Here is a 111,762-nt window from a genome sequence, read left to right as displayed (position 1 = left end):
TCAGCGGCTGTGGCAGCGCGAACGCGGAGGACTCCCCCGCCGAGCACAAGTCGTTCGCCTTCAGCGGGAAGGCGCTCACCATCGAGGCCGGCAACTCGACCCTGGATCTGGTGCCCGCCGACGTGGAGCAGATCGAGGTGACCCGCCGGGTGGACGGGTGGGTCGTGCTGGGCAGTGGGCCCGACCCGGCGTGGAGGCTCGAGGGGGACACGCTGACGCTCGAGGTGAAGTGCAAGGCGATGATCAGCAACTGTGAAGCGCACCACGAGGTGAAGGTGCCTCGCGGGCTCTCGCTCGCCGTGGAGGGGGACAACGGAGAGGTCACCGCGACCGGTTTCACCACTCCGCTCAAGATCTCCGCCGACAACGGGGGCGTCGCCGTGCGTGACGTCTCCGGGCCGCTGGAGCTTCACGCCGACAACGGCTCGATCGAGGCCGAGCGGATCTCGGGGAGGTCCGTGATCGCCCGCTCGGACAACGGGTCGGTCCAGCTCGGGTTCACCCGGGTCCCTGACCTGGTGGACACCGTCAGTGACAACGGGAGCATCTCCGTCGACCTGCCTGCCGGGAAGAACACGTACGCGGTGTCCGCGGAGGCCGACAACGGTGACGTGTCCGTCGACGTCCCCCGCAGCGACAGCAGCGAACACGTGGTGAAGGCGCGCAGCGACAACGGCGAAGTCACCGTCCGAAGTGCGAACTAACCGGCCCGTGCGTTCGTCCTAACTGGTGCGAGAATGAACCGGGCAGGTCGAATCGGCACGGGAGAGGGATGTGACGGCGACACACACGCGGCCGCAGGCGAAAGCGAGTGTCGGTTCCGCCGTCAGGGATGTCCTGGTGCTGATGCTGCTGCCGGTCCCCTTGGCCGTGGCGGCGCTGCCCGGCGCCTTCGCCGGTGGCGGCACGCGGCGCTGGTTCGGGGGGCGCGGGGAGAATCAGCGTGCCGACGCGCAGGCGGCGAAGGACGCTGCGGCCGAGGCCTTCTACGAGCTGGACACCGCTCAGCGGGATCTGCGGATCTCGATCGAGACGATCACCGCCGTGGACAGTTCTCCCCGCGCGCGCAAGGCGGCGGAGGACTTCACGGCGCTGGGCCGGCGGATCGACGAGGTCAGCCACGAATACATCACGGCGGTCGACGCCCACGACCTCGACCGTGACGACCTGGAGCCCTCGGCGGCGGCCGGAGCGCGGACCCAGCTGACCCGGGCCAAGGACGAGCTCGTACGGGTGAAGGGCGAGCTCGACCGGTTCGCCCAGGGGCTGGGGACGCTGCTCAGCGGCGCGGAGACCCAGCTCGCCCGGCTCGCCCCCGCGGTGGAGCGGGCCCGCCAGACGCTGCTCGCCGCGAGCAACGCCCTCGACGCGGTGCGGGCCTCCGGGCTTCGGGCGGATGACCTCGCTGCCCGCCTCGCGGCTCTCGCCCCCGAGCTGACCAAGCTCAACCAGGGCGCGGGGCGTCACGGCGTGGCAGAGACGCTGCAGCGCGCGGACCAGGTGCTGCGGGACGCCGAGGCGGTGCGGGCGGAGGCGGTCCGGCTTCCCGAGCGGGCGGCCGAGATCGATCGCAGGCTGGTCTCCCTGCGTACCCGGGCGCAGGCGCTCACGACACGCGCCGGACAGGTCGAGCCGGTCCTGAGCGAGCTCCGGCGGCGGTTCTCGGCTGCCTGCTGGCAGGACCTGCAGCCGGTACCCGAGCAGGCGGCGGTGAACGTCCGGCAGGCCGAGGCGAAGCTGGCCGAGGCCGCCGGGGCACGGTCCGAGCAGCGCTGGGCCGATGCGACCTCCCGGCTGAGTACGGTCCGGGCGCTGCTCAACGCGACCGACGAAGCGGTGTCCGCCGCCGGGGACCGACTGCAGAAGCTCGACGCGGTGGCGAAGAGTCCACAGGCGGAGACGGACCGCACCCGGTTCGCGATTCGGGACGCCCAGCGCCTCGCCATGGCCGGCCGCAACACACCCGACCCGCGCCACGCCCGCCCGCTGGACGACGCCGTGGCCCGCCTGGACCGTGCGATCGCCGGGCTCGACGGGCGCCATCCCGACTACTGGCACTTCCTCACCGAGACGGAAGCGGTGCGGCAGACGGCGAACCGCGTGGTCTCCGCGATCCGCGAGGAGCTCGGCACCGGCGGCGCCTGAGCGCACCCCCTGGCCAGTGGATCGGGTCAGTGGATCGGGTCAGTGGATCGGGTCAGTGGATCGGGTCAGTGGATCGGGTCAGTGGATCGGGTCAGTGGATCAGGCCGGTGGATCAGGCCGGTGGATCGGGCCCCGAGGGGGTCCCGCCCGTGGACCCGGCCCGTGGACCCGGCCGGTGGGTTCAAGCCCGAGGGGACCAGGCCCGTGGATCCGACCCGCCCGTGGATCCGGCCCGCCCGTGGATCCACGGAGTGCCCCGGTCATAAGTGACGCACTGGGCCGAGTGCCCGGCGGTGATCGGAACTGTCTGATTTGTCCCTAGCGGCCGACGGGCCGATCCTGGTAGTACCCAGCGGCTTCCGCTGAGGCGTTCCTGGCCGCACGCCGCCGAAGGAGGCCGTCATGGCCACACACGTCCTGCGCCCCACTGGCCGCCGCGGCGGGCCCTCCCGCCGCAAGGCCACGCCCCTCGACGAGCATCTGCCCGTCGACCACCGCCTCAGCCAGGTCTACCGGGTGGGGGCCGGCCTGATGGGCCTGCTGCTCGTCGCTTTCGGCATCCTCGGGCTCATCGACCGTATCGGCTTCTTCGACACCGGCGGTGACACGGTGGCGGGTCTCAACACCAACGGCGCGCTGAGCATCCTGTCCATCTGTGCCGGGCTGCTGCTCTTCGTCGGAATGGTCGTCGGAGGCAACTTCGCCTCGACCCTGAACATGGTCCTGGGCATCCTCTTCATCCTCAGCGGATTCGTGAATCTGGCCCTGCTGGACACCGGCATGAACTTCCTGGCGTTCCAGATGCAGAACGTGCTGTTCAGCTTCGTGGCCGGGCTGTTGCTGATGATGTTCGGCATGTACGGGCGGGTCAGCGGAGGTCTGCCCCACGACAATCCGTACTGGCGGGCCCGCCATCCCGAGCAGGTGTCGCGCGAGGAGCGCCGCGCACTCGCCCCGATGCCCGAGGTCGCGAGGCCGAAGAGGCTCTAATCTTGGGCCATGCCTCGTTACGAGTACCGCTGCCGCCCCTGCGGCGAGACGTTCGAGCTCAGCCGTCCCATGGCCGAGTCGTCGGATCCCGCCTCCTGCCCCGCCGGGCACGAGGACACCGTGAAACTGCTCTCCACCGTGGCCGTGGGCGGATCCGGCTCGTCGGCCTCCGCCGCTCCCGCCCCGTCGACGGCCGGGGGCGGAGGCGGCGGGTGCTGCGGGGGCGGCTGCTGCGGCTGACGGCCGCCGCGCCGGGCCGGCGGGACTTCCGCTCCGCCCGGCGTCGGGCGGGCCCGTCACGTCCGGCGTGAGAGCGTCAGCCCGTCCGCCACCGTCAGCAGCACGCTGTCCATCCGGGAGTCGGCGCGCACGTGGTCGTTGAACCCCCTGATGGCCGCCGTGGCCCCGGTGGCCAGCGGATCCGTGACGCCCCCGTGGAAGAGGACGTTGTCGGTGACGATCAGCCCGCCGGGGCGCATCCGTGGGACCAGCTCCTCCCAGTACGCGATGTAGTTGTCCTTGTCCGCGTCCAGGTAGGCCAGGTCGATGTGCGGTTCGGCCGGCATCGCGCGCAGGGTGTCCAGCGCGGGCGCGATCCGCAGGTCGACGCGGTCGGCCACTCCCGCCTTCTTCCATGCCTCCTGGCCGTACGCCGTCCACTCCTCGGAGATGTCGCAGGCGATCAGCACGCCGTCCGCGGGCAGCGCCTGGGCCATCGACAGCGCCGAGAAGCCGGTGAAGGTGCCGACCTCGACGATGTGCCGGGCGCCCGTCAGCCGTACGAGGAAGGCGAGCAGCGGCCCCTGCTCCTGCGCGGACTGCATGCCCGCATGGTGAGGCAGCTCGGCGTACGTGGTCTCCACGAGCTCGCGCTGCACCTCGTCCAGCGGCGGGTTGTGGGCCAGGGCGTAGGCGTACAGCTCATCGGTGATCTTGGTCTGGTTGCCTTGTGTCATACGGATCCCCTTGGTCTCGGTGACCCGTACAGCTTGCCGAAGATCGCTCGCTCCCGCTCGGCTGTTACGCCGGAGCGAAACGCTCAGCCGCTCCGAAGCCGAACGCTCAGCCGCTCCGGAGCGGAACGCTCAGCCCACGGTCCGCCGGGAGCCCGCGGCGCGCAGGAAGCGGCGCAGGATCTCCTCGCCCGCGGCTCCGCCCCGTTCCCTGAGCACCTCGGTGTTGGGCGCGCCCCAGCCGCAGTCGGCGAGCTCGCCGTGGCCCGGGCGCCAGGCCCTGTCGGCGGCGAGCAACAGGTCGGCGTCGAGGAGGGAGTCACCGGCGGCGAGCGTCAGTGTGGCACCGCAGCGTTGGGCCACCTCGCGCATCGCGGCGCTCTTGGTCAGCGGCTTGGGAACGGCGTAGATCTTGCGGCCCTGGAGCGAGACGGTCCAGCCCCGGGGGTCGGCCCAGGCGGACAGCTCCTTCACCCAGCCCTCGGGAAGGGCGGCACGGTCGACGACGAGGTAGGCGAAGAGGTCCTCGGCGACCCGTTCCTTGAGCAGCCAGGAGGGGTCGCCCGCGGCCCGGAGGTGGGCGCGGACCTCGGCGAGGGACGCGCACTCGTCGGCGATCCGGCCCGCCACCTGTGCCTGCCAGTCCGGGTCGGAGACGCCGTCGACGAGGATGTGCCCGCCGTTGGCGCAGATCGCGTACTGGGGAGCGGGGCCGGGCAGGTGGATGCGGCCGTACTGCTCCCGGGTCCGGGTGGTGGTCGGGACGAACACCGTGGTGCGGGCCAGCTCGTCGAGCAGTGAGGCGGCGGTCTCCGTCATGTAGCAGAGGGGCGCCCGGCCGTAGACCTCCACGCAGAGCAGGCGCGGGGCCTGCTCGTCCGGCATGGTCAGCTGCAGGGACGCCGCCGAGTAGATGAGGGTGCGGTCGAGGTCACTGGCGACCAGGGTCACGCGGTCACCCTGTGAGGGGGCCGCCGGAGGGTCCACGGTGGCGGTGCTCGGGGACCCGGCCGCAGGGCCGTCCAGGGGTGCGTCCACAGGCGTGTTCACGGTGTCGCTCACTTCGCCGTCACCGCCGTGCCGTCCGCGCCGGTGGCGCCGCGGGTGTATTTGGGGTGGATCAGCCCGACGCAGGTGTACGGGAGTTCCCCGACCTCCTCGACCGGTACGCCGCGCTGCTCGGCGAGCAGCCGCACATGGTCGAGGTCGGCGCCCGCGCCCCGCTTGGCCAGGATCTTCCAGGGAACGCGGCGGAGCAGCACCCGGGTCGTCTCACCGACGCCGGGCTTGACCAGGTTCACGTCGTGGATGCCGTACTCCTCGCTGATGCGCTCGACGGCCGCCCAGCCCTCCCAGGTCGGTGCGCGGTCCGCGGCGAGGAGTTCCTTCGCCTCGGCGTCCACGGCGCCGACGACCTCGTCGAAGCGCGCGGCGACCGTGTCGAGGAACAGGCCGGAGACGTCGGAGCCGGCGAGCTCACGGTAGAACTTCGCGCCGTGGAAGTCGTGCGGGCCGACCAGGTCGGAGCGCAGCACCGTACGGGAGATAAGCCCGGACACGGTGGAGTTGAGGCAGGCGGACGGGATGAGGAAGTCCTCGCGGGTCCCGTAGGTCCGTACGCAGCCGCCCGGATCCGCCAGTACGGCGATCTCCGGGTTGAACCCCTCGAACTCCTCCAGGGCGGCGGCGAGTTCGCGGGTGATGGCACCCTTCCCGGTCCATCCGTCGACGAAGACGACGTCCGCCGGGTCGTGGTGGGCGGCCAGCCAGCGCAGGGCGTTGGCGTCGATGCCGCGGCCCCGGACGATGGACACGGCGTAGTGCGGCAGGTCGAGGCCGTGCCGGTGCTGGGCCCATCGGCGCATCAGGACGCCGACCGGGGTCCCGGCGCGGGCGAGGGAGACCAGGACGGGGCGCGGACCCCGTTCGGCGAGCACGGTCTCGGTGACGGTGCCCACGGCACGGGCGATCCGGGCCGCCGAGGCGTCCAGGGCCGCCTTGAACAGCTCCTGGTACTGCGGGCTCGGCTGGTATTCGACGGGCAGCGACTCGGCGTAGTGCGCGCCGCCGCTCTGGATCGCCTCCTCGCGCTCCTCGGTGGGCGCCTCGAGGGGCGTGTCCGAGAGGTCCTGGAGCAGCCAGCCGACGTCGTCCGCCGCGTAGGAGGAGAAGGCGGGGCCCCGGAGGGGTTCGGGCAGCATGGCGGCTTCCTGCCTGTCGGAGGCCCTGCGGGAGGCCTTGTCGGGTGCCTGTCCGGAAGCCCGGTCGCAGGCCAGGTCGGAGGCCAGGTCGGACGCCCGTCCGGAGGACAGGTCGGACGCCCGTCCGGAGGACAGGTCGGAGGCCTTCTCGGACGCCCGTCCGGACGTCTGCCCGGAGGCCGGTGACGGGACGTACGAGGGCACGACCGCGAGCAGGACCTGGCCGGTGTGTGCGGCGAGCCGGGCCAGCAGCCCGTCGGGGGCGTGGAGGGCGGGGGTGTCCGCGGCGGAGTCGACGACGGCGAGGACGGCGTCGAATCCGGCTCCCGCGACGTTGTAGGCGTACCGGTCGCCCGGCCCGTCCGCGGGATCGTCGTGGGCGGGGAAGACGAGGCGGCTGCGTATCGCGTAGCCGGGGTCGTCGACGGCGAGCACGGGCGAGCGGGTGGTGGTGGAGTAGCGCACCTCGGCCGTGGTGGCGTCCTCCAGGGCGGTGGCGAGGCGCAGGGGTGCGTACATCAGCTCCTCGAAGCCGAGGACGAGCACCCTGCGGGCGTCGCCGAGGGCATCTGCGATACGGCCGGCCATGGCGGGGAGGGCTGCTTCCAGAGCGGCGCGGTGGGCGGGCGTGAATCCGTGCCGACCGCCGTCGGGCACACCGGCCGGCCAGTCGAGGGCGATGCGGGCGGGGAGGGACCGGGGCGCGGGAGCCTCCTCCGCTCCACTCGCCGTGTGCGCCGCGTCGTGCTCGGCCACCAGGCTCAGGCCCTTCTCCAGGACCCCGTCGGGCAGACGCACGGTGCCGCGGGCCCGGGCCACCAGGTCGACGCGGGCGCCGATCTCCTCGGCGAATTCCGCGAGCCGCCCCTGATCGGCCTCGGACCGCATGTCCACCAGCGCGACGATGACGTACCGGTCCCGGGGGTAGCGCGCGTGGAGGGCGCGGATGGTGTTGAGCACCGTGTTGCCGGTGGAGAACTCGTCGTCGACCAGGACCAGCGGGGAACCCTGAGCGCCGGCGCTCAGCAGGTCCGGGTCCTCGGGCAGCAGCAGGTGGGAGGTGGCGTGCGAGTGCGCCTCCTCGAAACCGCCCGCCTGGGCGACGCCGTCCACGGGGCGGCGGGTCGAGTGGAGGTAGGGGGCCACACCCAGCCCGTCCGCGACGGCGTGACCGAGGCCGGTCGCCGTCTCGGCGTACCCGAGGACGACGGCCCGGCGGGCCTCCCTCTCGCCCAGCAGGTCCCGTACCCGCTCGCCGAGCTCGAAGCCCGCGCCGTGGACGACCGACGGCCGCTGCGGCACGTGCTTGCCCAGGACGTTCGACACGAGCAGATGGGCGCGCTTCGGGTTGCGTCGCAGGGCGAGGCCCAGCAGCTCCCGGATCTCCCCGTCGCCGACGAGCTCCACCCCGAGCCGCCCGGCGACCCAGTTACCCGACCACTCCACGTCCACTGCCTCTTCTTCCCGTATGTGCTCGTGTGCCCGCCGGTGCTCGCCCATGTCCGCGCTCAGTCCGTCACGCCGGCGGCCAGGAGCTCGACGAAGCCGACGTCCTCGCGTGCCACACCGAAGACCTCCGCCCGCTGCAGGGTCCGCTCCGCCCAGGCGCGGTGCGGCTTCACTTCGTTCATCTTGTTCGTGTACGCGGAGCGCAGCACCCCGCCGCCGCCCCGCTCGGGCCGCAGGATGTCCTGCGCGTCGCTGTACTCCTCGTGGCTGACGACCGACAGGGCGTGCACGGGCATGACGTGGGACGGGTGGATGCAGGTCTTGCCGAGGAGCCCGTTGGCCCGGTCGAGGGCGATCTCGCGCAGCAGCCCGTCCAGGTCGTGCTCGATGAGCGCGGTGCGCAGCTCCTCGGCCTGCCCCGCGAAGGGGCTGCGGCGCAGCTGGGGCTTGAACATCCGCTCCTGGAGACGGAAGTACTCCCACACGGGTCCGGTGATGGTGAAGCCGGTGCCGTCCGCCCTGCCCAGCACGTTCACGACGTCGCCGATGACCGCGCCGACGATCTGGACGTCGTACGCCGTCATGTCCGGCGCCCGGCGCAGGCCGTAGGCGGAGCAGAAGTCGGTGACGCCGAGCCGCAGCGCCAGGATCCGCTCGCGGTACTTGTCGACGGTGCGGGCGATTCCCGAGAGGGTGTCGCTCCGGCTCTCCAGATGCAGCAGCTCGGGCGATTCGAGGACGGGCATGGCGAACAGCCGGTGTCCGCTGTCCGCTTCCGCGGCGGTGAGTGCCTCCAGGAAGAGCTCGCCCCGCTCCTCGGTGAATTTCGGAAGTACGAATCCGGACAACAATCGGACGGAGCTTCCGAGTCGCCGCGCCAGGTCGGAGATCTGTTCCGGTTCACGGACCCTGACGAAGAGCAGCGGCACTTCGGCGCCCCGCGTCTCGAGGTCGGCGAACTGCCGGACCAGGTTGGCCTCGGCACCGACCACCTCGGCGTCGTCGATGGAATCCTCCAGGCAGAGCACCATGGAGACGACTCCCCCACGGGCCTGCTTGATCACGTCGTCGGCCAGCCGGGGCCGGGTCGCGGGGCTGTAGAGCGTGGCCCCCAGCGCCGCGGCCAGCACGTGCGGGGAGGAACCCGCGTCGAATTCGCACGGCTCCCTGAAGAAGAGACTCTCCCGGACAGCGGACGAGATATGCCCGAAATGACGCATGTGTTTCCCCCGTACTGCCTTAGAGACCGGATAAACGTATGGCCGGTAATAGTACGTTCGGGTGGGTGTCTCCGGTTCCCCAGCCGTATGAACTTCGGATGTCCCCGGCGTATCCCACTCCCGCGCGGCGCGCCTCCGTGCCCCCCGCGAAGGGGCCCTGGCCTACTAGTCCGTACCCCCGCGTTGTCCGGACGCTCCCCGAGCAGGCAGGATGACCGCCATGACGCACGCGATGCTGAAGGGCTCGAACGTCCCTCTCGACGCCATGGCCGTACGGGCCGTGCTGCGCTGGACCCCGGGCGCCGGCGTCCCGGACGTGGACGCCTCCGCCCTGCTGATCGGCGCCGACGGGCGGGTGCGTTCCGACGAGGACTTCGTCTTCTACAACCAGCCGCGGCACCCCTCCGGCCTCGTGCGGCGCCTGCCCAAGCGCAGCGCGCCCGAGGGACTCACGGACACGATCGAGGCGGACCTGTCCGCGCTGGACCCCTCCGTGGACCAGGTGGTCATCGCCGCGTCCTGCGACGAGGCGGCGTTCGAGCGTGTGACGGACCTGCGGATATCGCTGTACGACGCGGCATCCGCCGAGAGCGAGCCGCTCGCCGTCTTCGACGTGCGCGCGGAGACCGGCGAGGAGACCGCCGTCATCTGCGGGGAGCTGTACCGGCGCGGTGACGGCTGGAAGTTCCGCGCGGTGGCTCAGGGCTACCCGACGGGCCTCGTCGGGCTGGCCACCGCCTTCGGGATCTCCGTGGACGAGGCCGAGGCGGCCTCCGAGCCCGGCCCGGCGGCCGTGCCCGACTCCCAGGCCACCGTCCAGCACCAGCAGCCCGTGCCCGACTCCCAGGCCACCGTCCAGCACCAGCAGCCCGCGCCGGACTCCCAGGCGACGGTCCAGCACCAGCAGCCCGCCTACGGCTACCCGCAGCCGTCTGCGGCCCCCCAGCCGGCCTACGGCTACCCGCAGCCCACCGCCGCGCCGCAGCCCGCGTACGGCTACCCCCAGCCCGCCGCGGCCCAGCCCGCCTACGGTTACCCGCAGCCCGCCGCCGCGGCGGCGCACGCCGCCGACCCGAACTTCGTGCTTCCCCCGCAAGGCCCGCAGTTCCTCCGGTCGTGAACCGGCGGCGCGGTCGCCCTTGACGGCACGCACTCAGGCCCGCGTCTTGTAGCCGCGTCCCCACTGCATGCCGTAGCCGTACATCCGGTCCAGCTCCGACTGGAAGCCGTACACGAATTTCACCTCGCGCCGCACGATCAGCTCGCCCTTGACGTTCTCCACCGTGAACACCGCGCACGAGCGGGCCTGCGGGGCCCGTTCGTCCAGCTCGATCTCGATGCGCGGGCCGTTGCCCGGGTAGAGCGTCACCTTGGCGTGCGTGCGGTCGAAGGCCGGGGTCTGGTCGTAGATGTAGACGAAGAACAGCAGGCGCTTGATCTCGTCACGCTTGTCGAGGTTCACGTAAACGGTCTCACCCGACGGGGCCCCGAACCGGTCGTCCCCGCTGAGCCTGACGTACGGCGCCGCGTTCAGGTCACCGATGAGGTTGCCCAGCGGCTGGACCACCCCCCTGGTCCCGTCCGCCAGCTCGTACATGCAGCCCAGGTCCAGGTCGACGTTGACCATCCCCTGCGTGTGGGCCTGGACCACGTCGGGCTGGAAGAGCTTCAGCGGGCGCAGCAGCCGACCGCTCTGCCGTGATCTGCCGCCGATGTCCGACGTGCGCATGCGCCACGACAGGTTGACGCGCAGATTGCCCGAGAGCGCGCCCTGCTTGTTCAGCGAGACCGTGGCATTGCGCTTGGAGAGCACGATCGAGTTCGTCGCGGAGTTACCCGACTCGAACTGCGACGCCCGCCGCGGAAACAGGCCGTCCCAGAAGGCCATCCCAACCCCCACACATATCGGTAGTACCGCCGGCCCCGCACATACGGCCCCACACGCCCCGCACGTCACTGCGGGGCGGCCACCGGGCCGGGTCCGGGTGTTTCCCGAGAACGCCGACGTGGGCCGCCCCGCAGAGAGAGCGTTCCTCAATCCCTACCGGGTCACACCCCGGAGGAGACTTCCGCCTTGGAATCCGAGCCGCCGTCGCCGTCGCCGCCGGCCGCCTCGATCGCCTTGTTGCGCCGCACCGAGGACCAGAAGGACCACCCGATCAGCACGACGCCGACGAGACCGGTGATGATCTCGTTGATCTCGTACTGGATGGTGACGAGCAGGATGACCGACAGGGCGCCGATCGCGTAGTGCGCGCCGTGCTCCAGGTAGACGTAGTCGTCCAGGGTGCCCTGGCGGACCAGGTACACGGTGAGCGAACGGACGTACATGGCGCCGATACCGAGGCCGAGGGCCATCAGCACGATCTCGTTGGTGATGGCGAAGGCGCCGATGACACCGTCGAACGAGAAGGACGCGTCGAGGACCTCGAGGTAGAGGAACATGAAGAACGCGGCCTTGCCCGCGAGGAGGACACCGGAGACGGGCTTGCCGGCCTTCCTGGCCTCTTCCTCCGCCTCCTGCTCGCGTTCCTCCTCCTCTTCGAGCTTGCCCTCGAAGAACCCGGAGAGTCCGCCGACCACGAGGTAGGTGATCAGACCGGCGATGCCGGAGAGCATGACGGTGGACGCCTTGTCCGCGTGCCCGCCGCCGTGCTGGTGCGCCTGGGTGGCGACCGTCATGGCCGCGACCAGCAGGACGATCAGCGCGACGCAGACCGACAGCATGTCGACCTTGCCGAGCTTGGCGAGCGGACGCTCGATCCAGCGCAGCCACTGGATGTCACGGTCCTCGAAGATGAAGTCGAGGAAGATCATGAGCAGGAACATGCCACCGAAGGCGGCGATGGACGGATGGGCGTCCGTCACCAGTTCCTTGTACCGGTCGGGGTCGTTGAACGAGAGGTCGATGGCCTCGATCGGCCCCAGCTGAGCGCTGATGGCCACGATCACGACGGGGAACACCAGCCGCATGCCGAAGACCGCGATGAGCACGCCGACGGTGAGGAAGATCTTCTGCCAGAAGGCATTCATCTTCTTCAGGATCCCGGCGTTGATCACCGCGTTGTCGAAGGACAGCGAGATCTCGAGGACCGACAGGATCGCTACGATGCCGAATGCCTGCCACCCCCCGTAGAACACCGCTGCGACCAGGCCGAGCGCGGTAACCGCGAACGACCAGCCGAAGGTTTTCAGAAGCACTGGCTACCCCATCGTGTAAGTAACGGGTCTCCCCCGGTTGAGTACGGGGCTCCCCCGCGCCGTGCGCGGCTTTACGAAACGTTGACCCCGAAGTCTAGAGCGATGCCCCGGAGCCCTGACGCGTACCCCTGTCCCACTGCACGGAATTTCCACTCCCCGCCGTAGCGGTAGAGCTCGCCGAAGATCATCGCCGTCTCCGTCGACGCGTCCTCGGTGAGGTCGTACCGTGCCAGTTCCTGACCGTCCGCCTGGTTCACCACGCGGATGAAGGCATTGCTGACCTGGCCGAAAGTCTGCCCACGATTGTCGGCATCATGAATCGAGACCGGGAAGAGAATCTTGTCGCAGTGCGCCGGGACCTGCGTGAGGTTCACGATGACGGACTCGTCGTCGCCGTCACCCTCACCCGTGAGGTTGTCCCCGGTGTGCTCGACGGAGCCGTCGGGGCTGGTGAGGTTGTTGTAGAACACGAACCACTCGTCGCCGAGGACCCGGCCCGACTGGCACAGCAGTGCGCTGGCGTCGAGGTCGAAGTCGGCTCCCGTCGTGGATCGTGCGTCCCAGCCGAGCCCGACCAGCACCTGAGTGAGATTGGGTGCGGCCTTGGAGAGGGAGACGTTGCCTCCCTTGGCGAGCGTGACGCCCATGGTGTGTCCTCCCCGATTCTTATGGACGGTCGTTCCGGCCAAGCACGGGCGCCTGACGGGCGCGGGGCGCTCTGCCGAGCGCGTCCGGCGCCGCACGAGGTGCGGCGCCGGACGCGATGGAGCTTGAGGTGTCCGGAGACCTCCCCGGACCGGCTCAGACGTTGACGCCGAAGTCCTGCGCGATGCCGCGCAGACCCGAGGCATACCCCTGGCCGATGGCACGGAACTTCCATTCGGCGCCGTTGCGGTAGAGCTCGCCGAAGACCATGGCGGTCTCCGTCGACGCGTCCTCGCTCAGGTCGTAGCGCGCGAGCTCGCTGTTGTCCGCCTGGTTCACCACGCGGATGTACGCGTTGCGCACCTGGCCGAAGCTCTGCTGCCGGCTCTCGGCCTCGTAGATCGAGACCGGGAAGACGATCTTGTCGACGTCGGCCGGGACTCCGGCCAGGTTGACCTTGATGACCTCGTCGTCGCCCTCGCCCTCACCGGTGAGGTTGTCACCGGTGTGCTCGACCGAGCCGTCGGGGCTCTTGAGGTTGTTGAAGAAGACGAAATTCCCGTCGCTGCCGACCTTGCCCTCGGCGTTCGTCAGCAGAGCGCTGGCGTCGAGGTCGAAGTCACCGCCGGTGGTCGTACGGGCATCCCAGCCCAGACCGACGATGACCGCGGTCAGGTTCGGCGCGGCCTTGGTCAGCGAGACGTTTCCGCCCTTGCTGAGGCTGACTCCCACGAGTCCTCCAAAAGTTTTGAGAGGGCCGGCAGACGCCAGCGCCCCCGTCGTGCTCTGGCATCGGATCAACGATTGGATCCTAGTGACCGGTTCCCGGCCAAAACAGGCTTTTGACCGGGCGCCGCCAGGAGATCCCCGGACACACCACGTCACAGACCCCGGGATCCCGCCCGTCGCGGGCCCGGGAACCGGTACGGCGGCCCCGGAAAGCCCCGGACGGGTCCGGATCAGATCGAGTCGAGCGCCTTGATGTAGTCGTTCAGGTCACGCGCGTCCGGCAGCCCGTTGACGACGGTCCAGCGGACCACGCCCTCCTTGTCGATGACGAACGTGCCGCGCACCGCGCAGCCCTTGTCCTCGTCGAAGACGCCGTACGCCCGGGAGGTCGCGCCGTGCGGCCAGAAGTCCGACAGCAGCGGGTACTCGAGGCCCTCCTGCTCGGCGAAGACACGCAGGGTGTGGATCGAGTCGTTGGAGACGGCGAGCAGCTGGGTGTCGTCGTTCTCGAACTTCGGGAGCTCGTCGCGCAGCGCGCACAGCTCACCCGTGCAGACACCGGTGAAGGCGAACGGGTAGAAGAGCAGGACCACGTTCTTCTCGCCGCGGAAGTCCGACAGCTTCACGGTCCGCCCGTGGTTGTCCTTCAGCTCGAAATCCGGAGCCTGCGTGCCGACCTCGATCGCCATGTGAAACTCGTCCCTTCGCAGATGTCGCGCGTCCCGGCCTGGGCCGTCCGGGTGACACCCACCCTACGCAGCGTCTCCCGCCGGCGCCGGGCAGGCCCGCGGGCGCGCGTAAGAAGGCCCCCGGCGGCGTGATGCCGTCGGGGGCCCCTCGGGTGGTGAAGGAACTCTCAGCGCTTGGCCTTGGCCCCCTTGGGAGTGACCAGACGGCTGCCCGTCCAGTCCTTGCCCGCGCTGATGCTCTTGGTCTGGGCAAGACCCGCTGTCTGGGCAGCCTCGTTGATGTCGCTCGGCTCGACGTATCCGTCTCGGCCGGTTTTGGGCGTCAGCAGCCAGACCGCCCCACCGTCCTCGATCAGACCAATGGCATCCACCAGCGCGTCCGTAAGGTCGCCGTCCTCGTCGCGGAACCAGAGCAGGACGACGTCAGCGACGTCGTCGTAGTCCTCGTCGACGAGTTCCTGGCCGATTGTGGCCTCAATGCCCTCACGGAGCTCCTGCTCGACGTCGTCGTCGTAGCCGATCTCCTGGACCACCTGTCCGGGTTCGAACCCAAGCCTTGCGGCCGTGTTGGTCCGTTCCTCCGCGTGGTCCGCGGTCGCGCTCACGGGTTGCCTCCTGATCATGTTTCGGAAAATGCTTCAGCCACGCGCGTGCGCGGGGCGTTGGCCGTAGTCCACACGGGCTCGGCGAATCGCGCAAGTACCCGGCGTCCGAGACCGCCTAAACGGTGACGTTCCCTGCCACGTCGCCGCAACGTCCGGCATGTCTCCTGCGGGGCCGGAAATGGTGTCCGGACCCTTTACGTCCTTCCTCAGCTTATGCCGTTTCGCTCCGCCATTCGGATTCGAACGGGCTTTGGGAACGCTTGGCCGGGTTGGGCGTATGGTTGCGGTTTGGGCGGGACCGCCCTCGCGCTGCTGGTACTCGTGCCCGGACACGGCGCCCGGGAACCTTGTGTTACCCCACAGTAGAGATGACGTTTGAGACTCTCGCGGTACACGATGGAGGCGGCGTAGAGCAGCCACCCGGGGGGTACGTTGCCCGCAACCAGGCCCCGAAGAGCACCACCGAACAGCGAAGGAACAGTGTGGCTTCCGGATCCGATCGCAACCCGATCATCATTGGCGGCCTTCCGAGCCAGGTCCCGGACTTCGATCCTGAAGAGACCCAGGAATGGCTCGACTCCCTCGACGCCGCCGTCGACGAGCGCGGCCGTGAGCGGGCCCGCTACCTGATGCTCCGGCTCATCGAGCGCGCGCGCGAGAAGCGCGTGGCCGTGCCCGAGATGCGCAGCACCGACTACATCAACACGATCGCCACGAAGGACGAGCCGTTCTTCCCCGGCGACGAGGAGATCGAGCGCAAGGTCCTCAACGCGACCCGGTGGAACGCCGCGGTGATGGTCTCCCGCGCCCAGCGTCCCGGGATCGGCGTCGGCGGCCACATCGCCACCTTCGCCTCCTCCGCCTCGCTGTACGACGTGGGCTTCAACCACTTCTTCCGCGGCAAGGACGACGGCCTGGGAGGCGACCAGATCTTCTTCCAGGGACACGCGTCCCCCGGCATCTACGCCCGCGCGTTCCTGCTCGACCGGCTGAGCGAGGCGCAGCTCGACGGCTTCCGCCAGGAGAAGTCGAAGGCCGGTCACGCGCTGTCCAGCTACCCGCACCCGCGGTCGATGCCGGACTTCTGGGAGTTCCCCACCGTCTCCATGGGCCTCGGCCCGCTCGGTGCCATCTACCAGGCGCGGATGAACCGCTACATGGAGGCGCGCGGCATCGCCGACACCTCCAAGTCGCACGTCTGGGCCTATCTCGGCGACGGCGAGATGGACGAGCCCGAGTCGCTCGGCCAGCTCTCCATCGCCGCCCGCGAGGGTCTGGACAACCTCACCTTCGTGGTCAACTGCAACCTGCAGCGCCTGGACGGCCCGGTGCGCGGCAACGGCAAGATCATCCAGGAGCTGGAGTCCCAGTTCCGCGGCGCCGGCTGGAACGTCATCAAGCTGGTCTGGGACCGCACCTGGGACCCGCTGCTCGCGCAGGACCGCACCGGCATCCTGGTCAACAAGCTGAACACCACGCCGGACGGCCAGTTCCAGACGTACGCCACCGAGACCGGGTCGTACATCCGTGACCACTTCTTCGGTGACGACCCGCGGCTGCGCGACATGGTCAAGGACATGTCCGACGAACAGATCCTGCACCTGGGCCGCGGTGGTCACGACCACCGCAAGGTCTACGCGGCCTACGCGGCGGCCAAGGCGCACAAGGGCCAGCCGACGGTGATCCTGGCGCAGACGGTCAAGGGCTGGACGCTCGGGCCGAACTTCGAGGGCCGCAACGCGACCCACCAGATGAAGAAGCTCACGGCGGACGACCTCAAGCGCTTCCGTGACCGGCTCCACATCCCGATCGCGGACAAGCAGCTGGAGGACGGCAACCCGCCGTACTACCACCCGGGCCGCGACTCGGAGGAGATCCAGTACATGCACGACCGGCGCCAGGGCCTGGGCGGCTACGTCCCGACCCGTGTGGTGCGGGCGAAGCCGCTGCCCCTGCCGGACGAGAAGGCGTACGCGACCGCGAAGAAGGGTTCGGGTCAGCAGTCGATCGCCACGACCATGGCGTTCGTCCGCGTCCTGAAGGACCTCATGCGGGACAAGGAGATCGGCAAGCGTTTCGTGCTGATCGCCCCCGATGAGTACCGCACCTTCGGCATGGACGCGTTCTTCCCGAGTGCGAAGATCTACAACCCCCTGGGTCAGCAGTACGAGTCCGTGGACCGTGAGCTGCTCCTCGCGTACAAGGAGTCGCCGACCGGCCAGATGCTGCACGACGGCATCTCCGAGGCCGGCTGCACGGCGTCGCTGATCGCCGCGGGTTCGGCGTACGCCACGCACGGCGAGCCGCTGATCCCGGTGTACGTCTTCTACTCGATGTTCGGTTTCCAGCGCACCGGTGACCAGTTCTGGCAGATGGCCGACCAGCTCTCGCGCGGTTTCGTGCTGGGCGCCACCGCCGGGCGTACGACGCTGACCGGTGAGGGTCTCCAGCACGCGGACGGCCACTCGCAGCTCCTCGCCTCGACGAACCCGGCCTGCGTCTCCTACGACCCGGCGTTCGGTTACGAGATCGCGCACATCGTCAAGGACGGTCTGCGGCGGATGTACGGCGAGGAGAGCGAGGACGTCTTCTACTACCTCACCGTCTACAACGAGCCGATCCAGCACCCGGCGGAGCCCGCCGACGTGGACGTCGAGGGCATCCTCAAGGGTGTGCACCGCTACCGCGCAGGCGAGAAGGGCCGGATCCCGGCCCAGATCATGGCGTCCGGCGTGGCGGTCCCGTGGGCGGTGGAGGCCCAGCGGATCCTCGCCGACGAGTGGGACGTGAAGGCGGACGTCTGGTCGGCGACCTCCTGGAACGAACTGCGCCGTGAGGCGGTCGAGGTGGAGCGCCACAACCTGCTCCACCCGGAGGAGGAGCAGCAGGTCCCGTACGTCACGCGGAAGCTCTCCGGCTCCGAGGGCCCGTTCGTGGCGGTCTCGGACTGGATGCGTTCCGTGCCCGACCAGATCGCGCGCTGGGTTCCCGGCGCGTACCAGTCGCTGGGTGCGGACGGCTTCGGCTTCGCCGACACCCGGGGTGCGGCCCGCCGCTACTTCCACATCGACGCGCAGTCGATCGTGCTGGCGGTGCTGACCGAGCTCGCGAAGGAAGGCCGGATCGACCGTTCGGCGCTGAAGACGGCGCTCGACCGTTACGAGCTGCTGGACGTGGCCGCCGCGGGCCCCGGCCCGGCCGGTGGTGACGCGTAGGGAACACGAGTTCCGGACGAAGGGCGGCGGGCCCCGGGCCCGCCGCCCTTCGGCGTTCGCCCGCCGGTCAGGTCTCGGAGCGTCGTGCGGTCATGACGGTGTTGCTTCCAGCCGGTCCTGCGGAGGACGGACAGCGACAGGGGCCGGATCAGCGCCTTTCCCGCGCGGCACGCTCACCTCGACGAGGAGTGGCCCTCGTGGACGGCATGATCACCGCCGCACGCCGGCGGCCCCGCCGCCGCCCTCCCTTCCGGACGCCGTCGGCTCAGTTCTCCCAGATCTTGAAGGCCCTGACCGTGTACGGCGACCGGGGCACCCAGGTGCCGCCGCCCGGGTAGGTCTCGAACTCCCCGGTCTCGGCGCACTCGGCCGACTGGTAGGTGGTGACGGGCCGTCCCGTGCGGTTCACCAGGGCCTGGGCGGAGCTGCCCGACGGCAGCGGGACACAGCTCTCGATGTCGACGGTGGACAGCTCGTGGACCTGTGCGGCCCCGGTGAAGTCGGGCTTCGCCCAGAGGCAGAGCTGCCCCGCCCCGCAGGGCGCCAGCCCCTTCGGGGCGGCCTGCGGGGCGGGCCGTGAGCGCTCTTGTCCGGCGGGCCCGTGGTGGGCGGCGGGCGCGGCGCCCGAGGACAGGGCCGTGGCCGGGACGAGCGCGGTGGCCGCCAGGGTGGCGGCGAGAACGGTCGTACGCATGGTGGATCAACCCCCGTGGTCGAGCGAGCCGGGCGGCTCGCCATGTCCGCACTCTGACCTGCGGGGGCGCGGGCGGGGAAGGGGTCGGGCGGCGGACCACCCTGATAGGCGACAGCCCCGCCGGAACCGTCCGGCGGGGCTGTCGGGTGCGCTGTGTTGACGCCCGGGTCCCGGCATCCGCCGGGGCGGGTGCCGGGGGCGGCGGAGGGTCAGATGTGGCCGGCGCCCATGCCCGCCTCGGCGTTGGCGCCGCGCTTGGTGAGCGTGGCGACCAGGGCGGCGACCACCGCGACGATGCCCGCGACCATGAAGGCGGAGCTCATGCCCGACACGAACGTGTCATGGGCGACGTCCGTGATCTTCGCCGCGATCTCCGGCGGGGTGCCGGGGGCGACCGGCGGCATCCCGACCTTGATGGCGGACGACGCCTGCTCCAGCTGCGCGGAGTCGACCGGCGGGAGCCCCGCGCCCTTCCAGTTGTCGCCCAGCTTGGCGTCGACCTGGGCGGCCATGACGGCGCCGAGCACGGCTGTGCCGAGGCTGCCACCGACCTGCATGGCGGCCTGCTGAAGTCCTCCGGCGACTCCGGAGAGCTCCATGGGGGCGTTGCCGACGATGACCTCGGTCGCGCCGACCATCACCGGGGCGAGGCCGAGACCGAGGAGACCGAACCAGATGGACATGGTCAGCGTGCTGGTGCCGATGCTCAGCTGCGACATGCCGAACATGGCGACCGCGGTGAACACCATGCCGCCGACCAGCGGGACCCGCGGGCCGAGCTTGGTGATGGCCAGTCCCGCGAGCGGCGAGCCGACGATCATCATTCCGGTCAGCGGAAGCAGGTGCAGACCGCTGTCGACCGGGCTCATACCGTGCACGTTCTGCAGGTAGAAGGTCACGAAGAACAGGCCGCCCATGAAGGCGAAGGCCATCATCACCATCAGCACCACGCCTGCCGAGAGGGGCACGGAGCGGAACATGGCCAGCGGGATCAGCGGCTCCCTGACCTTCGTCTGGGTGAACGCGAACGCGGCGAACAGGACGACGGCGCCGACGAGGAAACCGATCGTCTTCGGGTCGCCCCAGCCCCACTCGGAGCCCTTGATCAGCGACCAGATCAGGCAGAACATCGCCAGCGACAGCAGCACGATGCCGCCGATGTCGAAGGACCTGGGCGCGTTCGCGGCACGGTGGTCCTTGAGGATCACCAGGCCGAAGACGAGCGCGAGTACACCGACCGGCACGTTGATGAAGAAGACGGACTGCCAGTTGACGTGCTCCACGAGCACACCGCCGAGGATGGGGCCGCCCGCGGTCGAGGCGCCGATCACCATGCCCCAGATACCGATGGCCATGTTCAGCTTCTCGGCCGGGAAGGTGGCGCGCAGCAGGCCGAGCGCGGCCGGCATCAGCAGGGCGCCGAAGAGGCCCTGGAGCACCCGGAAGACGATCACCAGGGTCACGCCCTGGGAGAAGCCGATCGCGGCCGAGGCGGCGGCGAACCCCGCGATGCCTATCAGGAACGTCTGCCGGTGGCCGAAGCGGTCACCGAGCTTGCCCGCGGTGATCAGGGAGACCGCGAGGGCGAGCATGTAGCCGTTGGTGATCCACTGGACGTCGGCGAGCGAGGCGCCGAGGTCCTGCTGGATGGCCGGGTTGGCGATCGCGACGATCGTGCCGTCGAGCGCCACCATCATCACGCCGATGGCCACGGCGAAGAGCGTCAGCCAGGGGTGGCCGCGCAGCCCTTTCGCCGGTGCGGGAACAAGGGTGTCTTCAGGCTCCCGCGGCGCCTTTTCGACAGTGGTCTGACTAGTCATACGCAGGACGCTATGTCAGCCTCTGACAGTTGACAAAGCAATTCACAAGACAGTAACTGTCACGTAGCTCACAGGTAGGCTGAGCAGGGCGAAGCAGCGAAAAGAGGTCCGGCTCGTGACACGCAGGCAGACACCCGGGGCTCTCGTGCCAGGGGCTCCGGCGGGGCTGCGCGAGCGCAAGAAGCGGCGCACCCGCGAAGCCCTGCTGCACGCCGCCCTCAGACTCTTCACCACGCAGGGGTACGACCGGACCACCGTCGACGAGATCGTCGACGCCGTGGAGGTCTCCCAGCGCACCTTCTTCCGCTACTTCGCCAACAAGGAGGCCGTCGCCTTCGCCGTCCAGGAGGCGGTCGACGCCCGCTTCCTCGCGGAACTGCGTCAACGCCCTCCCGCGGAGGCCCCTTTCGAGGCATTGCGCCGGGCCGCACTGAACGCGTGGAACTCCCTCGCGGAGGCCGACGACGAGGACGTCACGGCCGAACTCCAGATGCGCGCCTACCGGATGATCGAATCGACGCCGGCGCTCCACGCAGCCCACATGCGGCGCCACATCGGCCTGGAGCAGCAGACCGCCCTGGTGATCGCGGAGCGTGAGGGGCTCGACCTCGACGCGGATCCGCGACCACGGGTGGCCGTCGCCGCCTTCTCCGGCGTGATGCGGCTGACCGGACAGCTGTGGGGATGCCGGAGGGACGCCGGGGTGGAGGCACTCCGGGAGCTGACCGAACTCCACCTGGACCAGCTCGGACCTGCGCTCTCCGGGAACTGGCGCGCCGCGTAGGCACACCCTTACGTGAACCGCACACGTGTGCCGTACTCCTCATCTCCCTCGCATGGCCGAACTCACAAAGCCCCTGCCCCTCAGTGCATTTCGGGCATCCGGCGACCACCCGGCGCACCGGAGGGTGGACCCGGCGCGCACGGAGCGTGAGGAAAGGGCGTGTAATTCCTCGCGGTCGGGTGATCCGTGTCACCCCTGCGTCGGCGCCGCGCACGCGTCTCCTAGGGTGGGGCGCAGTGACTTCCTTCGACTCCTCCCCCACTCTCACCGCATGGCGCGCGCTGCTCGCCGTCGCGGTGGTGTTCGTGATGCTGGCGACCACCGGGTGGACCGCCGTGCGCCACCAGCACTCCACCGCACCGCGCGACACCGCGCTCGCCTCCTGGGCGAAGGACCGCATAGCGGGACACGCCCTCCCCGACGTGGGCGCCCCGGCGTACCGGCTGGCGCACTTCTTCGCGACGCTCACGGCGGGGCAGCAGGTCGCGCTGGCCGACAAGTACCCGCTGGTCGTGGGGAACCTGAACGGCGCGCCGGTCACCTTGCGCTACCGGGCCAACCGGCACGCGCTGGCACAGGCGGAGACGGCGGAGGAGCAGCGGACGCGGGACACCCGGCTCTCCCCGGACGGCCGTCATCAGGCCACGGCCAGACTGGACCGCTTCCGCTCCCTGCTCTCCCGTGACCGGCAGATCCTCGCGTTCGACCCGTCGGGCCGCGGCCGGGCGGCCGAGGTCTTCGGCGACCTCGACCGTGCCGAGCGGGTCTCGGTCGTCGTGCCCGGGGTCGACACGAACCTCCTGACGCTGGAGCGCACCGGCGTGAAGACGAACGCGGCGCCCGTCGGCATGGCGCAGTCGCTGTACGGCGCCGAGCGTTCGGCGCGCCCCGGGTCGCGTACGGCGGTCATCGCGTGGGCCGACTACACGGCGCCCGCCGGGATCGGTATGGACGCCGCGCTGGGCGGGCTCGCGCGAGAGGGTGCGGTGCGGCTGAACTCCCTCGTGGAGTCGCTGCCCGGAGCGGCGGGCGTCTCGCTGTTCTGCCACAGCTACGGCTCCGTGGTGTGCGGTGTGGCCGCTCGTGACCTGCCGTCCAGGGTCTCCGACATCGCGGTCGCGGGCAGCCCCGGTATGCGGGCGGACAGCGCCGGGGCGCTGCACACCCGGGCCAGGGTGTGGGCGATGCGGGACAGCGACGACTGGATCGAGGACGTACCGAACATGGCGGTCGGGGGTCTCGGCCACGGCGCCGACCCGGTCGACCCGGCCTTCGGGGCGCGGATCGTGTCGGCGAACGGCGCGGTCGGGCACAGCGGCTATTTCGAGCCTGGCACAGAGAGCCTGAGCAACTTCGCCGCGATCGGCGTGGGCGCCTATGACACGGTCAGTTGCGCGCGCGCCGATTCCGCGTGTCACCGCGAGATCTCCGGTGGACAAGAGGCCTGACGCGCGTAGAAGGATGTCTGACGCGCGTAGAGAGCGGCGAACTGCCTGCCTACCTGGTCGCGATTCTGCCGGTACCGAGGGGGGACGTGCGGGCCTGTGCCACATACGATGAGGCACATGGGTGATGTGCTGGCCGGAATTCAAGCCACCTGGGAGTTCGACACGGACTCCGTGCTCATCCGCTTCGAACGGGGAATCCGCACGCCGAGGCTCTTCCAGAGCCTGCGTGAGCGCCGCATTCCGTACGCGGCCTTGTCGTCGGTGACGCTGACCCCGGGCAAGCGGGGCACGGTGGTCCTGCACGCCGTGCCGAGACCCGGTGCCGATCCACTGCTCGCCGCCGCGGCCGGGCAGCTCAAGGAGGGCATCGATCCCTACCGCCTGGTCCTGCCCGCCGAGCGCGAGACACTCGCCGAGTACTACGCCGACGAGCTGCGCGCCCTGCTCGGTCCGGAGGCGGACCTGCCCGCAGAGCACTTCATGGTGACGGCCCCCGAGGCACCGAGGCACTTCAAGGCGTACGACGGCCGGGCGGACTTCGACGGGGCCCTGGTCTCCTTCCGCTGGTTCTGGACGGGGGCGTCGAGCGCCAAGTGGAAGGCCGGTGACCAGACGTTCCCCGTGGCGGAGCTGGGCGGGATCGAGTGGCGCTCACCCGAGGCCTTCGAGGGATACCTCCGGCTGGTGCGGCGCGGCACGGCGGCGGACTCCGAGGCCTGCGTCTCCGGGACGGATCCGGTCTCCGGGGCGGGCCCCGTGGCGGTGGAGCGCGTCCAGCCGGACCAGGATCCGGCCGCCGTCGTGTTCGGTCTGGGCTACGGCCCGGTGCACGAATCGCTGCCCTTCGCCGCGGCGGTCCTGGAGTCGGTACGCCGGACCCAGTCGGTGCCCGTGGCGACCGCGCCCGTCCCGGTGGGCGGCGCGCGGCGCGACCCGGCGGACATCGCCGAGCGGATACGCCACCTCGGCGATCTCCATCAGGCGGGTCTGGTGACCGACGCGGAGTACAGCGCGAAGAAGACGGAGCTGCTCGCCGAGCTGTAGTGCGGGCCCGGCGGCCGGCTCCGGACGGCTCGCGCCCGGCGGGGCGCCCGGGCGCCGACGGCGCGCCACCGTCCCACGCGACGGGCAGGGGCTGAGGTCGCCGTCCGGGGCGGCCCCGGGCGGCGACCGGACCCCCTACCCGGGTACGGACGAGAGGTCCGGCGGTCCACCCCTGGGTATGACGCCGGCCGGCGTGCTCCGCGCCTACGCTGACCGGATCATGCCCACCTCTCCCACCGGGCCTCCGCCCGCCGACGGTCTGCTGAGCGCCGCCCGCCGCAATCTGCGCGAGCTCGCCCACGGGCTGTCCCACGCGTCCCACCCGCCGGCCCCTCCGTTCGCCGGGTCCCCGAGCTTCTGGCTGCGGCTCCTGCCGTACGCGGTCGTGCTGGCGCTCACCGCCGTCTTCGTGCCCGTCACGATCCAGGTACTGGCCAACGACTACGGAGTGCCCGGCGGAATCGCCGCCGCCCTGGCCGTCGGGCAGGCCGCGCCTCTGCTGATGCTGGCGCACCGCCCGCTGCAGGCCTGGTGGATCGTCTTCGCCGCCGATATCGCGGGGGCGCTGGTCCTGCTCGGGAATGCCGAGCAGCCGCAGGGCACCGTCTGGCCGTGGACTCCGACGGTCGTCGTGGGCTATCTCTTCGTGCTGCTCGCCCTGGGACTGCGCGAGAACCGGCGGACCGTGGTCGGCGTCTGGCTGGCGACGGGCGCGGCCGGGCTGCTGCTGCACCTCGCGGCTCCCTCGCGCAGCGACGGCAGTGCCCTCCTGCTGCCCGTCCTCGGCGCACTGGTGCTGGTGATCGGGCAGGCGGTACGGGAGCGCGGCGAGGCTCAGCGCCGGCTCGTGGAGCAGGAGACGATCAGCGAGACGGAGCGGGCGCGGCGGACGCTGCTGGAGGAGCGCACCCGCATCGCCCGGGAGCTCCACGACGTGGTGGCGCACCACATGTCGGTGATCACCGTGCAGGCCGATTCCGCTCCGTACCGGATCGACGGGCTCTCCGACGAGGTGCGGGAGGAGTTCGCGTCGATCGCGGCAGGGGCCCGGGAGTCGCTGGCCGAGATGCGCCGGCTGCTGTCGGTGCTGCGCAGTGACGGCAGCCGGGGCGAGCTGGCCCCGCAGCCGGGGCTCGACCGCTTGCAGCAGCTGGTGGAGGCGACGGTGCGGGCCGGGCTCCCGGTCGAGCTGTCGCTGGCCGGACAGGTGCGGGAGACGGTGGAGCGGGGGGCCGTACCGCCGGCGGTGGATCTGTCGGCGTACCGCATCGTGCAGGAGGCACTGGCCAACGTGGTCCGGCACGCGCCGGGGGCCCCGACGCGGGTGTCGGTCACGGTGTCCGACGGACATCTGACGATGCTGGTCGTCAACGGCCCTACCCAGCAGACTGGTTCGCCACTGGAGGTGTCGGGCACGGGGCACGGGCTGGTCGGCATGCGGGAGCGCGTACGGTTGACCGGCGGCACGCTCGACACCGGCCCGCTGCCGGACGGGGGCTTCCGGGTCTCCGCGAGGCTCCCGCTGCGGCCGCCCTCGGCGTCCCTGAATCCGGAGGATCTGTGACCATCCGCGTGATCATCGTCGACGACCAGGCCATGGTGCGGGCCGGGTTCGCCGCGCTGCTGTCGGCGCAGAGCGACATCGACGTGGTGGGCGAGGCCCCGGACGGGCGCCGGGGCATCGAGGTCAGCAGGACGACGCATCCGGATGTCGTCCTGATGGACGTGCGGATGCCGGAGATGGACGGACTGGCCGCCGCCCGCGAGCTGTTGAGCCCGCCGGCCGGGGTGGTCCACCGGCCGAAGGTCCTGATGCTCACCACGTTCGACGTGGACGACTACGTCTACGAGGCGCTGCGCGCCGGGGCGTCCGGGTTCCTGCTGAAGGACGCCCCGCCCGCGGACCTGATCTCCGCGGTGCGGATCGTGGCGGCGGGGGACGCTCTGCTGGCGCCCTCCGTGACGCGGCGGCTCATCGCGGACTTCGCGCGCCGGCGGCCCGCGGCGCCGTCCGGCGGGGCCGCGCTGCGGCTGAACGGTCTGACGCCGCGTGAGACGGAGGTCCTGGAGCTGATCGCCCGGGGCCTGTCGAACCAGGAGATCGCGGCACGCCTGGTGGTGGCCGAGCAGACGGTGAAGACGCACATCGGCAAGGTGCTGGCCAAACTCGGTCTGCGGGACCGGGCGCAGGCAGTGATCTTCGCGTACGAGTCGGGGCTGGTGACTCCGGGCGGAGCGTGAGGCCGAGACGGCACGGGCCGGCCGGGACAGCGGCCCGGAACCGGACACCGCGTGCTCAGAACGGACCCAGCGGGCCCGGAAGCCTCAGGCAGCGGGCCCGAAGCGGGAGGCAGCGGGCCCGAAGCGGGAGGCAGCGGGCACAAAGCCGTAGGCAGCGGGCCCGGACCCGGACACAGCCGGCCCGCAGCGGGCACACGGCCCGGCGTGAAGGCCCGGGGGCGGGCGGTGCGGCATGGCTCGGTGGGCGGCATGGTCCGGTCACGTTCGCGCGTTCGTGGTGGTCCTTCCCGGCGCCCCGGGCGCCGACGGCCCGGCCCAGCGGTAGAGCTGTCCCCCCTCCACCACTCCGGCTGTCCCCCCGTACACCCCGTACCCCGGTATCGCACGACAGTTGGCTCCGGGGGTTGACGCCCTGCCGTCCGACGTCTTCCTACCTTCCTCCCCGGCACACCGACCGGTGTGCCGGGGTCACAGGGAGGGCACGATGCGCCGATTCACGAGGACGCTGGCCGCGGTCGCACTGACGGCCGCGATGGTGGCGGGGACCGCCGGTTGGGCCTCGGGGAACACCCAGCGGGCGGTGACGGGGCCGCCGCCCGGCAGCGCGTCGTGGCGCGCCGACGGGACGCTGGGCCGGGAGCTCCCCGACCCCGGCCGCGCGACCCCGGCGGAGGTCGGGGAGTTCTTCCGCGGGTTGAACGCCGCCGAGCGGCAGGAGCTGCTGGAGCGGCATCCGTCGGTGGTCGGCAATCTGGACGGGGTGCCGCTGGAGCTCCGCTACCGCGCCAACGCCCGTGCGCTACGGGCCTCGCACGACCCTCGCTACGCCTCCCTCGCCGCGCCCGGCCGGCAGATCATCGCGTTCGACCCGCGCGGGCGCGGCCAGGCCGCCGAGGTGTTCGGGGACCTGCGCACCGCGCGTCATGTGTCGGTCGTCGTACCCGGGTCGGACATCGACGCGGGGACCTTCGACCGGCGCGGTGACGTGTACGGCACTCCGGCGGGCATGGCGAGGTCGCTGTACGCGGAGACGGGGGCGGGCAGCGCGGTGATCGCCTGGGCCGGGTACACGACTCCGGTCGGTCTCGGCCTGGACGCGGCGACCGGAGCCCTCGCCGAGGCGGGGGCGAAGCGACTGGCCCGGTTCACCGCGGGGCTGGCCGCCGACGGGCTGCCCGCGCCCTCGGTGTTCTGCCACAGCTACGGCTCGGTGGTGTGCGGTATCGCGGCCTCCGGGCTCGGCGCCACGGACCTGGTCGTGCTCGGCTCTCCCGGGATGCGCGCCGACGACGTGGCGGGGCTGCGCACCAGGGCGCGGGTGTGGGCGGCCAAGGACGACACCGACTGGATCGACGACGTACCCCACGTCCGGTTGGCGGGGCTCGGACACGGCGCCGACCCCGCGGACGAGGCCTTCGGGGCGCGGCGGGTGCCGGCCGAGGACGCCGAGGGCCACACCGGGTACTTCGCCCCCGGCACGGACTCGCTCCGCGCGTTCGCCGCCATCGCCGAGGGGGCCTCCCGATGAGCGTGCGACGGCTGGTCTCCCGGATCGAGGCGAGCACCCCCGCCCACCGCGACCGCGCGGTCGACGGGCTGCGTGCCCTGGCGCTGCTGGCCGTCCCCGCCGGCCACTGGCTGCTGGGCGGTTTCACCCTGGACGGCGACGGCGCCCTGCACAACGCCAGCCCGCTGTCGGCGTTCGCCGTGTTCTCCCCGGTGAGCTGGGTGCTCCAGATGCTGGGCGTGTTCTTCCTGGTCGGGGGCTACGCCTCCGTCCTCTCCCACCGCCGCAGGCCGTCCACCACCCGGGCCTGGCTGCGCGGGCGGATGGTCAGGCTCGGCAGGCCCGTGCTCGGCGTGACCGCCGTGTGGGCGCTGATGATCCCGGTGCTGTACGCCGCCGGGGTGCCCGGGGACACCCTGCGTACGGGAGCGAAGCTGGTGATCCAGCCGCTCTGGTTCGTCGGGGTCTACGCCGTGGTCACGGCCCTCACCCCGTACTGCGCACGGGCGGCCGGGTGGCTCGGTGGCTGGGCGGCGGCCCCGCTGCTCGGCTCGGTGGCCGCCGTCGACTTCCTGCGGTACGGGCCGTACGCCGATGCCGTGCCGTCCTGGCTGAGCGTGCTGAACATCCTGCCCGGCTGGCTGTTCGCCTACCAGCTCGGTGTCTCCTGGGCGCTGGGCCGCCTCTCCCGGCGGGGTGCCGGACTCCTGCTCGTGGGCGGCGGGGCCCTGTTCGCCGTGCTCCTGCTCGCGTTCCACTACCCGGCGTCGATGGTCGGCGTACCCGGCGAGGCGCGGACCAACTCGCACCCGCCGTCGCTGCTGGTCCTGGCTCTGGCCTCGGCGCAGAGCGGTGCGGCGGTCCTGCTGCACGGCCGGATCGGCAGGGCGTTGCGCCGTCCGGCGCTGTGGGCGCCCGTCGTGGTGATCAACCTGTCGGCGATGACCATCCTCTGCTGGCACCAGACGGCGATGCTGACCGCGGCCGTGCCCGCCTCCTTCGCCGGTGCGGTGCCCGGGCTGACGGGTGCGGTGCCGGGCCTGACGACATCGCCGGACTCCGTCGGCTGGATCCTGGCCAGGCTCGCCTGGATGCCCGTGTTCGCGGCGCTGCTGGTGCTGATCTCCCTCTACGCCCGCCGGTTCGAGGCGCCCTGGGAGGCGGGCGGCCGGACCGCGAACGCCCGCCGGGCAGCGGCGGGGCTGCTCGCGGCGGGCTTCGCGGTGTTCGCGCTGCGGCTGGCGTGAGGGCGTGGCCCGCCCGCTGCCGGGCCCGCTACTCGCGCGCGGTGGCCGTGCTGCTCATGTCCGGGTACCTGTCGCCCGCGACCTGCCCGGCGATCGGTTCCAGCTGCTCCAACTCGGCGTCGCTCAGGACCAGCCGGGTCGCGCCGACGTTCTCCAGCAGACGGCTGCGCTTACGCGTCCCGGGGATCGGCACCACGGTGAGGCCGTGCACCTGCGCCCGCTGCTGCACCCAGGCCAGGGCGACCTGCGCGGCCGTCGCACCGTGGGCGGCGGCGATCTTGTGCACGGGCTCCAGCAGGGCGGAGTTGGTCTTCGCGTTCTCGCCGGTGAAGCGCGGCTGGTGCTTGCGGAAGTCGTTCTGCCCCAGGTCCTTGCTCGCGTCCGCGAACGCCCCCGTCAGGAACCCGCGCCCGAGCGGCGAGTACGGCACGAAGGTGACCCCGAGCTCGACGGCCGCGGGCACGGCACTGCGCTCCACGTCCCGGCTGAAGAGCGACCACTCGGACTGAAGGGCCGCGATCGGGTGGACGGCGTGCGCCTCGCGGAGCTCGTCGCCGGTCACCTCGCTCAGACCGAGCTGCTTCACCTTGCCCTGCTGGACCAGCTCCGCCATCGCGCCGACCGACTCGGCGAACGGGACGAGCGGGTCGCGGCGGTGCATGTAGTACAGGTCGATGACGTCGGTGCCCAGCCTGCGGAGGCTGGCCTCGACCGCCTCGCGGATGTACGCGGCGTCGTTGCGCACACCCCGGTAGTGCGGGTCGTCGGTCCGCTCTATCGCGAACTTCGTGGCGAGGGTCATCTCGTCCCGGTGCGCGCCCACGAACGGCGCGAGGAACGTCTCGTTGGCGCCCCGGCCGTAGATGTCGGCGGTGTCGAAGAGGGTGACACCGGCTTCGAGGGCCGCTTCCAGCGTGTCGCGGGCGGCCGCCTCGTCGGTGTCCCCGTAGAACTCGCTGATCCCCATGCAGCCGAGGCCCTGCACGCCGACCTGCGGGCCTCCGGTGCCGAGCTGCGCTGTCGCGATCTTGGTGATGTCGCTCATGTGCGTCAGACCCCTTCCGGCGCCGTGCGGGCGCCGCTGTAAAAGTCGATCTTGAAGTCGAGTACGGCGAGGGTGCCCTGGAGCTCCGCGATCCGCGTCCTCACGTCGCGCCGGGTCGCCTCCAGCAGTTCCTGCCGTTCGGCGAAGGTGTGGTCGCCCTCGCGGAGCAGTTCGGCGTACCGGACCATGTCGGCGACCGGCATCCCGGTCAGCCTCAGCTTGCCGACGAAGGCCAGCCAGTCCAGGTCGCGGTTGCTGAACCGCCGCTGGCCCGTGTGGGATCGGTCGACGTGCGGCATCAGCCCGATCCGCTCGTACCAGCGCAGCGTGTGGGCGGTGAGTCCGCTGAAGGCGACGACCTCGCTGATGGTGTAGCGGTCCTGCCCCTCGGGGCGCGGGTGCGCCTTCGGAGCCGACGCGCAGGTGTCCGTCCGTGCGGTAACGCTCTCCGTGCTCTCCATCACCGTCATGCCTCCACGCTAGATCCTTGGAGTGCACTCCAAGCAAGCGTATCCGGGTGGCGATCTCGGTTCCGGGCTCCTGCCGGGCCCGCAGGGGCTCCCGTTAGGCTCGTACGCATGCAGAGCCTGGCGATGATCGAGAACTGGCCCGTCCCCACCGCGGCAGCCGCCGTCGTCACCTCGGACGGCACGCTCCTGGCTACCCATGGTCCCACCGCGCACCGCTTCCCGCTGGCATCCGTGACGAAACCGCTCGCGGCCTACGCGGCGCTGGTCGCCTACGAGGAAGGGGCGGTGGAACTGGACGAACCGGCTGGCCCCGAAGGCTCCACGGTCCGCCACCTCCTCGCGCACACCAGCGGTCTCGCCTTCGACGAGCACCGGGTCACGGCCCCTCCCGGCACCCGCAGGCTGTATTCCAACGCGGGCTTCGAAGTGCTCGGCGACCACATCGCGAAGGCCACCGAGATCCCCTTCGCCGAGTACGCGCGCCAGGCGGTCCTGGAGCCGCTCGGCATGACGTCGACGACCCTGGAAGGCTCACCGGCCAAGGACGGCGTCTCGACCGTGCACGACCTGGTGCGGTTCGCGGCGGAGGTGCAGGCACCGAGGCTCCTCGACCCGAGGACGGTCCTGGAGGCCCAGAGCGTCGTCCACCCCGGCCTCAAGGGCGTACTCCCCGGATACGGTCATCAGAACCCCAACGACTGGGGGCTCGGCTTCGAGATCCGCGACTCCAAGTCACCGCACTGGACCGGGAATTCCTCCTCCCCCGCCACGTTCGGCCACTTCGGCCAGTCCGGCACCTTCCTGTGGATCGATCCGGCGGCCGGCGCGGCCTGCGTCGCCCTCACGGACCGCGCCTTCGGACCGTGGGCGGCCGAGGTCTGGACGCCGTTCACCGACGCGGTGCTGGCGGAGCTCGGCTCCTCCCGCTGAGCACACTCGAACCAGACCGTCTTGCCCCTGTCGCCGTGCGCCTCGACGCCCCAGCTGTCGGTGACGGCGTCCACCAGCAGCAGCCCCCGCCCGCCCTCGTCCAGCGCGTCGCCCGCGACCGCTCGGGGCAGGTGGGGTGACGCGTCGGCGACCTCGACCCGCACGCGCCCGGCGGGCAGCAGGTAGATCAGGGTCTGGCAGCGGCGCCCGGGAACATGGCGCACGACATTGGCGACCAGCTCGCCGAGGGCGAGTTCCGCCGGGTCCGCCAGATCGAGCAGGCCCCAGCCGGTGAGGTAGAGCCGCAGGATGCGGCGCAGATGCCGGGCGGAGTGCTCACCCACCGCGAAGTCGGCACGGTAGACCGCTTCCGTGTCACCGGTGCGGGTGTCGGTTACGTGATTCATGTCACCAGAGTGCGGCAGGCTGACTACTCTCGGCTACGACCTGAAACGAACGCCGCGAGGCGTTGAAGCCGGAGGTCCCACCGTGGCCAACGTGCAGTCCCTCGACCCCAGCGCGTCACCCCTCGACTACTACGGCTGGGAGTTGCGCCGCCAACGCGAGGCGCACGGCCTGCGGCAGGGCCAGCTCGGCGAGATCATCTTCTGTACGGGATCGCTGATCGGCCAGATCGAGACGACGAAGAAGGTCCCGACCCGCGACTTCTCGGAACGCCTGGACGCGGCACTCGGCACGGACGGGGTGTTCTCCCGCCTGGTCGGACTGGTCCTGCGGAGCCAACTCCCCACCTGGTTCCAGCCGTACGCGGAGATGGAGGCGCGGGCGACGTACATCTCCACGTACCAGGCGCAGTTGGTGTACGGGCTGCTGCAGACGGAGGAGTACGCGCGGGCCTTGTTCTCCGTCGATCATCCATGCAGGGCCGACGAGATGGTGGCAGCGCGCCTTGAACGCCAGCGAATCCTGCGAGGCGAGCAGCCACCCGCCCTGTGGGTCGTTCTGAGCGAAGCCGCCCTACTGCAAGAGGTCGGCGGATGTGACGTCATGCGAAAGCAACTCGCGCGGTTGTTGGACTTCCGCGACAGCCCATGGGTGCAGATCCAGGTACTTCCGTTCCGCGTAGGCCAACACACCGGAATGATGGGCTCATTCAACCTGCTTCGGTTCGACGATGATCCCGACCTGTTCTACGTCGACAGCTACGACCAAGGCCACATGACCGCCAATCCACAGGTGATCAAGGAACGTTCGGTCGGCTACGCTCGATTGCAAGCCACAGCCCTCTCCCCCGAGGACTCGGCGACACTGATCGCTCGTGTGATGGAGGAACGGTATGGAAAGCAGCCATGACCTGGCCGGAGCACCGTGGCGGAAGTCGTCGTACAGCGGCACGAACGGCGGCGACTGCGTCGAGTGCACCGTCACCGGCGGCGCTGCCTGGCGGAAGTCCTCGTACAGCGGAAGCACCGGCGGCGAATGCGTCGAGGTCGCCGACGGCTGCGCCGCCTCCGTCCCCGTCCGCGACAGCAAGAACCCTGACGGCCCCGTGCTCGTCCTGGGCGCCGACGCCTGGCAGGCCTTCGTGGACGGGCTGCGCTGACGGACTGCCCGGCCCCTCGGTCACCCTGACGTGCGGCGCAGGTCGTCGAGCAGCGGGGCGGCGTCCGTGACCATGCGGTGCATGACCGGGACGGGAATGGCGGGATTACGCACGGCGGACATCGTGCTGTCCAGATCGAGCAGGAGATCCACCAACGTGTCCGGCGGCATGACCGGATTCGCCCGGGCACGCAGATGCACGCCCTGGTCGGAATCGGCGGCAAGGGCGACCGCGGCCTCGGTTGTGAGCCGGGGGTCCTCGGCGGCGGCACTGCGCACGATCGGGTCGGGGTCACGGCTGAACTGCTCGACGAGCGAGGCGGTGGAGGCCGGGTCGTCGAGCGCGAGAGCCCGCAGGCGAGGGTTCGGGTCTGCCGCGAGGCGCAGCAGCCCGTCGCGCGGGAAGTTGGGGTGGCGGCGGGGCCGGTCGGGGAACGAGAGGCTCGGACTCCACCATCCCGCTACCTCAAGGAGCATCTCCGGCGGGGCGTCGTCGCAGGACTCGGCCAGGAAGAGACGCACCACCCGGTCCTCGTCGCGGGCGAGGACCGCGACGACGTCCGCGGGCAGCCGGGGCGCCCTCGCGACGCTGCGGCGGACCAGCAGCTTGGGGGATCTCGCGAGCTGACGCATGGCGTCGGCGTTCGCGTGCAGCGCGCCGATCCACCACAGCGCCATCGTCAGGCCCTCAGGCTCGATGTCGGGCACCTCGGCGGCCATCGCGGCGATCTCGGCCGCCGTCGTCGGGGGCGCGGCGTCGGGGTGCGGTGCGGAGGCGACGCCCCGGCCACCGCACGACAGTCGCGCGGACATCAGCTGGTCCTCCGCGTCTCTCGTCAGCACCTCACGCAGATCCGGCTCCGGCGAGGCGGCGATGAGCCTGTCCCACTGGTCCGGGACGAGCCGGCGGATCTCCGCGACGCTGCTGCGGACACGGCGTGACGGATGGACGAGCGCGGCGTCGACGACCGCTTCCGGCAGGTCGTCACGGTGCAGGAAGCCGGTCACGTCGAGGTCGAGAAGTCCGACGAGGAGGTCGTCGGGGGCCGCACGGTTGAAGCCGATCCATTCGAGCCACGTGATGACGACTCGTCGGTCGATCCCGGTGGCCGGACTCAGCCTGGCCCAGGCGGTGCCGTGCGCGGCGGGCTTCGGTTCCGTCATCAGCGGTTCTGTCACCGGCCGAATCGTAGTCGCCCGTCCGGATCTCAGGCCCCTTGCTGACGCGCCGCCTCCGGTCGGCCGGTCGGCGAGGCGCACCGTCGCCGCCCTCACCGACAACGACCCGGACCGCCCGAACTCCCGTGCGTACGCGACCTCTGGCGGCGGATACCCTCTGCCCATGTCGAAACAAGCCGTGGCGGCGGGGGTCGGTCTCGCCGGTGTGATGGCGCACTGTGGCGGAAGCCCGGTGGGCGCCGTGAAGCTTCTGGTGGGGGCCATGGCCTCGGCGCCGGCGGCTCCGGAACCCTACGCGAGCCTCGCCGAGTTGTGGCAGGACCGACGCCTGGAACTCCGGAGGCTCCTCGAAGAGGACGGCTCGCTGAGTTCCGCGCTCGCGCAGGCGTACTTCTTCTTCCTTCAGGGGGACATGGACGACGCGGTGATGACCCTCGGTTCGGTCACGGGCCTGCGTCCTGACGTGGCATGGTGCGCCGCACCCTGGTTCGGCGATGCGCGCTTCCTCGACGCGGTGGGTTCCGAGGCGCTGGCCGAGGCGTGTCTGCGGACGTTGGACTACGACCACGACCTGGACACCGACGAGATGCGGGAGCGGTTCGCGCCCTGGTTCCATGCCCTCGACGTGGTGTCCGCGCGCAATCCCGTGCCGGAGTCGCTGGCCGCCATGGCCCGGCTGCCCCGGGCCTGCGGACGTCACGAACTCTCCCTCGACCTGTGCGACCGCGCCGATGCGGTCGAGCCGGTCATGTGGACCGCCGTCGCACGAGCGGCGACATGGCGGGTGATGGGCGACCTGGACCAGGCCGCGGCCGCCTTCGAACGCGCCTTGGCCCTGGACCCCGCCAACTGGTCCCTCAACCTTGACCTGGCGGACGTGCGGGCCGAGCAGGGCGACTTCGCCGCAGCGACGGGCCTCGCCGAACGGGGGCTGGCGATCGAACCCCACGACGTCACCCTGCGCGCGGCGGTCGCCGCGTACCGCACACGCCTTTCCGGCTCGCCCGAAGACCTGAGGACCTTGATCGGCCTGGCGCCGGAACTCGCGAACCCCGTCTACCGGAACCTGCTGATCGACTACGCCTGTGCGGGGCCGGAGCTGCCTCGCGGACTCGTCACCGAGGCCCACCGCATCCGTACGGACTGAAGCCCCGCCTGCCGGCCGGGTGGGCCTTCCGCCTCCCGGTCACGGGTCCACCGGACCGGCAGCCGCTCCGCTTGCGGCTGCTCACGGCTGCGACAGCGTCGGCAGCGTGAGGATCTCCGATCCTTCCTCGGTGATGGCGATCGTGTGCTCGGTATGTGCCGTCCGGCATCCCGTCGCGCTGCGCAGGGTCCACCCGTCGGCGTCGGTGACCAGTTGGGCGGTGTCCGCCATGACCCACGGCTCCAGCGCCAGCAGCAGCCCGGGGCGCAGCTTGTATCCACGGCCGGGGCGTCCGGTGTTCGCGACATGCGGGTCCTGGTGCATCGTCGAGCCGATGCCGTGCCCCCCGAACTCGGTGTTGATCTTGTATCCGGCCTGACCGAGGACCGTGCCGATGGCGTGGGAGATGTCGCCGACGCGCGCTCCGGGTCCGGCGGCGGCGATCCCCGCGGCCAGGGCGCGTTCGGTCGCCTCGATCATCGCGACGCTCTCCGAGGGCCGCGCCTTGCCCACGACGAAGCTGATGGCGGCGTCCGCGGCGACTCCGCGCCGGGAGACGGCGAGGTCGAGCGTGAGCAGATCCCCGTCGGCGAGCGTGTAGTCATGGGGCAGCCCGTGGAGTACGGCATCGTTGACGGCCGTGCAGATGTAGTGGCCGAACGGGCCCCGCCCGAAGGACGGCGCGTAGTCGACGTAGCAGGACTGCGCCCCCGCCTCGGTGATCATGTCCTTGGTCCACCGGTCGATGTCCAGGAGGTTCGTACCGACGGCGACCCGGCCCTTCAGCGTCTGCAGGATGTCCGCGACCAGGGCGCCTGCGTCTTTCGCCCGGACCAGCAGAGCGGGGTTGAGGATCTCGATCATGTGCCACTTTCCCTTACGGAACCAACAACTATACCGGTCTAACTATACCGGTATAAGAATAGGGGTCATGGTCGGACAGCGCCACGAACGCCGATCAGTCAGCACGTACGGCTGACCGCATGGGCGCATGCGGCTGACCGCATGAGCCGTCCCCGGGGCCCCGGACACGCGCCGGAGCATATGCGGTGCGCCGGAGGCCGGACGTCGTTACCGTCCAGGCGTGACCGGTTCCGCACTGCCCCTCCTCTTCCTCGATGTCGACGGCCCCCTCCTCCCCTTCGGAGCGACCCGTCGGCAGCTCCCGGACGGGTACCCGGCCTACGGGACGGGGCACGCGCCCCGGGAAGCCGGGGCGAATCCACTGACCGCCAGGATCGACCCGGCACACGGCCCCCGCCTGATGGCCCTGCCGTGCGAGCTGGTGTGGGCCACGACGTGGATGTCCGACGCCAACGACTGCATCGCACCTTGGCTCGGCCTGCCGCGACTGCCCCTGGTGGACTGGCCGGATCCGGCTCCCCAGACACCGCCTGGTCTGCACTGGAAGACCCCGGGGCTCGTGGAGTGGGCCGCCGGGCACCCGTTCGCCTGGGTCGACGACGAGATCACCGACACCGACCGCGCCTGGGTGAAGGACCACCACCCGGGGCCCGCGCTCCTGCACCGCGTCGAGGCGTGGCGGGGTCTGACGCACGCCGACTACGCCACCCTGGACGCCTGGCTGCGGCGTACGGCGCCCTGATCACGCACTGGATCCGTCCGGCCGGATGCCGCGACCGGGCCCAGGTTCCCCGCCCGAACAGGGCTCGGCTAGATTCAACCGCCATGCGATCCCGTGAGTTCGACCGCGACTTCCGTGACCAGGCCGGAAGAACACGCATGTGGGGCATCGCCCTCCTGTCCCTGGCCGCACTGCTGTGGGCCTGGTGCGCCGTACTCCTCCTGACGCCGTACGAGGTGGCCGAGGAGCCCGACGACCAGTACCCGGCGGAGTGCGAGTCCCGGCTGCTCACCGATCGCGGCACCGCCAACGAGGGCCTGATCCGCGGCGACGACTGCGCGAACGAACGCGACTGGCCCGAGGCGACAGCCGTGCTCGGCCTCTCCTTGCCGGTGTCCGTCGCCGGAGTGGCGCTCTTCACCATCGGCACCGTGACGCGCCGGATGAGTTCCCACGGCCAGGCCATGCGCGAACTGGACGAACTGGCGGACCGGCGGAAGAGCTGACTCATGCCACAGCCCGGGCACGGCGCCCCTGGCCAGGCCGCGACACCGGGCCGCGCTCGGGGCGTAAGCGGTGTGCGGCGGGTGAAGGGACTGTGCCGCCGAGGATGTTCAAGGGGAGCCAGGTCACGGACCTGTCCCAGCCTCCGCAGGCCGTGGAGGTCCACGCCGGACGCTGCGGGAACCCCGGGATCCGGTGGGCGGCGGCAGGCGGCGGCGCACCGCTCCGCCGGGCGGCCGGGCCCCAGTCCCCGGGCCGAGCGGGCCGAACGGGCAGTACGGGGCCGGAGCGCGCCCCTCTCGCCCGGCTGGCACGCACCCTGCTGCGGCACCCCTGCGCCCCCCACTCGCGTGTAACAGGCATGTATTAGGGAACGGGTGAGCGGAACGGTCCCCGGGCGGGAGCGGGTCTTGATGATCAGTAGCGCTCGCCACGGCGGGCGGACCGCACCGACCGCGAAGGAAGAAACCATGCGCGCCACGAAGCTCACCCTCACCGCCCTGACCCTCGCCGCGGGCCTCTCGCTCACCGCCTGCCAGGGGAACGAGGACTCGGCCGCGGGCGCGAGCGACTCCGGAGCGTCCTCGGCCGCGTCGCCGTCGTCCTCCTCATCCTCGTCGTCCTCCGCCTCCGGCGACAGCGGCACCTCCGACGGGACCACCCCCACGGCAGCCGGCGACGGCTCCGCCACCTCGGAGTCCGCCCAGGGGAGCGGCGACGGGCAGATCACCACCGGCACCTGCAAGACGTCGAACCTCGCGTTCGACACCGCTCACGGCATGGCCGAGGGCGACCTCCTCGTCAGCCTCAGGAACACCAGCGACGCCTGCACCCTCAAGGGATTTCCCGGCGTCGACCTGAGGTCCCAGGACGCCTCCGGACCCCTGAGCGCCGAACGCAGCGGACTCGACGCCCCCGTCGTCAACCTCGCCAACGGCGAGACCACCCGCTTCACCCTCCACTACCCGCCGAACAACTCCGGCGGCTCGGGCGTGTACGTCACGGCCATCGAGGTCACCCCGCCCGACGAGACCCACTCCAAGGCCCTGTCGGTCTCCCTCCGCCTCCCGGTCGGCGCCGACGCCGACGGACAGGTCAGGGTGGACCCCGTCGGCACCGGCAAGCAGTGAGACCCGGGAGGTCCTGCCCCGCGGCCGGTGCCCACGCCCGGCGGCCATCGTGGAGCGAACAGGACGACGCCGATCCGCGCGCCGTGCCCGGCGCTCCACGCGGCCGGGGTGTCACGCGCCTTCGGAGTACGGATCAAGGAAGTAGGCGCTCGTGGCCAGATCGAACTCCAGCCCGTACCGAGCCCCCAGAGCCTCGGCCTCCTTCGCGCCGACCGGGTAGGAGTTGACGAACGTGTCCAGCGGCTCACCGAAGAGGCGAGCGAGCTCGGCCCCGTCCGGGCTCCTCAACCGGACCTCGGACAGAAGCTCCTCGGTCGCCCGGTCGAACTCACTGATGACGTAGATGATCAACTCTCCACCTTCCGGGCGGCCCTCTCCGAATCCCCCGCTCGCCCCTGACGGGACCGCCGGCACCGGGGGCGCTCCCCCGCATACTGCACTCTTCCGCCACCCGGCGCCGAGAGCCCGCCTCTCACGGTCACGGCCCGACGAGGACCTTGCTGAGCAGCGGCAGGTGGTCGGAGGCGGCCGGGTCGGACCCCACGACGCGGGTGACGAGCGGGGTCACTCCGCGCGTGGTGTAGATGACGTCGATCCGCGCCGTGGGGGCCTCGGAGGGGTGGGTCGCGCCGTCGCCACGCGGGTGCGGGGACCTGGCCCAGGCGTCCGTGTAGGCCTTCTGGAGCGGCTGGGACTCCGGCGCCGTGGGCAGCGCGTTGAAGTCACCCACCAGGATGCCGGGCTTCTTCGCGCCGATCAGGTCGACGACCTGGGCGGACTGCTGGAGGCGGTCGGTCCCCGAGCTCGCGGAGAGGTGGGTGTTGTAGAACTCCACCTTCCTGCCGTGGACGTCGATGGTGGCGTGCAGCAGGCCGCGCTGCTCCTGGTCCGGCGACTTGAACAGCCAGGTGTTGTCCGACGCGGTGATCGGGTAGCGGGAGAGGATCGCGGTGCCGTACTGCACGCGGTGCCCGCTCCCGGCCGGCGGGGCGTTGTCGATGTTCGCGCCGAAGACGACGTGGTAACCGAGCGCTTCGGCCAGTTCGGCGGACTGGTCGGCCCACTCGCTGCGCGCCGAGTAGTGGTTGTCGACCTCCTGGAGACCCACCACGTCGGCGCCGCTCTCGCGGACGACACGGGCGATCCGCCGCACGTCCAGCGCGTCGTCGGTGCCCTGGGCGTGGTGGATGTTGAACGACATGACGTCCAGCACCCGGGGCCCGGGGCGGGACGCTCCGGCGGCGGCCGAGGCCTGCGCGGCGGATCCCGTGGCGGCGAGCGCGACGACGGTGGCGATGACGGACAGGGTCCGGCGGTACATGGGGGCCTCCTGGCACAGGGTCTCGGAAGGCCCCGATCATGGCCGGGCCCACTGGCCCCCTCGTGGCCGCGAGATGAAGTTCCGCCGCCCGCCGGGTGCCGGGATCACACCGCGGCGAGCTCCCACACCAGCACCTCGGCCTGCTCCAGCGCCTCGGCCTCCAGCCCACGGGACTCCGTGATCCGCGCGGAGTCGCCCGCCGCCAGCGCCTCGCCGCCGACGCGCACCTCGCCCCGCACGACGTGGACGTAGACGCCCGCCGCGTCCGGCAGGGCGGTCCGCTCCCCCGCGGACACACGGCGGACGTGGAGCATCGCTCCGGCCTCGGGGAGGGCGTACGGAGTGGAGTCGGCGATCCCGGCGACGTGCGTGTAGGAGGGCTCCCCACCGGGTTCCAGCGGGGCCAGCCACATCTGGATGAACGTCAGCGGGACGTCCCCGTCGTTGCGCTCGACATGCCGCACCCCGGCGGCCGAGCTGAGGTGCTGGACGTCACCGGCCCGTACGGCGGTGGCGTGCGAGGCGGAGTCCCGGTGGGTGAGCTCGCCCTCCACCACCCAGGTGACGATCTCGGTGTGGCTGTGCGGATGCTCGTCGAAGCCGGCGCCGGGGGCGAGACGCTCCTCGTTGCAGGCCAGGATCGGCCCGAACCGCAGATTGTCCGGGTCGTAGAACCGCCCGAAGGAGAAGGCGTGCAGCGTTTCGATGCCCGCGGAGTCACCCGTGGCCGGGTCCCCGCCACGGAAGCGGTCCGCGGAGCGGCGTACGTCCATCACTCCCCCAAGGTATCCCCGCCGGGCGACCTTCCGCCCCGCCCCTCCGGGCACCTGTCCCGATAAGGCAGTCTTGTGTGCGTGCCCCGACCCGATCCTGAGCAGTCCGCCGCGCATGACGCCCATCTCCACGCCGCGACCCTGAAGCGGCTGGAGCAGTCCTCCGGCCGGCTGGCCGCCAACGCCATCGCCCGCATGGACGAGACGCTGCCGTGGTACCGGGCGATGCCACCGGAGAACCGTTCGTGGATCGGCCTGGTCGCCCAGGCCGGTATCGCCGCGTTCACCGAGTGGTTCCGGCACCCCGAGACGCCGCAGGCGATCTCGACCGACGTCTTCGGCACGGCCCCGCGCGAACTGACCAGGGCGATCACCCTGCGGCAGACCGTCGAGATGGTGCGGACGACGATCGAGGTGATGGAGACCGCGATCGAGGAGGTCGCGGCTCCCGGCGACGAGTCGGTGCTGCGCGAGGCGCTGCTCGTCTACGCCCGCGAGATCGCCTTCGCGACCGCCCAGGTGTACGCGCAGGCGGCCGAGGCCCGGGGCGCGTGGGACGCCCGGCTGGAATCCCTCGTCGTGAACGCGGTGCTGTCCGGCGAGGCGGACGAGGGCGCCGTGTCCCGCGCCGCCGCCCTCGGCTGGAACTCCCCCGAGCATGTGTGCGTCATCCTCGGCACCGCGCCCGAGGGGGACAGCGAGCTGACCGTGGAGGCGATCCGGCGGGCGGCCAGGCACGCCAAGCTCCAGGTGCTGACCGGAGTCCTCGGCCACCGTCTGGTCGTGATCGCGGGCGGCAGCGACAACCCGCTGAACGTGGCGAAGTCGCTGATCGGGCCGTATGCCGCCGGCCCCGTCGTCGCCGGTCCCGTGGTGCCCGACCTGCTCGCGGCCACCCGCTCCGCACAGGCCGCCGCCGCCGGACTCAAGGCCTGCTCGGCGTGGCAGGACGCTCCGAGGCCCGTCCTGTCGGACGATCTCCTTCCTGAGCGCGCGATGGCGGGCGACCCCGCCGCGCGCGATCAGCTGGTGGAGGAGATCTACAGACCGCTCGAAGAAGCGGGTTCGGCACTTCTGGAGACCCTGAGTGTGTATCTGGAGCAGGCGAGCAGTCTGGAGGGCGCGGCACGGATGCTGTTCGTGCACCCCAATACCGTGCGCTACCGGCTACGACGTGTGACCGACGTCACCGGGTGGTCGCCCTCCGACGTCCGATCCGCGTTCACTCTGCGGATCGCCCTCATCCTGGGGCGCTTGGCCGACGGCGACACCCAGTCCTAGACTTTTGTCGAACTTCAACAATTCCCCTGACGGTTCTTCGTCCCTGTCCCCACGGGCGTCAGGGGCCGTCCACAAGAGAGAGTGTGAGGGTGCTCGTACTCGTCGCTCCCGGCCAAGGCGCTCAGACGCCCGGCTTCCTGACTCCCTGGCTCGAACTCCCCGGTGCCGCCGACCGCATCGCGGGATGGTCCGACGCCATCGGGCTCGACCTTGCCCACTACGGCACGAAGGCCGACGCGGACGAGATCCGCGACACGGCGGTGGCTCAGCCACTGCTGGTCGCCGCGGGTCTGCTCTCCGCAGCCGCGCTGGACGCCTCCCCCGGTGTCGTCGCCGGACACAGCGTCGGTGAGATCACCGCCGCCGCGCTCGCCGGCGTCGTCGAGGACGAGGCCGCGCTCCGTTTCGTACGCACCCGCGGGCTCGGCATGGCCGAGGCCGCCGCGGTCACCGAGACGGGCATGGCCGCGCTCCTCGGCGGAGACCCCGAGACCACGGTCGCGCACCTGGAGAAGCTGGGGCTCACCCCGGCCAACGTCAACGGCGCCGGGCAGATCGTCGCCGCCGGCACCGCGGCCCAGATCGCCGCGCTGACCGAGGACAAGCCCGAGGGCGTGCGCCGCGTGGTGCCGCTCAAGGTCGCCGGCGCGTTCCACACGCACCACATGGCTCCGGCCGTGGACAAGCTGCGCGCGGCCGCCACCTCCCTGACGGTCACCGACCCCAAGGTGACGTACGTGTCGAACGCCGACGGGAAGACGGTCTCCGACGGCGCCGAGGTCATCTCCCGGCTCGTCGGCCAGGTCGCCAACCCGGTCCGCTGGGACCTGTGCATGGAGACCTTCGCCGAGCTCGGTGTCACGGCCCTCATCGAGGCCGCCCCGGGTGGCACCCTGGTCGGGCTCGCCAAGCGCGCGCTGCCCGGTGTGAAGACCCTCGCGCTCAAGACCCCCGACGACCTCGACGCCGCCCGCGCGCTCATCTCCGAGCACGCGGACGCCTAAGGAGCCCGAGAGCATGTCGAAGATCAAGCCCAGCAAGGGCGCCCCGTACGCACGGATCATGGGTGTCGGCGGCTACCGCCCGACCCGTGTCGTGCCCAACGAGGTGATCCTCGAGACGATCGACTCGTCCGACGAGTGGATCCGCTCCCGCTCCGGTATCGCCACCCGCCACTGGGCCTCCGACGAGGAGACCGTGTCGATGATGTCCGTGGAGGCCTCCGGCAAGGCCATCGCCGACGCCGGGATCGCTCCCGAGCAGATCGGCGGGGTGATCGTCTCCACCGTCTCGCACTTCAAGCAGACCCCCGCCGTCGCGACCGACATCGCGCACAAGGTCGGCGCGGGCAAGCCCGCGGCCTTCGACATCTCGGCCGGCTGCGCGGGCTTCGGCTACGGCCTGACGCTCGCCAAGGGCATGATCGTCGAGGGCTCGGCCGAGTACGTGCTCGTCATCGGTGTCGAGCGTCTCAGTGACCTCACCGACCTGGAGGACCGGGCGACGGCCTTCCTGTTCGGCGACGGCGCGGGCGCGGTCGTCGTGGGCCCGTCGCAGGAGCCGGCCATCGGCCCCACCGTCTGGGGCTCCGAGGGCGACAAGTCCGAGACGATCAAGCAGACCGTCTCGTGGAACGACCTCCACATCGGCGATGTCTCCAAGCTTCCGCTCAACGAGCGGGGCGAGGTCAAGTTCCCGGCCATCACGCAGGAGGGTCAGGCGGTCTTCCGCTGGGCCGTCTTCGAGATGGCGAAGGTCGCCCAGCAGGCGCTGGAAGCGGCCGGGATCACCTCGGAAGACCTGGATGTCTTCATTCCGCACCAGGCCAACATGCGGATCATCGACTCGATGGTGAAGACGCTCAAGCTGCCGGAGCACGTCACGGTCGCCCGTGACGTGGAAACCACCGGCAACACGTCGGCCGCCTCGATTCCGCTCGCGATGGAGCGGCTTCTGGCGACCGGGCAGGCCAAGAGCGGCGACACGGCGCTCATCATCGGCTTCGGGGCGGGTCTCGTCTACGCCGCGTCGGTCGTTACCCTCCCCTAGGCACACCGGACCTTTCGGTCCACACGCCCGAACCCCGCAGAAACATATCGAAGGAGCGCCAACATGGCCGCCACTCAGGAAGAAATCGTCAAGGGTCTCGCCGAGATCGTCAACGAGATCGCCGGTATCCCGGTCGAGGACGTCCAGGTGGACAAGTCCTTCACCGACGACCTGGACGTCGACTCGCTGTCCATGGTCGAGGTCGTCGTCGCCGCCGAAGAGCGCTTCGACGTCAAGATCCCCGACGAGGACGTCAAGAACCTCAAGACCGTCGGCGACGCCGCCGAGTACATCCTGAAGCACCAGGGCTGATCCCAGCCCGTCCCGTGTGTCGCCACCCGGCGGTGGCGCCGCTGATTCACGACCCTCTACACGTGGAGAAGATTTTCCAGTGAGCCCGACCAATCGCACCGTGGTCGTCACCGGTATCGGCGCAACCACTCCGCTGGGTGGCGACTCCGCATCGACCTGGGAAGGTCTGATGGCCGGCCGTTCCGGCGTCAAGCCTCTCGAGGGCGAACGTTTCGCCGAACTGCCCGTCCGGATCGCCGCCCTCGCGGCCGTCGACCCGGGCGAGGTACTGCCCCGGCCGCTCGCCCGCAAGCTGGACCGCTCGGCGCAGTTCGCGCTGATCGCGGCCCGCGAGGCCTGGGCGGACGCCGGCTTCACCGGCAAGGCCGGTGAGGACGAGAAGATCCAGCCCGAGCGCCTGGGGTCCGTCATCGCCTCCGGCATCGGCGGCGTGATCACCCTGCTCGACCAGTACGACGTGCTGAAGGAGAAGGGCGTCCGCCGCGTCTCCCCGCACACCGTGCCCATGCTCATGCCCAACGGCCCGGCGGCCAACGTCGGTCTCGAGGTCAACGCACAGGCCGGTGTCCACACCCCGGTCTCCGCCTGCGCGTCGGGTGCCGAGGCAATCGGCTACGCCGTCGAGATGATCCGCACCGGCCGTGCCGACGTGGTCGTCGCCGGTGGCACCGAGGCGGCCATCCACCCGCTGCCGATCGCGGCCTTCGCCAACATGATGGCGATGTCCAAGAGCAACGACGAGCCCGAGAAGGCCTCGCGCCCCTACGACACGGGCCGTGACGGCTTCGTCCTCGGTGAGGGCGCGGGCGTCGTGATCCTGGAGTCGGCCGAGCACGCCGCCGCGCGCGGCGCCAAGGTCTACTGCGAGGTGCTGGGCCAGGGCCTGTCGGCCGACGCCCACCACATCGCGCAGCCCGAGCCCACCGGGCGCGGGATCGCCGCCGCGATGCAGAACCTGCTGGACTCCACCGACCTGAAGCCGTCGGAGGTCGTGCACCTGAACGCGCACGCCACGTCGACGCCGCAGGGCGACATCGCGGAGATCAAGGCGCTGCGTGCGGTGCTGGGAGACGACCTGGACCATGTCGCGATCTCCGCGACGAAGTCGATGACCGGCCACCTGCTGGGTGGTGCCGGGGGCATCGAGACCGTGGCGACCGTGCTGGCTCTGCACAACCGCATGGCTCCGCCGACCATCAACATCGACGACCTCGACGAGGCCGTCGAGGCCGACGTCGTGCGCGGTGAGCCGCGGGCGCTGCCCGAGGGACCGATCGCCGCGATCAACAACTCGTTCGGCTTCGGTGGCCACAACGTGGTCCTGGCGTTCCGTTCGGTCTGACCCGCCGGTTCCGCCGAGGCCCGCCTCCCACGACCTTCGTCGTCGGGAGGCGGGCCTTCCGCATGCGGCGCGCCGTCCCGCCGACCGTGCCCTCGCTCCCCGGACACCGCGGGCCCCCAGCCGCCCGCATCCATGACGGAACGTTTCAGCACAGCCAGGGAGCGGAGCGGTACGGGGCGGAGCCCCGGTCAGACCACCTGGTGCAGCCAGCGCACGGGGGCGCCTTCGCCGGCGTGGCGGAAGGACTCCAGCTCGTCGTCCCAGGGCTTGCCCAGGAGCTTGGCGACCTCGGCCTCCAGGTCGGTCTCGCCGCGCACGGACCGCGCCAGCGCCGCCCTCAGCCGGTCCTCCGGGACCAGGATGTCGCCGTGCATGCCGGTGACCGCGTGGAAGATGCCGAGACCCGGCGTGGAGCTGTAGCGCTCACCCTCCGCCGTGGGACAGGGCTCCGCGGTCACCTCGAAGCGCAGCAGGTCCCAGCCGCGGAGGGCCGAGGCCAGCTCCGACGCCGTACCCGCCCGGCCCTTCCAGGAGAATTCGGACCGCCAGGTGCCTGGAGCGGCCGGCTGTCTGATCCAGTCCAGCTGGACCCGCACACCGAGCACACCCGCCACCGCCCATTCGACATGCGGGCACAGCGCGCGCGGTGCGGAGTGAACGTACAGGACTCCACGTGTCGTCACCGGGACCTCCAGTGTGGGACGAGGTTCGCCTTCCCCAGCGGCCTCGCGCCCGTACCGCCTCTTCCCGGCCGGTTCCCGAGGTTGTCATCAGTAAACAGCATCGGGAGTGAATCTCCTGAAAAGGGACAGTATGTGACGTGAGATAACTTACCGGACCCGCTCATTCGTGCGCGGGCCGGTCGGCGCCACTGGTTCGACGGGGAAAAGCTACCGTGCGCCGGGGTCGGCTGTGTGACGTACCGTCGGTCCCGGGCCCGTGATTCGCTCAGCATTCACCCGCGAGGGCGCGAGGGCCCGCCACCTGGGGCTGTCCGGTTGTGCCAGGGGCACAATCACCCGTGTGACCGGAGGGGAAACAGCGATGCCTGAGCGTGCGTCACGCCGTCGTGCCCGGGGTGCGGGAGCCACTCTGACGGCGGTCGCGCTCGCCGGCGCCGCCGTGCTCACCGGGTGCGCCTCCGACGGTGGCCAGGCCGCGCGGAGCGCCTCGGGAGCCCCGAGCCCCTCCCCGCCGCCCACACCGTCGTGGGATGCGAGCCCCGGCTCGATCGCAGCCGTCGGGGACTCCATCACCCGGGGATTCGACGCCTGCTCGGTCCTGGCCGACTGCCCCGAGGTGTCCTGGGCGACGGGGAGTGACAGCGGGGTGCGGAGCCTGGCGGTGCGCCTGCTCGGAGTGTCGGGGGCGGCGTCGCGCAGCTGGAACCACGCCGTGTCGGGCGCCAGGATGGCGCAGCTCCCGGAACAGATGGCGCTCGCGGCGAAGGACCGGCCGGAGCTGGTCACGGTGATGATCGGCGCGAACGACGCCTGCCGCGACACGGTACGGCTGATGACCCCGGTGGCGGACTTCCGGACCTCCTTCGAGGCCTCGATGCGGCAGTTGCGCGCCGCGGCCCCGAAGTCGCAGGTGTACGTGTCGAGCGTGCCCGATCTCAAGCGGCTCTGGTCCACCGGACGGGAGAATCCGCTGGGCAAGCAGATCTGGAAGCTGGGGATCTGCCGGTCGATGCTGGGGGACGCGGACGACATGGGCCCGGCGGCCGTCGCGCGCCGCGACGCGGTGCTGGAGCGGGTCGTCGCGTACAACGAGGTGCTGCGGGAGGTGTGCGCGCGGGACGAGCGCTGCCGCTACGACGGCGGGGCGGTGTTCGACTACCGCTTCACCGGCGCGCAGCTCAGCGAGTGGGACTGGTTCCACCCGGGGCGGGACGGCCAGGCCAGACTGGCGGAGATCGCGTACCGCGAGGTCACGGCGGCCCGGCCCGCGGCGTAGAGTTCTTGATCATGACGACGGGTACGGCGGTACACAGCGAAGACTTCTCGACGTGCGCGGACGGCACGCAGGTCCGGCGCTGGACCCTGGAGCGCGAGGGCACCCGGGTGCGGGTGCTGACGTACGGCGCCGTGGTGCAGTCGGTGGAGATCCCCGGCAGGGAGGGCGCCCGCGCCGAGGTGGCCCTGGGGCTGCCGGACGTCAAGGGGTACGAGACGCACACCGGCCCCTACTTCGGTGCCGTGGTCGGCCGGTACGCGAACCGGATCGCCGGCGGGGCCTTCGTCCTCGACGGGCGGACGCACCGGGTGACGCGGAACGAGGGCCCCAACACCCTGCACGGCGGCGAGCGCGGCTTCGACAAGCGCGTGTGGGACGCCGAGGAGGTCACCGGCGGTGTACGGCTCTCCCTCGTCTCCGAGGACGGCGAGGAGGGCTTCCCTGGGCGGCTGGCGGTCTCGGTGACGTACACCCTGGACGAGGACGGCGCGCTGCGGATCGCCTACCGTGCGACGACGGACGCGCCCACCGTGGTGAACCTGACGAACCACACGTACTGGAACCTCGCCGGGGCGGACAGCGGGAGCGCGCTCGGGCACGAACTCCGGCTCGCGGCGGGGTGGATCACTCCGGGGGACGGGGAGTCGATCCCCACGGGCGAGATCCTGCCGGTGGACGGCACCCGGTTCGACTTCCGGGAGGCGAAGCCGGTGGGTCCGGGCTACGACACCAACTACGTGCTGGAGGAGACCGGCGGCGAGCCGGCCGCCGAGCTGTACGACCCGTCGTCCGGACGCCTGCTGACGGTGCGTACGACGGAGCCGGGACTCCAGCTCTACACCGCCGACCACCTCGACGGGGATCCCTTCGTGCCCTGCGCCGGGATCGCGCTGGAGACGCAGCACTTCCCCGACGCGCCGAACCGCCCGGAGTTCCCGGGTACGGTGCTGCGGCCGGGCGAGGAGTTCACCTCGACGACGGTGTACGGGTTCTCCGTGCGCTGAGGCCCAACTCGCCCTGTTCCGGGCTGTGTCAACACCGGTCGACCAAGATCACCACCGGGTGAATCAGGGCGGTGGGTGCGCGTCCACGACGGTCCCCGCCCCTCCCGCACAGCAGGGTGATCAACATGACTTCACCTGTTGACGAATCGTCACCCGCTCTGCCCTCCCGCCGGTCCCTGATCGCGGGCGCCACCGCCGGAGCCGCGGCCCTCGCCGTGACCGCCGCCGCCCCGTCGGCAGGAGCCACGACACCCCGGGCCGCTGCCGCCGCGCCGGGAGCGGCGCCCGGCTCCGACCGGGACGCCGCTCTCACCGTCGCCCGGGCCATCCTCGTCCGCGACGAGAACGACAAGGACCTGATCCCCCGTTACCGCGAGGTCCTGCTGGGCAAGGGCCTGCCCCGCACCCGTGCGGCGCGCAAGAAGGTGCTGGTCGTCGGTGCGGGGCCGGCCGGGCTCACCGCGGCGCGGCTTCTCCACGAGGCCGGGCACACCGTCACCGTGATCGAGGCCAACGGCAACCGTGTCGGCGGCCGGATCAAGACCTTCCGGGCCGGCGGCCACGAGCAGTCCGACGCGCCCTTCGCCGATCCGAAGCAGTACGCCGAGGCCGGCGCGATGCGCATCCCGGACAGCCACCCGCTGGTCACCGGGCTGATGGCCGATCTCGGGCTGAAGACCCGCCGCTTCCACCTGGTCGACGTGGACGGCGAAGGACGCCCCGCCAACCGCACCTGGATCCACGTGAACGGCGTCCGGGTCCGCCGCGCCGACTACGCCGCGAAGCCGCAGGCGGTCAACCGCTCCTTCGGTGTACCCGCCGCCTACGAGAACACGCCTGCCTCGCAGATCGTGCGGGACGCGTTCGCCCCCGTGCGCAAGGAGATCGAGGGCAAGGAGGGGACGGCCCTGGTCGAGGGCTGGGCGACGGTGCTCCAGCGGTACGGGCACTTCTCGATGTTCCGGTACATGACCGAGGTGGCCAAGCTCGACGAGCGCACCGTCGACCTCATCGGCACCGTCGAGAACATGACCTCGCGTCTCCATCTCGCCTTCCTGCACAGCTTCATCGGGGCTTCGCTGATCAGCCCGGCGACCTCCTTCTTCGAGCTGCCCGACGGCACCGCGACCCTGGTCGACGCCATGTACGCGCAGGTGAAGGAGCTGGTGCACCTGGACCGCCGGGCCACCCGGATCAGCCACACGAAGGACGGGGTGAGCGTCGAGACGGTCTCCGAGGGCCGGGGCGGTCCCGTCGTCCGGGAGACCTTCACCGGTGACCGGGCGATCGTCACCGTGCCCTTCTCCGGGATGCGGCACCTCCCGGTGACGCCCGCGCTCTCGTACGGCAAGCGCCGGGCGATCACCGAGGTCCACTACGACGCCGCGACCAAGGTGCTGCTCGAATTCAGCCGCCGCTGGTGGGAGTTCGACGAGGCGGACTGGAAGCGTGAGCTGGGGGCGGTACGGCCGGGGCTGTACGAGGAGTACCGGACGGGCAAGGCCCCGGCCGACGGTTCGCTGCTGGGCGCGCACCCGTCCGTCCCTCGCGGCCACATCCCGCCCAACCAGCGGGTGCACTACGCGGCCTTCCGCTCCACCGCCCGTGACCAGCCCGAGGCGGCCCACGTCATCGGCGGCGGCTCGGTGACCGACAACGCCAACCGTTTCATCTACCAGCCCTCACATCCGGTCGAGGGCAGCCGGGGCGGGGTCCTGCTCGCCTCCTACAGCTGGGCCGACGACGCCCTGAAGTGGGACTCGCTGGACGACGACGAGCGCTACCCGCACACCCTGGGCGGCGTCCAGGACGTGTACGGGCAGCGCATCGAGGTGTTCTACACGGGCGTCGGCCGCACCCAGTCCTGGATGCGTGACCCGTACGCGTACGGCGAGGCGTCCGTGCTCCTGCCCGGCCAGCACACCGAGCTGTTCCCGGACGTGCGGACGCCGGAGGGCCCGCTGCACTTCGCCGGCTGCCACACGTCCATCAAGCCCGCCTGGATCGAGGGCGCCCTGGAGTCCGCGGTCCGGACGGCGCTGGAGGTCCACGGCGCCTGACGGGGGCGGACCGCTCAGCGGGCCAGACCGAGGGTGACGCCGAGACCGACGAGGACGGAGCCGATCCCCCGGTTCAGCGCCTTCTGCCTGCGGAGCAGCGCGGTGCGCAGCCGCGCGTGGGAGAAGAACAGCGCCACGAGCCCGAACCAGCCGAAGTGGGCGAGGGACATGAACAGCCCGTAGCCCGCCTGCTGCCAGAGGGCCGTGTCCGGCCCGACGACCTGGGTGAACGTGGACACCACGAACAGGGTGGTCTTGGGGTTCAGCACATTGGTGAGGAAGCCGGTGCGCAGGGCCCCGGGACCGCTCAGGCCGCTCTTCCCGCTCAGATCGACGGTGAGCTCGCCGCGGTCGAGGAAGGTGCGGACGCCGATGTACACGAGGTAGGCGGCGCCCACCAGCTTGATCGCGGTGAACAGGGCCGTGGACGAGGCGATCAGCAGGCCGACGCCGAGCATGGTGTAGGTGACGTGGACCAGGACACCCGCGGCGACCCCCGCGGCCCCCAGGAGGCCGGTCCTGCGCCCGTACAGGCAGCTGTTGCGGACGACCATCGCGAAGTCGGCGCCCGGGCTGATCACGGCGAGCACGGTGATCAGGGCGACGGCGAGTATCTCGGTCACGCTCTTCCCTCCCGGTCGGCCGCGGTCCGGGTGAACGGCCGCGGGCGCCTCCGGCTCAGTCCTTGTGCAGGGTGTACGGCGACGCGGGGGCCGGCGCCGGCTCGGCCTCGGGCGGACCGGCGAGGTCGCGGGCCAGCAGGGTGGCCCCGGCGACGGCGCCCGGCATCAGGAGCACGGCGACGAAGGGGACGACGAAGGCGAGTGCGAGCGGGACGCCGAAGCCCAGGACCATCATGCGGCGGCCGCGCAGGAGCGTGAGCCGGTCCTTCAGGACCATGCCCCGGCGCTGGAGGGCGACGGCGGTGAGCTCCTCGGAGAGGAAGTAGCCGGAGACGCAGAAGCCGAGGGCGGGGACCACGGTCTGGCCGACGACGGGGATGAAACCGAGGGCGAAGAGCAGGACGCCGTACACCGCGACGCGCAGCAGGATGCGGACGGAGTCGCGGGCGGAGATCCACAGTTCGCGCCAGAGCGGCAGGCCCGACTCGTGGACCTCGCCGCCCTCGCTGCGCTCGACCGCCTCGGAGAGCGATTCGTAGAACGGCTGGCCGACCAGCAGGGTGACCGCGGTGAAGGTGATGACCGCGAGGAATATCCCGAAGACGAAGACCAGGACGACCAGGGTGTTGCGCAGGAGCCCGAGCCAGGGCGAGGACCAGTCGTCGGCGAACGGGGTGGACCACGCGACGAAGTCGTCCGCGCCGTAGCCCAGGCCGACGAGGGCGCCCGCGTAGACGACGAGGGTGATCAGCGCGGGGATCAGGCCGAACCCGAGCCACCTGCCGTGCCCGAAGGCCCAGCGCTGGCCCTTGACCAAGTAACCGAAACCCGCCCCGAGATCACTCATGACCTCAGCGTACTTGCGCGAACCATTGACACGTCCCCGGGCCCGAATTACCGTCACGCCAGCATTTCGAACGAGTGACGAAATACCGAACACCGAGGAGAGGCAACACCCGTGCGCATCACCGGAATCAGCACGCACGTCGTCGGCACGCCGTGGCGCAACCTCACCTACGTCCAGGTGCACACCGACGAGGGTCTCACCGGAGTCGGAGAGACCCGGATGCTGGGCCGCACGGACGCGCTGCTCGGCTATCTGCGGGAAGCGTCGGCCAACCACATCACCGGCTCCGACCCGTTCGCGATCGAGGACCTCGTCAAGCGGATGAAGTACGGCGACTACGGCCGCGCCGGGGAGATCGTGATGTCCGGCATCGCGGTCATCGAGATGGCCTGCTGGGACATCAAGGGCAAGGCGCTGGGCGTCCCCGTCTGGCAGCTGCTCGGCGGGAAGGTCACCGACCGGGTCAAGGCCTACGCCAACGGCTGGTACACCACCGAGCGCACCCCGGAGGCGTACCACAAGGCGGCGCAGGGCGTCGTCGAGCGCGGCTACCGGGCGCTGAAGATCGACCCCTTCGGCACGGGCCACTTCGAGCTGGGCCAGGAGGAGACCCGCTACGCCGTCTCCCTCATCGAGGCCGTACGGGACGCCATCGGCCCCGACACCGAACTGATGCTGGAGATGCACGGACGGTTCAGCCCGTCGACGGCGGTGCGGATCGCCCGCGAGATGGCACCGTTCAGGCCGGCCTGGCTGGAGGAGCCGGTGCCGCCGGAGAACCTCAAGGCGCTGAGCAAGGTGGCGGAGAAGGTCGACCTGCCGATCGCGACGGGTGAACGCATCCACGACCGGATCGAGTTCCGCGAGCTCTTCGAGTCGCAGGCCGCGGACATCATCCAGCCGGACGTCGGCCACATCGGCGGCATCCTGGAGACCCGCAAGCTCGCGGCGACCGCCGAGACCCACTACACGCTGATCGCCCCGCACAACGTGGGCGGCTCGGTGCTGACCGCGGCCAGCCTCCAGGTCGCCGGCTGCACCCCCAACTTCAAGATCCTCGAACACTTCAACGACTTCGCGGACGCGGACATCAAGAAGGTCGTCAAGGGCGCCCCGGCCGTCGACCCCGCCACCGGCTGCTTCGAGCTCTCCGACGCTCCCGGGCTCGGCGTGGAGCTGGACGTGGACGCGGCGGCGGAGTTCCCGCAGCAGCAGGCGCGGTTCGACCTGTGGGCGGACGGCTGGGAGAAGAGGCAGCCCAAGTGACCCGCCTCTCGCGCTCGTTGACCGTCGACCGGCCCGGCAGCCACCGGCTGACCGAGGGGCCGGTCCCGGAGCCGGGCCCCGGCGAGGTCAGGGTGCGGGTCGCCGCGGCCGGGATCTGCATGAGCGACCGCGAGGTGTACGACGGCCACCGCGACTCCGCCTACGTGCGCTACCCCGTGGTGCCGGGCCACGAGTGGTCGGGGACCGTCGACGCGGTGGGCGAGGGCGTCGACCCCCGGCTGACCGGGCGCCGGACGGTCGCCGAGGGCTTCCGGGCGTGCGGGAGCTGCGAGCGGTGCAGGTACGGGGACACCTCGCTGTGCACGGCGGGCTACGACGAGACGGGGTTCACCCGGCCCGGGGCGTTCGCGGACCACCTGGTGGTCCCGGCGCGGCTGCTGCATCCGCTGGCCGACGACGCCGACCTGCGGGCCGCCGCCCTGCTGGAGCCGGCCGCGGTGATCGCGGCGGCGGTACGGGCGGGGGCCCCCGAGGCAGGTGAGCGGATCGCCGTGGTGGGGGCGGGCACGCTCGGCCTGCTCGCGGTGCAGCTGCTGGCGGCGGTGTCGCCGGCGGAGCTCACCGTGATCGACCCGAGGCAGGAACGCGCCTCTCTGGCACTGGACTTCGGGGCGGGCGAGGCCCGGGTCCCCGAGGAGGCCGAGGAGGTGCGCGGCCGCTACGACCTGGTCGTGGAGACGGCCGGAGCGCCGTCCACCGCGGCGGACGCGTGCCTGCTGGCGCGGCGCGGCGGACGGGTGGTGCTGACCGGGATGTTCACCCCTGGCGCCGTGGGCATCGACCCGGTGCACCTGTCGCTGAGTCAGCTCACCGTGCGCAGCGTCTTCGGCGCGTCCTCCGCGGCCTGGTCCCACGCCGTCCGGGCGTTCACGGCCGGACTGCTCGATCCGGCGCCGCTGATCACCCACGAGTTCCCGCTGGAGCGGTTCGCCGACGCCGTGGCGCTGGTGGGATCCGGGGATCCGGAGACCGGGAAGGTGCTGCTGCGGCCGTGACGGGCCCGCCCTGAGCCGTGCACCGGTACGGCGGCGTCCTGACCGCCTCCGTACCGGTGCACGCCCAATGATCCGAATGTCGTCCGAAATACCGAACATGAAGGACCAGCCGTGAACGACGCCCCTGCCTCTTCCCCCGGTGCCACCGGCGCCCGCCGTCCCGGTGACGCCGCGCTCACCGCGCTCGGTCTCGGCGCCGCACCCCTGTCCCCGGCCGACGCCTCCCCGCACTCCTTCCCGGACGGCGGGAGCTGGCGCACCGAGGTGCCGTCCGTGGAGGGTCCGGAGGCCCTCGGCGTCGTGCTCAAGGAGTCCGCGAGTCTCGACGTCCCCGTCCACCGCATCAGCCAGGGCAGCGGCATCTGGATGCTGACCGACGCGGAGATCACCGAGATGGTGGAGGGCTGCGCCGAACGGGACATCGAGCTCTGCCTGTTCACGGGGCCGCGTGGCACCTGGGACACCGGCGCCTCGGTCCGCACCGACTCCGGCGGGGCCGGGCTGCGCGCCCGGGGCCACGACGCCGTGGCCGGCTGCGTCGAGGACGCCCTGCGCGCCACCGGGCTGGGCGTGAAGTGCCTGCTCGTGGCCGACGAGGGCGTGCTGTGGACCCTGCACCGGCTGCGCGAGCAGGGCGTCCTGCCCGCGGACACCACCTTCAAGGTGTCCGCGCTGATCGGCCCGGTCAACCCGGCCTCGTACGCCGTGTTCGAGCAGCTCGGCGGCGACTCGGTCAACATTCCCTCCGACCTGACGCTCGCCCAGCTCACCGAGATCCGCAGGGTCTCCCGGGCGCCGATGGACCTCTACATCGAGGCCCCCGACGACCTGGGCGGTTATGTGCGGATGTACGAGGTCGCCGAGCTGATCCGGCGCGGCGCTCCGCTGTACCTGAAGTTCGGCCTCTCCAAGTCGCCCGGGATCTACCCGTACGGCCGGCACCTGCGGGAGCTGGCGCTGGCCACCGCCAAGGAGCGCGTCCGGCGCGGCCGGCTCGCGCTGGACCTGCTCGCACGGCACGGAGCGGACGGTGGCATGGCGGCCCTCGGGAGCCGACTGCCGGGCCCGCTCAACCGGTTCGGAACTTCGTCATAACGTTCCGGAAACAGTCTCCCCAAAAAGAGACACAGCCGCGCACAATCCCACACACCTGTTCTCGGTCGAGCCGCCCTCAGTCTTCCGGCACCACCGGACCGAGCCGTGACCCACATCAAGGATGATGACCATGCGCAACCGCCGAGCCGCACTCGCCGCCGTAGCCTCCGCCGCCTCCCTCGCCCTCGCCCTGACCGCCTGCGGCCAGAACAGCGAGGGCGGCAGCGAGGAGGAAAAGGGCGGCTCCGAAGGCGCCACCATCGGCATCGCGATGCCGACCAAGTCCTCCGAGCGCTGGATCTCCGACGGCGCCAACGTCGTCAAGGAGCTGAAGGGCAAGGGCTACAAGACCAAGCTCGCCTACGGCGAGGACGACCCGGACCAGCAGGTCTCGCAGATCGAGAACATGATCACGCAGGGTGTGGACGCCCTGATCGTCGCCGCGATCGACAACAAGTCGCTCGACAACGTGCTCCAGCAGGCCAAGGACGCCGACATCCCGGTGATCTCCTACGACCGGCTGATCCTCGGCTCCGAGAACGTCGACTACTACGCCTCGTTCGACAACGAGAAGGTCGGCGAGCTCCAGGGCTCGTACATCGTGGACAAGCTCGGCCTGGAGGACGGCAAGAAGGGCCCGTTCAGCATCGAGCTGTTCGCCGGTTCCAACGACGACAACAACACCAAGTACTTCTTCCAGGGCGCCATGAACGTCCTCAAGCCGTACGTGGAGAAGGGCGACCTGGTCGTCCGGTCCAAGCAGACCGCCCTCAACCAGGTCACCACCCTGCGCTGGGACGGCGGCACCGCGCAGAAGCGCATGGACGACCTGCTGACCTCCAGCTACCGCAGCGACCGGGTCGACGCCGTGCTCTCGCCGTACGACGGCATCTCCATCGGCATCCTCTCCGCCCTGAAGTCGGACGGCTACGGCACCAAGGCCAAGCCGATGCCGGTCGTCACGGGCCAGGACGCCGAGGTCGCCTCGGTGAAGTCGATCATCACGGGTGAGCAGACGCAGACCGTCTACAAGGACCTGCGCGAGCTCGCCAAGGTCGCCTCGAACATGGTCGACGCGGTCCTGAACGACAAGAAGCCCGAGGTCAACGACACCGAGTCGTACGACAACGGCGCCAAGGTCGTCCCCGCCTTCCTGCTGCAGCCGGTCAGCGTCGACAAGGCCAACTACGAGAAGGTCCTCGTCGACGGCGGCTACTACACCGAGAACGACCTCAAGTAACCGGGCCCCCTCAAGGATTGGAAGGCAAGACCATGGCGGGACCCGTCCTGGAAATGCGCTCGATCGTCAAGACCTTTCCCGGTGTGAAGGCGCTGTCGGACGTCACTCTGACCGTCCGTCAGGGCGAGGTCCACGCCATCTGCGGAGAGAACGGCGCCGGCAAGTCGACCCTGATGAAGGTGGTCTCCGGCGTCCATCCGCACGGAAGCTACGAAGGGGACGTCCTCTTCGAGAACGAGACCTGCCGGTTCAAGGACATCCGGGCGAGCGAACAGCAAGGCATCGTGATCATCCACCAGGAGCTGGCGCTGGTGCCGTACCTCTCCATCGCGGAGAACATCTTCCTCGGCAACGAGCACGCCAAGCGCGGGCTGATCAACTGGCACGACACCCTCAGGCACGCCGGTGAACTGCTGCGCCGGGTCGGACTCGACGAGCACCCGGAGACCCGCGTCGCCGACATCGGCGTGGGCAAGCAGCAGCTGGTGGAGATAGCCAAGGCGCTGTCGAAGAAGGTGAAGCTGCTCATCCTCGACGAGCCGACGGCCGCGCTCAACGACGAGGACAGCGGCAAGCTCCTCGGCCTGATCCTTCAGCTGAAGGAGCAGGGCATGACCTCGATCATCATCTCGCACAAGCTGAACGAGATCCGCCGGGTCGCCGACTCGGTCACGATCATCCGCGACGGGCGCTCCATCGAGACGCTCGACGTGAAGGCCGCGGAGACGACCGAGGACCGGATCATCAGCGGGATGGTCGGCCGCGACCTGGAGAACCGCTTCCCGGAGCGGACCCCGCATCACCCGGAGGAGGGGTCCGCTCCCGCCCTGGAGATCCGCAACTGGACCGTGCACCACCCGATCGACCAGCAGCGCAAGGTCGTCGACGACGTCTCGATCGAGGTGCGTCGCGGCGAGATCGTCGGGATCGCCGGGCTCATGGGCGCCGGCCGCACCGAGCTGGCGATGAGCGTCTTCGGCCGCTCCTACGGCCGGTACGCGGGCGGTACCGTCCTCAGGGACGGCACCGAGATCCGCACGAAGACCGTCCCCGAGGCGGTCAAGCACGGCATCGCGTACGCCACCGAGGACCGCAAGCACTACGGCCTCAACCTCATCGACACCATCAACCGGAACATCTCGCTGACCGCCCTGGGCAAGGTCGCCAAGCGGGGCGTGGTCGACGAGCACGGCGAGCGGCAGGTCGCCGAGGGCTACCGCAAGTCCATGAACATCAAGGCGCCGACCGTCTTCGAGCCGGTGGGCAAGCTGTCCGGCGGCAACCAGCAGAAGGTCGTCCTCAGCAAGTGGATCTTCGCCGGCCCCGAGGTGCTGATCCTGGACGAGCCCACGCGCGGCATCGACGTCGGCGCCAAGTACGAGATCTACACGGTGATCGACCAACTGGCCGCCCAGGGCAAGGCGGTCGTCTTCATTTCCTCGGAACTGCCGGAACTGCTCGGCATGTGCGACCGCATCTACACGATGGCCGCCGGACGGCTGACGGGTGAGTTCTCCCGGGCCGAGGCCTCGCAGGAAGCGCTGATGCGTCAGATGACGAAGGACAAAGAGGTAAACCGATGAGCACGGACGTGACCGACAGGAACCCGGCCCCCGCGCCGCCCGGCAGGAGCGGGCCGGCCTCCGGCGAGGGCCTGCTGCAGCTGATGCTCGGCGGCATGCGCCGCAACATGCGCCAGTACGGCATGCTGATGGCCCTCGGCCTGATCGTGGTGCTGTTCGCGGTGTGGACGGACGGCGACCTGCTGCTGCCGCGCAACGTCTCCAACCTGGTGCTGCAGAACAGCTACATCCTGATCCTCGCGATCGGCATGATGCTCGTCATCATCGCGGGTCACATCGACCTCTCGGTCGGCTCGCTGACCGCGTTCATCGGCGCGATGGCCGCCGTGCTGATGGTCGAACACGACCTCTCCTGGCCGCTCGCCGTGGTGCTGTGCCTGGCCATCGGGGCCGTGGCGGGCTCGCTGCAGGGCTTCTTCATCGCCTATCTCGGCATACCGTCGTTCATCGTGACCCTCGCGGGCATGCTGCTCTTCCGCGGTCTGACGGAGATCGTCCTGAAGGGCCAGACCCTCGGCCCCTTCCCGAAGGACCTGCAGAAGATAGCCAACGGCTTCCTGCCCGAGGTCGGACCCACCACCAACTACCACAACCTCACCCTGCTCCTGGGCTTCGCCCTGATCGTCTTCGTGGTGCTCCAGGAGATGCGCGACCGCAAGCGGCAGCAGGAGTTCGCCCTCGACGTACTGCCGGCCAAGCTGTTCCTGCTGAAGCTGGTCGCCCTGGTCTCGGCCGTCCTCGTCGTCACGCTGCTGCTCGCCAGCTACAAGGGCGCCCCGGTCGTGCTGCTCATCCTCGGGGTGCTGGTCGTCGGATTCGGCTACGTGATGCGCAACGCGATCATCGGCCGCCACATCTACGCCATCGGCGGCAACCTGCCCGCGGCGAAGCTGTCGGGTGTGAAGGACAAGAAGGTCACCTTCCTGGTCTTCCTGAACATGGGCATGCTCGCGGCTCTGGCGGGCCTGGTCTTCGCCGCCCGCTTCAACGCGGCCTCGCCCAAGGCCGGCCTCAACTTCGAGCTGGAGGCCATCGCCGCCTCGTTCATCGGTGGCGCGTCGATGAGCGGCGGCGTGGGCACGGTCCTCGGCGCGATCATCGGCGGCCTGGTCCTGGGCGTGCTGAACAACGGTATGAACCTCGTCGGCATCGGCACCGACTGGCAGCAGGTCATCAAGGGTGCGGTGCTGCTGGCCGCCGTCGGCTTCGACGTCTGGAACAAGCGCAAGGTCGGCTCATAACACCCGTTTTCACGACAGGAGTTGTCTCATGACCTTCACCACCGGAACCAGCAGACGCACCGTCCTGGCGGCCACGGCCGCCGCCGGGCTGGCGGTGGCGGCGGGTGCCCCGTCCGCGCACGCCGCGGCATCCGGCCGCTCCCCGTCCAGGGAGCTCTTCGGCACCCTCGCCGACGGGACCGAGGTGCACCGCTGGACCCTCGCCAACGGCGGGACCCGGCTGAAGGTCCTCTCCTGGGGAGGTGTCGTCCAGTCCCTGGAGACCCCCGACCGCAGGGGCCGGACGAGGAACGTCTCGCTCGGCTTCGACAACCTGGCGGAGTACGTGGCGAAGTCCCCGTACTTCGGCGGGCTGATCGGCCGGTACGGCAACCGCATCGCCGAGGGGCGCTTCACCCTCGACGGTGTCACGCACCAGCTGCCCGTCAACGACGGCCCCAACAGCCTGCACGGCGGCGACCAGGGCTTCGACAAGCGGGTCTGGGACGTGGAGCCGTTCACCGGGCGCGGGGACGTCGGGCTGGTCCTGACCCGGACCAGCCCGGACGGCGAGGCCGGCTATCCGGGCGCGCTCGCCGTCCGGGTCGTCTACACCCTCACCTCCCGGGGTGAGTGGCGCATCGACTACTCGGCGACCACGGACCGGGCCACCGTCCTCAACCTCACCAGCCACACCTACTTCAACCTGGCGGGCGAGGGCAGCGGCAGCGTCGACGCGCACCTCCTGGAGCTGGCGGCGGCGCGTTACACCCCGGTCGGCGCCACGCTCATCCCGACGGGCGAGCTGGCTCCCGTGGCGCGCACGCCGTTCGACTTCCGGCGGTCCCGGGCCATCGGGGAAGCCGTCCGCACCCCGCACGAGCAGGTCGGCTTCGGCCAGGGGATCGACCACAACTACGTGCTGGACAAGGGGATCACGGCCCGCCCCGAGTACGCCCTGACCGTGACGGACCCCGGCTCGGGCCGGGTGATGAAGATGTACACGACGGAACCCGGCATGCAGGTCTACACGGGCAACTTCCTCGACGGCACCCTCACCGGTACCTCGGGACGGGTCTACCGCCAGGGCGACGCGTTCTGCCTGGAGTCCCAGCACTTCCCCGACTCCCCCAACCAGCCGTCGTTCCCCTCGACGGTGCTGCGCCCGGGCGCGACCTACCGCTCGACGACGGTGCACGCCTTCTCGGCACGCTGAACCGTGAAACGGCGGAAGGCGCCCACCCCTGCGCGGGGTGGGCGCCTTCCGCCGTTTCACGGCGTCCGATCGGGGCGGGCCGATATCGCGCCCCCGTGCTCCCGCTGGGCGACGGGGCGGTCCCGGAATGGCGGGCTTCACCCGGCATCTCCGCCCCTGAGGAAGAACGCGTGCAGGGGCCGGGAGCCCGGCCCCTTCACGGGACGCCCGGAGCAGCCGTCCGTACGTCGGCCTACACCAGCCGGATCATGTTCCAGGACATGGGTGCCAGCACGGCCTTCAGCGTGCCGTCGGCGAGCGCGGTGCCCTCGGCGGCGTGCGGGAGCACCCGCTCGGGCTCGGCGAGGGTGTTGCGCGCCTCCGGGTCGGCGTCCGCGACGACCAGATGCTCGGCCACCCGCTCCAGGTCCAGCCCCGCCAGGGCGACTTCGAGCGGCAGCTCGGCGTCCTGGCCCCGGTTGACGGCGAAGACCGTGACGGCCCCGGTCTCCGGGTCGCGTACGGCGGTGGCGTGCAGCAGGTCCGTCTCGCCGTACTTCGCCGTCGCGTACGTGGGCGAGTCCACCCGTACGTCCAGGACCTGGCCCCGGCCGTACCGCGCGGCCTGCGCGAAGGGGAAGAAGGTGGTCTGCCGCCAGGCGGGCCCCCCTGGTTCGGTCATGATCGGCGCGATGACGTTGACCAGCTGGGCGAGGCAGGCGACGGTCACCCGGTCGGCGTGGCGCAGCAGGGCGATGAGCAGGCTGCCGAAGACGACGGCGTCGGTGACGGTGTAGTTGTCCTCCAGCAGCCGGGGTGCCTCGGGCCAGTCGAGCGGGTTCTCCTCCGTCTCCTGCTGGAAGCGCTTCTGGTACCAGACGTTCCACTCGTCGAAGGAGAGGTTGATCTTCTTCGTGGACTTGAGGCGCGCCCCCACGTGGTCGCAGGTCGCGACGACGCTCTCGATGAAGGACTCCATGTCGACGGCCGAGGCGAGGAAGGAGTCGCGGTCGCCGTCGGTCTCCTCGTAGTAGGCGTGCAGCGAGACGTAGTCGACGAGGTCGTAAGTCTCGGAGAGGACCGTCGCCTCCCAGGCCGCGAAGGTCGGCATGGCGCGGCTGGAGGACCCGCAGGCGACGAGCTGGACGGACGGGTCGATCTGGCGCATCGCCCGGGCCGTCTCGGCCGCGAGCCGGCCGTACTCCTCGGCGGTCTTGTGGCCCGTCTGCCAGGGGCCGTCCATCTCGTTGCCCAGGCACCACAGCCTGATCCCGAAGGGGTCCTTGTCGCCGTGGCCGGCGCGGAGGTCGGAGAGCGCGGTGCCGGACGGGTGGTTGGCGTACTCCTGGAGCTGGATGGCCTCCTGGACTCCGCGGGTGCCCAGGTTGACCGCGAGCATGGGTTCGGCCTGCGGACCGACCTTCCTGAGGAAGTCGATGTACTCGGAGAGGCCGAAGCGGTTCGTCTCGGTGGACCGCCAGGCGAGGTCGAGACGGCGGGGACGCTCGTCGGCCGGTCCGACGCTGTCCTCCCAGCGGTAGCCGGAGACGAAGTTGCCGCCGGGGTAGCGGATGGCGGTGACGCCGAGTTCGCGGACGAGATCCAGGACGTCGGTACGCAGGCCGGCCTCGTCGGCCGAGGGGTGGCCGGGCTCGAATATGCCGTCGTAGACACAGCGGCCGAGGTGCTCGACGAAGGAGCCGAAGAGCCGTGGGTCGACGTCTCCGACGGTGAAGGCCGGGTCGAGGGTGAAGCGCGCGGTGCGGGTCATGGCTTCCTTACTCGTTCGATATTTCGAATGCTGCTCGTAACCTCGAACGGGACCGTAGAGTTCAACCTCCGTGGCCGTCAATGCCCTGGCACGCGCTTTCACGGACGGGTGCGGACGCGCGACGACCGAGGGCCGCACCCCTGCGACGGGATGCGGCCCTCGGACGTACTGATCGGACTCGGGTCAGCCGACGGACAGCTCGACCTTGATGTTGCCCCGGGTGGCGTTCGAGTACGGGCACACCTGGTGCGCCTTCTCGATGAGCGCCTGGGCGGTGGCCGCGTCGACGTTCGGGATGGAGGCGCTGATCGCGACCTCCAGGCCGAAGCCGCCCGCCTCGGTCTTGCCGATGGAGACCGAGGCGGTCACCGTCGAACCGGAGATGTCGGCCTTCTCCTGGCGCGCGACCACACCGAGGGCGCCCTGGAAGCAGGCGCTGTAGCCCGCCGCGAAGAGCTGCTCGGGGTTGGTGCCCGCGCCGCTGCCGCCCATCGCCTTCGGCGGGTTGACGACGACGTCGAGGTTGCCGTCGTCGGAGGAGACGCGGCCGTCACGGCCGTTCTCGGCGGTGGCGACGGCGGTGTAGGCCACGTCGATGTTCTGGATGGTCATGCGGGTGACTCCTCCTGCTGATGCGCCGCGGCTCGCGCCCACGACCGCGACGGCCTGGGCCGAGCCTAGCGGGTGGCCCCGCGGGCACTCCGATCGCCCGTCGTCCTGAACTCCTACGGGCATGGGTCATGCAGACCTTCCTGCCGTACGCCGGGTTCCGGCGGAGCGCCCTCGCACCGGATCCGCGACGGCTGGGCAAGCAGCGGGTCGAGGCGGTCCAGGTCCTGCGAGGGCTCACCGTCCCCGGCTACGGCCGGCGCCACCACCCCGCGGTCCGCATGTGGACCGGGCACGAGGAGCGCCTGCGGGCGCGGGGGCCGGCGATCAGGTCAGGCGTCCAGCGAAACGATCATCTTGCCGGTGTTCTCGCCGCGCAGCAGACCGACGAACGCGTCGTAGGCGTTCTCGATGCCCTGGACCTTCGTCTCGTTGTACTTGAGCTCGCCCGAGGCGAGCCAGCCGGCCACGTCCTGGACGAACTGCGGCTGGAGGGCGGCGTGGTCGCCGACCAGGATGCCCTGCAGCCGCAGACGCTTGCCGATGACGAGGGCGAGGTTGCGCGGCCCCGGGGTGGGCTCCGTGGCGTTGTACTGCGCGATCATTCCGCAGATGGTGGCGCGGCCGTGCACGTTGAGCGAGGAGATCGCGGCTTCGAGGTGCTCACCGCCGACGTTGTCGAAGTAGACGTCGATGCCGTCGGGGGCGGCCTCGGCGAGCTGCTCACGGACGGGGCCGTTCTTGTAGTTGAAGGCCGCGTCGAAGCCGTACTCCTCGACGAGGAGCTTGACCTTCTCGTCGGATCCGGCCGAGCCGATGACACGGGAAGCGCCCTTGATCTTCGCCATCTGGCCGACCTGGCTGCCGACCGCACCGGCCGCGCCGGAGACGAAGACGGCGTCGCCCTCCTTGAAGGAGGCGACCTCGAAGAGGCCGGCGTAGGCGGTGAGGCCGGGCATGCCGAGCACACCGAGGTAGGAGGAGAGCGGGGCGATCGAGCCGTCGACCTTCACCGCGTGCTTGGCGGGGACGTCGGCGTACTCGCGCCAGCCGAGGCCGTGCAGGACGTGGTCGCCGACGGCGAAGCCCTCGGCGTTCGAGGCGACCACCTCGCCGACCGCGCCGCCGTCCATGGGGTGGTCGAGCTTGAAGGGCGGGGTGTACGACTTCACGTCGTTCATCCGGCCGCGCATGTAGGGGTCGACCGAGAAGTGGAGGTTGCGGACGAGGACGCGGCCCTCACCGGGTGCGGTCACCGGCGCCTCGCGCAGCGCGAAGTCCGTGGCCTCGGGCCAGCCGTGCGGGCGGGCGACGAGGTGCCATTCGCGGCTGGACGTGGGAAGTGCGGACATGGGCTCGGGTCTCCTCGATGTCGTGCCGGGGGAAGCGGAAAAGCTTCAGGACGTGAAACAACCATGCGTCCAGATATTTCACCTTGTCAAGTAATTCGGTACCCTGGGTGTCATGGCCACTCCGCGCACGGACCCGCTCACCCTCGACGTCATCCAGCTCATCGGCGGCGTCGTGGCGCGCTACCACGAGGAGTACGACCGGGCCGCGTCCGCGCACGCCCTGACCGGCGCCCAGGCCAGAGTCCTCGGGCTGCTCTCGCTGGAGCCGATGCCCATGCGCAAGGTTGCCCGGAAACTGAAGTGCGAACCGTCCAACATCACGGGCATAGTCGACCGGCTGGAGCTCCGCGGCCTGGTGGAGCGCCGCCCGGACCCGGCCGACCGGCGCGTGAAGCTCGCCGCCCCGACCGAGGAGGGAGTCCGGACGGCCCGGCAGCTGCGGGACGCGCTGGACTTCGCCCGGGAGCCGCTCGCCGAGCTGTCGGAGGCGGAGCGGACGGTCCTGCGCGACCTCCTGCGCCGGATGCTCGGCGAGGACGAGGCCTGACTCCCCTGCCGCTCAGGGGCAGAAGATCCACCAGACGCAGGTCTCCGTCGGCGACGGGGTGGGGGCGGGGCTGCCGGAGGGCTCCGGCGACGTCGGGGCCCCGGTGGGCTCTCCGGAGCCCGAGGGCTCGGCCGGCCCCTCGGTCCCGCCCGGGTCCGCGGGCGCGGACGTCGCGGGTGGGGTGTCCGCCGGGACGGAGGAGGACGACGCGGGCGCCGCGGGCGCCGTCGTGCGGGGCGGGCCGCCCGTCGGGGTCCCGGAGTGCGCGTCGGTGACCGGCACGACGGTGGGCGCGTCCACCGGTCCGGGACCGTCGGGCTCCGTGCTCGACGAGGCGGACGGCACGGGCTCGGTGGCGCCGGACGTCGCCTCGCTCACGTAGTCCGCCGCACCGCTGTCACCCCCGGGCTCCATCGCCAGCTCGGCCAGGCTCAGCGCCCCGAGCGCCAGCACCGCACCCGCCGCCGTCAGCAGCAGCGCACGGCCCCGCCGCCGGTGCGTACGGCGTCCCCGCCCCCGGGCACGGCGGCGGTGACCGGCGGCCCCGGAGGCGTCCAGGGTCTCGCCTGCGGGCTCCGGCACACGGCCGGCGGGCTCCGCTGCGGGGTAGGGGGCCAGCGCGTCGGCGGGGGTCCCGCAACCGGCGCAGGCCAGCGCCCCGTTGAGGTGCCGTTGGCACGGGTGGCAGTAGTCCATGGCGACCGCAGACTAGACGCGTCAGGAACGGCACAGGAAGGCGCACAGGTGAGGATCCTGTGTGGAATCAAGGACTCCGGGTGCGCCGCCCCCCGTCCCCGCCCGCGCGGCAGGATGGGCCCATGACCGCTCCCGCCCCGTTCGGGCCGCTCCAGTTCCAGCTCGTCCTGCTGCGCCGGATGGCCGACCACCAGCCGGACCTCGTCGAGGACGCCCGTCATGAGCTGAGCGCCTCCCTCGCCGAGATGCGGGAGGCGAACCGCCGCTGGCAGGCCATGCTGCGCGCCCCGCGCGGCCGGGGCGCACTGCGCCGCTACCGCTCCGTCCTGGGCGAGCCGGAGTCGTCCGTACGCCGCACGGTCGGCGACCTGGAGTGCGAGGCGCTGCTGTGGCCGCTGCCTCTCTGGCCGGACCTGCGCTTCGAGGTCATGGCGGGCCCCGGCGGAGCCGTGTGGAACGAATGGCTGGTCCGCGCCCCCGGCGCGCCGGGCCCCGTACTGGACACGGCCGCCGACCTGAGCCCGTGGTCCTGCACCGTGGACGAGGTGGCCAGGGCCTTCGCCCCGGCCCGGCCCATGGAGGGCAGCGCGCCGACCCGCTGGGCGCTGGCCTTCACCGACCCGGCGGACGGCGGGCCCCGCGTCGCCGAGTTCACCTGGGGACTCCTCCAGCGGCTGCTTCCCGGCGGCGCCTGAGACCGGACGCACCGTCTCCCGCCGCACCTTCCCGGCGGCTCCCGGCATCTGTCGCGCCGTCAGCTCAGGGTCCCCCCTACGGCTCATCCAGCGCGCGCCCCTCCCGCCCCGGCGCGACGATGCCAGGAGAGCCGGCTGCCGCCGGTACCCCCCGTCAGCGCTCTCGGGAGACCCTGCCGTGACCGTCAGTCTCGAACAGTTGCGCCGTTGCCATGTCGCCGTCGATCTCGGGGCCGCGAGGACCCGTGTGTACATCAAGGGAGTGGGGCTCGTCGTCGACGAGCCCAGTGTCGCCGCCGTCAACACGCGCACCGGCTCGCTCATCGCCGTCGGTGCGCTCGCCGAGCAGATGACCGGGCGGACGCCCGCGTACATCCGGGTGGCCCGCCCGGTCTCCGGCGGAACCGTCGTCGACATCGACATGGCTCAGCGCATGCTGCGCCATCTGCTCGGCGAGAAGCTCCGTCGCCAGCTGCGCCGGAAGCCCCGGCTGCGCGCCGCCGCATGTGTCCCGCACGACGCCGATCCACTGGCTCAGCGGGCGGCCGTCGAGACCCTCGTGGGACTCGGCGCGCGACGGGTGGAGCTGGTCGACACCCTCATCGCCGCGGCCATCGGCTGCGGCCTGCCGGTGGAGCAGCCGACCGCCACCATGATCATGGTGTGCGGAGCGGCCACCACCCAGATCGCCGTGCTCTCGCTCGGCTCGATCGTGACGGCCGTACGCATCCCGATCGGCGGCGAGGCCATCGACCACGCGGTCATCCAGCATCTGCGCCAGCACCACGAACTGATGCTGCCCAGCCAGTCCGTACGTCCCCTGCAGCTGGCGCTCCGCGGCAACGGCCTCACGCTCAACGGCCCCGCGATCACGGAGATCCACGGTCGTGACGTGGCCACGGGTCTGGCCCGTTCGGTCCAGGTCGACACCGCCGCCGTACGCCAGGCGATCCACACCCCGCTGACCGCGGTGCTCGACGGCCTCGGCAAGGTGCTGCGCGACTGCCCGCCGGACCTGGTGGCCGACATCGCGGACTCCGGGATCATGATGGTCGGCGGCAGCGCCCTGCTGCCGGGGCTCGACCAGATGCTGCGCGACGCGACGGGCGTGCCCGTGCACATCGCCGAGCGGCCCGACGTCTGCTCGGTGCTGGGGCTCGGGGCGATGCTGGACGGAACGGTCCAGCCGCTGGTCCTCGCCCCGCTCGCCGGCTGAGAGCCGCAGGGCTTCCCGGTGGCCGGTACGGGTCTCGACCTGCGGACCACCCTGCAGCACATCGTGGACACCGCCACGGCGCTGGCCGGGGCGCGCCACGGCGCCCTGGCCCTCCTGCACGGGGAGGACCGCCATGTCACCGACCTCTTCACCACCGGCATGTCCGAGGGCGAACGGAGCACGGCGGGCCTTCTCCTGGACGGCCGTACGGGAGCCCTCGGGGTCCTCGTCGACGACGATCAGGCGGTGCGCGTCGACGATCCGGCGACCGGTCCGCACCCGCCGGACGCGCCGCGCCCGCCCCTCGCGGTCCGCTCCTTCCTGGGGGCGCCGGTCCGGGTGCACGGCGAGGTGCTCGGCATCCTCTGCCTCACCGCACGGGAACCGGGGCGGTTCGCCGACACCGAGCCGGCGCTGCTGCGGCTCCTCGCCTCCCAGGCCGCCGCCGCGATCGGCGGCGCCCACCTGTACGAGGCGGCGCGGCAGCGGGAGCACTGGATCGAGGGGGCGGCCGCCGTCACGCGTGCGCTGCTGGCCGGCGCGGGCACGACTGATGCCCTGACGACCGTCGCCGAGCGTGCCCGGGTGCTGGCGGGTGCGGTGGCGGGGGTGATCCTCCAGCCGACCCCGGACGGCGGGATGGAGATCGTCGCCGCCTCCACCCCCGACGATCCCGCCGGCCTCGTCGGCACCGCCATCGAGCCGGGCGCACCGGTCCTGGTCCAGTTGCTGGGCGGCGAGGAGGTGCTCATCGCGGACTCCGCGACGGACGAGCGGATGACGACCCCGGTGCGGTCCCGGTTCGGCCCCAGCATGATGCTGCCCCTGCAGAGCGGGGGCAGGCTCATCGGCACGCTCGCCCTCCCCCGCCGCCGCGGCGAGGCCCCGTACACGGAGACGGACCGGCAGCTCGCGGCACAGTTCGCCTCGCAGGCCGCACTGGCCCTGGTGATGGCCGACGCGCAGCAGTACCGGGAGCAGCTCGCGGTCTACGAGGACCGCGACCGCATCGCCCGTGACCTGCACGACCTCGTCGTGCAGCGGCTGTTCGCGACGGAGATGATGCTGGAGTCGACCCGCCGCAAGGACCTGGCGGGCGACAGTGCGACGGCGGAGCTGCTCGCGCGGGCGGTGGACGAGCTGGACTCCACCATCCAGGAGGTCAGGACGGCGATCTTCGCCCTGCAGCAGCCGCCCGCCGAGGCCCCCACGTCCTTCCGCGGGCGGGTCCTGCGCGAGACGGGCGGTGCGGCGGCGGTCCTCGGCTTCCAGCCGTCCGTCCAGTTCACCGGTGCCGTGGACTCCCTGGTAACGGAACCGGTGGACGGCGAGCTGCTCGACGTGCTGCGCGGGGCCCTCGCCTCCGCGCACCGGCGAGAAGGGGTGTCGGCCGTCGAGGTGGAGGTGGACGCGACCGTGCGGCTGCCGGACGGGCGTGTGGCGGTACGTCTCGTGGTCGCCGACGACGGGCGCGCCGAGGACGGCACCCGGTCGCCGACGTTCACCTGGCAGGCGCCGCTCTGAGCGCGATCCGGGTGTTGGAGTGGGCGACCCCCGCGTCCTTCTTCAGCCGGCGCAGCAGCGCGTCCAGCGAGCTGGGGTCCGCCGCGGTGGCACGGACGAGGTAGTCGTGGCCGCCCGTCACGTGCACCACCTCCGTGATGCCCGGCAGGGTGAGCACCGAGCGTTCGAACTCCTCGTTGGTCGTGTCGAGCCGCAGCGACACGTCAATGAAGACGACGAGGCCCGAACGGGTGTCGGCGGCCGGGTCGACGATGACCGTGAAGCCGCGGATCACCCCGTCGCGGCGCATGCGGCGCACACGGTCGCCCGCCGCGTTGGCGCTGAGCCCCACGCGTACGCCCAGATCGCGGTACGAGATCCGGGCGTCCTCCTGGAGAATGCCGAGGATCTCTCTGTCCAACCGGTCCATAACGGTGATTCTCCCAGCATGGGGCCCGAAACGGCGTGCGGGCGGCCGTTCCGCGGACACCGCGGACGCCCTCCGCCCATGGGGCGCCTGCCGTCCGGCCCCTTACCCGGATGGCCCAGCCCGCCGTGCCCGGCCGGGGCCCCCGCCCTTGACTGACCGTGTGGACACCACCGCCGAGCAGGCCCCCGCCCCGGACCGGAGGCAATCCGCCGCCGCCTACCGGAACCTGATCATGGCCACGATCGGATTCACGCTCACCTTCTGGGCGTGGAACCTGATCTCCCCGTTGTCGGGGGACTTCAAGGAGCGGCTCGGCCTGAGCTCCTTCCAGCAGTCGCTCCTCGTGGCGGTCCCCGTCCTCGTCGGTTCGCTCGGCCGCATTCCGGCGGGCGCCCTGACCGACAAGTTCGGCGCCAGGCTGATGTTCCCCGTCGTCTCCGCCCTGACGATCGTCCCGGTGCTGCTGCTCATCCCGGCGAAGGGCTCCTACGGCGCGATGCTCGCCGTCGGCTTCCTGCTCGGCCTCGGCGGAACGACGTTCGCGATCGGTATCCCCCTGGTCAACTCGTGGTTCCCGCCGGCGAAGCGGGGCCTCGCGCTCGGTGTGTTCGGCATGGGCATGGGCGGCGTCGCGCTGTCCGGTTACTTCACGCCCCGCATCGCGAAGCACAGCGAGAACCTGCCGTTCTGGATCGTCGCCGGGGCGCTCCTGGTCTACTCGCTGCTCGCGGCGGTCCTGATCACCGACCACCCGGGGCGCACGGTCCCGACGGACTCCCTGGGCCACCGGCTGGGCCAGGCGGGCCGGCTCCGGGTGACCTGGGAGCTGTCCGCGCTGTACGCGATCGGGTTCGGCGGCATCGTGGCGTTCGGGGTCTACCTGCCGACGTATCTGAAGACCTGGTACGAGATGTCGCCCACCGAGGCGGGCACCAAGGCGGCCGGGTTCGCGCTGGTCACCGTCGTCTTCCGGCCGATCGGCGGCTGGCTCTCGGACCGGGCCCACCCCGCCCTGGTCACGGCCGGGGCGCTGCTGCTGGCGGCGCTGATGGCCATCGTCCAGGCCTTTGACCCGGGGCTGGATCCGGTCGGCACGATCGCGCTGCTCTGCATGGCGGCCGGGCTCGGCACCGCGAGCGGCAGCGTCTTCGCCCTGGTCTCACAGGTGACCCCGCAGGCCAAGGTGGGAAGTGTGACCGGCATCGTCGGCGCGATGGGCGGGCTCGGCGGTTTCGTGCCGCCGCTGGTCATGGGCGCGATCTACAGCGCGAAGGACTCGTATTCGATCGGCTTCATGCTGCTGTCCGATCTGGCGCTGGCGGGAGCCGTGTACGCCTACGGCCGGATGCGGACCATCCGGCGCGACGGATGACGGCGGACCCCTCGGCCCGGTGGAGCGCCGCGGGGGCCCTGGCCGGTGGTTCCGGGTGGCCTCGAGCGGCACCCCTTAGGCTTCGCCGGGTGACCTCACTTCTGCCCGCGCTGCGCGGAGCGTCCAGCGGGACGGACTCCCCCGAGGCCGTCCGGTTCGGCGAACACGTCCTGAGTTACGCACAGTTGGCCGAGGCTTCCGCTTCCCTCGCCACCCGGATCGCAGGGGCGGGACGCGTCGCCGTCTGGGCCACGTCCACCCCGGAGACGGTGGTCGCTGTCGTGGCGGCCCTGTGGGCGGGGGTGCCCGCCGTACCGCTCAACCCGAGGACCGGCGAGCGGGAGCTCGCGCACATCGTCGCCGACAGCGGGCCTTCGGTGGTGCTGGCCGGGGCGGGCGACGAACTGCCGTCGGCGCTGGGCGGCCTGGAGCGCCTGGACGTCGGCACGGCCGCGGCCCCCGGCTCCCCGGGGGCCGGCTTCCCCGAGCCCTCCGAGGAGTCACCCGCCCTGGTCGTCTACACGTCCGGCACGACCGGCCCGCCCAAGGGCGCCGTCCTGCCCCGCCGGGCGATCGCCGCGTCGCTGGACGCGCTGGAGGACGCCTGGGGATGGACCGGCGACGACGTCCTCGTCCACGCCCTGCCGCTGTTCCATGTGCACGGGCTGATCCTGGGCGTCCTCGGCCCGCTGCGGCGAGGCGGATCCGTCCGCCACCTCGGCCGGTTCTCGGCGGAGGGAGTGGCACGGGAGCTGCTCTCCGGGGGGACGATGCTGTTCGGCGTGCCCACCATGTACCACCGGCTGGCCGGCGCGCTGGACGAGCCGTCCGGCGCGGGGGAGCTCGCGAAGGCCCTGGCGGGCGCCCGTCTGCTGGTGTCCGGCTCGGCGGCCCTGCCGGTCCACGACCACGAGCGGATCGCGGCGGCGACCGGCCGCCGGGTCATCGAGCGGTACGGGATGACGGAGACGCTGATGAACACCGGCGTACGGGCCGACGGCGCGCCGCGCGCCGGGACGGTCGGCCCGCCGCTGTCGGGCGTGGAGCTCAGGCTCGTCGAGGAGGACGGCACCGTGCTCGCGGACACGACCTCCATCGGTGAGATCCAGGTGCGCGGCCCGAACCTCTTCAGCGGCTACCTGAACCGGCCGGACGCGACGAAGGCGGCCTTCACGGAGGACGGCTTCTTCCGTACCGGTGACATGGCGACGATCGACACCGACGGCTACGTGAGGATCGTGGGGCGCAAGGCCACCGATCTCATCAAGAGCGGCGGCTACAAGATCGGCGCGGGTGAGATCGAGAACGCCCTGCTGGACCATCCCGGCGTGCGTGAGGCGGCCGTCACCGGCGAACCGGACGCGGACCTCGGTGAGCGGATCGTCGCCTGGGTGGTCCCGGCCGATCCCGGATCACCGCCCGGTGAGCAGGAGTTGGCGGACCATGTGGCGGCCCTGCTGGCGCCGCACAAGCGCCCGCGCGTCGTCCGCCACCTCGATGTGCTGCCCCGCAACGAGCTGGGCAAGATCATGAAGAGGTCGCTCGGTGCCTGACGCCCGGTGCGTCCGCGTCTCGGCGCGGGAGGCGGTCGCCGCCGTGGCGGAGGGCTTCACGGAACACCGTCCGGCAGCTCCCGCCCTCCGCCCGGACGGCCCACTCGGCTGGAGTGGTTACGGCCGGGCCAGGGAGCGCGCCTCGGCGCGGACCGGTGAGGAGGAGTCCGTCCTCTACGGGACCGCCGTGGTCGGTGGCCGGGAGTGTGTCCTCGTCTCCTTCGAATTCGGTTTCCTCGGCGGCTCGTTGGGCGCGCACACCGGGGACCGTCTGGAGGCGGCGTACGCACTGGCGGGTGAGCGGAGGCTGCCGCTCGTCTCCCTCGTGGCGACCGGGGGCAGCCGGATGCAGGAGGGCATGATCGCGCTGATACAGCTTCAGCGGGTGGCCCGGGCGTCGTCACTGCTGCGGTCCCAGGGGCTGCCGCAGATCGCCGTACTGCGGGATCCGACGACCGGGGGCGGCTGGGCCACCGTGGGAGCGGGCGCCGACGTGGTGCTGGCGCTTCCCGGGGCGCAGATCGGGTTCGCGGGCTCCCGGGTGCGGCCGGCCGACGCCGACCCGTACGCGTACACCGCCGAGGGGCAGCTGGCGGCCGGCCAGATCGACGCCGTCGTACCGCCGGACGCACTGCCCGGAACGCTGGGCCGCTGGCTGGCCGCGCTGACGGTCACGGGTCCGGCGGTGGCGGCCCCCGTACCGGGCGCGCTGTCGGCGGCGGGACTGCCGGCGACCGGCTGGGACGCGGTGGAGCAGGCCCGGGCGGCGGCGCGGCCACGGGCCGGCGCCTACCTGGACGCGTACTTCGAGGACCGGCTGCCGCTGAGCGGGGACCGCTGCGGCGGCAGCGACCCGGGGCTGCTCTGCGGGGTGGGCCTGCGCGACGGGCGGCCCGTGGCGTACGCCGCCCAGTGCGGCACCGCGATCCGCCCGTCGGGCTACCGCACGGCGGCCCGGGTGATCCGGCTCGCGGACCGGCTCGGCCTCCCCGTGCTGACCCTCATCGACACCCCCGGCGCGGCCAACGACGCGGAGGCGGAACGCGCGGGCGCGGGCGCGGCCATCGCCGACGCCTTCGCGGCGGTCGCCGCCGCCCGGGTCCCCGTGACGACCCTCGTGATCGGTGAGGGCGGCTCCGGTGGCGCGCTGGCGCTGGCCTCCCCGGACAACACCCATGTCACCGCGGACAGTTACTTCTCGGTGATCGCACCGGAGCTGGCCGCGGCCATCCTCAAGCGCGGTCCGGACGAGGTGCGGTCCACCGCCGACCAGCTGCGGATCCGCCCCCAGGACCTGGTGGAGCTCGGCGTCGCGCGCTCGGTCGTCGGCCCCGTGTCGCCGGCGGGCTGAGACCGGACTCGGCGCGCCGCCCGGGCGCCCCTTGGCTAGCGTGACAGAAAGGACCAACCGTCGTTCGAAGAGAGGTCGCGACCATGGCCGCAGAATCCGAGGGCACCCCGTGCTGGGCCGACGGCACGTTCGGCGATCTCGCGGGGGCGAAGCGCTTCTACGGTGAGCTCCTGGGCTGGTCGTTCGGCGAGTCGATGCCCGAGTACGGCGAGTACACGCAGGCCCATGTGGACGGCAGGGCGGTGGCCGCGCTGTCGCCTCCCATGCCCGGCCAGGACGCGCCGAACGCCTGGTGTCTGTACCTCGCGTCCCCGGACGCCGCCGCCACCACCGCGAAGATCCGCGCGTGCGGGGGCGAGGTGCTGGTGGAGCCGATGCGGGTCGGCGACTTCGGCACGATGGTGCTGGCCACCGACCCCGGCGGGACGGCCTTCGGGGTGTGGCAGGCCGGCCGCCACGAGGGCTTCGAGGCGCGGACCGTGCCCGGCGCCTACGCCTGGGCGGAGGTCTACACACGGGAACCGGAGAAGGCCGACCACTTCTTCGCGGCCGTGTTCGGCTACGGGGTGAAGCACCTGGACGACGACGCGATCGACTTCGCCCTCTACGACCTCGGCGCGGACCCGGTCCTCGGCCGGATGAAGATGGGGGCGGAGTTCCCTCCCCAGGTCCCGGCCCACATGAACGTGTACTTCACCGTGGCGGACTGCGACGCGTCGGTGGAGAAGGCGCAGGCGCTCGGCGCGGAGCTCCGGTTCGGCCCGATGACCATCCCGTTCGGGCGGTTCGCCACCCTGGCGGACCCGCAGGGCGCGGTGTTCTCCCTGTTCGACCCCACGACGACCGGGGGCGGCATGCCGAACGTCTCGGAGGCGCCCTGACCGGCCCTCCGGCACCCTTGCCCCAGGGGACGACGTACGGGCACGGTCACGCTCCCGTGGTGGAGCCGGGGCGGACGATCATCAGGACGGTGACCGTGGCCCACAGCAGGTTGAACACGCCCGTGAGCACGGCCAGTCGTGCGGCCGCCCCGGGACCGGAGTCGGACACGCCGGTGAGTGGCGGTGCCCAGGTCGGCTTCGGCTCCCCGACCGCCTTCCGTGGCCGCTTCAAGAGGACGACCGGTGTCAGCCCTCACAGCTACCGTCGCTCCTTCGGGTGACTCTCGCGCGGGGAATCCGCTGACTCCGGGAGCCCTCTCCGCGTCCGGACGGTGACCTCACACCTCCACCGAGGCTCCTCGCATCCGCCACGATCACGCCGACCGGACCGCACCGTCCACGAGGCGCCGGAATGCACCGGCCGCGGCCCGCAAAACCGGGGCTGACCAGCGGAACCGCACCCGATGGGTGGCCTCGGAACGTGTACCGACGTGTACACCCCCTGTAACGGCCCCGTAAGACAGTTGTGATGCAAGTCTTGACAGGTGCTCATCAGCAAGCCACCTTGGGAGCGCTCCCACAGTAAAGAGTCGCACGCACCACTCTCCTGCTCCCCTCATCCCCGAACACCGGGTGAACGAAGAAGCATCGCCCGGACGAGGAAGGCGTTCGTCATGAGCTCGGTGAAGCGCCGCACGAGCGGCCGTACGTCAGGAACGCGCACCCTCCTGGTCGCCGCTCTCGTCGTCGGCACCGCCCTGCTGGGCGGACCCGCGACCGCGGCACCACAGGACACACTGCATGAACTCGCCTCCGCCCAGGGACGGTACTTCGGTTCCGCCACCGACAATCCCGAGCTGCCCGACGCCGCTTACGCGGCCGTCCTGGGCTCCGAGTTCGGGCAGATCACCCCGGGCAACTCCATGAAGTGGGACACCACCGAACCGGCCCAAAACCGGTTCGACTTCACCAAGGGCGACGTGGTCACCGACTTCGCCCGGCAGCACGACCAGACCGTGCGCGGCCACACCCTCGTCTGGCACAGCCAGCTGCCCAGCTGGGTGGGGCAGTTGCCGCCGGCCGAGGTGGAGGCGGCCATGACCCACCACATCACCGAGCAGGCCACGCACTACCGCGGCTCGGTCTCGGCCTGGGACGTGGTGAACGAGCCCTTCAACGAGGACGGGACCTACCGCACGAGCCCCTTCCACACCGCCATGGGCAGCGACTACATAGCGACCGCGCTGCGCGCCGCGCACGCCGCGGACCCCGAGGCCGAGCTGTACCTCAACGACTACAACATCGAGGGCCTCGGCGCGAAGAGTGACGCGATGTACGCCCTGGCGAGCGAGCTGCTGGCGGAGGGCGTACCCCTCGACGGCGTCGGGATGCAGGCGCATCTGGCGGTGCAGTACGGCTTCCCGTACGAGATGCGGGCGAACATGCAGCGGTTCGCCGACCTCGGGCTCGACGTCGCCGTCACCGAACTCGACGTACGCATGCAACTGCCGGCGGACGCCGCGAAGGTGGCCACGCAGTCCTCCTACTACCAGCGCGTGACGGAGGCCTGCCTGGCGGTCGAGCGCTGCGTCGGCATCACCGTATGGGACTTCACGGACAGGTACTCCTGGGTCCCGGGCACGTTCCCCGGCCAGGGCGCGGCCAACCTGTACGACGAGGACCTGCTGCCCAAGCCCGCCCTCGCCGCCGTACGCACCGCTCTGGGCGCCGAGGACGACGGCGGCGAGGGCGCGCTCAAGGTGCTGTACCGAAACAGCGACTCCTCCGCCGGGGACAACCAGATCAAGCCGGGTCTCCAACTCGTGAACACCGGAACCACCGCGATCAGCCTCCCGGCAGTGACGGTCCGGTACTGGTTCAGCGGCGAGAGGGGAGCACCCGCCTACAGCACCTGGTGCGACTGGTCCCCGCTCGGCTGCGCCACGGTCACCCACCGGGTCGTCGCCGCGAGCACGCCGAAGGCCGGAGCCGACCACCACCTCGACGTGGGCTTCACCGGAGGCACCCTGGCGCCGGGCGCGTCCACGGGTGAGATCCAGCTGCGCCTGAACAAGACGGACTGGTCGGACTTCGACGAATCGGACGACTACAGCCGCACCGGCGGATCCTCCTACGCCGACGCCCCGAGGATCGCCGTGTACATGGGCGGGGAGCTGGTCCGGGGCATCGAGCCCTGACAGCAGGGCCCCTGGGCCCGCCCCGTCTCCACCCCCCTCACTCTCCCCCGCTCCACCCTCCCCCGACGACACCCACCCATGAGTTCTCTGTGGCGGTATCACACAGAACATCCAGGAACGTCCCGGGCGGGCCACCACCCCTGAACCCGCCTGCGGGCACACACCGCAGGCGTACTGAAGAAAGACGGAGCCGCATATGAAAAGCAGAGGCAGCACGCTGTACGGACTGCGCGGAAAGCTCGCCGCACTGTCCGCCCTCGTCATGGGCGCCGCGCTGGCGGTCGCCGTGCCCTCACCGGCCTCGGCCGCGGCCGAGGCGCGGGTGGACAACCCCTATGTCGGATCGACGGCCTACGTGAACCCCGACTGGTCCGCCAAGGCGGCGGCCGAGCCGGGTGGCAGCGTGATCGCCGACGAGCCGTCGTTCGTCTGGATGGACCGGATCGCGGCCATCGAGGGCTCGTCCACGGCCCTGAGCCTGCGCGAGCACCTCGACACCGCGCTGGAGCAGGGAGCGAACCTGTTCCAGGTGGTCATCTACGACCTGCCCGGCCGCGACTGTGCCGCGCTCGCGTCCAACGGTGAACTCGGCCCGACCGAGATCGGCCGCTACAAGAGCGAGTACATCGACCCGATCGCCGACATCCTCGCCGACCCCGCGTACGCCAGTCTGCGGATCGTCACCCTCATCGAGCCCGACTCGCTGCCCAACATCGTCACCAACGCGGGCGGCACGGCCGGCTCCACGCCCGAGTGCGCGGTCATGAAGGCGAACGGCAACTACGAGAAGGGCATCGGCTACGCCCTGCACACTCTCGGTGCCATCCCGAACGTCTACAACTACGTCGACGCGGCCCACCACGGCTGGCTCGGCTGGGACAGCAACTTCACCCCCGCCGCGCAGGAGTTCAAGAAGGCGGCGACGTCCGAGGGCGCGACGGTCGACGACGTCTCCGGCTTCATCCTGAACACGGCCAACTACTCGGCTCTCAAGGAGCCGAACCTGAAGATCACCGACTCGGTGAACGGCACCACGGTGCGCCAGTCCAAGTGGGTCGACTGGAACTACTACGTCGACGAGCTGAGCTTCGCCCAGGCCTTCCGCACCGAGCTGGTCAGCCAGGGCTTCAACTCGAACATCGGCATGCTGATCGACACGGCCCGCAACGGCTGGGGAGGCAGTGACCGGCCCGCCGGTCCGGGCCCGACGAGCAGTGTCGACGCCTATGTCGACGGCGGCCGCATCGACCGCCGCATCCACGCCGGCAACTGGTGCAACCAGAGCGGCGCCGGTGTCGGCGAGCGTCCGACCACTGCCCCTGAGCCGGGAATCGACGCCTACGTGTGGGCCAAGCCCCCGGGGGAGTCGGACGGCAGCAGCCAGCCCGTGGAGAACGACGAGGGCAAGGGCTTCGACCGGATGTGCGACCCCACGTACGAGGGGAACGGCCGTAACGGCAACAGCATGAGCGGCGCGCTGCCGAACTCCCCGGTCGCCGGCCACTGGTTCTCCGCGCAGTTCCAGCAGCTGATCGCCAACGCCTACCCGCCCCTCGACGGCAGCGGCGGCGGCAACGACGACGACACGACCGCACCCACCGTACCGACCGGCCTGAAGGTCACCACCAAGAGCAGCGGCAGCGTCTCGCTCTCCTGGACCGCTTCGACCGACAACACCGCCGTGACCGGTTACGACGTCTACCGCGGCTCGGCCAAGGTCGGCTCCGCCACCTCGACCTCGTACACGGACAGCGGCCTGACGGCCTCGACCGCGTACAGCTACACGGTCAGGGCGAAGGACGCCGCGGGCAACGTCTCGGCGGCCTCCGCCGCGGTCTCGGCGACCACCGAGGCCGGAGGCGGCACCGGTACGGGCAGCCTCAAGGTCCAGTACAAGAGCACCGACAACTCCGCCACCGACAACCAGATCCGGATGGCGCTGCAGCTCGTCAACACCGGCAGCTCCGCCGTGGACCTGTCCACGGTCAAGGTCCGCTACTGGTTCACCCCGGACTCCGGAGCCTCCTCCTTCGGCACCGCGTGCGACTGGGCGGTCATCGGCTGCGGCACCGTGACCCACGGGGTGAAGACGGCCGGCTCGGCGGCCGGCGCCAGCCACTACCTGGAGGTCGGCTTCGGCAGCGGCAGCCTCGCTGCGGGCGCCTCGACCGGCGACATCCAGCTGCGCGTGAACAAGAGCGACTGGTCCAACTTCTCGGAGTCGGACGACTACAGCCGCTCGACCGGCACCACCTACGCCGACGCTCCGAAGATCGGCCTGTACCGGACCGGCACCCTCGCCTGGGGCACCGCTCCCTGATCCGGACGCACGTCCGGCGACCACGGTCCGGCCCCCGCTGCCCCGGCAGCGGGGGCCGGACCCCGTCCGGCCCCCGAGCCGTCTCCGGCGGGCCGGCCGCGGTGATCCACGGCAACCACTGGCAGCGCTCCGGCCGACGGCCACATCAAGCCGATTCCGGGGACGTCCGGGGACCGACCGGGCCCTGCTGTCCGGCTTCGGCCCCGAGCTCCGCCAGCCGGGTCAGGACGGGCAGGGCGGCGGCGACCGTCCGCCGCTCCTCAGGCGTCAGCTGGGCGAGCAGCGGGACCAGGTGGCGGCCCCGGTCCTCGTGCCGGGACTGGATGATCAGCCGGCCCCTGTCGGTGATGTGGACGAGGACGGCGCGCCCGTCCGCCGGGTCGGGGCGGCGTTCCACGAGACCGTCACGCTCGAGCCGCGTGGCCAGCTGGGTGAGCCCCGGCTGGCTGATCTGCTCGGTTCTGGCCAGTTCGGTCAGCCGCGTCGGACCGCGGAGAGTAAGTGTGTCCAGGACGGACAGTGTCGTGAACGACAGCTTCTGCACCATGGGCAGCCGGATGTAGTAGCGGTTGAAGTTCTCGATCGCCCTGGTGAGATCGCCGACGTCCAAGTCGGTCCGGACGTCGGCACGCTGAGGTTGAGTCACCCTGGAAATGTATCGCAGACTTATATAAGCTCCTGATCGATCGCGGGCCGGTGCCTCGTCCAGGCGCCCGGTTCGCATGTGCACCTCGGCGCAACGGAGCGTCAACGGAGTTGCAGAGCGCTAGGTGAGGGAACACACCATGACCGTGCGAATCGGTATCAACGGCTTCGGGCGCATCGGCCGCAACGTCTTCCGTGCGGCGGCCTCGCGGACTTCGGAGCTGGAGATCGTCGCCGTCAACGACCTGGGCGACGTGCCCACCATGGCCCATCTGCTGGCCTACGACTCGATCCTGGGGCGCTTCCCCGAGGAGGTCACCGCCGAGCAGGGCGCGATCCGTGTGGGTGACCGCACGCTCAAGGTCCTCGCCGAGCGCGACCCCGGCGCCCTGCCCTGGGGCGACCTGGGAGTGGACATCGTGATCGAGTCCACCGGCATCTTCACCAGCGCCGCGAAGGCGCGCGCGCACGTCGACGGCGGAGCGAAGAAGGTCATCATCGCCGCGCCGGCCAGCGGCGAGGACATCACGGTGGTGATGGGCGTCAACGACGGTGACTACGACCCCGAGCGCCACACCATCATCTCCAACGCCTCCTGCACCACCAACTGTCTCGCGGTGCTGGCCAAGGTGCTGCACGACGCCGTCGGCATCGACTCCGGCATGATGACCACGGTCCACGCCTACACACAGGACCAGAACCTCCAGGACGCCCCGCACGGGGACCTGCGCCGGGCCCGGGCCGCGGCCCTGAACATCGTGCCCACCTCCAGCGGCGCCGCCAAGGCCATCGGTCTCGTCCTGCCGGAACTCGACGGCCGGATGGACGCCTTCGCCCTGCGGGTGCCCGTCCCCACCGGCTCGGTCACCGACCTCACCGTCACCACCCGCCGCGGCACCACCGTGGACGAGGTGAAGGAGGCGTACGCCGCCGCGGCCGCGGGTCCGTACAAGGGCCTGCTGTCCTCCGTGGACGCGCCCCTGGTCAGCACCGACATCGTGGGCGACCCGGCCTCCTGCGTCTTCGACGCCGGGCTCACCCGGGTGTCCGGCCCGCAGGTCAAGGTCGTCGGCTGGTACGACAACGAGTGGGGCTACTCGAACCGCCTCATCGACCTCTCGCTGCTCGTCGGGTCGTCCCTGTAGCCTCCCGCCGGCCCCGCGTCCGCACCATCCGCACGTAAGCAACGGTCGTCCGCCCACGTGGCGGGCGCCGCTTCCACGCGCCCGTGCACCGGCGCGCAGCGCACCCGACGCCGCCGATGCCGTCGCCGTGCCCCGACGAATCCCATTCACGACGCCACGAGGACGGACTGAATGAAGGAACTTCCGAGGTTACCGTTCGACAACCCGGACATACTCGGCATCGCGCCCCAGATGCTCACACTGCAGCGGGAGGCGCCGGTCACCAGGGTCCGGACCGCGGGCGAGGACGCCTGGCTGGTCACCCGCTACGACGAGGTGCGGTCACTGCTCGCCGACCGCCGGCTCGGCCTCAGCGATCCCCGCCCGGAGCAGTCGGCCAGGAGCACGGCCAGGGCCACCATGATGTCCCTGATGGCAGGGGACGACCGCGACACCGAGGCCGCGGAGCATCCGCTGATGCGCGAGCTGCTCGTACCCCGGTTCTCCACACGCCGGATGCGTCTGATGAAGACCCGCATCGAGCACCACGTGGACGAGCTCCTCGACCGGATGGCCGCCGGCACCCGGCCGGCCGACCTGCACAGCGCGCTGTCGTTCCCGTTGCCGACCATGGTGGTCTGCGATCTGCTCGGCGTACCGCTGGCCGACCGGGAGCGGTTCGGGCTGTGGGCGAGAGGCACCTTCGACCAGAGCGACAGCCGGCACTCGGCCAGCACCTATCAGCAGGTCGTCGATTACACGACCGAGCTGGTGGCGCGCAAGCGGGTCGAGCCGGGCGACGACATCCTCTCCGAGCTGATCGCCGAGAAGAACGGCACACTGTCCGATGCGTACATCGCCCAACTGGGCAACGCCGTACTGCTGTTCGGATACGAGACCACCATCGTGCGCATCGACATGGGCACCCTGCTGCTGCTGCGCAATCCGGCCCAGCGTGCCCTGCTGACCGAGAAGCCCGAACTCGCTCCCGCCGCCGTCGAGGAGATCCTGCGCCTGGCCGTCGGCGGCAAGGGGTCCAACGCGCTGATACCCCGCTACGCGCACGACGACATCGATGTCGGCGACACCGTGATCAAGGCCGGGGACGCGGTGATGCTGGCCATCGGCGCCGGCAACTACGACGGCCGGGCGTTCCCCGACGGCGATCAGTTCGACCTGACCCGGGACAGGCCGAGGCCGCACCTGGCGTTCGGGCACGGCACCCGGCACTGCATAGGCCGCGTCCTGGCCCGGATCGAGCTGACCGCGGTGTTCGAGCGGCTGTTCCGCAGACTGCCCGACCTGCGGCTCGCGGTGCCCGAGGAGTCGCTGCACTGGCAGGAGCACCGGATCACCGGCGGGTTCGACGAAATACCCGTCACCTTCTGAACGGCAGCGTGCGAGCGAGACCAGAACCGTCCACTGATCACGGCGGCGGACGACATGTCACCGAGACCGAACCCGTCGGCCCGCCCGAGTGTTTGACGCTCCTTCCCCCTGCGCAGACGTCACGAGGACAAGGAACCATGACGGACACCTTCAGCGACTACATCGACTGCACGCCTCTTCTCGACGACCGTGAGGCCCTCGACCGGTTCCACGACGAGCACGGCTACGTCTTCCTGCGCGGCGCTCTGGACCGTGATCTCGTGCGGACCGCCGCCGAGCAGATGCTCGATGGTCTGATCTCACTCGGCCACGCCGCCCCGGGCACCACGCTCGACACCCTCACCATCGAGTCCTTCGAGGCGGTCGACGAGGTGGCGATGCACGACTACGTCGCGTACGACGACCTGTGGAACCACCCCTCGACCCTCAAGGTCTGGGAGAAGGTCTTCGGCGAGCCCGTCTTCGTGTTCAAGTCGACGACGATCCGCTACTACCCCTCCGCCGCGGGCTCCGCGGAGCCGAGCTTCCTGACCCCTCTCCACCAGGACGGCTTCTACATAGGCCCGAACAAGGACTTCCGCACCGCCTGGATACCGCTGCTCCCGACGACTCCCGGCACGGGCGGCGTCGCCGTGGCCGACGGCAGCCACAGGAAGGGTCCGCGCGAGCACGTCGTCACCGAGAACTTCCGCCGCTTCGGCCACGCGGTCCGCGGCATCCTGGCGGAGGAGTTCGGCACGGACGAGCAGCTGCTGTTCTCACCCATGGAACCGGGCGACGTGATCATCTTCCACGCCTTCATGTGCCACAAGTCCATCCCGAACGTCTCGGTGGACCCGGCCGCCATGCGGATGTCGATGGACACCCGCATCCAGCCCGCCGCCTCGCACCGCGGATTCAACGCCCTGACCCCGTGGCCGGAGTCCGCGAAGGACGCCTCCAAGGGAATCATGTCGAAGATCACCGGCACTCCGACCACCACCGAGTGACGTCCTCACCCCCTCCTCCGTCTCGACCCTCCCCCACGAACCCGGTAGGCAACGCATGACGAACCGCGAGGGCGTCCCCCCTCTGAAGGGGCCCACCGCGACACCGGAGCCCTCCGCCGGCACGGAACCGGCCGCCGCGGGGCTCAGTGGCATCGCCCTCGTGGTGGTGCTCACCGGATACGCCCTGTCCATCGTGGACGCCTCCATCGTCAACGTGGCGCTGACCTCGATCAGTGACGATCTCCACGGCGGCCCCGCCGCACTGGAACTGGTGGTGTCCGGCTACGGCCTCACCTTCGCCCTCGGCCTGGTGCTGGGCGGACGGCTGGGCGACGCCTTCGGCAGACGGCGCCTGTACGCCTACGGGCTCGCGGCGTTCACCGTCACCTCCGCACTGTGCGGACTCGCCCCGGCCATCGAGTTCCTCGTCACGGCCCGGCTGCTGCAGGGCGCCGCCGCCGCCATGCTCGTACCGCAGGTCCTGGCGACGATCCAGGCGGTCACCCAGGGCCCGGCGCGGGCCCGTGCGATCGGCATGTACGGCGCGACCGCCGGCCTCGGCATGGTCACCGGGCAGATCCTGGGCGGGCTGCTGGTCTCGCTGGACCTCGCCGGGATGGGCTGGCGGTCGGTCTTCGTGATCAATGTGCCGATCGGGGTGGCCGCGCTGCTGGCCATCCGGCGCGTCCCCGCGACCAGGGCCGACGCGAAGCCCGGGTTCGACCTGCTGGGCACGGTGCTGTTCGGCGCCACCATGGTCTGTGTGCTGGCCGTGGTCGTGGCGGGCCCCGACCTGGGCTGGCCGCTGTGGCTGTGGTCGCTGCTCGCGGTGGCCGCGGCGGGGGCGCTGGTGCTGGTGCGGGTCGAGCGCGGGCTCGAGGCCCGCGGCGGCTCACCGCTGCTGTCCCCGGCGGTACTGTCCCATCCCGGGATGCGCAGAGGGCTGGCGGCGATGGTGCCGTTCTCGGCCGGTTTCGGCGCCTTCCTGTTCGTCTACGCACTGATCGCGCAGGGCCACTTCGGCCTCGACGGGCTGGCGTCCGGCGCGGTGATGGCACCGTTCGCCGTGGCGTTCTTCGTGGTGGCGCAGTTCACCCCGAGGATCGCGGCCGCCCTGGGCAGCCGGATCATCGCGCTGGGCATCATCGTCCAGAGCACGGGGCTGCTGCTGCTGGCGCTGACGATCTGGCTGGGCTGGCCGCATCCGTCCCTGACACTCGTGCTCACCGGGATCGCCCTCACCGGCGTGGGCTCGGCGCTGATCGGCCCGACGCTGTTCCGGATGATTCTCGCCGACGTGCCCCCTTCGCAGGCCGGCATGGGCAGCGGGGTGCTGGTGACCAGCCAGCAGATGGCGACCGCGCTGGGCGCGACCGTCGGCGGGACCTTCTACCTCTCCCTGGCCGGTTCACTGTCGACGGCGTCGTCGGCCGTGCTCGTACTCGCCCTGTTGCTGTGTTTCTCGGTGACCGTGCTCGTGATCAGCCTGAAACTCCCCGATCCCAGCTGACACCGCGTCCCCCTGACGGCGCGATCTGATCCAGACCTTCTCGTGGGCAACGGTGCGCCGTCCTTCGGCGTGCCGGTGCGCAGAAGCGGAGACAGCGGAAGTGCACCTGCAGACAAGGACAGCCGTGGTGACCGGCGCGGCCGGCGGCATCGGCCTCGCCCTGAGCGCCCGCTTCGCGGAGGCCGGCGCCGGGGTGGTCATGGCGGACGTCGACGGCGACGCGCTGCACCGCCGGGCCGCCGAACTGACCGCTCGGGGCGCCCGGGTCACCGCCGTGACCGCGGACCTCACCGACCCGGAAGCCGTCGAACACCTCGCGGAGACGGCGTTCGACGTGCTCGGTGACGTCGACGTGGTGTGCAACAACGCGGGGGTCCTCGGCCCCGTGGGCCGTCCCCTGTGGGAGGTCCCGTTGGAGCGGATGCGGCAGGCCTTCGAGGTCAACCACTGGTCGCACGTCCTGGTGGCCCGCGCCTTCGTCCCCCGGCTCCTGGAACGCGGCCGGCCCGCCCACCTGATCCACACCGCCTCCATGTCCGCCTTCGTCGTCGGAGCCGGCAGCGCGGCGTACGCCGCTTCCAAGCACGCCGACCTCGCGGTCGCCCGCAGTCTGCGCGCCGATCTGCGGGGCACCGGGATCCGGGTGTCGGTGCTGTGCCCCGGCCGGGTCGACACCCCCATGGTCCAGGGCCTGACGGCCCCCCGCGGCGCGGGCGGCGACACCACGGTGAGCGCCGAGTACGTCGCCGGAGTCGTGTGGGAGGCACTCGACTCCGACCGCTTCCACCTCTTCAGCAACCCCGACGCCCCGCGTCGGCTGCGCGACCAGTTCGACGACGTATGGAGTGACGTTTCCCTTCCGTCCCCTTCACCCGAGGAGGAACCGTGGCACGCGCCGACGGCGACGACCGCAGCGACGAGACCCTGACCATCGACCTGGAAGCCGTGCGGGAGAAGTACCGGCTGGAACGCGACAAGCGCAGCACCGGTCGCACCTACCGGTTCGCGCGCGGTGACTTCAGGGGCTACGCGCGGGACCCCTACACCGAACGGCGGGAGCGCGAGCCGCTCACCGACGAGGTGGACGTCGCCGTCGTCGGCGCCGGCATAGGCGGCCTGCTGACCGGCGCCCGTCTGCGCGAGGAGACCGGACTGGAGCGCATCCGGCTGATCGACGAGGCCGGCGACGTCGGCGGCACCTGGTACTGGAACCGCTTCCCCGGCGTCCGGTGCGACGTCGAGAGCTACGTCTACATGCCGCTGCTGGAGGAGACCGGCACGACACCCACCGAGAAGTACTCCACCGGGCCCGAGATCTTCGCGCACCTCCAGCAGATCGCCCGCACCTACGACCTCTACCGCGACGCCCTCTTCCAGACCACCGTCACCGAGTTGCGCTGGGACGAGGCCGCCGGGAAGTGGCTGGTGAGCACCGACCGCGGCGATCTGATCAGAGCCAGGTACGTGGCCATGTCGATCGGTCTCATGCACCGCCCGAAACTCCCCGGGCTGCCGGGGCTGGAGACGTTCGCCGGCCACTCCTTCCACACCAGCCGCTGGGACTTCGACTACACCGGCGGCGACAGCACCGGCGGCCTGACCGGGCTGAAGGACAAGAGGGTCGGCGTCATCGGCACCGGCTCGACGACCGTCCAGCTCGCCCCGCACCTCGCCGAGTGGGCCGAGGAGCTCGTCCTCTTCCAGCGCACCCCGGCCGCGGTCGACGTCCGCGGCAACCGGCCCACCCCGGCCGGCTGGGCGGACAGCCTCCAGCCCGGCTGGCAGCAGCACCGGATGGAGAACTTCCACGCGCTGACCTCCGGCGTCCCGCAGGACGAGGACCTGGTCCAGGACCGCTGGACCCAGACGACGGCCCAGCTGGCGGCCGCGATCCTGCCCACCGGCGACACGGGCGGCGACCCGCGGGAGCGGGCACTCGCGGCCGAACGGGCCGACTTCCTCAAGATGGAGGAGCTGCGCGCCCGTATCGACAGCGTCGTCACCGACCCCGCGACAGCCGCCGCCCTCAAGCCGTACTACCGCGTCTACTGCAAGCGGCCCTGCTTCCACGACGGCTACCTCCAGACCTTCAACCGCCCCAATGTGACCCTGGTCGACACCCAGGGGCAGGGCGTCGAGCGGCTCACCCCGGCCGGGGTGGTCGCGAACGGCCGGGAGTACCCCGTCGACTGCCTGGTCTTCGCCACCGGCTACGAGCACGAGTTCGCCGTCCCGTACACCGACCGCGCCGGTTACGACGTCGTCGGCCGGGGCGGAGTGAAGTTGTCGGAGAGGTGGGCGGACGGCGCGCACACCCTGCACGGACTCCAGGTGAACGGCTTCCCCAACTGCTTCGTCCTGTCCAAGATCCAGGCCGGCCGGCACGTCAACATCGCCTACATGCTGGGCGAGCAGACCCGGCACCTCGCCCACATCGTCAGGTGCGTCGAGGAGCGTGGCCACCAGGTCGTGGAGGCCTCGGAGGCCGGCGAGAAGGAGTGGGTCGAGGAGATCCTCCGGCTCGCGGCGACGGACACCGGCTTCCTGGAGAACTGCACGCCCGGCCTCTACAACAACGAGGGCGACCCGAGCGGACTGCCCCTGCTCAACTCCAGTTACGGCGGCGGCTCGGTGGAGTTCGTGAACATCCTCAGGCGCTGGCGCGAGGCGGGCGACCTCGCCGGCCTCGATCTGCGCTGACCACCCCACCTCTCTGCGAAAGGCGGCAACGCCCATGGACGTAACGCCGATACCAGGCGCCGCTCTCGGCGCCGTCGTGCACGGAGCCCATGTCACCGGCGACATGGGCGAGGCCCGGTCCGAGGAGATCTGGGCGGCCCTCGACGCACACCTCGTCCTGGTCCTGCGTGGTCACGAGCCACCCTCCTACGAGGAGTTCCTGGCCTTCGGCAGCCGCTTCGGGCACATACCGAAGACCGGTCTGACCAGCGGCGCCCACCCCGACCACAACGAGATCCTGATCGTCTCCAACCTGGTGGAGGACGGCCGCAAGATCGGCGTCGGCAACGCCGGGTGGATGGGCTGGCACACCGACTACTCCTTCCGCCCCCGCGTCGCCCAGGTCGGCTTCCTGGAGGCCCTGGAAGTGCCGTCCTCCGGCGGCGGGGAGACCCTCTTCACCGACATGTACGCCCTGTACGAGTCGCTGTCGCCCGAGGATCGCGCCCGCCTGCACTCCTACCGCGTCCGTCACGCCCTGCGCACCGGGTACGAGGAGACGATCGAGGAGGAACTCCAGGGCGAGGTGTCCCTCGGTGAGAGCACCGCGCGGAACCAGCCCGAGGACGGCACCTCCACCGTCCATCCGTTGATCGCCCGCAATCCCCGCACCGGCCGGCGGTCGGTCTACATCAGCACCCTGAACACCGAGCGGATCGTGGACCTGGGCCCCGAGGACAGCCGCACGCTGCTCGACGAGCTGCTGTCGCACGCGGGGAAGCCCGAGTACACGTACGCCCACACCTGGCGGCCCGGGGACATCGTCATCTGGGACCAGCTCGGCACCGTCCACGCCAAGCAGCCCTTCGACCCGGCCGAACGGCGCGTCATGCGCCAGGTCGTCAGCATCTTCGACGACCCGGCCGGCCCCTGGCGTGCGGAGGTCGCGGCATGAGCACCGCTCCCGCCTGCCTCAGCCACAGCCGGGTCACGATCACCCCGGCGCTGCGTGCCGCCGTCGACCGGCTCGACCGCCGCTCCCGTCACCAGGCGGCCTACCACTTCGGCTGGATCACCGCCGGTGGCGCGCCCACCAGCGCGGACGCCGGCAAAGCCGTCCGGCCGGCGCTCGCGCTGCTGTCGGCCGAGGCGGTCGGCGCGCCGCCGGAGACCGCCCTGCCCGGCGCCGTGGCCGTGGAGCTGGTGCACAACTTCTCCCTGGTGCACGACGATCTGATGGACGGCGACGAGGAGCGCCGCCACCGGCGCACGGTGTGGAAGCTGTGGGGTCCCTCCGCCGCCATCCTGACCGGTGACGCGATGCTGGCGCTCGCGCAGGAGGTGCTGCTGGACACCGGGCTGCCGACGGCGTTGCCCGCCGCCCGGCTGCTGGCGCGCACGACCCGGCATCTGATCCGCGGCCAGGTCCAGGACCTGTCCTTCGAGCAGCGCTCACACGTCACGGTCGAGGAGTGCGTCGACATGGCCGCCGGCAAGACCGGTGCGCTGCTGTCGGCGAGCGCCTCGATCGGCGCCGTCCTCGCCGGGGCGCCGGAGGCGGCGGTGGACGCGCTGGCGCTGTACGGCGACCAGATCGGCGTCGCCTTCCAGGTCGTCGACGACGTTCTCGGCATCTGGGGCGACCCGGCCGTCACCGGCAAACCGGTCCACTCCGATCTGCGCTCCCGCAAGAAGTCCCTGCCGGTGAGCTACGCGCTGAACCAGGACGGCCCGCTCAGCGACGAGCTGGCGGCCTGGCTGACCACACCGGGCGAGCCCGACGAGGAGGAACTGCGTCGCGTGGCCGGCCTGATCGAGGGCGCCGGCGGCCGGGACTGGGCGCTGGCCGAGGCGTCCCGGCGGACGGCACTGGCCGAGGACGCGCTGCGCGATGCCGATCTGGACCCCGGCGCGCGGGACGAACTCCTCGCGCTCGGGCGGTTCGTCGTCGACCGCGAGGGCTGAGACCCGGGCCGGCCCCGTACGCGCGCATGCCCCTACTGACCTCCGCCTCCGATCAGCGCGGCACCGACCTGTCCGACCGTCCCTCCGCTCCCCACTCCCAAGGATTCCCCCATGCCTCAGGATGTCGACTTCCACATACCCCTGCCGGGCCGGCAGAGCCCTGATCACGCGCGTGCCGACGCCGTGCAGCTCGCCTGGCCGAGGTCGCTCGGTCTGATCAACTCCGATGCGGCGGCAGCACGTCATCTGCGCGGCGGCTACGCCGACCTGGCCTCCCGCTTCTATCCGCACGCCACCGGAGCCGATCTGGACCTGGGCGTCGACCTGATGTCGTGGTTCTTCCTCTTCGACGACCTCTTCGACGGCCCGCGCGGCGAGAACCCGGAGGAGACCAGACAGCTCACCGACGCGGTCGCGGCGGCGCTGGACGGCCCGCTCCCCGACTCCGCGCCCCCCATCGCCCACGGCTTCGCCGACATCTGGCGGCGCACCAGCGAGGGCATGACACCCGCCTGGTGCGCGCGCAGCACCCGGCACTGGCGAAGCTACTTCGAGGGCTACGTCGACGAGGCGGAGAGCCGCTTCCGGGACAGGCCGTACGACTCCGCGTCCCAGTACCTGGCCGTACGCCGGCAGACCATCGGGGTCCAGCCGACGGTCGACCTCGCCGAGCGCGCGGGCCGTTTCGAGGTGCCGCACCGGGTCTTCGACAGCGCCGTGCTCTCCGCGATGCTCCAGATCGCCGTCGATGTCAATCTGCTGCTCAACGACATCGCCTCGCTGGAGAAGGAGGAGGCCCGCGGCGAGCAGAACAACATGGTCATGATCCTGCACCGGGAGCACGGCTGGTCCAGGAACCGGAGCGTCGCCCACATCCAGGGCGAGGTGCGCGCCCGCCTGGAGCAGTACCTCCTGCTGGAGTCCTGCCTGCCGCGGGTCGGCGACATCTACCGGCTCGACGAGGCCGAACGCGAGGGCCTGGAGCGCTACCGCGACGACGCGGTGCGCAGCGTGATCCGCGGTTCCTACGACTGGCACCGCTCCTCGGGACGTTACGACGCCGAGTTCGCGCTCGCCGCCGGCGCCCAGGGCTATCTGGAGGAGCTCGGCAGCACCGCCCGCTAGCGGCACGGTCACCCGCACCACGCACCCGCGCCCGGCCGTCGCGGCGGCACACCCGCGAGCGGACCGGTACGGCTGTCAACAGACGATCAGAGACGGGATGTTGAGAACCGAATGACCGAGCAGACCACCTTCTCGGCGGGAGCGGCGCCCGGGGCGCTCCCCGTCATGGGACACGCCCTCCAGATGATGCGTCACCCCGTGGACTTCATGACCTCGCTGTCGGCCCACGGGGACCTGGTCGAGATCAGGATCGGGCCCACCACGGCCTACGTCCCGACCCACCCCGAAGTGCTGCGGCAGGTCCTGACCAACGACCGCGTCTTCGACAAGGGCGGCGTCTTCTACGACCGTGCCCGTGACATCGCGGGCAACGGCCTGGTCACCTGCCCGTTCTCCGACCACCGCCGCCAGCGCCGGCTGATGCAGTCGGCCTTCACCCGCGGCCAGCTCAAGCGGTACGCCGAGGCGATGCACGCCGAGATAGAGGAGACGACGTCGCGCTGGCGGGACGGCATGGTCGTCGACGCCTTCCCGGAGATGTACGGCATGGCACTGCGCACGGTCGGCCGCACCCTGTACTCCACGCCCGTGAGCCCCGAGCTGGCGGCGAAGGTGGAACGTTCCTTCGACGTCGTGCTCAACGGCCTGTTCCGGCAGATGTTCCTGCCGGCCTCGATCCGTCGGCTGCCGCTGCCCTCCCAGCGCCGCTACAAGAGCAACCTGGACTTCCTGCACGAGACCACCCAGCGGCTCATCGACGACTACCGCAGCTCGGACACCGAGCGCGACGACCTGCTCGCCGCCCTGATCGCCTCCCGTGACGACGACGGCGGCCGGCTCGCCGACAAGGAGATCCACGACCAGGTCATCACCGTCATGGCGGCCGGCACCGAGACCGTCGCCGGCACCCTCACCTGGGTCTTCTACCTCCTCTCCCAGCACCCGGAGATCGAGGCCGCGCTCTACGACGAGATCGACACCGTCCTCGACGGCCGCGCCCCGGAGTGGGACGACCTGCCGAAGCTGTCCCTGACCGACCGGATCATCTCCGAGACACTTCGACTGCACCCGCCCGCCTGGCTGTTCACCCGTCTCACCACCTCGCCGACCGAACTCGCGGGCCGTCGACTGCCCACCGGGTCCACCGTCGTCTTCAGCCCTGCCGCCGTCGCGCAGTACGAGGACGCCTTCGAGGACGCCGGGAAGTTCGACCCCGACCGCTGGCTGCCGGACCGCATCGACCCGGCCTCGCGCCACGCCTACGTGCCGTTCGGCACCGGCGCCCGCAAATGCATCGGCGATCTCTACGCACGCACCGAGGCCACCCTGGGGCTCGCCACCGTCCTCAGCCGCTGGCGCGTCACCTGCGAGCCCGGCATGGACATCCGTCCGGTCCCGCTGGCCACCATCTACCACCCCCGCCGGCTGCGCCTGAGGCTGGACGCACGCGCCCCGCACCGTGTGCCCCGCGCCGTCCCCGTACCGGCGGGGGGTGACGTGGCGTGAGCGCGGGGAACGTCGTCCTGGCCCAGCCGCGCGGCTTCTGCGCGGGCGTACGGCGCGCCATCGGCATCGTCGAGCGGGCGCTGGACCTGCACGGGGCGCCGGTGTACGTGCGCAAGGAGATCGTGCACAACCACCACATCGTCTCGGAACTGCAAAAGCGCGGGGCGGTGTTCGTCGACAGCGAGGAGGAGGTCCCGCAGGGCGCGGTCTGTGTCTTCTCCGCTCACGGCGTCGCCCCCGGGGTGCGCTCCGCAGCGGCGGGCCGGCGGCTCGACGTCATCGACGCCACCTGCCCGCTGGTCGCCAAGGTCCACCAGGAAGCGGTGCGCTTCGCGCGTGACGGCCGCACCGTCCTCCTCGTCGGGCACGAGGGCCACGAGGAGGTCGAGGGCATCCTCGGCGAGGCCCCCGACCGGATCGTCGTCATCGGGACCGAGGACGACGTACGGCGCCTCGGCCTGCCCGACGACACCCCGGTCGCCGTCCTCACCCAGACCACCCTCTCGTTCGACGAGACCCGGCGCGTCGTCGACGCCCTGCGCGCCCGCTTCACCGACCTGATCGCTCCCGGTGACGACATCTGCTACGCCAGCCAGAACCGGCAGAACGCCGTCAAGGACCTCGCTCTCGCCAACGACCTGGTCCTGATCGTCGGCTCGCCCAACTCCAGCAACTCGCTGCGCATGGTCGAGGTCGCCCGCGACCACGGCGCCGCCGCCCGACTGGTGCCGGACGAGACGCACCTCGACCCGGCCTGGCTGAAGGACGTGTCGGCGGTCGGCGTCAGCGCGGGGGCCAGTGCCCCGGAGATCCTCGTCGACGGGCTCCTCGCCCGGCTCGCCGGACTCGGCTTCGGCCGGGTGGAGCTCCAGAGGGGCATCGCCGAGGACGTCGTGTTCACCATGCCCGGCCGGCTGGCCGACCCGGTCACCGGCCGTGTGCCGCGGACACCGCTGGCCGGCGAGGTCTCGCCCGAACCCGGTGGGGCGCGATGAGCACACGCTGATGGAGGCCCTGGCCTCCCCCTCCGCACGGCGGACGGGGCAGGAGGCCACCGCCTCCCTCCCCGTCGGCTGACGCCGGGCGGGCCGACGGGCGACCGGCGCCCACCCGCACGGTGACGACCGCGCGGCACGCCCGTGCACCGGCTGCCCGCGAGGTGCTCCCGCCGCCGCGCACTCCTCCAGCACGTCCACAGCCCTCGACGACGCACAGCCATCAGCCACAGCCCGGCCCACCCGGACCGGCCGACCGTTTGGGGACCTGTCATGCCTGTCGCTCTCGGAGTTCCGACGGTGCCGCCGAGGCCGGCCCTGCGACGCACCACCCGCCAGATCCACGTGGGGACCGTACCCGTGGGCGGCGACGCCCCGGTATCGGTCCAGTCCATGACCACGACCCGCACGTCCGACATCGGCGCGACCCTCCAGCAGATCGCCGAACTCACCGCTTCCGGCTGCCAGATCGTCCGGGTCGCCTGCCCCACCCAGGACGACGCCGACGCCCTGTCGACCATCGCGCGCAAGTCGCAGATCCCGGTGATAGCGGACATCCACTTCCAGCCGAAGTACGTGTTCGCCGCCATCGAGGCCGGGTGCGCGGCCGTGCGCGTCAATCCGGGCAACATCAAGCAGTTCGACGACAAGGTCCGCGAGATCGCGCGGGCCGCCAAGGACCACGGGACGCCGGTGCGCATCGGGGTCAACGCGGGATCGCTCGACCGCCGTCTGCTGAAGAAGTACGGCAGGGCCACTCCGGAGGCGCTGGTCGAGAGCGCGTTGTGGGAGGCGTCGCTGTTCGAGGAGCACGACTTCCGGGACATCAAGATCTCCGTGAAGCACAACGACCCCGTCGTCATGGTCGAGGCGTACAAGCAGCTCGCCGCTCAGTGCGACTACCCGCTGCACCTCGGAGTGACGGAGGCCGGCCCGGCCTTCCAGGGCACCATCAAGTCGGCTGTCGCGTTCGGCGCGCTGCTGTCCCAGGGCATCGGCGACACCATCCGCGTCTCCCTGAGCGCGCCGCCCGCCGAGGAGGTCAAGGTGGGCCTCCAGATCCTGGAGGCCCTGAACCTCAAGCAGCGCGGCCTGGAGATCGTGTCCTGCCCGTCCTGCGGGCGCGCCCAGGTCGACGTCTACAAGCTGGCCGACGAGGTCACGGCCGGGCTGGAGGGCATGGACATCCCGCTGCGCGTGGCCGTCATGGGGTGTGTGGTGAACGGCCCCGGGGAAGCCAGGGAAGCTGATCTCGGTGTCGCGTCCGGCAACGGCAAGGGGCAGATCTTCGTCAAGGGCGAGATCGTCCGGACCGTACCCGAGTCGAAGATCGTCGAGACGCTCATCGAGGAGGCGTTCAAGCTCGCCGAGCTGATGCGGCAGGACGAGGACGACGGCTCCGCCGGGACCGCCCCCTCCGCCGGGCACGAGAGCGCCGAGTGATCACGCCGCGGACCGGTCTGCCCCGCCGAGGCGGTCTTCCACGAGGACGGCGTCCCCGGAGACCGGACGGACCACCACAGGGCGGACGCCGGGTTCCTCGACGGTCCGGGATCTCCCGGGGGCGGCGCCGAAGGCCTCGGCCCGGTCGGGCCCGACCACCCGCTCATCGCCGTACGGCCGGTCCGCGCCGCGCGATCCGGTGACCCGTCCGTCAGGAGCGCAGGCGCAGCCGCAGCGGGGCGTAGAGCACCAGGGCCACGATGAACGCCACGCCGTAGGCGAGGTCCGCCCCATGAAGGGCCTTCGCCGCCGGCCCGACGTACAGGCCGGTGCTCATGAACGGCACCGCCGCGGCGAAGGCCGCCCCGAAGGCGGTGAGCGCCGGCCACCACGGCCGGCCGACGGCGCTCTCGGCCGCGAGGTCGACCGGTGCGCCGCCGCGGGCCCTGGCGCGCACCACCCAGTCGACGGCCACGATCGCGACGAAGCCGGGGATCCAGTAACCGACCAGGAGCAGGACGTTCTGGAAGCGCGCCGTCGTGTCGGCGGCGTGCATCCACAGCACGAGCGGGAATCCGAGCACGGCGGCGAGCGCGGCGGCGACGGGGCGCGGCACGCGCACCCCCATCGCCTGCAGCGCCAGCGACCCGCTGTAGTCGTTCATGGCGTTGCTGCACAGCGCGGCGAGCGCCACGGCGAGCAGACCGAAGGCCCCGAGCGCTCCCCCGCCCAGCAGGGTGTCGATCCCGCGTGCGGTCTGGTCGGTGAAGACGGACGCGCCCCACAGGCCGAGCGTCTGGACCGCCACGAAGGAGACGCTGATGCCCAGCAGCGTGCACCAGAACATGCGCGTCCGCGAGGTGGTGGGCGGGAGATACCGGCTGAAGTCACTCGCGTAGGGGGCCCACGACAGCGCCAGGCTCAGGGCGATCGTGCACGTCAGGACGAACGCGCCCGCCCGGTCGCCTCCGTGCACGGTGCCGGAGGCGGCGGGGTGGACGCCGTCCAGCAGCTTCACGGAGAGCACGGCGAAGGCGGCGGCGAGGGCGAACGTCATCACGGTCTGCAACCGGTGGATCGCCTCGTACCCCAGTACGCCGAGCGCACCCTGGGCGGCCATCATGACCAGTACGCCCAGCCAGAAGGGCCAGCCGAACAGCTGGGCCAGCGCGTCCCCGCCGAACAGGCCGATCAGCGCGTCCCAGGCGATCGAGGACAGCCACTGCAGCGCGCCGGGCAGCACGACGCCCCGGCCGAACGCCAGCCGCGCGAGGGACATCTGGCCGACTCCGGTCCGGCTTCCCCAGGTGCCGAGGTACGCGGTGGGCACCGCCCCCACGAGCGTGCCGAGCACGACGGCGACGAGCGCCGTGGCGAAGTCCAGGCCGAGGGCGATGCCCACGGTGCCGGTGAAGACACCGGTCATGGTCAGGTTGGGGGCGAACCAGACGGTGAACAGCCGGCCGGGGCCGCCGTAGCGCCGGTCCTCGGGGACGGGGGCTGTCCCGTGCGTCTCGACCCGGAGGTCGCCGGGGGCCGCGGGCATGCGGCCTTCGAAGGCGGAACCCGGGTCCGGGGCCGCCCGCTTCCCGATCGCACGGTCTTCCTGGGCGTACGGCAACGGCATGAGACATCCCTCCGCCAGTGCTAACTGGTTCAGGTTCGACGGGTGTGTTCTCAGCCCCCTGCGGGGCACCCCGTGTCCGGTTCGGCGGCCAGGATAGCCGGGCGGCCGTCCGGGCCCGGCCGGAGGGGCCGATCGGCACGGGAGCCGGAACGGCGCGCCGGGATGGTTCCGCGCGGATCGGATGTCGATCGGGTCACGCTCGTCGCGCGGGTCGCAGGCAGACAGACCGGCCTCGTCCGGATGAAACAGGCATTCGGTCCGCGTCACTCCCGGCAGCCTCCACGGGATGCACACAACCGCTGCTCGAGGATCCGGACTCACCCCATGTGAACGTCTGGGCGAGTTGCTAGCTTGGCCTGAAACCGAGGCACCCGCCGGGTGCGAAGCGGCGGGACCGGTACGCGGGGAAGGGTCACCCATGGCATGGGACGAGTGGGAGCAGCTGAAGGCGGAGGCCGCCGGCCGGCAGTCGACCGGAATGCAGTTGAACCAACTCGACCCCGGCGGCGGGGGCTCCATGGCTCTGCCGGGGCAGACGGGCGACCTCAAGGTGGACCAGGGCGACCTGGCGAAGATCGGCAGCCAGGCGCACAGCCTCTACGACAACCTCTGGAACAAGGCCCGTGTGGCCGTTCCCAGCAGTGACAAGGCCGCCGGCGACCTGAGCGGCCAGGGCTTCGCGCTGGGCGGCGGGCTCAAGCACGTGTCGAACCGGTGGGAGGAGCAACTGAAGTCGCTCATGGACGCGTGCGCCCACATCTCCAACCACATGCAGGTCACCAAGAAGGTGCACGCCGGTGACGAGCACTACATCCAGCGGCAGGTGAGCAGCATCGAGACCCTGGACGCCGGATTCGACGAGCGGGCCGGCGAGCCGGGCAGGAAGAACCCGGCGTACGAGCCCAAGAAGTAGCGGCGCGAACACAGACGTACAGGAGAAACGACACCTCATGGATCTCGACGCGCTGCGCTTCGCCAACTTCACGACGCTCGACGAGGCCGTCTCCGACTGGGGCCTGCTCGTACGCCACCTCGTGGAGCTGAGGAAACAGGCCGAGGACGGACTGCACAAGGCCGCCAACACCGGGAACTGGGCCGGCATGAACGCCCAGGTCACCAAGGAGTTCGTCGGCAAGACCGCCGGCGAGTTCGGCGACGCCCACACACAGGCCAACACGATTCACAAGATCCTCGGTGACACCCGGGACGAGCTCCGGCAGTACAAGAAGGATCTCGAGGCCGCCATCACCCGGGGGCAGAAGAAGAATCTGACCGTCACCAGCACGGGCGGCGGCGGTTTCACCGTCACCATGAACATCCACCCGGACCGGGCGGCGAAGGGCACGTCCGTTCCCGAGCACAGCGAGAGTGACGTCACCGCGCTGCGCGACGAGGTGCAGGCGATCCTCCAGAAGGCCTCGGAGAGCGACGATTCGGCGAGCAAGGTCCTGACCGCGATAGCCGACCAGGCCAAGATGGGTTTCTCGGACGCCGACTACAAGGACCGCGACTCCGCGGCGGAGGCGGTCCAGGCCGCGGAGGACCTCGCCAAGATCGCGGCGAAGAGTCCCGAGGACCTCACACCCGCCGATTTCGACAAGATCAACGGCGGTCTGGAGAAGTACAAGGACGACCCGCTGTTCGCCGAGCGGTTCGCCACGCAGCTCGGCCCCGAGAAGACCCTCGCGTTCTGGCAGGGCGTCAACGACCCGGCCGTGAACCCGAACGTGGGCCGCGAACGGCTCGACAAGCTCGACGACCTCCAGCGCAATCTGGGTCTGACGCTCGCCACCGCCACGCAGAGCGACTCGGCCGACATGACGAGCTGGAAGGGCAACATGGTCAGGCTCGGCGACCAGCCCATCGGCCGGGACGGCAGCGGCCCCATGGGCTTCCAGGTCATGAGCAACCTGATGCGGACCGGCGACTACGACGACCAGTTCCTCAAGAGCTACGGCACCAAGCTCATGGAGACGGAACGCAAACTCACCGGCAACGGCGAGCACGCCAACATGGCGTGGCAGCACATGGGCATGGACCCGTGGCTCAACCGGATCGGTGACGACAGCGGCGACGACCCGCTGACCGGTTACCTCAAGGGCCTGTCCAACAGTCCGGACGCGGCGACCGACTTCTTCAACGAGGGGTACGTCTCCAAGGAGGAGTCCCCCTTCGAGCGCGACACGGACGACAACGGCAAGAAGGGGAAGGTCCCGCTCTCCACCTTCGAGTACCTGTTCGAGGAGCGGGAGTGGCCGCAGGAGAGCAACCTCAAGGGCGACGACGACAACACCGGCCGCAACAACCTCGCCCTCGCCCTGGAGGCCGCCACGACCGGGCACCCGGCGGGCGAGTTGCCGACCGCGGACACCCCGGCCCACAACGACGGGCAGACCAAGCTCTTCGAGTCCATCGTGTCCTCCGTCTCGGACGACAACGAACGGCTCACGAAGCACGGTTACATGTCCGACAGCATCGGGCAGATCACCTCGGAGTACCTGCCGGACATCAACCGGGCGATGACCGACGACCAGGACGAGGACACGAACAGGCTGTTCCCCGTCGCAGGCAGCTCCGCCACGCTCAACCACCGTGACGTGAACGCCCTGCTGGTGACCGTCGGACAGAATCCCGAGGGGTACGCGGCCGTGGAGGTGGCCAACAAGTCGTACATGGCGAACCTCATGGACTACCACATGAACCCGGACCTGCCGGCCGACGCCCGGTACTCGAACGACACGCAGTTCGCCGTCGAGCAGGTCGCGCACGGATCGGGCGAGGTGTCCGGCACGCTGGCCATCGGCCGCCAGGAGGCGGTCGCCGGGCCCGCAGAGGAGTCCGACAAGAAGTTCGACCAGTCCGTGGGCCAGTGGAAGAACGCCATCTCCGGAGGCATCGGCACGGGTATCGGCGTCGGCACGTCGTTCATCGCCAGCCCCATCGGGGGCGCGGTGGCCGGCGGCGTGGCGGACACGGCGAGCAGCATGGTCCTGGAGGCCCTCTTCAAGGACGCCGAGGGGCACGCCAAGGACGACGCGGGCGGCGTCATGGGCGAGAAGTGGGAGAGCGGCCTCGACCAGAACGCGGGGTACACCGAGGCGGCCGTGGAGAACGCGGCGAAGGCGCACCACCGTGACGACCTGATGGACGACAGCATCGACGAGAAGGCCCGCGCGGCCGCCCAGGAGGGATTCCGGGCCGCGGGCACGAACACCGACTTCATGTCCCCGCACCTGAAGACGGACATCTGATCGCATGTCCGGGTGCGGCGTCCGCCGCGTCCTCCCCGCCCCAACCCCGAAAGGCTTCTCGCGTTGTCTGTCCGTGGAACTCTCCGGCGCCACCGGTTCATCGGCGCGGTCGTCTCCCTGTCGGCCTCCGTCGCCCTCGCCTCCACCCTGTCGGCGTGCTCAGGCGACGACCCGCCCGAGAAGGCGTACACCGTGCCCACGTCGCTGTGCGGGATCCCCGTGGACCCCGCACTGGTGAAGGCCGCGCTGCCCGGAGGCGACTCCATCTCCACGGCCGCCTCGAAGCCGAACGGCGGAACGACCCGCTGCAGCGTGTCCGTGGACGGCAAGGCTGCCCTGAGTCTCACCCAGGCATGGTGGAGTGAGGGGCAGACCACGGCGACGGTCTCAGAAGGATACGCGGACACGGACGACGGAACGCTGTCGGACGACGGCCGATTCGTCCACACCGGGAAGGCCGCCGTCGGCAAGACCGCCTCTTCCTGCACGTCGTCGGACCAGCCGGAACAGGACCTCTACGCGGTGGTCCAGGTCCTCGACTCCGGCGTCGACGACGAGGCAGCCATGAAGAGCCTGATCACCGACTACACCAAGGCGGTCGAGCGGTCGGCGGCCTGTCGGTGACCTTGCCTCGCGGCGAGGACCGGCTCCCCGGAGCGCGCGGAACGCCCGTCCGGCTCCCCCGGGGCCCCGGAGACCGGACCCCGGCCCCGGGTCCCCGTCCCGCGGTCCTCACCCATCAGGCATGACGGAGGCTGTGCGCCGTCGGCTTGACCCTCACGTCGCGTGAGGCTGGAGTGTGGAGCGCATGAGCGACTACTACAACGCGTTCGAGATGAGTCCCGTACCTCCTCCCGGCCCGGACGCGGTTCCTCCGGAGCTGTTCCACGGCATCTACGGAATGCCCGCGTTCGTGTCGGTCCCCACGGACGACCTGGCCGCGTCCGTGGACTTCTGGACGCGTGGACTCGGGTTCTTCGAGCTGTTCGGCATCCCCGGCACGCTGGTGCATCTGCGACGGTGGGCCTTCCAGGACGTGCTCCTCGTCTCGGCGCCGAGCGTCCCGGAGCGGCCACCAGCGATGAGCGTCAGCTTCTCGTGCATGCTCAGCCAGGTCGATTCCCTGGTCAAGGCCTGTCGCGAGGTGCGCCCGGACTCGGTCGACGGCCCACGGGACACCCCCTGGAACACCCGCGATGTCGAGGTGATCACCCCGGAGAACGCGCGGATCGTCTTCACGGCGGCCAAGCCCTACGATCCGGCCAGTCAGGAGGCACGGAACCTCGAAGCCATCGGGATCACCGCGCCCGACGTCGACCCAGGAGAGAGCGAGGAGCATGCTTGATGCCACTGACAACGGCGGCCTGACAGTCGGCCAGGTCTCCACGCGCCTGGGCGTGACGGTCCGCGCACTGCACCACTGGGACGACATCGGGCTGGTGCGGCCGTCGTCGCGCACCGCCGCCGGCTACCGGCTGTACACCACGGGTGACCTGGAACGCCTGCACCGCGTCGTCGCCTACCGTGAGACCGGCCTCGGCCTGGACAGGATCCGAGCCGTTCTGGACGACTCGGCCACAGACGTGCCAGGTGCGTTGCGCGCGCAGCGTGCCCAGGTCACCGAGCGGATCGAGCGCCTCCAGCAGCTCGCCGCCGGGCTGGACCGGATGGCCGAAGCCCACGAGCGCGGGCTGCTGCTGACCGTCGAGCAGCAGACCGAGGTCTTCGGCCCCGGGTGGGACCCGGACTCACCCGCCCGAGCCCGTTCGCGCTACGGAGACACGACGCAATGGCGGCAGTACGCCGAGCTCTCGGCCACGCGCGGTCCGGACGAATGGGCTGCCGTCGCCGACGCCGTGGCCGGCATCGACCGTGCTCTCGCGGATGCCATGGACGCCGGTGTCGAACCCGGTGGCCGGGAGGCGAATCAACTCGTCGAGCGGCATCGCGACGTCTTCTCTTCGTACTTTCCCCTGACCAGGCAGATGCAGGTCTGCCTCGGCCGCATGTACGAAGCCGATGCGGGATTCGCCGCCCACTACAACGGCATCCGTGCCGGCCTCGCCTCGTGGTTCCGCCGGATCGTCGATGCCAGCGCACGCGCTCACGGCATCGACCCCGACACGGCGACCTGGCAGTAGAGCGCGGAAGTGAACGCGCCGGGGCCCCGGCCGGATTCATGCCGGCCGGGGCTGGGCTTCCGGAAAGGGCGTGGTCAGTGGTGGCCGTGAGCGGTGTCGGAGGCTCCACCGAAGAGCCGTGCGACAGCGCGGAAAGGCAGGGTCACGACGGTGGCGATGGCCCCGCCGATGGATCGAAGAACGTCCGCGATCGCCTTCAGCATGTGATTGACCTCCCTCTCGATTTCACTGCGGTTCCGCAGTGGGTTGCTCATAACGCTGGTACCCGGCTCAGCCACGGGGAAACGCAGCGATTCATACGGCGGACGGAACCGGCGAACCGGGATCTACGACGAGACGGGCCACGGTAAATCGACTGCCCTCCGAAGACGAGAGGACATCCGTTATCGCTCGATGGCTTCCCCGCCCATCGCAACAGCCAATTTCCCCCGATGGGCAATTCACGTCGACAGTCCCCGGCACGCATCCCCGCACACGTACCGATGCGGAATTCCGCTGCTTCCACAGAGGGCGTGCCCGATGTCCTGCGCTGCCCTTTCGAAGGGCGCGCCGCTGGTGCTCGCACAGCAGCCCGGGCTCTCCATGCGGGCCCCCTCGCGGACGAATCCCAGCCCGCCCTGTCCGGCCCGCGAACGGCCGCCGCGGCGCCGGAGCGCCCCCGGCACGGATGAGCCGGGCCCCGGAACGTCTCCGGGGCCCGGCCCATACGGCGGTGCGGGGTGTCAGTGGCGCTGGTGACCCTGGTAGTAGCCGCCGACCTGCTGGTGGTATGAGGCGTCTCCGACGTGCTTGTCCTTGTCGAATTCAGGGGAGCCCTTGATCTGCTCCTTGGTGAGGTCGACATGGATCTTCCGCTCCTTCTGGTCGACCGTCTTCACCGTGCCGGCCGGCAGCAGCACGTGCTTGCCGAAGATCCAGACACCGGTGTCGACCACCAGGTAGGAGGAGTTGACGTCGTCGGAGTGCTTGTCGACCTTGCCGATGCTGCCGTCGGTGGCCTCGACCTTGTATCCGACCAGGTCGCTGCCCGCGGTGTGGCCGGCCGTCGGCTGATATCCCCAGATTCCGTCACTCATAAAAAGCTCCCTTTTGAGAAATTCGTGGATCGCAGGAAAACACACCTGGATCTCCGGTTCAGCGCCATCGAATTCGGTGGCGCGCTCTCAGGACAGCGCGTGCCCCTCTTCCCGGACTCCACACATCGTGGACCGGATTCCTTTGAAATGGGGACGCCGCGAACGGAGTCTGCATACGAAAACGGGTGGCCACGGCATATGCCGTGGCCACCCGTCAGGGAATTGTGGCGGATGACCTACCAGCGATACCAGCGGCCCCGCTTTCCACCGCCGGCAGCCGGGCGGATCACGAATCCGAGAACCCATACGATCAGCACGATCACGGCGATCCACCACAGAGCCTTCAGCGCGAATCCGGCACCGAAGAGAATCAGGGCGAGCAGAAGAACGAGAAGAACGGGAACCATTGTCATCAACCTCCGACGCTCTGGTGCCCCTGGAGGCATCTCCTAATCCCTCCGCACCGGCACGCATCCCCCGAAGGCGCGCGGAGGTGCCGGGAGTGCCCTCCCCGAGCGCTCTCAAGGACGCCCTTCCCACCCGTGGCGGCCGTTCGGCAGCGCCGTGCGTGGGAAGCGAGGTGCGGTGTTCAGTCCCGGGGCAGCAACGTCCCGAGCGGCCCGAGGTCGAGGTTGAGGTCTTCCGGACGGACCCCGTGCTGCTCGCAGAGCTCCCCCATCCGCTGTTCGAGCAGCATGAGCGTGGTACCGATCTCCTCCACCTGCTCGTCGGTCAGGTCCCCCTGATCGACCCTGCGGATGGCCTGCTTCTCCATGAGCTGCCGCAGCAGTTCCACCACCGTCAGGACGAGGGCCACCAGATCGCGTCCCATCTGCTGCGAGTCCAGGTCGACGCGCGACTCCGTCACAACGGGCCTCCGTCACTCCACGGTGCGGGAACACGCTCGTTGACCGACGAGAGCAGTGCGTGCAGCGACAGCCTGATGAGGGGGACATCGGCGATGGCGATGACCAGGTCGCCACTGACCACCACACCGGTCGCCAGCACGCGGTCCAGCAGGTCGACGAGTGGCACCCCGATCGGTCCCAGCAAGGGTTCCGGGTTGTCCCACGGCACCACATCGTGCGTCACCGTCACACCTCGCCGACGAAGGAGTAAGGCACCCAGGGCCCCGAAAGCTCGATCTGTGCACCCGTGCTCTCCTCGAGCGTCTTCACGAGCAACGCGATCTCGTCCGCCCGCTCGTCGGCGACGAGGTAGGTGGCGTTGAGGACGTGCAGGCGGGGGTCGCCCGACAACGCCGCGTCGTGGGTGCGGAGGCGGCGGCCCGCCGCTGCGACTCTGCGGAACTCGCCGTCCACCGACTCCGCGATGTGCAGTGTCTGTTCATGGTGCCGTTCACGTTGCTCCTGGGCACCCCGCTTGCGTTGGAGATAGGCGGCGCCGGCGCCGGGAGCCGGAGCAGCACGGCTCGGGGCGGCGAGCCGCACGGGGGTTTCGGACGCGGAGGCGGGCAGGCCGTAGACCTTCACGCCCCATTCAGCGTGGTGTGAGACGCGCTTCAGCGCCGCGTGGAAGCGGCCTGCCTCCTCGGCCAGGCAGCTCCGGGCCCGGTCGTCGTCGTGGTAGAGCGTGGCGAGGGGCAGCGGGACGACAGCGCCTGCGGCTGCAGCGGCGGACACCACGGCGTGGTGGGCCCGCGCGTAGCGCTCGAGGTCCTGCCGGTCGGATAGTCGCAGCTGCCAGACGTCGTCGGTGAAGTCCGCGGCAGGAACGCTCTGGACCACGGCGGTGAGCAGGTCGCAGGGCAGCAGCCGGACCTCACCGCCGCCCGGCATGCCGGGCATGCCGGTGAAGTCGAGAGCGCTCGTGGCCCGTGTGCTGCGGCAGATGGCGAACACGTACGTGGCACCTTCGCCCTGGCCCAAGGACGAGCCCGGAGAACCCGAGGCCGTCATCCCCGCCCGCCTTCCGTCTTCCGGCCGGTCTGCTCGTGGGCCGGGTGGCCACGAGCCTCGTCTGCGGACGACTCGAGCTCTCGGAGGCGCGCCTTCAGTTCGCGGTTCTCGTCCTTCAGGGCGTTGCGCGAGGCCTTGGAGCTCAACGCCGGGTCGGTCTCCCACCAGTCGATGCCGGCCTTCTTCGCGGTGTCGACGGAGGCGACGAAGAGGCGGAGACGGATCGTGAGCAACTCGATGTCGAGCAGGTCGATCTTGATGTCCCCGGCGATGACGATGCCCTTGTCCAGGACCCGTTCGAGGATGTCGGCGAGGTTGGTCGTCTGGGGGCCATTGGGCGCCGGCTGTCCCGCCGGGCGGAATTCGAGGTCGGTCACCGCGCCGCCTCCGCCCTGCGCCTGCGGCTCACACGCTTCCGGGGCGGCTCCTCCGGCTCCTCGTCATCCTCTTCGTCCTCGTCCTCTTGGTCCTCGTCGTCCTCATCCTCATACTCGTCCTCTTGCCCGTCGGCTGCTTCGTCCTCTTCTTCCTCGTAGCCGTCTCCGTCTGCCTCGTCCTCGTACTCGTCGTCCTGGCCTCCCTCGGACTCCTCCTCCGCTTCCTCCTGCTCGACGGCGTCCTCGTGCGAGACGACGACCTCGCCGTCGCGGATCTCGCCGCGCCATCCCTCCGGCTCCTCCTCGGTGAGGGTGACGTAACGCTGGAAGAGCTTGAAGTCCAAGCGCATGCGGCGCCCTTGGACACGCCAGAGGTTGCCCGTCTTCTCGAAGAACCCGGACGGGTAGTACTCCACGACCAGGATGATCCGGGTCAGGGTCGGCCCGAGTTCATGGAAGCTGACAGCTCCGCGGGTGGTGCCCTTGGCGCCTTCGGAGGTCCACACGATCCTGTCGTCCGGCACCTGCTCCTGGACCGTGGCCTTGAAGCTGCGCGAGGAGGGACCGATCTTGACCTTCCAGTCACTCTCCACCTCGTCGCTGGCCGTGACGCTGCGGACACCCTTCGCGAAGCTGTTGAACTGGTCGTACTGCGTCCAGGCGTCGTAGGCCGTGCGCAGCGGTACGCCCACGTCGAGGACCTCGATGATGTTCATGGACTTGCCGCCGCTGGACCCGCTCTTGCCTCCTCCCCCTCCCCCCACGAGGTCCTTCGCCTTGTCCACGACCTTGTCCTTGGCGCCCTTCGCCTTCTCCGAGACGAACGCCTTCAGCGGGGACTCCCCCTTCAGCAGGCGCGAGCCGATGGAGGGCAGGGAGCCGCTCTCGGCGACATCGCCCAACTGGGTCGTGAGATCGGTCAGTTTGCCGCCTGCCTTCTCCGCGACCTTCTGCACCTGCGCACTGGCGTACTGCGACAACTCGTCCTTGAGGCGGCCGACGCCCGACTCCTGCGACCCGCCTGTGTTCTTGACCATGGCCGATTACCTCCGGCTGTCGGAGCGCTTGGCTGACGCCGTCTTCCTGGCGGCGGACTTCTTGGCGGGGGCAGCCTTCTTGCCCGGGGACTTCTTGGCCCGGGCAGCGGACCCGGGAGCGTCGTCCTTCCGGGACGTGGCCTTCCTCGCGGGGGCGGCGGGACCCCTGCGCCCTGCACGCGGGTCCGAAGTCTCCTCCGGCGGCTCGTCCTCCTCGCGCTCCTCGCCCTCGCCCTCGTCCTCGTCCTCGTCCTCGTCCTCGTACTCGTCCCCGTACTCGTCAGCGTCCTCGTCGTCCGCTGTCCCGCCGAGACGCAGCGTGCGGTCGCTGATGCCGTCCGCCAGGGTGGCCAGGCCGCGGTTGGCGACAGCGGCCACCGCCTGACGGCCGACGTCCAGGACCTCGCCCCTCAGCTGTTCCTGCAGTTCCGCGAACTGCGGAATCTCTGCGAGCCTGCGCATCCCCTCAGCCGCCAGCTGGCGGGGGCCGAGCCCGAACCGCCGGCCCGCCAGATAGGTCGCGACGCTGATGGCGAGCCGGCCCTTCCTCGTCCGGCCCAGCACGTACCCGCCGACCACGGCGGCCGCCAGCGCAGCCTTGGCTTGGTCGTCCATTTGTCTCTTCACCTTCCGTAACGGGTGCCGGAACGCGCCTGAGCGGCGTACAGCCGGTCGAGCAGTTTTTCCTCTTCCGCTTCGAACTCGTCGATGTCGATGAGCCCTTCGTCGAGCTCCCGGTTGAGCGCTGCTAGCTGAGCGCGGACCACACCGGGGTCGTACAGCTCACGTTCAGCGGTCTCCTGGAGCTTCTCGGCGACCCACACGACGCCACGGGCCGGAGCGAGGGGCAGGAGCAGCAGTCCCGACACGAGTCCCATCGGTCAGCCTCGACCGGTCGGTTCCAGCGGGCTCCGGGAGCCTGAGGTGCCGACGAAGCTGTAGCAGGGCAGCGGGCCTGCCAAGCGGATCTCGGCGTGGTCGCGACGAGCTGTCGCGAGACGCTCCGCCGCCGTGCGGAACCGGTCGCTGTGGGTCCGGGGGACGAGGAAGGACATGTTGAGCGCGCAGCCCTGGACTTCGGGTCCCGCGGCAGCCGCACGAGCGAGTGGGGCGAGCTCGCGCAGCACCTCCCTGCCCGCCTCGGACGCTCGCCGGGCAAGCTCGGACGCCACTGCTTCGCCCAGGCGCACGCTGGCCTCGTAGCCGGGGCGTCTGCGTGCTTCGTCGCGCAGACGCCTGACCGTGGCGCTCTCGGCCACGACCAGAGCGAGGGACCCGGGCGCCTCCAGCGCCTTGACGTTGATCTCGACGTGGCCGTCCAGTCGCTCCAGGGTGTCGAGGTGACCGGGCTCCGCTGCGGCCAGCTGGGCGATCAGGCCGTCCTCGTCCGGCGCCACCATGCCGAAGCGCATGGGCAGGACCGGGCCCTGTTCTGCCAGGGCCATCAACAGGTCCTGGTGGGCCAGCAGATCGCGGCGCCGGGCGCGCAGCCGCGGCGGAGCCTCGCTGACGACCGCGGCCACCGCCCCCGCGTCGACGGTGCGCGGCGTCGCGGGCGGATCGCCCACGCCCACCGCGCCCTCGGGCAGGACCGTTCCCGCGCGCACCACCGCGTAGACGTAGAGTCCTTCGTCGTTCACAACTCACACCTCGGCTCGACGGCGTCGGCTCGTGCCGCTCTCGCTGCGCGCGGGGGCCCGTCGCCGCCTGGGACGCTCTTCCTCTTCCTCTGCCTCATCCGTGTCGTCGTCGTCGCGCCCCACGGCCTTCCGTACGGAGTCCCCGACCGATTCCGCGGCCTTGCGCACCTTGCGCTTGCCGATGGACTTCGCCGCACTGCCACCGAGCAGTTCGGGGACGGTGGTGCTGCCGGAGTCCCGCTCGAGATCGAGCCGGTTGCACGCTTCGGCGAAACGGAGGTAGGTGTCCACGCTGGCCACGACTATGCGGGCGTCGATCTTGACGATCTCGATACCGACCAGGGAGATCCTCACGAATACGTCGATCACCATGCCCCGGTCGAGAATGAGCTCCAGCACGTCGTACAACGTGCCGGCGCGGGGCTGGCAGGGGACGACGCCATCGGCGTAGGTCGTGGTGGTGGTCACGGGGAGGTCCTTCCAGCTGTCGGACTGTCTCGGTTCACTCGTCTGCGGCGCCTCGGCGGTAGCGGCGTACACGGCGGTACTCCAGGAGGTCTCCGGACTCGTCCAACTGCACCTCGTAGGAGGCGAGCAGACTCGTCGTGTCCGGAATCCGCGCCACCTCGAGGACGTCGACCACCACGCACCAGCCGTCGTCGGAACGCCGTACCGCGGAGACACCCTCCGCTGCGTAGCCGGTCAGTCCTTCGAGGCTGTGGCAGGCAGCCCGAGCCGCGTGCTCGGGGCCCTTCTTGGACGCGGTCCCCTTCCGGGACTTCGTCGTGCTTGCGGCCCTCTGCGAACGTTGGTCTGCCATAGCGACCAGTCTCGCCACATCCAGGCGCACCGCATCTCGAGAGGACCGGTGGTGCTACACGGCCCTCCCCCGGGCAGGTCCACCGGTCGTGGGATCGCCGTACCAGCCGGCACGGCTCCCCGTCCCGCGCCCCGCTCGGCCTGCCCGTCCCCGCGACGACGAGCGGGAAGCACACAAGCGGGGCGGTCACCCTGGCGGACGCCCGTGCCGGCTCCTGCCGGTCGTCAGCCGGTCCGGCCCCACCGCAGGTCAGCGGTGCGCGGGCTGAGGGGGTTTCGACAACCGCACCCCGTGTGAACAGGCGGTCTCCGGGCAACGGCGGTAAGGGCGGACATGCCGCCGCAGCTGACCCGGGAGACATCGTGACGTACACCAGAGATCGTGCACACCAGCTGCGGGACGGCCTTGAGCACGCGATAGGCGACTACATGGTGGCCGTGGCGGGTGCTCTGCTCGTCGAGGACCTTCCGGTGGCGTCGGTCTCCGCATACGGAGACTTCGACGACCCGAGCCAGGACGCCTTCGAGGGCGACGTGGAGGGGAGCGTCGAGTTCACCCGGTCCTTCGGGCGGCTCCACTTCGGTGACGGCGGGGAGTCCGGCCTTCTGTGGTGCGGTGTCTCGGGCTGGTGCTTCTTCCGCATTCCCGAGGGCTCCGGTCGCGCTCTCCTGCAGTCCGCCCGCTGGATGGGCGGCGGGCTCGTTCCCGTGCCCGGCCGTGTCGCGGCGTTCCTCTCCGAGGTCCAGCTGGACGCCGCCTCCGCGGGGAGCGCGGAGCGGCCCTTCTACCGGACTGCGCACAGCAGGCCGGATGACCTGCTCCGACGGCTCCGTGTCTTCGACGTGGAGGAGGAGAACGACGGACCGGCAGCCGACCGGTTCAGCCGGCTGCGGAGCCAGGCCTACACACGACGTGCCATGAGGGCGTGCGTCGCCGGGAACCAGCAGATCGTCGGCCTGGCGCTCCACGCCGGTGAGCTGAAGGCCCTGGGAGACCTGCTGGAGTACGTCGAGGGAGGCACCGCGCAGGACGAGCTGCGCGAACTGGCCCGTCGCCTGTCCCGTGACCTGTCGTCGAGAGCGCGTGACGGCCTCGAGAGCGTCCACGTTCACCGCGAAGCATTCGAATACGCGGACGAACAGCGATAGCGGACAGCATCTCGCGCCCGAACGGTCCGCCGATGTCTCCCAGAGGGCCGGGCGGAGGGCCGGGCGGAGGGCCGGGCGGAGGGCCGGGCGACATCGACGGCTCCGGTTGCCGTGCGGAGGTCAGGCCGGGTGCCTCTCGATCGCCTCGGGCATGCTGACCGTGATCTCGTCACCCAGGCGCTCGAACTCCCGGCGCAGGAAGGGGTCCGCGAGCCGCGCCAGGCCGTGGAACCGGATCGTCGCGCGGTAGGTGATGACCGTGGACTCCCCCTCGGCCCGGAAGCCCAGGTCGTCGCGCGAGGTGGCGGTCCGGTTCTCGCCCACGAAGACCACGTGGTCGTCCGTCAGCGTGACCAGGCGGTACCGCAGCTCCGTACGACGACCGCGGAACACGGAGACGTTGTGCCACTGCGCGCCTTCGGCGAGGGGCCCGCTGTCGATGCGGTCGCACTCCTGAGTCCCCGGGTCCCAGTCGACCGCATGGGAGAAGTCCGCCAGATAGCGCACCACCTCGGCCAAGGGGCGCTGGACGGTGACCTGTCGTTCCACGTGGACCACGGTGACTTCCTTCTGAACGCTCGCCGATGGCGAGGGGTGGGGCTGATCCTCATGTGGCGCCGCACGATCCTCATGTGGCGCCGCGTACGGCGCTGTTCCTACGTCCCCGGCCGACGGAAGCGCGCCGTGGCCCTCTGCGAGCCACTGCGCACGCCTGCCCTCGCCTGCCCTTCGATGCCGGTGAACGGGCGACGGCGGCCGTGACGTCCGAGCCGCCGGTACAGCAGTCATCCCGCTCATGTACCCGCTGTACGCGCTGTGAGGCCGGAGTTCACCCGGCCCGCGCGCGAAGGGGGAAGCCGCGGGCCGTGAAGCGGTCGGGTCGCCCCGGGCGCCATGACCGCACCCGGGGCGGTCGGCGGGACGGGCGTCGGTTCGACCCGTCCGGCACGACCTCAGCCGGTCAGTTGCCGGAGTCCTGCTCGTAGTCCTGGGAGCACTGGTCCCTCTCGCTCTGCGAATCGGCGTGCCGGACGCAGTCGTTGAAGTCCTTGAACTCATCGGAGTTGAGGATGGACGCGCCGATCGCGATGATCACGATCGACCCGATCAGTCCCAGCGCGCCCAGCACGGCGCCGACGATCGACAGCTTCCCGTGCGGTGCTCTGCCGCCACGTGCCCGGCGGGACCCGATGATGCCGAGGACGAGCGCGAGCAGGCCGAGGAGGATGCCGCCGAAGACGGTCCAGAAGAGAAGCACCGCCACGATGCCGAGCACGAGTGCGGCGATCGCGAGCCCGTTGCTCCGCGTCGCGCCCCCGCTCGACGGGGTCCGGCCGTAGTCGCCGGGCGTCTCGGGGTGGTTGGCGAAAGACATGTCGTTCCTCCCGTGCTGCTTCTGCGCCGCCGAGCTGCGGCCCGTGCCGTGTGCCCCTTCATCGGCCCCGAATGCCTGTGTCGCCCGCCTGTTAGCGGTGCGTAGGGTTCCGCTTGTCCGGGCTCCTGAGGGACACGCAGGCCGGGGGTGTGCACCCGGTGCAGTCGGGCCCGGCGCGGAACCCGCTGTGCGGGCTGCTGGTGGGTCGGCGCGTCGGCGCCTCCGCCGACGACGCGGTGCTCGCGTATCTCCTCATCCTGCTGTTCGCCTTCGCCATGTCGTGGGCCGGCGCGCCCATCGGGCTGATGGCCCGCAGCGTGGAGGTGGCACAGAGCGCCGGGCTGCTGTGGCTCTTCCCGGTGACCTTCGTGTCGTCGGCGTTCGTGTCGACGCTCACGATGCCGGGGCCGCTGCGGACGGTGGCCGACTGGAACCCCGTCTCAGCCACGGCGACGGCTGTCCGGAACCTCTTCGGCAACCGGGCGCCCGGTGGTGTCCCGGTGAGCGACGCACGGCCAGTCGTGCACGCCTTGCCGTACGCACTCGACTGCGCGCGCCTGACCACGGGTGTCTCCATGTCACCGGCGGTGACGCGCTCTCTCCGGGTGGCCCTTGGGTGAGGGCACTCGCGCAACGGGAGGGAACCCGGCACCTCGGCGGGCCGGCGACCCGCGCCCTGGCGGTCAGCCACCGCGCCGCCGCCCGGGCCGGGTCGGCGTTCCTGGAGGTAGCTTGGTAGGTGAGCCTCTCCGAGGAGGGCGATCCGATGCCGTGGTTCGTATGGCTGCTCGCCGCTGCGGCACTGGGTGTCGCAGAGTTCTTCACCCTGACACTGGTCCTGGGGCTGCTGGCGGGCGCGGCGCTGGTCGCCGCCCTGGTCGCTGGTGTGGGTGTCGGGGTATTCGGCCAGCTCATAGCCCT

General features: G+C 70.9%; 110 protein-coding genes, 4 pseudogenes and 1 riboswitch (2 of these 115 only partly in view). Of the genes and pseudogenes, 68 read left to right on the top strand and 46 right to left on the bottom strand.

Annotated features, from left to right (window positions below; translation table 11 throughout):
* The 4 genes from ACIRJR_RS12420 to ACIRJR_RS12405 all read left to right on the top strand — a co-directional run.
* Window positions 1-704, top strand: the 3' portion of a protein-coding gene (locus ACIRJR_RS12420; protein ID WP_403777936.1) for a DUF4097 family beta strand repeat-containing protein. It extends 70 nt beyond the left edge of the window; 704 of the gene's 774 nt are visible here — the last part of the coding sequence; the start codon falls outside the window, past its left edge; the stop codon is at window positions 702-704.
* A gap of 70 nt (window positions 705-774) precedes the next feature.
* Window positions 775-2,145 carry a hypothetical protein gene (locus tag ACIRJR_RS12415; RefSeq protein WP_403777933.1) on the top strand — a complete coding sequence of 457 codons (1,371 nt, stop codon included), beginning with the start codon at window positions 775-777 and terminating at the stop codon, window positions 2,143-2,145.
* Between the two features lie 402 nt (window positions 2,146-2,547).
* A complete protein-coding gene (locus tag ACIRJR_RS12410) occupies window positions 2,548-3,135 on the top strand; it encodes a DUF4383 domain-containing protein (protein ID WP_403777930.1) in 588 nt (195 codons plus the stop codon).
* A gap of 9 nt (window positions 3,136-3,144) precedes the next feature.
* A complete protein-coding gene (locus ACIRJR_RS12405) occupies window positions 3,145-3,375 on the top strand; it encodes a zinc ribbon domain-containing protein (RefSeq protein WP_403777927.1) in 231 nt (76 codons plus the stop codon).
* Between the two features lie 56 nt (window positions 3,376-3,431).
* On the opposite strand, the gene ACIRJR_RS12400 is transcribed toward ACIRJR_RS12405, so the two are convergent.
* The 4 genes from ACIRJR_RS12400 to ACIRJR_RS12385 all read right to left on the bottom strand — a co-directional run bounded on the left by ACIRJR_RS12400 (window position 3,432) and on the right by ACIRJR_RS12385 (window position 8,958).
* The gene (locus tag ACIRJR_RS12400; protein WP_403777924.1) at window positions 3,432-4,091 is read right to left on the bottom strand and encodes an O-methyltransferase; all 660 of its coding nucleotides are present in this window, start codon (window positions 4,089-4,091) and stop codon (window positions 3,432-3,434) included.
* A 129-nt stretch (window positions 4,092-4,220) separates the two neighbouring features.
* Window positions 4,221-5,075, bottom strand: coding sequence for an HAD family hydrolase (locus ACIRJR_RS12395; RefSeq protein WP_403778719.1), 855 nt, complete (start codon window positions 5,073-5,075; stop codon window positions 4,221-4,223).
* A 71-nt stretch (window positions 5,076-5,146) separates the two neighbouring features.
* Window positions 5,147-7,789 (bottom strand): phosphoribosyltransferase, encoded by a 2,643-nt coding sequence (locus ACIRJR_RS12390; RefSeq protein ID WP_403777921.1) that lies wholly within the window; start codon window positions 7,787-7,789, stop codon window positions 5,147-5,149.
* 8 nt (window positions 7,790-7,797) lie between these two features.
* Window positions 7,798-8,958, bottom strand: coding sequence for an HpcH/HpaI aldolase/citrate lyase family protein (locus ACIRJR_RS12385; protein ID WP_403777918.1), 1,161 nt, complete (start codon window positions 8,956-8,958; stop codon window positions 7,798-7,800).
* Window positions 8,959-9,169: 211 nt separating this feature from the next.
* Here ACIRJR_RS12385 and ACIRJR_RS12380 point away from each other — a divergent pair, with 211 nt between their 5' ends.
* Window positions 9,170-10,078, top strand: a complete 909-nt coding sequence (locus tag ACIRJR_RS12380) for a TerD family protein (RefSeq protein WP_403777915.1) — start codon at window positions 9,170-9,172, stop codon at window positions 10,076-10,078.
* Between the two features lie 33 nt (window positions 10,079-10,111).
* On the opposite strand, the gene ACIRJR_RS12375 is transcribed toward ACIRJR_RS12380, so the two are convergent.
* The 6 genes from ACIRJR_RS12375 to ACIRJR_RS12350 form a co-directional block, all read right to left on the bottom strand.
* A complete protein-coding gene (locus ACIRJR_RS12375; protein ID WP_403777912.1) occupies window positions 10,112-10,846 on the bottom strand; it encodes a Tellurium resistance in 735 nt (244 codons plus the stop codon).
* Window positions 10,847-11,007: 161 nt separating this feature from the next.
* Entirely contained in the window at window positions 11,008-12,159 is a 1,152-nt protein-coding gene (locus tag ACIRJR_RS12370) for a DUF475 domain-containing protein (protein ID WP_403777909.1), read from the bottom strand.
* A 71-nt stretch (window positions 12,160-12,230) separates the two neighbouring features.
* Window positions 12,231-12,806, bottom strand: coding sequence for a TerD family protein (locus ACIRJR_RS12365; protein WP_329228403.1), 576 nt, complete (start codon window positions 12,804-12,806; stop codon window positions 12,231-12,233).
* A gap of 154 nt (window positions 12,807-12,960) precedes the next feature.
* Window positions 12,961-13,536 (bottom strand): TerD family protein, encoded by a 576-nt coding sequence (locus ACIRJR_RS12360; protein ID WP_124276684.1) that lies wholly within the window; start codon window positions 13,534-13,536, stop codon window positions 12,961-12,963.
* Between the two features lie 227 nt (window positions 13,537-13,763).
* The gene (locus tag ACIRJR_RS12355; protein WP_403777906.1) at window positions 13,764-14,222 is read right to left on the bottom strand and encodes a peroxiredoxin; all 459 of its coding nucleotides are present in this window, start codon (window positions 14,220-14,222) and stop codon (window positions 13,764-13,766) included.
* A gap of 167 nt (window positions 14,223-14,389) precedes the next feature.
* Entirely contained in the window at window positions 14,390-14,827 is a 438-nt protein-coding gene (locus ACIRJR_RS12350; protein WP_056784969.1) for a DUF3052 domain-containing protein, read from the bottom strand.
* Window positions 14,828-15,309: 482 nt separating this feature from the next.
* On the opposite strand from ACIRJR_RS12350, the gene aceE reads away from it, so the two are divergent.
* Window positions 15,310-18,042, top strand: coding sequence for a pyruvate dehydrogenase (acetyl-transferring), homodimeric type (gene aceE / locus ACIRJR_RS12345; RefSeq protein WP_403777902.1), 2,733 nt, complete (start codon window positions 15,310-15,312; stop codon window positions 18,040-18,042).
* Between the two features lie 265 nt (window positions 18,043-18,307).
* Here the strand turns inward: aceE and ACIRJR_RS12340 are convergent, their stop codons facing one another.
* Entirely contained in the window at window positions 18,308-18,736 is a 429-nt protein-coding gene (locus ACIRJR_RS12340; RefSeq protein WP_403777899.1) for a peptidase inhibitor family I36 protein, read from the bottom strand.
* A gap of 209 nt (window positions 18,737-18,945) precedes the next feature.
* Entirely contained in the window at window positions 18,946-20,556 is a 1,611-nt protein-coding gene (locus ACIRJR_RS12335; RefSeq protein WP_403777896.1) for an MFS transporter, read from the bottom strand.
* A 115-nt stretch (window positions 20,557-20,671) separates the two neighbouring features.
* Between ACIRJR_RS12335 and ACIRJR_RS12330 the strand changes: the two genes are divergently transcribed.
* The 7 genes from ACIRJR_RS12330 to ACIRJR_RS12300 all read left to right on the top strand — a co-directional run bounded on the left by ACIRJR_RS12330 (window position 20,672) and on the right by ACIRJR_RS12300 (window position 28,827).
* Window positions 20,672-21,340 (top strand): TetR family transcriptional regulator, encoded by a 669-nt coding sequence (locus ACIRJR_RS12330; protein WP_403777893.1) that lies wholly within the window; start codon window positions 20,672-20,674, stop codon window positions 21,338-21,340.
* 236 nt (window positions 21,341-21,576) lie between these two features.
* Window positions 21,577-22,788 (top strand): alpha/beta hydrolase, encoded by a 1,212-nt coding sequence (locus tag ACIRJR_RS12325; RefSeq protein ID WP_403777890.1) that lies wholly within the window; start codon window positions 21,577-21,579, stop codon window positions 22,786-22,788.
* Between the two features lie 117 nt (window positions 22,789-22,905).
* Window positions 22,906-23,832, top strand: a complete 927-nt coding sequence (locus ACIRJR_RS12320; protein WP_403777887.1) for a DUF4429 domain-containing protein — start codon at window positions 22,906-22,908, stop codon at window positions 23,830-23,832.
* Between the two features lie 220 nt (window positions 23,833-24,052).
* Window positions 24,053-25,396 carry a sensor histidine kinase gene (locus tag ACIRJR_RS12315; RefSeq protein ID WP_403777884.1) on the top strand — a complete coding sequence of 448 codons (1,344 nt, stop codon included), beginning with the start codon at window positions 24,053-24,055 and terminating at the stop codon, window positions 25,394-25,396.
* Entirely contained in the window at window positions 25,393-26,073 is a 681-nt protein-coding gene (locus ACIRJR_RS12310; protein WP_403777880.1) for a response regulator, read from the top strand. The genes ACIRJR_RS12315 and ACIRJR_RS12310 overlap by 4 nt, the downstream gene beginning before the upstream one ends.
* Before the next feature lie 484 nt (window positions 26,074-26,557).
* Complete coding sequence (locus tag ACIRJR_RS12305; RefSeq protein WP_403777877.1) at window positions 26,558-27,601, top strand: alpha/beta hydrolase; 1,044 nt, start codon at window positions 26,558-26,560, stop codon at window positions 27,599-27,601.
* Window positions 27,598-28,827: an acyltransferase gene (locus ACIRJR_RS12300; protein ID WP_403777874.1), complete on the top strand. Its 1,230-nt coding sequence runs from the start codon at window positions 27,598-27,600 to the stop codon at window positions 28,825-28,827. The genes ACIRJR_RS12305 and ACIRJR_RS12300 overlap by 4 nt, the downstream gene beginning before the upstream one ends.
* A 28-nt stretch (window positions 28,828-28,855) precedes the next feature.
* On the opposite strand, the gene ACIRJR_RS12295 is transcribed toward ACIRJR_RS12300, so the two are convergent.
* Together ACIRJR_RS12295 and ACIRJR_RS12290 are read right to left on the bottom strand one after the other, a co-directional pair.
* The gene (locus tag ACIRJR_RS12295) at window positions 28,856-29,872 is read right to left on the bottom strand and encodes an aldo/keto reductase (protein WP_403777871.1); all 1,017 of its coding nucleotides are present in this window, start codon (window positions 29,870-29,872) and stop codon (window positions 28,856-28,858) included.
* 5 nt (window positions 29,873-29,877) lie between these two features.
* Window positions 29,878-30,342, bottom strand: a complete 465-nt coding sequence (locus ACIRJR_RS12290) for a MerR family transcriptional regulator (protein ID WP_403777868.1) — start codon at window positions 30,340-30,342, stop codon at window positions 29,878-29,880.
* Between the two features lie 108 nt (window positions 30,343-30,450).
* Between ACIRJR_RS12290 and ACIRJR_RS12285 the strand changes: the two genes are divergently transcribed.
* Window positions 30,451-31,272: a serine hydrolase domain-containing protein gene (locus ACIRJR_RS12285; protein ID WP_403777865.1), complete on the top strand. Its 822-nt coding sequence runs from the start codon at window positions 30,451-30,453 to the stop codon at window positions 31,270-31,272.
* Window positions 31,273-31,274: 2 nt separating this feature from the next.
* Here the strand turns inward: ACIRJR_RS12285 and ACIRJR_RS12280 are convergent.
* Window positions 31,275-31,580: pseudogene (locus ACIRJR_RS12280) on the bottom strand (ATP-binding protein); the annotation flags it as partial.
* Here ACIRJR_RS12280 and ACIRJR_RS12275 point away from each other — a divergent pair.
* The 3 genes from ACIRJR_RS12275 to ACIRJR_RS12265 are packed head-to-tail and all read left to right on the top strand — an operon-like array spanning window position 31,488 to window position 32,836.
* Window positions 31,488-31,745, top strand: a complete 258-nt coding sequence (locus tag ACIRJR_RS12275) for a hypothetical protein (protein WP_403778744.1) — start codon at window positions 31,488-31,490, stop codon at window positions 31,743-31,745. The pseudogene ACIRJR_RS12280 and the gene ACIRJR_RS12275 overlap by 93 nt on opposite strands.
* A gap of 16 nt (window positions 31,746-31,761) precedes the next feature.
* Window positions 31,762-32,586: a helix-turn-helix domain-containing protein gene (locus tag ACIRJR_RS12270; protein WP_403777862.1), complete on the top strand. Its 825-nt coding sequence runs from the start codon at window positions 31,762-31,764 to the stop codon at window positions 32,584-32,586.
* The gene (locus ACIRJR_RS12265; RefSeq protein WP_403777859.1) at window positions 32,570-32,836 is read left to right on the top strand and encodes a DUF397 domain-containing protein; all 267 of its coding nucleotides are present in this window, start codon (window positions 32,570-32,572) and stop codon (window positions 32,834-32,836) included. The genes ACIRJR_RS12270 and ACIRJR_RS12265 overlap by 17 nt, the downstream gene beginning before the upstream one ends.
* A gap of 20 nt (window positions 32,837-32,856) precedes the next feature.
* On the opposite strand, the gene ACIRJR_RS12260 is transcribed toward ACIRJR_RS12265, so the two are convergent.
* The gene (locus ACIRJR_RS12260) at window positions 32,857-34,014 is read right to left on the bottom strand and encodes a hypothetical protein (protein WP_403777856.1); all 1,158 of its coding nucleotides are present in this window, start codon (window positions 34,012-34,014) and stop codon (window positions 32,857-32,859) included.
* A 163-nt stretch (window positions 34,015-34,177) separates the two neighbouring features.
* On the opposite strand from ACIRJR_RS12260, the gene ACIRJR_RS12255 reads away from it, so the two are divergent.
* Window positions 34,178-35,161 (top strand): tetratricopeptide repeat protein, encoded by a 984-nt coding sequence (locus ACIRJR_RS12255; protein WP_403777853.1) that lies wholly within the window; start codon window positions 34,178-34,180, stop codon window positions 35,159-35,161.
* A gap of 81 nt (window positions 35,162-35,242) precedes the next feature.
* Here the strand turns inward: ACIRJR_RS12255 and map are convergent, their stop codons facing one another.
* The gene (gene map / locus ACIRJR_RS12250; RefSeq protein ID WP_403777850.1) at window positions 35,243-36,025 is read right to left on the bottom strand and encodes a type I methionyl aminopeptidase; all 783 of its coding nucleotides are present in this window, start codon (window positions 36,023-36,025) and stop codon (window positions 35,243-35,245) included.
* 220 nt (window positions 36,026-36,245) lie between these two features.
* On the opposite strand from map, the gene ACIRJR_RS12245 reads away from it, so the two are divergent.
* The 3 genes from ACIRJR_RS12245 to ACIRJR_RS12235 all read left to right on the top strand — a co-directional run bounded on the left by ACIRJR_RS12245 (window position 36,246) and on the right by ACIRJR_RS12235 (window position 38,380).
* Window positions 36,246-36,767, top strand: coding sequence for a hypothetical protein (locus ACIRJR_RS12245; RefSeq protein WP_403777848.1), 522 nt, complete (start codon window positions 36,246-36,248; stop codon window positions 36,765-36,767).
* Between the two features lie 83 nt (window positions 36,768-36,850).
* Window positions 36,851-37,252, top strand: a complete 402-nt coding sequence (locus ACIRJR_RS12240) for a hypothetical protein (protein ID WP_403777845.1) — start codon at window positions 36,851-36,853, stop codon at window positions 37,250-37,252.
* A gap of 468 nt (window positions 37,253-37,720) precedes the next feature.
* Window positions 37,721-38,380: a DUF4232 domain-containing protein gene (locus ACIRJR_RS12235; protein ID WP_403777842.1), complete on the top strand. Its 660-nt coding sequence runs from the start codon at window positions 37,721-37,723 to the stop codon at window positions 38,378-38,380.
* A 111-nt stretch (window positions 38,381-38,491) separates the two neighbouring features.
* Here ACIRJR_RS12235 and ACIRJR_RS12230 read toward each other — a convergent pair whose 3' ends face one another.
* The 3 genes from ACIRJR_RS12230 to ACIRJR_RS12220 form a co-directional block, all read right to left on the bottom strand.
* Entirely contained in the window at window positions 38,492-38,731 is a 240-nt protein-coding gene (locus ACIRJR_RS12230) for a hypothetical protein (protein ID WP_403777839.1), read from the bottom strand.
* Between the two features lie 127 nt (window positions 38,732-38,858).
* On the bottom strand, window positions 38,859-39,701 hold the full coding sequence (locus tag ACIRJR_RS12225) for an endonuclease/exonuclease/phosphatase family protein (protein WP_403777836.1): 843 nt from the start codon (window positions 39,699-39,701) through the stop codon (window positions 38,859-38,861).
* A 104-nt stretch (window positions 39,702-39,805) separates the two neighbouring features.
* A complete protein-coding gene (locus ACIRJR_RS12220; protein ID WP_403778716.1) occupies window positions 39,806-40,474 on the bottom strand; it encodes a pirin family protein in 669 nt (222 codons plus the stop codon).
* Between the two features lie 81 nt (window positions 40,475-40,555).
* On the opposite strand from ACIRJR_RS12220, the gene ACIRJR_RS12215 reads away from it, so the two are divergent.
* From ACIRJR_RS12215 to fabF, 5 genes are all read left to right on the top strand, one after another.
* Entirely contained in the window at window positions 40,556-41,755 is a 1,200-nt protein-coding gene (locus ACIRJR_RS12215) for a PucR family transcriptional regulator (protein WP_403777833.1), read from the top strand.
* Window positions 41,756-41,844: 89 nt separating this feature from the next.
* Window positions 41,845-42,759, top strand: a complete 915-nt coding sequence (locus ACIRJR_RS12210) for an ACP S-malonyltransferase (protein ID WP_403777830.1) — start codon at window positions 41,845-41,847, stop codon at window positions 42,757-42,759.
* Window positions 42,760-42,772: 13 nt separating this feature from the next.
* On the top strand, window positions 42,773-43,804 hold the full coding sequence (locus tag ACIRJR_RS12205) for a ketoacyl-ACP synthase III (RefSeq protein ID WP_403777827.1): 1,032 nt from the start codon (window positions 42,773-42,775) through the stop codon (window positions 43,802-43,804).
* 63 nt (window positions 43,805-43,867) lie between these two features.
* Window positions 43,868-44,116 (top strand): acyl carrier protein, encoded by a 249-nt coding sequence (locus tag ACIRJR_RS12200; RefSeq protein ID WP_403777824.1) that lies wholly within the window; start codon window positions 43,868-43,870, stop codon window positions 44,114-44,116.
* A gap of 79 nt (window positions 44,117-44,195) precedes the next feature.
* Entirely contained in the window at window positions 44,196-45,458 is a 1,263-nt protein-coding gene (fabF, locus tag ACIRJR_RS12195; protein ID WP_403777821.1) for a beta-ketoacyl-ACP synthase II, read from the top strand.
* A 188-nt stretch (window positions 45,459-45,646) separates the two neighbouring features.
* On the opposite strand, the gene ACIRJR_RS12190 is transcribed toward fabF, so the two are convergent.
* Window positions 45,647-46,141, bottom strand: a complete 495-nt coding sequence (locus ACIRJR_RS12190) for a DUF3145 domain-containing protein (RefSeq protein ID WP_403777818.1) — start codon at window positions 46,139-46,141, stop codon at window positions 45,647-45,649.
* Between the two features lie 361 nt (window positions 46,142-46,502).
* Here ACIRJR_RS12190 and ACIRJR_RS12185 point away from each other — a divergent pair, with 361 nt between their 5' ends.
* The 3 genes from ACIRJR_RS12185 (at window position 46,503) to ACIRJR_RS12175 (ending at window position 50,481) form a co-directional block, all read left to right on the top strand.
* Window positions 46,503-47,417, top strand: coding sequence for an SGNH/GDSL hydrolase family protein (locus ACIRJR_RS12185; RefSeq protein ID WP_403777815.1), 915 nt, complete (start codon window positions 46,503-46,505; stop codon window positions 47,415-47,417).
* A gap of 11 nt (window positions 47,418-47,428) precedes the next feature.
* Window positions 47,429-48,421 carry an aldose epimerase family protein gene (locus tag ACIRJR_RS12180; RefSeq protein ID WP_403777812.1) on the top strand — a complete coding sequence of 331 codons (993 nt, stop codon included), beginning with the start codon at window positions 47,429-47,431 and terminating at the stop codon, window positions 48,419-48,421.
* A 125-nt stretch (window positions 48,422-48,546) separates the two neighbouring features.
* Window positions 48,547-50,481, top strand: a complete 1,935-nt coding sequence (locus ACIRJR_RS12175) for a flavin monoamine oxidase family protein (protein ID WP_403777809.1) — start codon at window positions 48,547-48,549, stop codon at window positions 50,479-50,481.
* 14 nt (window positions 50,482-50,495) lie between these two features.
* Here the strand turns inward: ACIRJR_RS12175 and ACIRJR_RS12170 are convergent, their stop codons facing one another.
* Both ACIRJR_RS12170 and ACIRJR_RS12165 read right to left on the bottom strand, forming a co-directional pair.
* A complete protein-coding gene (locus tag ACIRJR_RS12170; RefSeq protein ID WP_403777806.1) occupies window positions 50,496-51,104 on the bottom strand; it encodes a LysE family translocator in 609 nt (202 codons plus the stop codon).
* A gap of 55 nt (window positions 51,105-51,159) precedes the next feature.
* Entirely contained in the window at window positions 51,160-51,951 is a 792-nt protein-coding gene (locus ACIRJR_RS12165; RefSeq protein ID WP_403777803.1) for an EI24 domain-containing protein, read from the bottom strand.
* A gap of 111 nt (window positions 51,952-52,062) precedes the next feature.
* Between ACIRJR_RS12165 and ACIRJR_RS12160 the strand changes: the two genes are divergently transcribed.
* The 7 genes from ACIRJR_RS12160 (at window position 52,063) to ACIRJR_RS12130 (ending at window position 60,587) form a co-directional block, all read left to right on the top strand.
* On the top strand, window positions 52,063-53,217 hold the full coding sequence (locus ACIRJR_RS12160) for a mandelate racemase/muconate lactonizing enzyme family protein (protein WP_403777800.1): 1,155 nt from the start codon (window positions 52,063-52,065) through the stop codon (window positions 53,215-53,217).
* Window positions 53,214-54,233 (top strand): zinc-binding dehydrogenase, encoded by a 1,020-nt coding sequence (locus ACIRJR_RS12155; protein ID WP_403777797.1) that lies wholly within the window; start codon window positions 53,214-53,216, stop codon window positions 54,231-54,233. Before ACIRJR_RS12160 ends, ACIRJR_RS12155 begins: the two co-directional genes overlap by 4 nt.
* A 111-nt stretch (window positions 54,234-54,344) precedes the next feature.
* Window positions 54,345-55,328, top strand: coding sequence for a hypothetical protein (locus ACIRJR_RS12150; protein WP_403777794.1), 984 nt, complete (start codon window positions 54,345-54,347; stop codon window positions 55,326-55,328).
* 130 nt (window positions 55,329-55,458) lie between these two features.
* Window positions 55,459-56,568, top strand: coding sequence for a multiple monosaccharide ABC transporter substrate-binding protein (gene chvE / locus ACIRJR_RS12145; RefSeq protein ID WP_403777791.1), 1,110 nt, complete (start codon window positions 55,459-55,461; stop codon window positions 56,566-56,568).
* A 32-nt stretch (window positions 56,569-56,600) separates the two neighbouring features.
* Window positions 56,601-58,151, top strand: a complete 1,551-nt coding sequence (mmsA, locus tag ACIRJR_RS12140; protein ID WP_403777788.1) for a multiple monosaccharide ABC transporter ATP-binding protein — start codon at window positions 56,601-56,603, stop codon at window positions 58,149-58,151.
* On the top strand, window positions 58,148-59,392 hold the full coding sequence (gene mmsB, locus ACIRJR_RS12135; protein WP_403777785.1) for a multiple monosaccharide ABC transporter permease: 1,245 nt from the start codon (window positions 58,148-58,150) through the stop codon (window positions 59,390-59,392). The genes mmsA and mmsB overlap by 4 nt, the downstream gene beginning before the upstream one ends.
* A gap of 28 nt (window positions 59,393-59,420) precedes the next feature.
* On the top strand, window positions 59,421-60,587 hold the full coding sequence (locus ACIRJR_RS12130; RefSeq protein WP_403777782.1) for an aldose epimerase family protein: 1,167 nt from the start codon (window positions 59,421-59,423) through the stop codon (window positions 60,585-60,587).
* A gap of 232 nt (window positions 60,588-60,819) precedes the next feature.
* Here ACIRJR_RS12130 and ACIRJR_RS12125 read toward each other — a convergent pair whose 3' ends face one another.
* Both ACIRJR_RS12125 and ACIRJR_RS12120 read right to left on the bottom strand, forming a co-directional pair.
* Window positions 60,820-62,337 carry an alpha-N-arabinofuranosidase gene (locus ACIRJR_RS12125; protein ID WP_403777779.1) on the bottom strand — a complete coding sequence of 506 codons (1,518 nt, stop codon included), beginning with the start codon at window positions 62,335-62,337 and terminating at the stop codon, window positions 60,820-60,822.
* Window positions 62,338-62,520: 183 nt separating this feature from the next.
* Window positions 62,521-62,949, bottom strand: a complete 429-nt coding sequence (locus ACIRJR_RS12120; protein ID WP_403777776.1) for an organic hydroperoxide resistance protein — start codon at window positions 62,947-62,949, stop codon at window positions 62,521-62,523.
* A gap of 128 nt (window positions 62,950-63,077) precedes the next feature.
* Between ACIRJR_RS12120 and ACIRJR_RS12115 the strand changes: the two are divergent.
* Window positions 63,078-63,317, top strand: a pseudogene (locus ACIRJR_RS12115) (MSMEG_6728 family protein); the annotation flags it as partial.
* On the opposite strand, the gene ACIRJR_RS12110 reads toward ACIRJR_RS12115, so the two are convergent.
* Window positions 63,279-64,298, bottom strand: coding sequence for an NADP-dependent oxidoreductase (locus ACIRJR_RS12110; RefSeq protein WP_329228495.1), 1,020 nt, complete (start codon window positions 64,296-64,298; stop codon window positions 63,279-63,281). The pseudogene ACIRJR_RS12115 and the gene ACIRJR_RS12110 sit on opposite strands and share 39 nt — an antisense overlap.
* 112 nt (window positions 64,299-64,410) lie before the next feature.
* Between ACIRJR_RS12110 and ACIRJR_RS12105 the strand changes: the two genes are divergently transcribed.
* Complete coding sequence (locus ACIRJR_RS12105) at window positions 64,411-64,845, top strand: MarR family winged helix-turn-helix transcriptional regulator (protein ID WP_403777772.1); 435 nt, start codon at window positions 64,411-64,413, stop codon at window positions 64,843-64,845.
* 12 nt (window positions 64,846-64,857) lie between these two features.
* On the opposite strand, the gene ACIRJR_RS12100 is transcribed toward ACIRJR_RS12105, so the two are convergent.
* Window positions 64,858-65,541, bottom strand: coding sequence for a hypothetical protein (locus ACIRJR_RS12100; RefSeq protein WP_403777769.1), 684 nt, complete (start codon window positions 65,539-65,541; stop codon window positions 64,858-64,860).
* A 122-nt stretch (window positions 65,542-65,663) separates the two neighbouring features.
* On the opposite strand from ACIRJR_RS12100, the gene ACIRJR_RS12095 reads away from it, so the two are divergent.
* The 3 genes from ACIRJR_RS12095 (at window position 65,664) to ACIRJR_RS12085 (ending at window position 68,976) form a co-directional block, all read left to right on the top strand.
* Complete coding sequence (locus ACIRJR_RS12095; protein WP_403777766.1) at window positions 65,664-66,236, top strand: hypothetical protein; 573 nt, start codon at window positions 65,664-65,666, stop codon at window positions 66,234-66,236.
* 178 nt (window positions 66,237-66,414) lie between these two features.
* Complete coding sequence (locus tag ACIRJR_RS12090) at window positions 66,415-67,452, top strand: rod shape-determining protein (RefSeq protein ID WP_403777764.1); 1,038 nt, start codon at window positions 66,415-66,417, stop codon at window positions 67,450-67,452.
* A gap of 18 nt (window positions 67,453-67,470) precedes the next feature.
* Window positions 67,471-68,976, top strand: coding sequence for a GAF domain-containing protein (locus ACIRJR_RS12085; RefSeq protein WP_403777761.1), 1,506 nt, complete (start codon window positions 67,471-67,473; stop codon window positions 68,974-68,976).
* Here the strand turns inward: ACIRJR_RS12085 and ACIRJR_RS12080 are convergent.
* Entirely contained in the window at window positions 68,954-69,385 is a 432-nt protein-coding gene (locus ACIRJR_RS12080) for an Lrp/AsnC family transcriptional regulator (protein WP_403777758.1), read from the bottom strand. The genes ACIRJR_RS12085 and ACIRJR_RS12080 overlap by 23 nt on opposite strands.
* Window positions 69,386-69,545: 160 nt before the next feature.
* Between ACIRJR_RS12080 and ACIRJR_RS12075 the strand changes: the two genes are divergently transcribed.
* The 4 genes from ACIRJR_RS12075 (at window position 69,546) to ACIRJR_RS12060 (ending at window position 74,542) form a co-directional block, all read left to right on the top strand.
* On the top strand, window positions 69,546-70,757 hold the full coding sequence (locus tag ACIRJR_RS12075; RefSeq protein ID WP_403777755.1) for a nitrate/nitrite transporter: 1,212 nt from the start codon (window positions 69,546-69,548) through the stop codon (window positions 70,755-70,757).
* An 89-nt stretch (window positions 70,758-70,846) separates the two neighbouring features.
* The gene (locus tag ACIRJR_RS12070) at window positions 70,847-72,310 is read left to right on the top strand and encodes an acyl-CoA synthetase (protein ID WP_403777752.1); all 1,464 of its coding nucleotides are present in this window, start codon (window positions 70,847-70,849) and stop codon (window positions 72,308-72,310) included.
* A complete protein-coding gene (locus tag ACIRJR_RS12065) occupies window positions 72,303-73,661 on the top strand; it encodes a carboxyl transferase domain-containing protein (RefSeq protein ID WP_403777749.1) in 1,359 nt (452 codons plus the stop codon). The genes ACIRJR_RS12070 and ACIRJR_RS12065 overlap by 8 nt, the downstream gene beginning before the upstream one ends.
* A gap of 83 nt (window positions 73,662-73,744) precedes the next feature.
* A complete protein-coding gene (locus ACIRJR_RS12060; RefSeq protein ID WP_403777746.1) occupies window positions 73,745-74,542 on the top strand; it encodes a VOC family protein in 798 nt (265 codons plus the stop codon).
* Between the two features lie 46 nt (window positions 74,543-74,588).
* Here the strand turns inward: ACIRJR_RS12060 and ACIRJR_RS12055 are convergent, their stop codons facing one another.
* The gene (locus tag ACIRJR_RS12055; protein ID WP_403778741.1) at window positions 74,589-74,711 is read right to left on the bottom strand and encodes a hypothetical protein; all 123 of its coding nucleotides are present in this window, start codon (window positions 74,709-74,711) and stop codon (window positions 74,589-74,591) included.
* Between the two features lie 16 nt (window positions 74,712-74,727).
* Here ACIRJR_RS12055 and ACIRJR_RS12050 point away from each other — a divergent pair.
* The 3 genes and pseudogenes from ACIRJR_RS12050 to ACIRJR_RS12040 all read left to right on the top strand — a co-directional run.
* Window positions 74,728-74,823, top strand: a pseudogene (locus tag ACIRJR_RS12050) (AraC family transcriptional regulator); the annotation flags it as partial.
* Between the two features lie 393 nt (window positions 74,824-75,216).
* On the top strand, window positions 75,217-76,740 hold the full coding sequence (locus ACIRJR_RS12045; RefSeq protein WP_403777743.1) for an endo-1,4-beta-xylanase: 1,524 nt from the start codon (window positions 75,217-75,219) through the stop codon (window positions 76,738-76,740).
* 262 nt (window positions 76,741-77,002) lie between these two features.
* Entirely contained in the window at window positions 77,003-79,060 is a 2,058-nt protein-coding gene (locus tag ACIRJR_RS12040; protein ID WP_403778713.1) for a glycoside hydrolase family 6 protein, read from the top strand.
* 145 nt (window positions 79,061-79,205) lie between these two features.
* Here the strand turns inward: ACIRJR_RS12040 and ACIRJR_RS12035 are convergent, their stop codons facing one another.
* Window positions 79,206-79,706 (bottom strand): MarR family winged helix-turn-helix transcriptional regulator, encoded by a 501-nt coding sequence (locus tag ACIRJR_RS12035; RefSeq protein WP_403777740.1) that lies wholly within the window; start codon window positions 79,704-79,706, stop codon window positions 79,206-79,208.
* Window positions 79,707-79,845: 139 nt separating this feature from the next.
* Here ACIRJR_RS12035 and gap point away from each other — a divergent pair, with 139 nt between their 5' ends.
* The 12 genes from gap to ispG all read left to right on the top strand — a co-directional run bounded on the left by gap (window position 79,846) and on the right by ispG (window position 94,430).
* On the top strand, window positions 79,846-80,850 hold the full coding sequence (gene gap / locus ACIRJR_RS12030; protein WP_403777737.1) for a type I glyceraldehyde-3-phosphate dehydrogenase: 1,005 nt from the start codon (window positions 79,846-79,848) through the stop codon (window positions 80,848-80,850).
* Window positions 80,851-81,021: 171 nt separating this feature from the next.
* Window positions 81,022-82,218, top strand: a complete 1,197-nt coding sequence (gene penM / locus ACIRJR_RS12025) for a pentalenolactone synthase (protein ID WP_403777734.1) — start codon at window positions 81,022-81,024, stop codon at window positions 82,216-82,218.
* Window positions 82,219-82,355: 137 nt separating this feature from the next.
* Entirely contained in the window at window positions 82,356-83,207 is an 852-nt protein-coding gene (gene ptlH, locus ACIRJR_RS12020) for a 1-deoxypentalenic acid 11-beta-hydroxylase (protein ID WP_403777731.1), read from the top strand.
* A 55-nt stretch (window positions 83,208-83,262) separates the two neighbouring features.
* Window positions 83,263-84,717, top strand: a complete 1,455-nt coding sequence (locus tag ACIRJR_RS12015; RefSeq protein WP_403777728.1) for an MFS transporter — start codon at window positions 83,263-83,265, stop codon at window positions 84,715-84,717.
* Between the two features lie 100 nt (window positions 84,718-84,817).
* Window positions 84,818-85,645 carry a 1-deoxy-11-beta-hydroxypentalenate dehydrogenase gene (gene ptlF, locus ACIRJR_RS12010; RefSeq protein WP_403777725.1) on the top strand — a complete coding sequence of 276 codons (828 nt, stop codon included), beginning with the start codon at window positions 84,818-84,820 and terminating at the stop codon, window positions 85,643-85,645.
* On the top strand, window positions 85,603-87,417 hold the full coding sequence (gene ptlE, locus ACIRJR_RS12005; RefSeq protein WP_403777722.1) for a neopentalenolactone/pentalenolactone D synthase: 1,815 nt from the start codon (window positions 85,603-85,605) through the stop codon (window positions 87,415-87,417). Before ptlF ends, ptlE begins: the two co-directional genes overlap by 43 nt.
* Before the next feature lie 34 nt (window positions 87,418-87,451).
* Window positions 87,452-88,351, top strand: coding sequence for a neopentalenolactone/pentalenolactone F synthase (gene ptlD, locus ACIRJR_RS12000; protein ID WP_403777719.1), 900 nt, complete (start codon window positions 87,452-87,454; stop codon window positions 88,349-88,351).
* Window positions 88,348-89,361 carry a polyprenyl synthetase family protein gene (locus tag ACIRJR_RS11995; RefSeq protein ID WP_403777716.1) on the top strand — a complete coding sequence of 338 codons (1,014 nt, stop codon included), beginning with the start codon at window positions 88,348-88,350 and terminating at the stop codon, window positions 89,359-89,361. The genes ptlD and ACIRJR_RS11995 overlap by 4 nt, the downstream gene beginning before the upstream one ends.
* Before the next feature lie 111 nt (window positions 89,362-89,472).
* Entirely contained in the window at window positions 89,473-90,486 is a 1,014-nt protein-coding gene (gene ptlA / locus ACIRJR_RS11990) for a pentalenene synthase (protein ID WP_403777713.1), read from the top strand.
* A gap of 111 nt (window positions 90,487-90,597) precedes the next feature.
* Entirely contained in the window at window positions 90,598-91,992 is a 1,395-nt protein-coding gene (ptlI, locus tag ACIRJR_RS11985) for a pentalenene oxygenase (RefSeq protein WP_403777710.1), read from the top strand.
* Window positions 91,989-92,987, top strand: a complete 999-nt coding sequence (gene ispH, locus ACIRJR_RS11980; RefSeq protein ID WP_403777707.1) for a 4-hydroxy-3-methylbut-2-enyl diphosphate reductase — start codon at window positions 91,989-91,991, stop codon at window positions 92,985-92,987. The genes ptlI and ispH overlap by 4 nt, the downstream gene beginning before the upstream one ends.
* 273 nt (window positions 92,988-93,260) lie before the next feature.
* Window positions 93,261-94,430, top strand: a complete 1,170-nt coding sequence (gene ispG / locus ACIRJR_RS11975) for a flavodoxin-dependent (E)-4-hydroxy-3-methylbut-2-enyl-diphosphate synthase (protein WP_403777703.1) — start codon at window positions 93,261-93,263, stop codon at window positions 94,428-94,430.
* A 211-nt stretch (window positions 94,431-94,641) separates the two neighbouring features.
* On the opposite strand, the gene ACIRJR_RS11970 is transcribed toward ispG, so the two are convergent.
* Complete coding sequence (locus ACIRJR_RS11970) at window positions 94,642-96,057, bottom strand: purine-cytosine permease family protein (RefSeq protein WP_403777700.1); 1,416 nt, start codon at window positions 96,055-96,057, stop codon at window positions 94,642-94,644.
* Window positions 96,047-96,140, bottom strand: a riboswitch (TPP riboswitch). (Overlaps the previous gene by 11 nt.)
* Window positions 96,141-96,475: 335 nt before the next feature.
* Here ACIRJR_RS11970 and ACIRJR_RS11965 point away from each other — a divergent pair.
* From ACIRJR_RS11965 to ACIRJR_RS11945, 5 genes are all read left to right on the top strand, one after another.
* A complete protein-coding gene (locus ACIRJR_RS11965; RefSeq protein ID WP_403777697.1) occupies window positions 96,476-96,970 on the top strand; it encodes a hypothetical protein in 495 nt (164 codons plus the stop codon).
* A 37-nt stretch (window positions 96,971-97,007) separates the two neighbouring features.
* A complete protein-coding gene (locus ACIRJR_RS11960; protein ID WP_403777694.1) occupies window positions 97,008-99,308 on the top strand; it encodes a hypothetical protein in 2,301 nt (766 codons plus the stop codon).
* A 63-nt stretch (window positions 99,309-99,371) separates the two neighbouring features.
* Window positions 99,372-99,932 (top strand): hypothetical protein, encoded by a 561-nt coding sequence (locus ACIRJR_RS11955; RefSeq protein WP_403777691.1) that lies wholly within the window; start codon window positions 99,372-99,374, stop codon window positions 99,930-99,932.
* Window positions 99,933-100,116: 184 nt separating this feature from the next.
* Window positions 100,117-100,653, top strand: coding sequence for a VOC family protein (locus ACIRJR_RS11950; RefSeq protein ID WP_403777688.1), 537 nt, complete (start codon window positions 100,117-100,119; stop codon window positions 100,651-100,653).
* A complete protein-coding gene (locus ACIRJR_RS11945; RefSeq protein ID WP_403777684.1) occupies window positions 100,646-101,449 on the top strand; it encodes a MerR family transcriptional regulator in 804 nt (267 codons plus the stop codon). Before ACIRJR_RS11950 ends, ACIRJR_RS11945 begins: the two co-directional genes overlap by 8 nt.
* A 74-nt stretch (window positions 101,450-101,523) precedes the next feature.
* Here ACIRJR_RS11945 and ACIRJR_RS11940 read toward each other — a convergent pair whose 3' ends face one another.
* The 13 genes from ACIRJR_RS11940 to ACIRJR_RS11880 all read right to left on the bottom strand — a co-directional run bounded on the left by ACIRJR_RS11940 (window position 101,524) and on the right by ACIRJR_RS11880 (window position 108,318).
* Window positions 101,524-101,652, bottom strand: coding sequence for an LPFR motif small protein (locus ACIRJR_RS11940; RefSeq protein WP_267883626.1), 129 nt, complete (start codon window positions 101,650-101,652; stop codon window positions 101,524-101,526).
* A 519-nt stretch (window positions 101,653-102,171) separates the two neighbouring features.
* On the bottom strand, window positions 102,172-102,525 hold the full coding sequence (locus tag ACIRJR_RS11935) for a PRC-barrel domain-containing protein (RefSeq protein WP_403777682.1): 354 nt from the start codon (window positions 102,523-102,525) through the stop codon (window positions 102,172-102,174).
* Between the two features lie 236 nt (window positions 102,526-102,761).
* Window positions 102,762-102,932, bottom strand: coding sequence for a hydrophobic protein (locus ACIRJR_RS11930; protein WP_328557525.1), 171 nt, complete (start codon window positions 102,930-102,932; stop codon window positions 102,762-102,764).
* A gap of 182 nt (window positions 102,933-103,114) precedes the next feature.
* Window positions 103,115-103,393, bottom strand: coding sequence for a gas vesicle protein K (locus tag ACIRJR_RS11925; protein WP_403777679.1), 279 nt, complete (start codon window positions 103,391-103,393; stop codon window positions 103,115-103,117).
* Entirely contained in the window at window positions 103,390-103,617 is a 228-nt protein-coding gene (locus ACIRJR_RS11920) for a gas vesicle protein (protein ID WP_403777676.1), read from the bottom strand. Before ACIRJR_RS11920 ends, ACIRJR_RS11925 begins: the two co-directional genes overlap by 4 nt.
* 2 nt (window positions 103,618-103,619) lie before the next feature.
* Complete coding sequence (locus tag ACIRJR_RS11915) at window positions 103,620-104,444, bottom strand: GvpL/GvpF family gas vesicle protein (RefSeq protein ID WP_403777673.1); 825 nt, start codon at window positions 104,442-104,444, stop codon at window positions 103,620-103,622.
* Entirely contained in the window at window positions 104,441-104,821 is a 381-nt protein-coding gene (locus ACIRJR_RS11910) for a gas vesicle protein (protein ID WP_403777670.1), read from the bottom strand. Before ACIRJR_RS11910 ends, ACIRJR_RS11915 begins: the two co-directional genes overlap by 4 nt.
* Window positions 104,818-105,858, bottom strand: coding sequence for an SRPBCC family protein (locus tag ACIRJR_RS11905; RefSeq protein WP_403777667.1), 1,041 nt, complete (start codon window positions 105,856-105,858; stop codon window positions 104,818-104,820). The genes ACIRJR_RS11910 and ACIRJR_RS11905 overlap by 4 nt, the downstream gene beginning before the upstream one ends.
* A 6-nt stretch (window positions 105,859-105,864) precedes the next feature.
* Window positions 105,865-106,473, bottom strand: coding sequence for a histone protein (locus tag ACIRJR_RS11900; RefSeq protein ID WP_403777664.1), 609 nt, complete (start codon window positions 106,471-106,473; stop codon window positions 105,865-105,867).
* Window positions 106,474-106,481: 8 nt separating this feature from the next.
* Window positions 106,482-106,736, bottom strand: coding sequence for a gas vesicle protein GvpG (locus ACIRJR_RS11895; RefSeq protein ID WP_403777661.1), 255 nt, complete (start codon window positions 106,734-106,736; stop codon window positions 106,482-106,484).
* A 3-nt stretch (window positions 106,737-106,739) separates the two neighbouring features.
* A complete protein-coding gene (locus tag ACIRJR_RS11890; RefSeq protein WP_403777658.1) occupies window positions 106,740-107,498 on the bottom strand; it encodes a GvpL/GvpF family gas vesicle protein in 759 nt (252 codons plus the stop codon).
* Window positions 107,499-107,501: 3 nt separating this feature from the next.
* Window positions 107,502-107,966 carry a gas vesicle protein GvpJ gene (gene gvpJ / locus ACIRJR_RS11885; RefSeq protein ID WP_403777655.1) on the bottom strand — a complete coding sequence of 155 codons (465 nt, stop codon included), beginning with the start codon at window positions 107,964-107,966 and terminating at the stop codon, window positions 107,502-107,504.
* A gap of 34 nt (window positions 107,967-108,000) precedes the next feature.
* Window positions 108,001-108,318, bottom strand: coding sequence for a gas vesicle protein (locus tag ACIRJR_RS11880; protein ID WP_403777652.1), 318 nt, complete (start codon window positions 108,316-108,318; stop codon window positions 108,001-108,003).
* A gap of 362 nt (window positions 108,319-108,680) precedes the next feature.
* Between ACIRJR_RS11880 and ACIRJR_RS11875 the strand changes: the two genes are divergently transcribed.
* A complete protein-coding gene (locus ACIRJR_RS11875) occupies window positions 108,681-109,466 on the top strand; it encodes a hypothetical protein (RefSeq protein ID WP_403777649.1) in 786 nt (261 codons plus the stop codon).
* Between the two features lie 120 nt (window positions 109,467-109,586).
* Here ACIRJR_RS11875 and ACIRJR_RS11870 read toward each other — a convergent pair whose 3' ends face one another.
* Entirely contained in the window at window positions 109,587-110,024 is a 438-nt protein-coding gene (locus ACIRJR_RS11870) for an SRPBCC family protein (protein ID WP_403777646.1), read from the bottom strand.
* A 403-nt stretch (window positions 110,025-110,427) separates the two neighbouring features.
* Window positions 110,428-110,841: a DUF4190 domain-containing protein gene (locus ACIRJR_RS11865; RefSeq protein ID WP_403777643.1), complete on the bottom strand. Its 414-nt coding sequence runs from the start codon at window positions 110,839-110,841 to the stop codon at window positions 110,428-110,430.
* A gap of 185 nt (window positions 110,842-111,026) precedes the next feature.
* On the opposite strand from ACIRJR_RS11865, the pseudogene ACIRJR_RS11860 reads away from it, so the two are divergent.
* Together ACIRJR_RS11860 and ACIRJR_RS11855 are read left to right on the top strand one after the other, a co-directional pair.
* Window positions 111,027-111,461: pseudogene (locus ACIRJR_RS11860) on the top strand (ABC transporter permease); the annotation flags it as partial.
* A gap of 146 nt (window positions 111,462-111,607) precedes the next feature.
* Window positions 111,608-111,762: the 5' end (the start) of an NfeD family protein gene (locus tag ACIRJR_RS11855; protein ID WP_403777641.1), read on the top strand. 283 nt of this gene lie beyond the right edge of the window; 155 of the gene's 438 nt are visible here — the first part of the coding sequence; its start codon is at window positions 111,608-111,610; its stop codon lies off the right edge, out of view.

Origin of the sequence: Streptomyces sp. NPDC102402, assembly GCF_044765765.1 — a bacterium.
GTDB lineage: Bacteria > Actinomycetota > Actinomycetes > Streptomycetales > Streptomycetaceae > Streptomyces.
Note: the sequence above shows the minus strand (reverse complement) of the source record. Positions and strands in the feature narration are given on the sequence as shown.

What these genes read in the sequence shown, in the direction of transcription:
- ACIRJR_RS12410 (WP_403777930.1), top strand. Translation starts at nt 2,548, where the DNA reads ATGGCCACACACGTCCTGCGCCCCACTGGCCGCCGCGGCGGGCCCTCC.
- ACIRJR_RS12405 (WP_403777927.1), top strand. Translation starts at nt 3,145, where the DNA reads ATGCCTCGTTACGAGTACCGCTGCCGCCCCTGCGGCGAGACGTTCGAG.
- ACIRJR_RS12400 (WP_403777924.1), bottom strand. Translation starts at nt 4,091, where the DNA reads ATGACACAAGGCAACCAGACCAAGATCACCGATGAGCTGTACGCCTAC.
- ACIRJR_RS12390 (WP_403777921.1), bottom strand. Translation starts at nt 7,789, where the DNA reads ATGGGCGAGCACCGGCGGGCACACGAGCACATACGGGAAGAAGAGGCA.
- ACIRJR_RS12385 (WP_403777918.1), bottom strand. Translation starts at nt 8,958, where the DNA reads ATGCGTCATTTCGGGCATATCTCGTCCGCTGTCCGGGAGAGTCTCTTC.
- ACIRJR_RS12380 (WP_403777915.1), top strand. Translation starts at nt 9,170, where the DNA reads ATGACCGCCATGACGCACGCGATGCTGAAGGGCTCGAACGTCCCTCTC.
- ACIRJR_RS12375 (WP_403777912.1), bottom strand. Translation starts at nt 10,846, where the DNA reads ATGGCCTTCTGGGACGGCCTGTTTCCGCGGCGGGCGTCGCAGTTCGAG.
- ACIRJR_RS12365 (WP_329228403.1), bottom strand. Translation starts at nt 12,806, where the DNA reads ATGGGCGTCACGCTCGCCAAGGGAGGCAACGTCTCCCTCTCCAAGGCC.
- ACIRJR_RS12355 (WP_403777906.1), bottom strand. Translation starts at nt 14,222, where the DNA reads ATGGCGATCGAGGTCGGCACGCAGGCTCCGGATTTCGAGCTGAAGGAC.
- ACIRJR_RS12340 (WP_403777899.1), bottom strand. Translation starts at nt 18,736, where the DNA reads ATGCGTACGACCGTTCTCGCCGCCACCCTGGCGGCCACCGCGCTCGTC.
- ACIRJR_RS12335 (WP_403777896.1), bottom strand. Translation starts at nt 20,556, where the DNA reads ATGACTAGTCAGACCACTGTCGAAAAGGCGCCGCGGGAGCCTGAAGAC.
- ACIRJR_RS12320 (WP_403777887.1), top strand. Translation starts at nt 22,906, where the DNA reads ATGGGTGATGTGCTGGCCGGAATTCAAGCCACCTGGGAGTTCGACACG.
- ACIRJR_RS12315 (WP_403777884.1), top strand. Translation starts at nt 24,053, where the DNA reads ATGCCCACCTCTCCCACCGGGCCTCCGCCCGCCGACGGTCTGCTGAGC.
- ACIRJR_RS12305 (WP_403777877.1), top strand. Translation starts at nt 26,558, where the DNA reads ATGCGCCGATTCACGAGGACGCTGGCCGCGGTCGCACTGACGGCCGCG.
- ACIRJR_RS12300 (WP_403777874.1), top strand. Translation starts at nt 27,598, where the DNA reads ATGAGCGTGCGACGGCTGGTCTCCCGGATCGAGGCGAGCACCCCCGCC.
- ACIRJR_RS12295 (WP_403777871.1), bottom strand. Translation starts at nt 29,872, where the DNA reads ATGAGCGACATCACCAAGATCGCGACAGCGCAGCTCGGCACCGGAGGC.
- ACIRJR_RS12290 (WP_403777868.1), bottom strand. Translation starts at nt 30,342, where the DNA reads ATGACGGTGATGGAGAGCACGGAGAGCGTTACCGCACGGACGGACACC.
- ACIRJR_RS12285 (WP_403777865.1), top strand. Translation starts at nt 30,451, where the DNA reads ATGCAGAGCCTGGCGATGATCGAGAACTGGCCCGTCCCCACCGCGGCA.
- ACIRJR_RS12275 (WP_403778744.1), top strand. Translation starts at nt 31,488, where the DNA reads ATGGCGCACGACATTGGCGACCAGCTCGCCGAGGGCGAGTTCCGCCGG.
- ACIRJR_RS12265 (WP_403777859.1), top strand. Translation starts at nt 32,570, where the DNA reads ATGGAAAGCAGCCATGACCTGGCCGGAGCACCGTGGCGGAAGTCGTCG.
- ACIRJR_RS12255 (WP_403777853.1), top strand. Translation starts at nt 34,178, where the DNA reads ATGTCGAAACAAGCCGTGGCGGCGGGGGTCGGTCTCGCCGGTGTGATG.
- map (WP_403777850.1), bottom strand. Translation starts at nt 36,025, where the DNA reads ATGATCGAGATCCTCAACCCCGCTCTGCTGGTCCGGGCGAAAGACGCA.
- ACIRJR_RS12240 (WP_403777845.1), top strand. Translation starts at nt 36,851, where the DNA reads ATGCGATCCCGTGAGTTCGACCGCGACTTCCGTGACCAGGCCGGAAGA.
- ACIRJR_RS12235 (WP_403777842.1), top strand. Translation starts at nt 37,721, where the DNA reads ATGCGCGCCACGAAGCTCACCCTCACCGCCCTGACCCTCGCCGCGGGC.
- ACIRJR_RS12225 (WP_403777836.1), bottom strand. Translation starts at nt 39,701, where the DNA reads ATGTACCGCCGGACCCTGTCCGTCATCGCCACCGTCGTCGCGCTCGCC.
- ACIRJR_RS12220 (WP_403778716.1), bottom strand. Translation starts at nt 40,474, where the DNA reads ATGGACGTACGCCGCTCCGCGGACCGCTTCCGTGGCGGGGACCCGGCC.
- ACIRJR_RS12205 (WP_403777827.1), top strand. Translation starts at nt 42,773, where the DNA reads ATGTCGAAGATCAAGCCCAGCAAGGGCGCCCCGTACGCACGGATCATG.
- ACIRJR_RS12200 (WP_403777824.1), top strand. Translation starts at nt 43,868, where the DNA reads ATGGCCGCCACTCAGGAAGAAATCGTCAAGGGTCTCGCCGAGATCGTC.
- ACIRJR_RS12185 (WP_403777815.1), top strand. Translation starts at nt 46,503, where the DNA reads ATGCCTGAGCGTGCGTCACGCCGTCGTGCCCGGGGTGCGGGAGCCACT.
- ACIRJR_RS12180 (WP_403777812.1), top strand. Translation starts at nt 47,429, where the DNA reads ATGACGACGGGTACGGCGGTACACAGCGAAGACTTCTCGACGTGCGCG.
- ACIRJR_RS12175 (WP_403777809.1), top strand. Translation starts at nt 48,547, where the DNA reads ATGACTTCACCTGTTGACGAATCGTCACCCGCTCTGCCCTCCCGCCGG.
- ACIRJR_RS12165 (WP_403777803.1), bottom strand. Translation starts at nt 51,951, where the DNA reads ATGAGTGATCTCGGGGCGGGTTTCGGTTACTTGGTCAAGGGCCAGCGC.
- chvE (WP_403777791.1), top strand. Translation starts at nt 55,459, where the DNA reads ATGCGCAACCGCCGAGCCGCACTCGCCGCCGTAGCCTCCGCCGCCTCC.
- mmsA (WP_403777788.1), top strand. Translation starts at nt 56,601, where the DNA reads ATGGCGGGACCCGTCCTGGAAATGCGCTCGATCGTCAAGACCTTTCCC.
- mmsB (WP_403777785.1), top strand. Translation starts at nt 58,148, where the DNA reads ATGAGCACGGACGTGACCGACAGGAACCCGGCCCCCGCGCCGCCCGGC.
- ACIRJR_RS12130 (WP_403777782.1), top strand. Translation starts at nt 59,421, where the DNA reads ATGACCTTCACCACCGGAACCAGCAGACGCACCGTCCTGGCGGCCACG.
- ACIRJR_RS12125 (WP_403777779.1), bottom strand. Translation starts at nt 62,337, where the DNA reads ATGACCCGCACCGCGCGCTTCACCCTCGACCCGGCCTTCACCGTCGGA.
- ACIRJR_RS12120 (WP_403777776.1), bottom strand. Translation starts at nt 62,949, where the DNA reads ATGACCATCCAGAACATCGACGTGGCCTACACCGCCGTCGCCACCGCC.
- ACIRJR_RS12110 (WP_329228495.1), bottom strand. Translation starts at nt 64,298, where the DNA reads ATGTCCGCACTTCCCACGTCCAGCCGCGAATGGCACCTCGTCGCCCGC.
- ACIRJR_RS12105 (WP_403777772.1), top strand. Translation starts at nt 64,411, where the DNA reads ATGGCCACTCCGCGCACGGACCCGCTCACCCTCGACGTCATCCAGCTC.
- ACIRJR_RS12100 (WP_403777769.1), bottom strand. Translation starts at nt 65,541, where the DNA reads ATGGACTACTGCCACCCGTGCCAACGGCACCTCAACGGGGCGCTGGCC.
- ACIRJR_RS12095 (WP_403777766.1), top strand. Translation starts at nt 65,664, where the DNA reads ATGACCGCTCCCGCCCCGTTCGGGCCGCTCCAGTTCCAGCTCGTCCTG.
- ACIRJR_RS12080 (WP_403777758.1), bottom strand. Translation starts at nt 69,385, where the DNA reads ATGGACCGGTTGGACAGAGAGATCCTCGGCATTCTCCAGGAGGACGCC.
- ACIRJR_RS12060 (WP_403777746.1), top strand. Translation starts at nt 73,745, where the DNA reads ATGGCCGCAGAATCCGAGGGCACCCCGTGCTGGGCCGACGGCACGTTC.
- ACIRJR_RS12045 (WP_403777743.1), top strand. Translation starts at nt 75,217, where the DNA reads ATGAGCTCGGTGAAGCGCCGCACGAGCGGCCGTACGTCAGGAACGCGC.
- ACIRJR_RS12040 (WP_403778713.1), top strand. Translation starts at nt 77,003, where the DNA reads ATGGGCGCCGCGCTGGCGGTCGCCGTGCCCTCACCGGCCTCGGCCGCG.
- gap (WP_403777737.1), top strand. Translation starts at nt 79,846, where the DNA reads ATGACCGTGCGAATCGGTATCAACGGCTTCGGGCGCATCGGCCGCAAC.
- penM (WP_403777734.1), top strand. Translation starts at nt 81,022, where the DNA reads ATGAAGGAACTTCCGAGGTTACCGTTCGACAACCCGGACATACTCGGC.
- ptlH (WP_403777731.1), top strand. Translation starts at nt 82,356, where the DNA reads ATGACGGACACCTTCAGCGACTACATCGACTGCACGCCTCTTCTCGAC.
- ACIRJR_RS12015 (WP_403777728.1), top strand. Translation starts at nt 83,263, where the DNA reads ATGACGAACCGCGAGGGCGTCCCCCCTCTGAAGGGGCCCACCGCGACA.
- ptlD (WP_403777719.1), top strand. Translation starts at nt 87,452, where the DNA reads ATGGACGTAACGCCGATACCAGGCGCCGCTCTCGGCGCCGTCGTGCAC.
- ACIRJR_RS11995 (WP_403777716.1), top strand. Translation starts at nt 88,348, where the DNA reads ATGAGCACCGCTCCCGCCTGCCTCAGCCACAGCCGGGTCACGATCACC.
- ptlA (WP_403777713.1), top strand. Translation starts at nt 89,473, where the DNA reads ATGCCTCAGGATGTCGACTTCCACATACCCCTGCCGGGCCGGCAGAGC.
- ptlI (WP_403777710.1), top strand. Translation starts at nt 90,598, where the DNA reads ATGACCGAGCAGACCACCTTCTCGGCGGGAGCGGCGCCCGGGGCGCTC.
- ispG (WP_403777703.1), top strand. Translation starts at nt 93,261, where the DNA reads ATGCCTGTCGCTCTCGGAGTTCCGACGGTGCCGCCGAGGCCGGCCCTG.
- ACIRJR_RS11970 (WP_403777700.1), bottom strand. Translation starts at nt 96,057, where the DNA reads ATGCCGTTGCCGTACGCCCAGGAAGACCGTGCGATCGGGAAGCGGGCG.
- ACIRJR_RS11965 (WP_403777697.1), top strand. Translation starts at nt 96,476, where the DNA reads ATGGCATGGGACGAGTGGGAGCAGCTGAAGGCGGAGGCCGCCGGCCGG.
- ACIRJR_RS11960 (WP_403777694.1), top strand. Translation starts at nt 97,008, where the DNA reads ATGGATCTCGACGCGCTGCGCTTCGCCAACTTCACGACGCTCGACGAG.
- ACIRJR_RS11950 (WP_403777688.1), top strand. Translation starts at nt 100,117, where the DNA reads ATGAGCGACTACTACAACGCGTTCGAGATGAGTCCCGTACCTCCTCCC.
- ACIRJR_RS11945 (WP_403777684.1), top strand. Translation starts at nt 100,646, where the DNA reads ATGCTTGATGCCACTGACAACGGCGGCCTGACAGTCGGCCAGGTCTCC.
- ACIRJR_RS11940 (WP_267883626.1), bottom strand. Translation starts at nt 101,652, where the DNA reads ATGCTGAAGGCGATCGCGGACGTTCTTCGATCCATCGGCGGGGCCATC.
- ACIRJR_RS11935 (WP_403777682.1), bottom strand. Translation starts at nt 102,525, where the DNA reads ATGAGTGACGGAATCTGGGGATATCAGCCGACGGCCGGCCACACCGCG.
- ACIRJR_RS11930 (WP_328557525.1), bottom strand. Translation starts at nt 102,932, where the DNA reads ATGGTTCCCGTTCTTCTCGTTCTTCTGCTCGCCCTGATTCTCTTCGGT.
- ACIRJR_RS11915 (WP_403777673.1), bottom strand. Translation starts at nt 104,444, where the DNA reads ATGACGGCCTCGGGTTCTCCGGGCTCGTCCTTGGGCCAGGGCGAAGGT.
- ACIRJR_RS11905 (WP_403777667.1), bottom strand. Translation starts at nt 105,858, where the DNA reads ATGGTCAAGAACACAGGCGGGTCGCAGGAGTCGGGCGTCGGCCGCCTC.
- ACIRJR_RS11900 (WP_403777664.1), bottom strand. Translation starts at nt 106,473, where the DNA reads ATGGACGACCAAGCCAAGGCTGCGCTGGCGGCCGCCGTGGTCGGCGGG.
- ACIRJR_RS11895 (WP_403777661.1), bottom strand. Translation starts at nt 106,736, where the DNA reads ATGGGACTCGTGTCGGGACTGCTGCTCCTGCCCCTCGCTCCGGCCCGT.
- ACIRJR_RS11880 (WP_403777652.1), bottom strand. Translation starts at nt 108,318, where the DNA reads ATGGCAGACCAACGTTCGCAGAGGGCCGCAAGCACGACGAAGTCCCGG.
- ACIRJR_RS11865 (WP_403777643.1), bottom strand. Translation starts at nt 110,841, where the DNA reads ATGTCTTTCGCCAACCACCCCGAGACGCCCGGCGACTACGGCCGGACC.